The sequence below is a fragment of the Klebsiella sp. PK01 genome (genome assembly GCF_057624675.1).
Genome location: NZ_JBYEZM010000001.1, coordinates 115,344 through 230,686, shown reverse-complemented (window position 1 = coordinate 230,686; position 115,343 = coordinate 115,344). Strand labels below are relative to the sequence as shown.

Genomic DNA, 115,343 nt, shown 5'->3' with positions numbered 1-115,343 from the left:
AAAATGTTCCGCCAGCAGCTTTCCCTTCGCCAGCGCCTTTTCCCGTGGTAAATCCGGTAAGGTATAACCGCTTTGCACGATGGCTTTATGGAACAATCCTTTCGCTTTCGGCGACGCCATTAACGACAGGACGCTGCGCGCCCCCGCGGATTCGCCGAACAAGGTGATATTGGCGGCGTCGCCGCCGAAGGCGTGGATATTATCCTGCACCCAGCGCAGCGCGGCTATCTGATCGAGCAGCGCAAAATTATACAACCGCTCGCCCTCTTCGCCTTCCAGGGCCGGATGAGCGAAAAAGCCGAGATGCCCAAGACGATAATTGACGGTGACCACCACCACCTCGCGGCTGGCCAACGCGCTACCGTCGTAGGGAGGCAGGCTGCCGGCGCCGATGGTGTAGCCGCCGCCGTGCAGCCAGACCATCACCGGGAGCGGCTGCGAGCGGGCAGCGGGCGCCCACACGTTGAGATACAGACAGTCTTCGGAAAAACGGCCAGGATCGCCGCCGCCCAGTTCACGACAATATTCGATATCCTGCCAGCTGGCGGCGGCAAAGGTATCGGCCTGACGCACGCCCTGCCAGCGCTCTGGAGGCTGCGGCGAACGCCAACGCAGCTCGCCTACCGGCGGCTGCGCGTAGGGAATACCGCGCCAGATATGGATCCCCTGTTCATTAGTGCCGGATAGCGTGCCCTGCCGCGTTTTTACTAGCGGCATAGATGAATTCTGCATAACAACGTCCTTTTGCAAGTTATGCCATGCAGAGTACCGATTTTAGAGCAGACCGCAACGGCGTTTACTCCGTTCCTCCGCCTGTTGATATAGTTCGAACTCATCGAGGACCTCACAGCCTAACGCCGCTTCAAAAGCGTCACGGCTGGCGTTACCGTGGCTGCGGGCCTGCGTTTCGTTGCCAAGATTTGATTGGAAAATCCCCGCCGCGCTCACCGGTAAAAAATCTTCATAAACAATCGGCTGCGCGACTACCCAACCGCGCTCGATCAGCGGTTGCGGATCGTCGCCGGGGCCAAAAGCATGGCGATGCGCTTCCCCCGCAGGCGTCAGGCGATAGCGGAACCACGCCAGCCCCTGCTGACGCAGCAAAAATTCGCTGTCAGGAAACTGGCTAAAGACCTCCTGCAAATGGCGCTGGTGGTTAAGGTTGTCTTTACCGACCCCGGCCTCATTCAGTAAGCGGTCATACAGCGCTCGTCCTTTCGGCGTCAACGCGACGCCGCGTTGTTCAATTTCGCCAAAGCGCGCGCTGTGCGTACCTTTATGTTCGCCGGCGAACATCACCGGCTCTTCCAGCGCTTTAAAACTGGTTTGCCGCAGTAAAATCGGCACCTCGCGGCGCGGCGGTCCCTCAATGAGCGCTTTCGGTTCGATACCGCACTGCGGCATCAGCGCCTGAACCCGATCGATATCGAGAGTGCGCGGCGTCAGATGGTTAATGTGGCAACCGGGGAAACAGACCACATCGGCAATCAACCGGTGCTCATTATGCAGCGCGTGATAGGTTTGCTCGTCGACGGTGGCATGACGGTGCCAACGGAAAGTCTCCAACGCTTCGTTGACGAATTCGCGCGCTTCTGCAGCCGTGAATTCCCCCCTATCTTCGTGTAACGCAATCAGCTCACGGCAGCGCGGCGTAAAGATATCGCGACGGGCGAGAATATCGGCCGCTCGCTGGCGCAGCGCCTCGTTGCCGATCAGTTCAAGGCGCAGCAACGAGGTGAAAATACGAAACGGGTTACGCGCCAGCGCCGCGTCATCGACCGGGCGAAAGGCGGTAGAATGCACGGGTACCCCAGCCTGCGACAGATCGTAATAGCTAACGGGATACATCCCCATAATGGCAAACATGCGACGCAGGGTCGCCAGTTCTTCCGCCGTTCCCACGCGGATCGCGCCGTGGCGCTCAACGTTCAGCCGTGCCAGTTCGTCGGCATTAGCCAATTGTTCATGTAATTTCGGGTTGTGTTCCAGGACCGCCAGATTCACATCCGCCACCAACTCCAGGAGGGTTCCATACTGCGGAACTTCCTGCTGGTACATTGCCGACATAGCCTGTGAAAAGTTTTCCCGAATCTCATCAGCCGTGATGGTGTTCGCCATGATGTCTTACCTCCAGTGAATACTTCCTGGAGTGTAGGAAAGCGCGTTAAGAGTGGCGGGAAGAATTTACAAACTGTGATGCGGATAACCTGCTACCGCGTTTCGCCTGTACAAATCATAACCGTGGGTTATGAAAAATTAGATTTAATTTCACTTTAAATTAACAAAACATTTACAGAGACTGTTTCTGGCGAAATTACAACAACATGCCTCTCTTCCGTTTGATGGAGTACCCTATGAATAATAAATGGTCACCGCGCGAGGTCGTACATCGCGATTACAATAGCCATCCGCCGGCGCTGGCGCCGGGATACAAAACCAGCGTGCTACGCTCGCCGCGCAATGCGCTCATCTCCCTGCAAAATTCACTTTCTGAGATTACCGGCCCGGTGTTCAGCAGCGACGACCTTGGCCCGCTGGATAACGATCTCATTCTCAACTACGCCAAAGACGGCCTGCCGATTGGCGAACGAATTATCGTCCACGGTTACGTGCGCGACGGCTTTGGCCGGCCAATGAAAAATACGCTGGTCGAAGTGTGGCAGGCCAATGCCGGCGGCCGTTACCGTCATAAGAAAGACCAGTATCTGGCGCCGATTGACCCCAACTTCGGCGGCTGCGGACGGGTTCTGACCGATGAAAATGGTTATTACTGCTTTCGCACGATCAAACCCGGCCCCTACCCGTGGCGTAATCAGGTTAGCGACTGGCGACCGGCGCATATTCACTTTTCGCTCTCAGGCGATGCCTGGGCGCAACGGCTGATTACCCAAATGTACTTTGAAGGCGATCCGCTTATCAAACAGTGTCCGATTGTCAGAACCATCAATAACGATGATGCCGTGCGTACCCTGATTGCCGAGCTGGATACCCACGCCGCCGTGCCGCTCGACAGTCTGGCCTATCGTTTTGACCTTGTGCTGCGCGGCCACCGCGCCACGCTGTTCGAAAATCGTACCCAGGGGGCCGCCCAATGAAAGACTATTTAGCTGAAACCGCCTCGCAGACTGCCGGGCCCTATGTGCATATTGGTCTGGCGCCGGACGCTGCAGGATTTCATATTTTTGAAAAAAACTTTGGCCCCAACTTAGTGAGCGCGGAAACCAAAGGCCAACGCATTACGATTGAAGGGCGGGTTTTCGATGGTTCCGGAACCCCGGTACGCGACGTGCTGCTGGAACTATGGCAGGCTAACGCCGACGGGCGTTATAACCATCCCGACGACCGCCAGCAGAACAAGGCTCTGGACCCGAACTTCCGCGGCTGGGGCCGTACTTGTTCTGACTTTGCATCCGGCGTCTGGCGTTTTCAAACCATCAAACCCGGCGCGGTCGTCGGCCGTGACGGACGCATTATGGCGCCGCACCTCAATCTGTGGGTAGTGGCGCGGGGTATTAACATCGGCCTGAATACGCGGATGTATTTCGCTGATGAACAGGCGGCAAATGAACAGGATCCGGTACTGAATCTGATTGAATGGGAAGTTCGCCGCCAGACGCTTATCGCACAACGTGAAGTACGTGGAGATGAAGTCGTGTACCGCTTTGATATTTATTTACAGGGCGATAAAGAGACCGTGTTCTTCGATATTTAATTTCCCCCCAAATTACCCTTTTCCCTGCCCCGCCGAGTGCGGGGCTTTTTATCGCCTCTGGTAGAAATGACTTGTAAGACAATAAGATCAAATGTTAATAATATTTTGCTAACTAGTTATCAAAATTAAACAACTTCGCTTGCTACCGAGACAGCTCTGTTTTTAACATCGATTATGGAAAAAAATGGTCTCTTCAGTCAGCGCATTCGCTTGCGCCATTTACATACTTTCGTCGCCGTCGCACAACAGGGAACCCTGGGGCGGGCGGCAGAAACCCTGAATCTTAGCCAACCTGCGCTATCAAAAACCCTCAACGAGCTTGAGCAGTTGACCGGTACCCGGCTTTTTGAGCGCGGGCGGCTTGGCGCGCAGTTGACGCTGGTTGGCGAACAGTTTCTAACCCATGCGGTCAAGGTACTGGATGCTCTCAATACCGCAGGCCAGGCTCTCAATCGTAAAGAAGGCATGAATAGCGATGTGGTTAGGATTGGCGCCCTGCCAACCGCAGCGCTCGGTATTTTGCCTACGGTGATTGGTCAATTTCACAAACAGCAAAAAGATATCACCTTACAGGTCGCCACCATGAATAACACCATGCTGCTGGCGGGGCTGAAATCCGGCGATGTAGATATTGGTATTGGGCGCATGTCCGATCCGGAACTGATGAGCGGCCTCAACTATGAACTGCTGTTTCTTGAATCGCTAAAACTGGTCGTCCGCCCCGGCCACCCGCTGCTGCAGGAGACGGTAACGCTCAGCCGGGTGATGGAATGGCCGGTGGTGGTCTCACCAAAAGGGACCATTCCGCGGCAGAATGCGGAAACGCTGCTGCAAAGCCAGGGCTGTAAAATTCCCCCCGGCTGTATTGAAACGCTGTCGGCCTCGCTTTCACGCCAGCTCACCGTCGATTATGACTATGTCTGGTTCGTCCCTTCCGGCGCGGTGAAAGACGACCTGCGTCGCGGTTTGTTAACCTCATTACCTATCGCCACCGAAGGCGCCGGCGAGCCGATCGGTATTCTTACCCGAGTGGACGCCAGCTTGTCGCAGGGGGCGCAAACTCTACTCAGCGCGATACGCAAATCCATGCCTGCCTGATTATTCATGGTTGTTACCCCGAGCGAATACAACGGGGTAACGTACCGCTACGTTCATTCTTCTGCCCCTTAATATATACATCGTGCTAATCAATTAGTGCGAAATCATTCATTAACATTTGCGCTCATTTCATTAACAGATTTATCATAGCCATGATTTCACCATTTGGTTCATGTGAAATGAATTCATCTTTTGAAATCACCTTTATGAAGCTTTATGGAGCTTCACTCAAAAGCAATTTCCATTTGCACTTGATTCATTTGGTACACGCCTGGCAAGGGGTGGTAAAAGGAGACAACATGGCTACGGGCAACGTGCCGCGCGGATTCCCCCGGATCCTGCAGTGGCTACTCGCCGGACTGATGTTAATCATCGGTCTGGCAATCGGTATTTTAGGCGCCAAACTGGCAAGCGTCGGCGGCACCTGGTATTTCGCCATTATGGGGCTGGTGATGGTCATCGCCTCCCTGCTTATTTTCCGCAATCATCGCAGCGGCATCATTCTTTATGCCGTCGCCTTCGCGGCTTCCATTGTTTGGGCTATCAGCGACGCCGGCTGGACCTACTGGCCGCTGTTCTCACGCCTGTTCGCGCTTGGCGTTCTGGCTTTTCTGTGCGCCATTGTTTGGCCTTTCCTTTCCAGCGCACCGGCCAAAAAAGGCGCGGCCTTCACCCTCGCGGGCGTGCTGGCCGTGGTACTGCTGGCCAGCTTTGGCTGGATGTTCAAATCCCAGCCGCTGGTCAGCGCCAGCGAACCCGTGCCGGTAAAACCGGTACAACCGGGTGAAGAACAAAAAAACTGGGAGCACTGGGGTAATACCACTCACGGCGACCGCTTCGCCGCGTTGGATCAGATCAATAAAAACAATATCAACCAGCTACAGGTTGCCTGGATTGCCCATACCGGCGATATTCCGCAGAGTAACGGTTCCGGCGCGGAAGACCAGAATACGCCGCTGCAGATTGGCGATACTCTCTATGTTTGTACGCCATATAGCAAAGTCCTGGCGCTGGATGTCGATAGCGGCAAAGAGAAATGGCGCTACGACTCAAAAGCGACGGCGCCGAACTGGCAACGTTGCCGCGGTTTAGGCTACTACGAAGATAGCCAGGCACAGGCTAATGCCGTTGCCGGGACCCAGCCTGCCGCCTGCGCCCGCCGCCTGTTCCTGCCAACTACCGATGCGCGTCTGATCGCAATCGATGCCGATACCGGTAAAGCCTGTGAAGCATTTGGTGAACACGGTACCGTCGATCTCAGCGTCGGCATGGGGGAAATCAAACCCGGTTATTATCAGCAGACCTCTACCCCGCTGGTTGCCGGTAACCTTGTTGTCGTTGGTGGTCGTATAGCGGATAACTACTCCACCGGTGAACCGCCGGGCGTGGTTCGCGCTTTTGACGTGCATACCGGTAAACTGGCCTGGGCCTGGGATCCGGGCAATCCGCAACTGACCGGCGTGCCGCCGGAAGGACAGACCTACACGCGCGGGACGCCGAATGTCTGGTCCGCGATGTCCTATGATGCCAAACTGAATCTTATTTATCTGCCAACCGGTAACGCCACGCCAGACTTCTTCGGCGGCGAACGTACGGCGCTGGATGATAAATACAGCTCATCAATCGTTGCGGTCGATGCCGCCACCGGTAAAGTGCGCTGGCATTTCCAGACCACCCATCACGATCTGTGGGATTTCGACCTGCCTTCGCAACCACTGCTGTACGATCTGCCGGACGGTAAAGGCGGTACGACGCCGGTACTGGTGCAAACCAGCAAGCAGGGCATGATCTTTATGCTTAACCGCGCGACGGGCGAACCGGTCGCTAAAGTGGAAGAACGTCCGGTCCCGGCTGGTAACGTTAAAGGTGAACGCTACTCGCCGACGCAACCGTACTCCGTCGGCATGCCGATGATCGGCAACGAAACGTTGAAAGAATCGGATATGTGGGGCGCCACCCCGGTTGACCTGCTGCTGTGCCGTATTCAGTTCAAAGAGATGCGCCATCAGGGGGTCTTTACTCCGCCGGGTGAGGACCGCTCCTTGCAATATCCGGGCTCGCTTGGCGGGATGAACTGGGGCAGCGTGTCGGTTGATCCGAATAACGGCCTGATGTTCGTCAACGACATGCGTCTTGGACTGGCTAACTACATGGTGCCGCGAGCGAAAGTGGCCAAAGATGCCAGCGGTATCGAAATGGGTATCGTACCGATGGAAGGTACGCCGTATGGCGCAATGCGTGAGCGTTTCCTGTCGCCGTTGGGTATCCCCTGCCAGAAGCCGCCGTTCGGCACCATGTCGGCGGTCGATCTGAAAAGCGGTAAGCTGGTCTGGCAGGTTCCGGTAGGTACGGTAGAAGATACCGGTCCGTTGGGTATCCGCATGCATATGCCGATCCCTATCGGCATGCCAACGCTGGGAGCTTCGCTGTCTACCCAGTCTGGCCTGCTGTTCTTCGCCGGCACCCAGGATTTCTATCTGCGCGCCTTTGATACCGCCAACGGCAAAGAGATTTGGAAATCTCGCCTGCCGGTGGGCAGCCAATCCGGCCCAATGACCTACGTTTCACCGAAAACCGGTAAGCAATACATCATTATCAACGCCGGCGGCGCGCGTCAGTCTCCCGACCGCGGCGATTACATCATCGCTTACGCTTTACCCGATCAAAAATAAAACCAGGGCCCCGTTCAGGGGCCTTTCTTTATCTCTCCGGTTTCAGATTCCATTTAGGCGCCGATCTTCAGGCTTTTGTTACTATGGAACCTCATTTCTCAGGCAGGATAAACAGGGAGGAAGCCATTATGGCTTTGATGAAAGGCTCAAGCGCACTGCTTTTGGCTGCGTTACTAACGGGATGCGCCAACGAGGAACCACCACAACTTTATCGCCACGACTTTGTGTTGAAGAATCCGCGTACGGGTATGCCGCTGCCCTATCTCCCTTACCAAATCACCACACCAGACGGTAGAGTCTTTAAGGGCAGAACCGATAAAAACGGTTTAACCGTAGAAGCGATATCAACCATGCCGGGAGAATTTAAGATCAATATGATCCCTGAGTCAGCACTATAAGTGCCTTCGGCAGGCTCTAATTTTAGAATGTTTTATTGCGTTATGTTATTATTGCGAACAGTTATCAATAACAATATAACAAGGATAAAAGATGAAAGGAGCCCTCCATCACCTGCCGATCGGCGCACTCTTATTAGCCGCAACCACCTCAGCCCAGGCGCTGAAAGCGCCAGAAGTGGATTTACGCGACCCGACGCTGTGGGAAGAAAAAAAGATCAATCCGCTAAACGAAATCTCTGCCCCCTGCGAAGTGGCAAGCGGCCCGGATTGTCCAGTCTGGGAGGATCAAAAGTCAGATATTCAACGCGAAAGAGAACGGCGAGAGCAACGACGTTGGCAATCGGGCTATGAGCACTGGCGCAAGTATTAACACAGCCAGAAGTCAACCCGGGCGATAAATGGCCCGGGTTCCGCTATCGGTAATACTTAGTTATCACCGAAGTGAATAACCGTACGAATCGATTTACCTTCATGCATCAGATCGAAGGCTTCGTTGATCTGGTCGAGCGGTAACCGGTGGGTGATAAACGGATCGAGGCGAATCTTACCCGCCATCGCGTCTTCAACCATCCCCGGCAGCTGGCTACGCCCTTTCACGCCGCCGAAGGCGGAACCACGCCATACCCGGCCGGTGACCAACTGGAACGGACGAGTTTTAATTTCCTGACCCGCTCCGGCAACGCCGATGATAACGCTCTCACCCCAACCTTTATGACAGCACTCCAGCGCCGCGCGCATAACGTTGACGTTACCGATACATTCAAAACTGAAATCAACGCCGCCATCGGTTAACTCGACAATCACGTCCTGAATCGGTTTATCGTAGTCGTTCGGGTTGATAAAGTCGGTGGCACCCATCTCTTTGGCGAGGGTAAATTTATCCGGATTAGTGTCGACCGCCAGAATGCGTCCGGCCTTCGCCTGCACCGCTCCCTGAATCACCGCCAGGCCAATACCGCCCAGCCCGAACACCGCGACGCTGTCGCCCTCTTTCACCTTCGCCGTGTTATGTACCGCGCCGATACCGGTGGTGACGCCGCAGCCCAACAGACATACTTTTTCCAGCGGCGCCTGCGGGTTTACTTTTGCCAGCGAAATCTCGGCGCAGACGGTGTATTCGCTGAAGGTGCTGGTGCCCATATAGTGATAAATCGGCTCGCCGTTATAGGAGAATCGCGTAGTGCCATCCGGCATCAGACCTTTCCCTTGGGTGGCGCGGACCGCCTGGCAGAGGTTAGTTTTGCCAGACTTGCAGAATTTACATTCGCCGCACTCGGCGGTATACAGCGGAATAACGTGATCGCCAGGTTTCAGGCTGGTCACGCCCTCGCCGACTTCAACGACGATACCGCCGCCTTCATGGCCCAAAACCGCCGGGAACACGCCTTCCGGATCGTCGCCAGAGAGAGTAAAAGCATCGGTGTGGCAAACACCGGTGTGGGTGATTTTGACCAGGACTTCGCCTTTCTTTGGCGGCGCGACGTCAATCTCCACGATTTTTAACGGCTGGCCGGGGCCAAAGGCAACTGCTGCACGTGATTTCATACTGTCCATTCCTCGTCGTGATTTTACTTTAAATAGGATCGTAGCAGGTGACCGACTTCCGCCATGCGGGCGGCGCGTTGGTCCGGGGTAGTATCGCCGCTAACCAGTTCATCCTGCAGATGCATCTCCACCAGCTCGCCCATCAAACCGTTGGCGGCGCCGCGAATGGAGGCAATCTGTTGCAGGATAGTCATGCAGGGTTCGCCGGACTCCAGCGCACGTTCCAGCGCTTCAACCTGCCCGCGAATACGGCGTACGCGGCTAAGCGCACGCTTCTTGTCTTCTGGTGAATGTGGCACGAGAGGCCCTCCATATCATATAGGGGGGTATACTATATTTATTTAGCTAAAGTGGCAAATTGAAACGCCGCTAACAACCATAGCATAGCGGCGCAAGTTTACCGTTAATCGAGAGTGAGGCTCATGGCTATACAGCGTAGCTCGGCGTTGGCCATTTTCGAATAATGACTCTTTTCACCATGTGAAACAAAGCCATGGCGTAGATAAAAGCCCGCCGCATTGGGGGTCGCCTCAAGCGTAATGGTTTCGAGCCCCCGTCGGCGAGCTTCGGCAATAACCGCCCTCATGATCAAATCCGCGCATCCCTGCCCGCCCCACTCCGGCAGCGTAAAGATCGCTTCCACGCTTAAGGACTCAATATCGAGATAGCCGGTAGCGACGGGTTGGCCCAGCCTATTTTCCACGATATAAAACGGATTATCGGCAACGGCGTGACGATACCCTTCGGGCATCTGTTCCGGCGTCCAGGCGTGAATCACTTCAGCGCCATAGCTTTGACGACAGCCATGGCGAATCGCCTGATTACGGATATTCCACAACGCAGGGGCTTCATCGGGTACCGCGCGTCTCACTCTCATCGCTACTCCTGTTTTTTTATGGCGTCGCTCGTGGACGGCTGGCCTTCATCGGGATGCGCGATACCACCAGCGCCCCCAAAACCAGGAACCCGGCAACGAGGTAAAATCCGGCGTTGAAGCTACCGGTTAAATCCTTCAGCCAGCCGAATAATAACGGACTCATGGCCGATCCCATATTACCTGTCGCGTTAATCACCGCAATGCCGATCGCTCGCGAGCGCAGGCTGATGGATTGATCCGGCGTGGTCCAGAAAATCACGATCGCCGCATAGGCACCCGCCGAGGCCATAATCACCCCCAACAGTTGCATGATGCTATTTGACCCGTGCGCCGCCAGCATCCAGCCCGCGGCGGCAAACAGGTAGGGCAATAACGTGTGCAGCTTACGTTCCTGTAAGCGGTCAGAACGTTTGCTCCACCAGATCATCGCCATAATGGTACAAATATGCGGTACGGCGCTGAGCAGGCCAATGGCGATATTGCTGCTGCCCTGGTTAAAGCTTTTGAGAATGAGAGGCGTCCAGACGCTAAGCGCGCTTAAAGTATTACAGAGAAAGAAATAGGCCAGCGTATACATCAACACCACCGGGGTGAAGACGTCGCGCCAGAGGCTGCCTTTCCCCTGCTGCAGCGCGCTCAGACTGGCGCTACCGTTCGGTTGCACTAGTCGTAGTTTGTCCTTTTCCATCATCTCGTTAAGGCAACGTTTGTCTTCATCGCTCAGCCATTTGGCCTTTTTCGGGCTATCATCGAGATAGAACCAGACCACCGCCCCCAACAGCACCGATGGGAATCCTTCCAGCAGGAACAACCACTGCCAGCCTTTAAGCGCCAGCATACCATCCATACTGAGAATATAGCCGGAGACCAGCGAGCCCAGCGCCATCGTCACCGGCATAGCAATCATAAACAACGCATTGGCGCGCGCCCGGTAGTAGGCCGGAAACCAGTAGGTTAAGTAGAGCAGAAGCCCCGGAAGAAAACCGGCTTCGGCAATCCCCACCAGCATGCGCAGCAGATACAGGCTATTCGGCCCGGTCGCAAACATGGTCGCTGTCGATGCAATCCCCCAAACCACCATAATGCTGGCAATCCAGCGACGGGCGCCAACGATCCCCAGCATGATGTTACTGGGAATACCAAAGATGACATACATCGCGTAGAACAACGTCGTCGCGAGGCCGAACATGGTGCTACTCAGCCCCAAATCCTGGCTCATCGTGAGCCCGGCAAAGCCAATATTGATACGGTCAAGAAACGAAAAGATAAAAAGCAGAAACAGAAAAGGGATCAAGCGCCGGAACAATTTATTGATCACCACCTGCTCGCGCGGGCTCAGGCGTTCAGCGCCACCGGCATCGGCATCGGCGACAGGCGGAGAAGTGGCCGGTATATTATCGGTCATGTCAGGGTTTCCTTTTGCTCATCGGTATTGAAAATGCAGGCGTTTTAGCCAATGACGCTGCGGATACCGCTGAACGTGCCAGGGTATCGTTTCGACGACCTCCCGGCTAGATTCAATCCACCGCACTGAGATTCTTATAGAACCTTTCGTTTCGTTTAGACATTTTTATTTACATAATTGATACAAATTTGCAGCATAAGTAACATTTCGCGAATCATTTATTGGCGAGTGATGGAAACAAAAAACCCGCCGGCCGGCGGGTTCAGTCGTGATAAGCGGGAATTCAGCGCTTACGCGGCATCATGCGCAGCAGCGTATTATCTTTCCATAAATAGTGATGCAGCAGCGCCGCCAGCGCGTGCAGGCCAATGACGAAATAGCCGATATTTGCCAGTACGCCGTGCAGTTCCTTCAGGGTGTTGACCAAAGCGAAGTTGCTTTGCGCCGCAAAGGGCATCGTCAGGCCGAAAGCAAACCACGGGTTACCGCGGTAATACATCATTACCATGCCAATCGCCGGTAGCGCGATAAACAGCAGATATATCACCAGATGGCCAAGATGGGCGAAACCGGTCATCATCGGCGAGGGTTTAGGAACAATCGGCGGCGCCGGAGACTTCAGGCGCACCAGCAGGCGTGCGATCATTAGGACAAAAATGGAAATACCGCAGGAGACGTGGATCATGTTTATCACCGGACGGTCGCTGCGCGGAAAGAAGCCGCGCAGTTCCATCGCCGCGTAGGCGACGACAACCAGTAAAAAGACCAGCCAGTGTATTCCTATCTGCAGGCCAGAATATTTATCGCGCATGAACAAACCTTAATGGAAGTGTGATGTTGTTAACATAACCGCCTTCCCTTAAATTTTCATTAACCTTTACCGAGGATTAAACAACAGCGTTGGCGCGAATTGAAGATCATAGGGCTCTTTTGCAAAGAGCCCTGGGCAATGTTACTGCTCGGTGAGCTGCAGTTCTGCAATGACCGGCAGATGGTCGCTGGCCGCTGACCAGTTAAATTCCGCCGAGTTATGCGGAATCTCCAGCTTCTTCACATCCCACTTTTGTCCTTTGAAGGTGAAAATGTGGTCGATATCAATAGCCGGGTTAACAGCAGGCCAGCTACGCGTATCCGTCCCCTGCTTCGACACTTCGTTAAAGAAATAACCGATCTCTTTCACCGGCTGTTCTTCACGGGTTGAATTAAAATCGCCGGCCAGGATCTTAATTGAGGAGGCGATATCTTTAAAATCAGACGCCGCATCGCCAATACTCAAATCGAGCAGATAGCGAGCCTGCTCTGTACGCATGGTGGGGTCTTTTTGCCAGTCAAGATGAGTCACCATGATAATCGGCGCGGAATCAAAGCCAGGTACGTCGACCTGCGCCAGCAGCGCCACACGCTGTTCCGCATTGCCTGATGGCAGCTTCACCACCTGCGAATGCAGGATTTTGTATTTTGACAGCAGCCCCAGACCGTACTCTCCGCCATCGAAATCCAACGCTTTACCAAAGGCATAATGCATATTGTTAGCATCGGCAATCGTCTTAAGCTGATCGATTTTCTGGCTGCGCTGAGTTTTGTTATCGACTTCCGGGACGGCAATAATATCGGCGTTAATTTTTTTAATCGCTGAATTAAGTGCCGTAAAATCGGCCACATTATCAGAAGCTTCATTCTTGCCGATATTATAGGTTGCTATGCGCAATTTCGGCTGATTTTGGGTATAGACTTTATCTGGCACCCCGCCTTTTTGTACTGCAAGTATTTCATTACCCGCAAGTTTCTCAGCCGCCAGAACGTTAGCCGACAGACACGCCAGCGCCACCATCGTCAGTGCAATGCTCTTTTTCATTGGTATGTTATTCCCCTATTTAAGTATTCTTATATTAGGGTACCGAGTGAAGACATTGATTATCGTGATGTATGGCGCAAACTTATAACGCAGAGTGAATTAAGTATCCCGAAACATTTTAGGTTATCCACAAAACGGGTCAGTATCAGATCGCATAGTTTGTGGATAACTCGCCTCAGACCGCGTCAGCTCTACCCTCTCGCCATATGTTCATTATTCAACCACATACGCGTGCATACAGGATGGACGCCTGCCTAAATACCGTAACGACATGTAGGTAATGTTTACCATTTAACGCCGCATGATGAAGCAGGCAGGGTTATACTTCCTTCGCACCATCTCGCTCCACGTGACAGTGACCGAAGACGCTTAAGGTAGATAACTTAGCCATTGGAACACCGCAGGTGAATAGCTAAGTCAATGAAAGGAAGAGAAATATCCTTCCCCACTCTATCTGAAGATAGTTTTAATGTATCAACTTCACCACCAGGAGAGTACCCATGAGTAAACTTGGTATTAATGGATTTGGTCGTATTGGACGCTTAGTACTTCGTCGTCTGTTGGAAGTAAATAGCCCGCTAGAGGTCGTGGCCATCAACGATCTCACCTCGCCGAAAGTCTTAGCCTATCTGCTTAAACATGACTCTAACTACGGCCCTTTCCCATGGAGCGTTGATTTTACAGAAGATGCGCTAATCGTTGATGGTAAGAAAATTACCGTTTATGCGGAAAAAGAGGCCCAGCATATTCCGTGGAAAGCCGCGGGCGCAGAGGTGATTGTTGAATGTACCGGCTTCTATACGTCGGCTGAAAAATCGCAGGCGCACCTGACCGCCGGCGCGAAGAAAGTGCTGATTTCCGCCCCTGCCGGCGAGATGAAAACCATCGTTTATCACGTCAATGACGACACCATGAGCCCGGATGACACCATTATTTCGGTTGCATCCTGCACCACCAACTGTCTGGCGCCAATGGCTAAAGTGCTGAACGACGCTTTCGGCATTACCGTGGGCACCATGACCACTATTCACGCTTATACCGGTACGCAATCGCTGGTCGACGGCCCCCGTGGCAAAGACCTGCGCGCCTCGCGAGCGGCGGCGGAGAACGTTATACCCCACACCACCGGCGCGGCAAAAGCCATCGGTCTGGTGATCCCGGAGCTCAGCGGGAAACTGAAAGGTCACGCCCAGCGCGTGCCGACTAAAACAGGCTCAGTCACTGAGCTTGTGTCCGTGCTGGCGAAGAAAGTCACCGCGGAAGAGGTTAATCAGGCCATGAAAAATGCGGCGGCGAACAACGAGTCTTTTGGCTACACCGAAGAAGAAATTGTCTCCTCCGACATTATCGGCAGCCATTTCGGCTCAATCTATGATGCGACCCAGCTGGAGATCGTAGAGGCCGGCGGCGTACAGCTAGTGAAAACCGTGGCCTGGTACGATAACGAGTACGGTTTTGTCACCCAGCTTGTCCGCGTGCTGGATAAATTCGCGAAGTAATCCCAGAATCTGCGGATAGCTGCGGCTATCCGCCTTTCTCCCTACCCCAGCGTTCTGGCGTTCAGCGCCTGGCTCAATAGCGTATCTGCACGCAAGCATTGCCACGCCGCGCTAACATCGCGTGGGAAATCGACATGGGCAATAAAATCTTTACCGTTGGGGCCATAACCCTGCGGGTTATCCAGCAAACGTGGCAGCTCGCCAAGCAGCAGTTCCAGATAACGCCCCACCGGCCACAGTCCACTAGCATCTCCGCTGAATCTCAGGCCAGTAGCGCTATTTTCGAGCCGCGGCGAACAACCTGGGTAGCTCCACCACTGCGGCGGCGCCGGAGCATCCTGCCAGACGCGGGCAAACGTCGCCATCGTCCGACGCTGCATCGTCGGATCCTGAATCACCACGCCAGAGGTATGATCCAGCCCACGCTCTTCCAGTAACCGGCGGGTAAACCACGCGTTTTCGCCGCAGTTGGTTGAACGGTCTTCCACCACAATGCGATCGCGCGGTATTTGCCAGAAACGTTCGGCGATATCCGCCAGGATATGCGATTCCGGACGCCCCTCTACCTGCAGCGCCTGATAGTGCAGATGCTTTCGTACAGCGTTATATAAAAAGGTCGTCGAATGACCAATGCCGCCGCTTATCAGCAACGGGACCTGCGCCTGCGCCGCCAGGTGACAGGCGGCATCAATCGTCGGGATCACCGCATTGCCGGCCAGCACGACAATTTTCGGCTGTGGCTCCTGCGGTAAATCATCCTGCGCCAACCAGGCGCCAATCTGATTGGCCGCCGCTAACGTCTCGAGCGAAAGCGCCGGGAAATGCTCTGTCATACCCTTTCCTTCTATTGTCCTGGTCCATCAATGAAGTACCGGGCGACATCATAAACCGCGCTAAGGCGAAAAGGAAAATCCGGCAGCCACGCTTAAGCTGCCGGGTATCATCAGGCGTTGACATTATCCAAAGCCAGTTGCCCTTCGCGCTTCTGTTTCACTTTCCAGAAGCACCATAGCGCGATAAACCACAGCGGCGAGGCCATCAGCGCCAGCAGCGTATCCGGGTCGAAAATCATAATGAAGATCGAGAAGGCGAAAAACAGCAGGCTCAGCCAGCACATCACCACTCCCGCCGGCATTTTGAATTTCGACTGCGCGTGCAGGTCCGGGCGTTTATGACGATACACCAGATATGCCACGAGGATCATACCCCAGCTGAAAACCACCATGATCGCCGCCAGCGTCGACACAATGGTAAATAACGTCATCACGTTTGGCACCAGGAACAGCAGTAACGTGCCGCTTAGCATGCAGAAGCAGGAGAACAGCAGGCTACGTACCGGAATACGGGTATTACGCGACAGAATACGGAACTGCCAGTGCGCATGTTTTTCTACCGACAGGCCGTAGAGCATGCGGGTACTGGAGTAAACGCCGCTGTTCGCCGATGACATGGCCGACGTTAGGGCGACAAAGTTAATTACCGCGGCGGCGGCAGGCAGCCCGGCCTTGGCGAACAGGGTCACGAACGGACTGGCATCCGGCGAGACGCCAGGCCATGAAGCCACGGCAATAATGACCACCATCGACAGCAGATAGAAAATAATGATGCGCAGCGGCAGCGCGTTAATCGCCTTCGGCAAGATGCGCTCAGGATCGCGTGTTTCCGCCGTCATGGTGCCGAGCAGCTCAATACCGGTGAAGGAGAAAATCGCTATCTGGAAACCGGCGAAGAAACCGGTCACGCCGTGGGGCATAAAGGCCGTCGGGTCGGTAATATGGCCTAAAGAAGCCTTCACGCCATCCGGCGAAGTCCAGCCAATAGCAATCATCCACGCGCCGGTCAAAATCAGCGCGATGATGGTGATAACTTTAATCAGCGCAAACCAGAACTCGGCCTCGCCGAACATCTTTACCGACAACAGATTAAACAAGAACAGGATGCCAAGCGTACTCAGCGCGGGCATCCACGCCGACATCTCCGGGAACCAGTACTGCATATAGCTGCCGCAAACCACCACGTCGGCGATACAGGTCACCACCCAGCTAAGCCAGTAGGTCCAGCCCAGATAGAAGCTGGCCTGCGGGCCGAGATAATCGCCGACGAAATCCGCAAACGAACGATAATCCAGGCGGGTCAGCAACAGCTCCCCCATCGCCCGCATCACCATATAGGTAAAGAAACCTACCAGTAGATAAATAAGCAGAATGGACGTTCCGGCGACGGCGATGTTTCTGCCCGCCCCCATAAACAGTCCGGTGCCGATAGCGCCGCCCAGCGCAATCATCTGAATGTGCCGGGCGCCAAGGCCGCGTTTGAGCTGCGACGGGCACTCCCCGTCGGCGGCAGGATGAACCTGCCCCTCACGTTGATGTTCAGTCATGTTGATTCCTTCAAGCAGGCATGGAAAGGCTTGGCGCGGTAGCGGTCAGCAGCAGCCCGGCGCGTTGACCGGCGGCGACGCCCGCATTCGGAAACAGGATGTAGGGGGCGTCGGCATTGACCACCCAGGTTTTCTGCGCTTGACGGGCGATTTCATAGCCTGCCGGCAGCGCGGTAAAGTTTTCAATTTTCGGGTCGAGATTAAGGGTGAAACCGTTCTCGCTCTTGATGATGCTCTGCTGCACCACAAAGTATTCGACCGGCGCTTTGCTGCGCGGCGGCATGATGCCATCGGCGATCAGCGCGCCGATGGCCAGTTCGGTGGCGGCAAACAAGCGCAGATCATTTTCACCGAATGGCATCACCTTCCCCAGTTCCAGCGTGGCGCTTTGCGCGCCGAACTTCTCGCTGGTGAAGTGGGTAAAGGTGCCGCCCGGTTCGGTATGGCGCACGATGGCGTCCATACCGCTGGCCTGTAACAGCTGATAAAAATCCGCGCCGTAGTCGCCATCATGAGCGGGCAGCAGCGCAAACTGCCGATATTTCGACCCGCGAATGGCGGTATGCAGATCGAGATGCGTGCGCGGCACCTTGCCGTGGACATCGGCGCTACGGAAGAAGGCCTGTACGGCCATCTCCAGTTCAAAAGCGCGCCGCGATTCGTTACCGGGCATCGCCGCCAGATGGCGACCGCCAAACAGCCGGTTGAGATCGTTATGCAGATAGCGACGGCCGGCGCGAATGGCGGGCAGATTGCCGAACACCACCAGTAGCGCGTGGGTCAGCGGCTGTTCGCCATGGCTTAACCCCTGCAGGATCTGCAGCAACATTTCAATCGGCGCGGTTTCGTTACCGTGCACCCCGGCGGAAAGCACCGTCGCCTGTCGCCAGGGCGTTTTTGGCAGCAGTTGCAGAATGCCATCGCCTAACCAACTGGCTTCGATAGTCGGCGGAAAGGTCCATGTCTGCAGTTTACAATGCAGTAAATCGTTGACGTTTTGTTCCATTCCCGGCCCCTTATCGCTGGAAGTCATAAATCGCGCCCAGATGTAAAATCTGCGTCAGCTCGTCCAGCGCCTGATAAACCTCGCGCAGTAGCTGCGGGTCGGCGAGATCGCTGGCATGCAGGCGGTCGCGATAATGCTTTTCAACCCACGCGGTCAGCTGCCGGTAGCGTTCGTCATTCATCAGACTGTGAGCGTTGACCGCCGCGCGCTCGGCATCGTTAAGCACCACCCGCAGACGTAAACAGGCCGGGCCGCCGCCGTTGCGCATGCTTTCACGTAGATCGAATGCCGCCACTTCATCGATAGGCGATGCGCTATCGGCGGCGAGAGCGGAGAGATAACGCCAGACGTTTTCACGCTGACGACACTCTTCCGGCACCACGATCAGCATTTTGCCATCGGTTTTGCTCAGTAACTGGCTGTTGAACAGATAAGAGGCCACCGCGTCATCGAGGCTAACCTGCTCGTCCGGCACTTCAACGCTGGTAAATGGAATATTCAGACTGGCGTTTCTCTCCTTCAGCGTCGCCAGCACCTCCTGCTGTTGCAGGAAGGCGTGTTGATGATGGAACAGTACGTGACGGTTGCTGACGGCGATAACATCATTGTGGAATACGCCATGGTCGATAGCCTGCGGATTTTGCTGAGCGAATACGGTGTACTGCGGGTCGAGCTGATGCAGACGCGCCACCGCTTCGCTGGCCTCCAGCGTCTGGCGTGCGGGGTATTTTGCTGGCGTAACACCGCCGCTGGCGCGCTTACCGTAAACAAAAAACTGCACGCCCTGGCGGTCATAATCCCCGCAGAAACGGTTATGGTTAGCGGCCCCTTCATCACCTAAATCGCCATGCTGCGGCAGTGCCGCGTGATGCGCAAAGTAGCGCTCATCGGCGAAGGTCGCCCTGAGGATGGCCGAGGTGATCGGCGCTTCCTGCATGCGGTGCAGCTTATTGTTGAGGTTCGCCACCGTAAAATGCACTTTTCTATCAGCGCTATCGGCCGACGGCGACACGGTGGCGGCGTTGGCGGTCCACATCGAGGAAGCGGAGCTAAAAGCCGATAATAACTGCGGGGCCTCTTTGGCCGCACGCTGGATCACCTGCTCATCGCTGCCCTGAAAACCAATGCTGCGCAGCATCGTCATATTTGGCCGCGGCTGCGGCGGCAGAATGCCCTGTACAAAGCCACGATCGGCCAGGGTCTTCATCTTATAAAGTCCCTGCAGCGCCGCCTTCTTCGGGTTAGATAAACCGTCACGGTTGTTTTGTGACGCTTCGTTGCCTACCGACAACCCGGCGTAGTGGTGCGTTGGCCCCACCAGGCCGTCAAAATTCGCTTCAAATCCAGACATAGTGTCCTCACAAAAACGGTTATCAGAATGGCAGACCTGGCGACGTCGTCGCCGGAAGCGTCAGCGTTTCGCTGACCAGAGAAGCCATCGGCCAGGCGCAATAATCGGCGGCATACCACGCCGAGGCGCGATGGTTGCCGGAGGCGCCGACACCGCCGAATGGCGCTTTGCTGGAGGCCCCGGTGAGCGGTTTGTTCCAGTTAACGATCCCGGCGCGCGCTTCGTCGGCCAGCTTGTCGAACAGCGCCGGGTCGGCGGAAATAAGCCCGACCGCCAGACCGTAGCGGGTGTTATTGGCAATCGCGATCGCCTCATCGAACCGGTCGTATCGAATCACGGTAAGCAGCGGGCCGAAGTACTCTTCATCCGGTACCGTAATCCCGGTAACGTCGATAATCCCCGGCGTTAACACGGTAGAGTGAGGGTCCGGCTGGCTCATGCGCAGCAGCACTTTGCCGCCCAGCGCTTCCAGCTTCGCCTGCGCCGCCAGCATGCCCTGCGCCGCGCTTTGCGAAATCACCCCGCCCATAAACGGCTGCGGTTCGGCGTCCCATTTACCGGCGCGGATCTGCCGGCTGGCATCAATCAGTTGTTCGACTAGCGCATCGCCCTGTTCGCCGCGCGGTACCAGTAAACGACGCGCGCAGGTGCAGCGCTGCCCGGCGGAGATAAAGGCCGATTGAATAATCACGTTCAGCGCCGCAACGCTATCGGTAACGTCGGCCACGATCAGCGAGTTATTGCCGCCCATTTCAAGCGCCAACATTTTCTCCGGCTGACCGCCGAGGTAACGGTGGAAGTGGAAGCCAGCGGCGGCGCTACCGGTAAACAGCACGCCGTCGATATCGCGATTTTCCAGCAGCGCCTGGCCGGTATCTTTCGCCCCCTGCACCAGGTTTAGCACCCCATCCGGGATCCCAGCCTGCTGCCATAGCTGAACGGTGAGTTCCGCGGTCGCCGGCGTCAATTCGCTCGGTTTAAATACCACGGTGTTACCGGCGATCAGCGCCGGGATAATATGGCCGTTCGGCAGATGCCCCGGGAAGTTGTAAGGGCCAAACACCGCCATCACGCCGTGCGGCTTATGGCGCAGCAGCGCTTTGCCATCCGGCATAGCGGACTCGCGATAACCGGTGCGTTCGGCGTAGGCATCAATGGAAATCCCGGCTTTGCCGATCATCGCCTGTACTTCAGTGCGGGTTTCCCACAGCGGCTTGCTGGTTTCACGGGAAATTAACGTCGCCAGCGCCTCTTTATTCTCTTCCAGCAGCGCCGCGAAACGCTGAACCACGGCAATGCGTTCGCTTAATGGACGATGCGACCAGCCATAAAACGCCTCGCGCGCGGCGGCGCAGGCGGCCTGCACGTCGGCCGCGCCCGCACTTTGCGCCTGCCATAAAACGGACTGGTCTTCCGGCGCCAGCTTAGTTAACGGCGCGCCTGCGCCCTGCTGCCACTTACCTGCTATAAACTGTGCGTTTACCGCCATGATCTGTTTTCCTCTGGATTGAGTGTCACCGCGTGAACCCGGTCGGTGGCATTGACCTGCAGGGCGTCCAGCGCCTGCTGATCGAGCGCTCCCGGCGTCTCTTGCGCGATGAGCACCGCGCGGAAATTATCAAACTGTCCGTTGGCGACGATGGTTGGCGTCGCCTGCGGCGTCATGAGTTGCAGCGCCGGCAGCGAATAGCTCTCTCTGATAGCGCGAATATTATCGGTTTCAGCTTCCAGTACCGGGCCGGCATCGAAGATGTCGACGGACCCGCGCCAGCTAAACCCTTCTTTTTCGAGAATAGCCCGCGCCGGCGCGGTGTTAGCATGAACCTGGCCTATCACCTCGCGGGCATCATCCGGCAGCAGCGAGATGTAAATCGGGTAAGCCGGCATCAGTTCGGCGATAAAGGTTTTCATCCCTGTACCGGTGAGGCGATCGGCATCGGCGAAAGGAATGTCGAAAAAGTGGTGCCCCAACGCATCCCAGAACGGCGAATTACCCTGCTCGTCGCTGCGCCCGCGCAGCTCGGCAAACAGATGAGGCGAAAACCACTCGCGGAACGCGGCAATAAAGACAAACCGCGCTTTGGAGAGCAGCAGGCCGTTGCGGTTCTTCTGGTACTCCGGGTCCAGAAACAGGGTACAGAGTTCGCTATGGCCGGTATGGTCGTAGCTTAAATTGAGCAATTCCTGATGCTTGTATACCCCAAGCTCTTTAGATGCCCGTACCGTCTTTTGAATACGAAAATTGTAGAACGGTTCGTCGAGCCCCACTGCGACCTCAATGGCGCTGACGCCGACAACCCGGCTCAGTTCGGTATCTTCCAGAACAAACAGAAACCCCTGTTCGCCGCGCGTCAGCTTGCCGGCAAAGGTTTCTACGCTGCGTTTGATCCGTGCGGCGAGGCGCACGGCATCATTGGGCAGCGATGTCATTCCCACGCCCGCCCGGGAGGCCAGGCGGACAATATCATCAAGGTCGTTTTCCCGTACGGGACGAAATAACATCATAGGCCGTCTCCCGGATTAGCTGGTTAAGCGGGCGACGGCGCGCTCTAGGCGCACGAAGGCTTCATCAATATCCGCCAGGGGAATATTGAGCGCCGGGGCGAAACGCAGTACGTCCGGCCCGGCTATCAGCGCGATCAGCCCCTCTTCCGCCGCCAGATTGGTCAGCGCTTTGGCTTTGCCGCGCAGATGGCTAGCCAGTTCGGCGCCAATCAGCAGCCCCATCCCACGCACGGCGCTAAAGACATCATATTTGGCGTTCAGCGCATTGAGTTTATCGACGATAAGGGTATGGCGTTCGCCCACGCCCGCCAGCAGCGCGCTATCCATTTGCGCCAGCACGCTATTAGCGACGGTCGCCGCCAGCGGGTTGCCGCCGAAAGTCGTGCCGTGAGTACCGGGCTGGAACACCTGCGCCCAGGCCTCTTTCGCCAGCATCGCGCCAATTGGGAAGCCGCCGCCCAGCCCTTTCGCGCTGGTGAGAATATCCGGAACCACGTTGTAATGCTGGTAAGCATACAGTTGGCCGGTACGCCCGGCGCCGGTCTGCACTTCATCAAAAATCAGCGTTGCTTCATGCTCATCGCACAGGTCGCGCAGCGCCTGCAGGAATTGCGGATCCGCCGGCATGACGCCGCCTTCGCCGATAATCGGTTCAACGATGACCGCGCAGGTGCGGGAAGAGAACGCCGCTTTCACCGCATCGATGTCGTTATACGGCAGATGGGTGATGTCCTGCGGTAATGGCGCATAGTCGCTGGAGTACTTCGGCTGTCCTCCCACGGTGACGGTAAACAGAGTGCGCCCATGGAAAGAGTTCTTGAAGGCGATGATTTCGCTCTTGTCGGCGCCGAATTTGTCGTGCGCATACTTGCGCGCCAGCTTCAGCGCGGCTTCGTTGGCTTCAGCGCCGGAGTTACAGAAGAAAATTTTATCGGCGAAGGTCGACTCCACCAGCGTTTTCGCCAGCTGCAGCACCGGTTCGTTGGTATAGCCGTTGCCGATGTGCCACAGCTTATCCAGCTGCGCTTTCAGCGCGTTAGCCAGCGCCGGATTCGCATGACCCAGCGCGTTAACCGCAATGCCGCCAGCCACGTCAATGTACTCTTTGCCCCGCTGGTCCCAGACGCGGGAGCCCGCTGCTTTCACCGGGATAAACGGCGCGGGAGCGAAACACGGAACCATATAAGCATCAAAATCTTCGCGAGTGATACTGCCTGACATAACAATTCTCCGGAACGAGGATCGGCGGCATAAATTGGCCAATCGTGAATAGTCGAATTTAACAATTCCCTTTAGCCGTTTTCAGGGCGCAAACGTCCCGCTGCGATGACAAATATTTTCACCACAACTGAAATAAGCCATTTTATTTGTACGGGTATATGTTAATTCACGGTTAATACCTTGTGTATTGCGTGAGCTAATGCTGGGCCCTGACGCGCAACAAAGTCAATACAACCACGAATCATTTTATTCACTTTTAGAGGATCATCAAGATAATGAAAAATATGAAAAAATTATTTCAGTATTCACTTATCTGCATAAAATATGCATATTGATGCATGACATGCAGGCGCCAGAGTGTGCTTATTTATTCAAATGCAACCCCAAAAAACTAACAAAAATGTAAAATTCGGAATAGCCGTCAAATACTGGTTTATAAAATTGGTGATAACATTCATCACACAGATTTTACTGCTGTACCTATTCCACGGTTTTACACGACACAAATAACATTGAGATACAGGACTCTTATGGAAAAGTTATCTTACGCATCTGAAAGTAGTACATCTCCATGGACCACTTACCTGCGCCAGATCGACCGCGTCGCGCCGTATCTGGGCGACCTCGCCTACTGGGTGGAAACCCTGCGCCACCCGAAACGCGCGCTGATCGTTGATATTCCAGTGCAGATGGATGATGGCACCATCCGCCATTTCGAAGGCTATCGCGTACAGCACAATCTATCGCGTGGACCGGGTAAAGGTGGTGTTCGCTACCATCCGGATGTCGATCTTAACGAGGTAATGGCGCTTTCTGCCTGGATGACCATCAAGTGCGCCGCGGTCAATATTCCTTACGGCGGGGCCAAAGGCGGCATCCGCGTCGACCCGTTCTCACTGTCTGAAGGCGAGCTGGAACGTCTGACCCGTCGCTATACCAGCGAAATCGGCATTATCATTGGACCACAGAAAGATATTCCGGCGCCGGACGTAGGCACCAACGGTAAAGTGATGGCGTGGATGATGGACACCTACTCCATGAACCACGGCACCACTATCACCGGCGTGGTTACCGGTAAGCCGATTCATCTCGGCGGTTCGCTGGGGCGTGAAAAAGCTACCGGCCGCGGCGTCTTCGTCACCGGTCGTGAAGTGGCTCGTCGTAACGGTATCGAAATCGAAGGCGCGAAAGTGGCGCTGCAAGGTTTTGGTAACGTCGGCAGCGAAGCCGCTCGTTTGTTCGCCGACGTTGGCGCGCGTATTGTCGTGATCCAGGACCACACCGCGACCCTGTTCAACGAAGGCGGCATCGACATGCAGGCGCTAACCGCATGGCAGGCCGAGAACAAGAAGATCGCCGGCTTCCCGGGCGCGCGTGAAATCGCTAAAGAAGATTTCTGGACCACCGAGATGGATATCCTGATCCCGGCAGCGCTGGAAGGCCAAATCACCCGTGAGCGCGCGGAAAAAATCAGCTGTAAGCTGATCCTCGAAGGCGCCAACGGCCCGACCTATCCGGACGCCGACGACGTGCTCGCCGACCGCGGAGTGATCGTGGTTCCGGACGTTATCTGTAACGCCGGCGGCGTGACCGTCAGCTACTTCGAATGGGTTCAGGATATGGCGAGCTTCTTCTGGAGTGAAGAAGAGATCAACGCCAAGATGGACCGCATCATGACCGATGCTATCGTTCACGTCTGCGATAAAGCCGCCGAGAAAGCCTGTTCTCTGCGTACCGCGGCCTATATCGTCGCCTGTGAGCGCATCCTGCTGGCGCGTAAAGATCGCGGCATCTATCCGGGCTAATGTCCAGGTAATCCAGATACGAAACCCGGGATCGCCCGGGTTTTTTATTTTTTCTCCACGTGTCAGCCGGCCTTTTCCACAAAAAACGCACATTGCGTTAACCTATTTTTATCTTCGTGACTTGAAATCGGTAAATCGCCGCGCCTAAAATCATTAGAGCTCTAATGAATTTGCAGGCGGAACATGGATAACCGACAGCTTAACTTTTCCCATCTCTTATACTTAACCGCGCATCACTGGCGGCTGGCAGTTAACCGGCGGTTGAAAAATCTTGGCATGAGCCAGGCGTCATGGGTGGCGGTCTCAGCCATTGCCCGCAACGAGCAGCCCCTCTCGCAAAGCGAACTGGCGCAGGAGCTCGGTGTTGAAAGCGCCACCATCGTCCCGCTCATTAACCGCCTGGTCGAACTTGAACTGGTGGAGCGCGTTAAGCCTGACAGCGATAAACGTAAGCGTCTGCTGGTCGCCACTGCAAAAGGGATGGCGCTTTTCCATCAGGTGAAAGCGGTCGCCGACGACCTGCGCGAGGAGATCCTCACCGCCATCACTGCGGAAGAGCGTGAGCAAACCCACCGGGTACTGGAAAAGCTGCTGCACGAGGTGGAAAAGAAATAATGCCTCGTCGCGAAGCTAATCCTTATGTGCCCCACGACTGGGCGCCGCATGAAAAGCCGGCGATGCTCGGTTCGCCGTCGACGCCAATCCACAGTACGCCGAAACGCGTCGCTTACGGCATCGTCGGGCTGTTGGTGTGTCTGACCGGCGCGCTGGGTAATGCCGTCGTTACCGCCAACCTGCAGCTGCTGCAGGGCACTTTTGCCGCCTGGTCGACGGAAATTGCGTGGCTGCCGGCGGTCTACGTGATGACTAACGTTTCTATCAACCTGCTGCTGGTGAAATTTCGCCAGCAGTTTGGCCTGCGCGCCTTTACCGAAGGCTTCCTGGTACTGTATGTACTGGTCACTTTCTTCCACCTGTTCGTCAACGACCTCAGCTCGGCAATGATGGTGCGCGCGGCGCACGGTATGGTGGCCGCGGCGCTGAGTTCTCTGGGGATTTACTATCAGGTGCAGGCCTGGCCGGCGCGCCACCGTCTGAAGGCGTTGACCATTGGGATCACCGGATCGTCGCTGGCAATCCCGCTGGCGCGTCTGTTCTCGACCGAACTGCTGCAGATTGACGAATGGCGCGGGCTCTACTTCTTTGAGCTCGGGCTGGCGCTGGTGTCGCTGGCCTGCGTCATCGCGCTGAAACTGCCGCCAAGCGACCGCAAAAAGGTGTTTGAGAAGAAGGATTTTATTACCTTCTTCCTGCTGGCTCCCGGCATGGCTTTGGTCTGCGCGGTGCTGTCGCTGGGCCGTCTGGACTGGTGGTTTGAGGCGCCGTGGCTTGGCTGGTCGCTGGCGGGGGCGGTGGTGCTGATCGTTTCGGCTATCGCCTTTGAACATAATCGAACGAATCCGCTGCTTAACACCAAATGGCTTTCCAGCGGCAGTATCATTCGTCTGGGGCTGATTATGCTGCTGATTCGTATCGTACTGGCGGAACAGAATACCGGGGTCATCGGCTGGCTGCAGTACGTCGGCTTGCAAAACGAGCAGATGACTAACCTGGCGTGGTCGATTTTCGCCGGTATCGTCTGCGGTATCGTCGCCAGTTGTCTGACGCTTAACCCGCAGCGCCTTTACTGGCCCACCGCGACCGCGCTGGCGTTGATCATGATTGCCTCATTGCTTGATAGTCAGTCCACTGCCCTGACCCGTCCGGAACAGTTAATGTTCAGCCAGTTTTTACTTGGTTTCGGCAGCGCCTTCTTCCTCGCGCCGGCCATGCTGGCGGGAATTGGCGGGGTGATTGCCGACCAACGCAATCTGGTCAGCTTCTCGGTACTGTTTGGCATGAGCCAAAATATCGGTGGCCTACTCGGCTCAGCTATCCTCGGTACCTTTCAGACCTGGCGCGAAAAATTTCATTCCAGCCAGTTGGCCGATCAGATAACCACGCTGAACCCGCTGATCGCCGAGCGACTACAGCAGTATAGCCAGATGTATCAAAGCCAAATTGGCGACAGCACGCTATTGAACGTGCAGGCTACCACGTTGCTGCAAAACGCCTCGACGCTACAGGCCAATATTCTCGCCTACAATGACACTTATCTCCTGACGGCGGCGATCTCTGCCGCAACGCTGGTGTGGATTTTCTGGCGCTTAATCAGATTGCGAATCACCGCCCGTATCGCGTTAAAACGCGCAACCGGCAACAAATAATAAGATAATTTTTACTCTGGAGTGGTTATGAGTCAGCAGGACGCGGCCAGGCAACAGGCCAATACCCGAAACAACATCCGCGTGGTGTCTATTTTTACCGCCGCGGCGATCGGCATCGTCGGCGTATTGGTTATTCTTTACGCCTGGCAGTTGCCCCCTTTCACCCGGCATAGTCAGTTTACCGATAACGCTTATGTGCGCGGTCAGACGACGTTTATCAGCCCACAGGTTAACGGGTATATCACCGCGGTGAACGTCAAAGATTTTGATACCGTTCAGCCGGGACAGGTACTGTTCCAGATTGACGATCGCATCTATAAGCAGCGGGTACACCAGGCGCAGGCGACGTTGGCGATGAAACAGGCGGCGCTGAAAAACAACCAGCAGCAGCGGAAAAGCGCCGAAGCGACGATCGCCAAAAACGAGGCCGCCTTGCAAAACGCCCGCGCGCAGAATCAGAAAACCCAGGCCGATTTAAAACGCGTCCAGGAGCTTACCGCGGACGGGTCGTTATCCATTCGCGAACGCGATTCCGCGCGGGCCAGCGCGGCTCAAGGCGCTGCCGATATCGAACAGGCGAAAGCCACGCTGGAGATGTCGCGCCAGGATCTGCAGTCCACTATCGTCAATCGCGATTCGCTGGAGGCCGATGTAGCCAGCGCCAAAGCAGCGCTCGAGCTTGCCGAAATCGACCTGCAAAATACGCGGATTATCTCCCCGACGACCGGGCAACTGGGGCAAATCTCCGTACGCCTCGGCGCTTATGTCAGCGCCGGTACGCATTTGACCTCGCTGGTACCGCCTCAGCACTGGGTTATCGCCAACCTGAAAGAGACGCAGCTCGCCGAGGTGCGCGTCGGCCAGCCGGTTACCTTCTCGGTCGATGCGCTGAATAGCGAAACCTTCCACGGCAAGGTACAAAGTATTTCGCCAGCAACCGGCGTCGAATTCAGCGCGATCTCGCCGGATAACGCAACCGGCAACTTTGTCAAAATCGCCCAGCGAATTCCTGTCCGTATCGCGGTCGATGAGGGGCAGAAAAACAGCCATCGTCTGCGCCCGGGAATGTCGGTGCAGGTGACGATTGATACCCGCGCGGAGAATAAACAATGATCCGCCCGTTAACCCTTGCCGTGGCGCTGGCGCTGGTCGGTTGTCAGTCTGCCGATGTACCACGCGCGGAGCCCACGCTGGCGATCCCTGCCGCCTGGCGGGCCGATGTGGGTCCATCCAGCCCGGTAGAAGGCGTGTGGTGGCGTAATTTCCACGACAGCGCGCTTAATCAGTATGTCGATCGGGCGTTGCGCTACAACAGCGACGTCCTGATCGCCCGTGAGCGGGTTAACGAGTATCAGGCGCGTGCCTACGCTGCTAATAGCAGCTTATTCCCCTCGCTTGATGCCAGCCTGACCGGTACCCGCGCTCGCGCACAGTCCGCCGCGACCGGCCTGCCCATTCACAGCACGCTGTACAAAGGGGGCCTGACCGCCAGCTATGACGTCGATATATGGGGAGCCAACCGCAGCGCCGCCAGCGCCGCCGAGGCCAGCCTTGAAGCGCAGAAAGCCGCTGCCGCCGCGGCTAATCTGACCGTGGCGACATCGGTCGCCGTCGGCTACGTCACCTTGTTGTCATTAGACGAGCAGTTGCGGGTCACCCGCCAAACGCTGAAATCGCGAGAAGATGCGTGGAATCTGGCTAAACGGCAGTATGAAACCGGCTATACCTCGCGCCTGGAGCTCATGCAGGCGGATTCAGAGCTACGCTCCACGCGGGCGCAGATCCCGCCGTTGCAACATCAAATTGCCCAGCAGGAGAACGCCCTGAGCGTGCTGTTGGGCGACAATCCCGGTACGGTGAAACGCAATGAATTCGCGCAACTTACCCCACTACGGCTGCCCTCGCAGCTGCCATCATCGCTAATGAGCCGCCGTCCTGACATTGTACAGGCTCAACGACAGCTGGTGGCCGCCGATGCCACCCTTGCCTCGTCGCAAGCGCAGTTGCTGCCATCGATTAACCTGACCGCCACCGGCAGCCTGCAGGACCGGACGCTGCCGGAACTGCTCGATAATCCGCTGCGGCTCTGGAGCATCGGCGGCAGCATTCTGGCGCCGTTACTCAACCGCCAGGCGCTAAATGCGCAGGTTGATGTCTCGATGGCCCAGCGCAATCAGGCGCTGTACGGGTATGAGAAAACGGTACGCGGCGCGTTCAAAGAGGTGAACGATAGCCTGGATGCCATCAGCCGCTACGGCGAACAGTTAAGCGAGCTCCAGGAGCAGGAATCGGTCGCCGCAGAGACGTTGCGTATCGCGCAGAACCGCTATCGTAACGGCTACTCTTCCTATTTGGACGTGTTGGATGCGCAACGTACGTTGTTCTCCACTCAGTTGAGCGTGGTGCAGGTGAAAAATAACCTGCTGCTGGCGCAGATTGATTTGTACCGGGCGCTGGGAGGCGGCTGGTCTGACTCATCAGGGAGCTAAATGGGGAAGCGTCATATGCAACAACAGTGGTCGGCAGTAGACAATTATTTGATTGAGGCCTTAATCCCCGGCGATCCTGTGCTCGATCGGGTACTGGAAAACAACCATCGAGCCGGGCTGCCGGCACACGATGTCGCCGCCAATCAGGGGCAGTTTCTCGCCCTGCTGGTACGGCTTACCCAGGCTAAGCGGATACTGGAGATCGGTACTCTCGGCGGCTATAGCACCATCTGGATGGCGCGCGAACTTCCTGCCGACGGCCAACTACTCACGCTGGAGGCCGACGCGCATCATGCCCAGGTGGCGCGGGAGAATTTGCAGCTGGCGGGCGTTGACCAGCGGGTCACGCTGCGAGAGGGGCCGGCGCTACAGTCTCTGGAGGCGCTTGGCGAATGTCCCGCTTTCGACCTGATCTTCATCGATGCCGATAAGCCGAATAATCCCCATTATCTGCGCTGGGCGCTACGTTATTCCCGCCCAGGAACCTTAATTATTGGCGATAACGTGGTACGCGACGGTGAAGTGGTCAACCCACAGAGCGCCGACGAGCGCGTTCAGGGCGTGCGTCAATTCATTGAGATGATGGGCGCCGAGCCACGGTTGACGGCAACGGCGCTGCAGACCGTGGGCACTAAAGGCTGGGACGGCTTTACTCTGGCGTGGGTAAAGGCTTAAGCGACTAGCCCCGGTAAGCGCAGCGCCACCGGGGACAACCAGCCAGGCTACGGCGTAATTTGCTCCATCGCCTGCAATACGCGTTTGTCCGAGATCGGATACGGAGTACCCAACTGCTGAGCAAAGAAGCTGACGCGCAGCTCTTCGATCATCCAGCGGATCTCCTGTACGTCGTCATCATCACGGCGATTCGGCGGCAGCTTATTCAACCACTGCTGCCACGCCTGTTGCACGCTCTCGACTTTCAGCATCTGGGCGCGGTCACGGTGTGGATCGATTGCCAGCTTCTCAAGACGCTTTTCAATTGCCTGCAGATAACGCAGCGTATCGCCGAGACGGCGGAAACCGTTGCCGGTCACAAAGCCGCGATAAACCAGACCTGTCATCTGCGCTTTAATATCCGACAGCCCCAGGGCCATCGTCATATCTACCCGCCCTTTCAGACGCTTATTGATGTTAAATACCGCCGTCAGGATCTGCTCGACCTGCTTCGCGATATCGACCACCGTGTCGTTCAGTTCGGCGCGCACTTTATCGTGCAATTTACTAAAGCCCTCTTCAGTCCACACCGGACCGCCAGCTTCATCGATAAGCTTGTCAACGCCGCAGGAGATGCAGTCGTCAATCAAATCCAGCACCTTGCCATAAGGGTTGAAATAGAGTCCCAGCTTGGCTTTGTTTGGCAGTTTCTCGTGCAGATACTTAATCGGCGACGGAATATTGAGCAACAGTAAACGGCGTAAACCACGCCACATCGCCTGCTGCTGTTCCTGTGGATTATCAAACAGTTTGATGGCCACGCTGTCACGCTCGTCCACCAGCGCCGGCCAGGCTTTCACCTTATAATTACCGCGCTTCTGTTCGTAACTCTCCGCCAGGGTGCCGAAACTCCAGATATGCAGTCCGCTTTGTTCAATACCGTCGTCGGCCACCGCCGATAGCGTCTCCTGAACTTTACCTTTCAGCGCGTCCTTCAACGCCTGCAAAGAGCGCCCTTCCTGCAGTTTCTTATTTTTGTCATCCACCACCCGGAAAGTGATTTTCAGGTGATCGGGCACCTGATCCCACTGCCAGGACTCGCGGTCGATGGTCACGCCGGTCATTTTACGCAGTTCACGCTCCAGCGAATCCAGTAGCGGCAATGCCAGCGGCGTCGCGCGGCCTAAAAAAGCCTCCGCATAGTTTGGCGCCGGGACAAAATTCCGTCGTACCGGTTTCGGTAGAGATTTGATTAACGCAATGACCAGCTCGCGACGCAGGCCGGGGATCTGCCATTCAAACCCGGCTTCCTCCACCTGATTGAGCAGCGGCAAAGGGATATGCACCGTTACGCCATCGGCATCGGCACCGGGCTCAAACTGATAGCTGAGACGCAGTTTAAGATTGCCCTGATGCCAGAAGTTCGGGTAGTCCAGTTTACTGACCTGCTCCGCCCCCTCTTTAATCAGCATGCTCTTTTCAAAATTGAGCAAGTCTGGCGTTTCGCGGCTGGCCTGCTTCCACCACTTATCAAAGTGGCGAGCGGAGATGACATCGTGGCTAATGCGCTGGTCGTAAAACTCGAACATCGTCTCGTCATCCACCAGGATGTCGCGACGGCGCGACTTATGCTCCAGCTCTTCGATTTCAGCGCGCAGCTTCAGGTTATCGCGGAAGAAAGCATGCCGCGTCTGCCAGTCGCCCTCTACCAGCGCGTGGCGGATAAACAGCTCACGGCACAGCGCCGGGTCAATCTGGCTATAGTTCACCTTACGCGCGGCGACGATCGGCAGGCCATAAACGGTCACCTTTTCTGTCGCCATCACCGCACCCTGCGACCGCTCCCAGTGCGGTTCGCTATAGGAGCGTTTGATCAGATGCTGCGCCACCGGCTCAACCCACTCAGGCTCAATGCGGGCGGCAATACGCCCCCACAGGCGGCTGGTCTCGACCAGCTCCGCAACCATCGTCCACTTCGGCGGTTTCTTGAATAGACCGGAACCTGGGAAGATAGAGAACCGCGCATTACGGGCGCCGGTGTACTCCTGTTTATCGGAATCTTTCATCCCGATATGCGACAATAAACCGGTCAGCAGCGCGGTATGAATCTCCCGGTACTCCGCTGGCTCACTATTGATAGGCAGGCCGAGTTCTTTCACGACCTGGCGCAGTTGGGTGTAAATATCCTGCCATTCACGCACGCGTAAATAGTTGAGGAAATCCACCCGGCACTGGCGGCGGAACTGATTCGACGAGAGCGCCTTTTGCTGTTCGCCGAGATAGTTCCACAAATTAACAAACGCAAGGAAATCAGACTCTTTATCGTGGAAGCGACGATGCTTTTCATCGGACGCCTGCTGCTTGTCCATGGGGCGCTCGCGCGGATCCTGAATCGACAGCGCGGAAGTGATGATCATCGCTTCACGCACGCAGCCATGTTTCTGCGCTTCCAGCACCATCCGCGCCAGACGCGGATCCACCGGTAGCTGGCTGAGCTGGCGGCCCAGCGGGGTTAGCTTATAGGCCGTTGCCTGCTCATCGGTGGTGATGGCGCCGAGTTCTTCCAGCAGACGAACGCCATCCTGAATGTTGCGCTTATCCGGCGCTTCGACAAACGGAAACGCGGCGATATCGCCCAGCCCCAGGGCGGTCATTTGCAGAATGACCGAGGCCAGGTTGGTACGCAGAATTTCCGGGTCGGTAAATTCCGGCCGCGACAGGAAATCGTCTTCCGAATAAAGACGAATACAGATACCTTCCGATACGCGCCCGCAGCGACCTTTACGCTGATTAGCGGAGGCCTGTGATACCGGCTCGATAGGCAGGCGCTGCACTTTGGTGCGATAGCTATAGCGACTGATGCGCGCGGTACCCGGATCGATAACGTATTTAATTCCAGGTACCGTCAGCGACGTTTCGGCAACGTTGGTCGCCAGGACAATACGCCGCCCGCTATGCGACTGGAAAACCCGGTTTTGCTCGCTGTTAGATAAACGCGCATATAGCGGCAGCACTTCGGTATGACGCAAATTGAGCTTATTCAATGCATCAGCGGTATCGCGGATTTCCCGCTCGCCGCTCATAAAGATCAGGATATCGCCGGGGCCTTCGCGCCCCAGTTCATCGACGGCATCAAAAATCGCCTGCAGCTGATCGCGTTCGGTATCGTCTGCCTCTTCAACAATGGGACGATAACGCACTTCAACCGGATAAGTCCGCCCGGAGACTTCGATAATCGGCGCATGATTAAAATGGCGCGAAAATCGTTCCGGATCGATGGTGGCGGAAGTGATGATAATTTTCAGGTCCGGGCGCCGTGGCAACAGCTCTTTGAGATAGCCCAGCAGAAAATCAATGTTCAGGCTGCGCTCATGCGCTTCATCGATAATGATAGTGTCATACTGCATCAGCAGGCGATCCTGCTGGATTTCCGCCAGCAGGATACCGTCGGTCATCAGCTTAACCATGGTGTTTTCGCTGACGTGGTCGCTGAAGCGGACTTTATATCCGATACAACCGCCCGGCTCGCTCTGCAGCTCTTCAGCAATGCGGTTAGCGACGGTTCGCGCCGCCAGTCTACGCGGCTGGGTGTGCCCAATCAGGCCTTTCAGGCCGCGCCCCAGCTCCATGCAGATTTTAGGTAACTGAGTGGTTTTACCTGAACCGGTCTCACCGGCGACGATCACCACCTGGTGATCGCGCACCGCTTCGAGAATCTCTTGTTTTTTCTGGCTAACCGGCAGGTTTTCCGGATAGGTAATCGTCGGACGCGCGGCTTCTCGCAGCAGGACTTTCCCTGCTGCTTGTTCTATCTCCTGCGTCATCTCCTGCAGAATGGCCTGCTGAGCATCAGGATTTTTAACCTTCTTTACGCCATGCAGGCGACGGCTGTAGCGCGATTTATCGCGCAGCATCAGGTCATCAAGCCGTGCATAAAGCTGCGAGAAAGTAATTTTTTGTTGTTCTGTCATAGCGTTATCGGGCAGTGCTCTGCCGGAAAAATCTCTTATGAAATATTGCTGTAGATTACCACATCTGTTGAACTCATGCCTTGTTCAAAAAAACTGAACATAGGATTCGATATATTGCGCTATCTCTACGGCATGATTGTGAATACAGTGTCACCAGGCACCAGGGCATTGTCCCGTCAATCACATTAAAAAGGAAACACCCATGAGCAAAGTATTAGTTCTGAAGTCCAGTATTCTTGCAGGGTACTCACAATCTGGCCAGCTGTCCGACTATTTTGTTGAACAATGGCGCGAAAAACACCCGGGCGACGTGGTCACCGTGCGCGATCTGGCGGCAAATCCGATTCCGGTACTGGATGGTGAACTGGTTGGCGCGCTGCGTCCGAGCGATGCTCAGCTGACTGCGCGTCAACAGGAAGCGCTGGCGCTCTCCGATGAGCTGATTGCTGAACTGAAAGCTAACGATGTGATTGTTATCGCTGCGCCGATGTACAACTTCAACATCCCGACTCAGCTGAAAAACTATTTTGACCTGGTTGCCCGTGCAGGTGTCACCTTCCGTTACACCGAGAAAGGCCCTGAAGGTCTGGTTACCGGCAAACGTGCAGTGGTTCTGACCAGCCGCGGCGGTATCCATAAAGATACGCCAACCGATCTGGTCACGCCGTATCTCTCTACCTTCCTTGGCTTCATCGGTATCACCGACGTGAACTTCGTATTTGCAGAAGGCATCGCCTATGGTCCAGAAGTTGCGGCCAAAGCACAGTCCGATGCCAAAGCGGCAATCGACAGCGTGGTTGCAGCCTGATAAAACCAACCTCCCGCACCAGCGGGAGGTTTTATTCTTGCCAGGAATTAAACGCTAACGCCATGCGCGGAAGCTAACGCCGCCAGCCCACCCGCAAATCCCTGACCAACCGCTTTAAATTTCCATTCCGCACCGTGACGATAAAGCTCGCCAAAAATCATCGCCGTTTCCGTTGATGCATCTTCGGATAGATCAAAGCGCGCAATTTCCTGGCCATTATCGTGGTTATACACCCGCATATAGCTGTTCTGCACCATGCCAAAGTTTTGTTTCCGCGTTTCTGCGTCGTAGATGGTGACGGAGAAAACCAGCTTCTTGACCTCAGCGGCCACCCGGGAAAGCGTGATTTTGACCTGCTCATCATCGCCATCACCTTCACCGGTGCGGTTGTCGCCCTGATGTTCTACGCCGCCGCAAGGACTCTTCTTATTATTGAAGAAGATAAAATTCGCATCCGATAGCACCTTGCCATCTTCGCCAACCATAAAGACCGATGCATCGAGATCGAAATCTTGCCCATCCGTGACTCGCGCATCCCAACCCAATCCCACCATCGCAATATTCATCGACGGCGCTTCTTTAGTGAGTGATACGTTACCGCCTTTAACGAGGGAAACAGCCATTTTAAACCTCCTGTTATAAACTACTGTATGGCCCGACGGACGGTCGGGCTGCTCGGTTTTTAAGATGCATTAATGCCATACTGGGCGCAGACGCTGGATAATCCGCCAGCGTATCCCTGCCCAACGGCGCGGAATTTCCACTCGCCGTTATGGCGATAAAGTTCACCAAATAGCATTGCCGTCTCGCTGGAAGCGTCTTCCGTCAAATCGTAACGGGCCACTTCAAGTTGTGAATCGTTGTTGACCAGGCGAATAAAAGCGCCTGACACCTGACCAAAACTCTGACGACGCATTTGTGCATCGTGAATGGTAACCACGAAGACGATTTTGGCGACGTTGGCCGGGATCATATCCAGTTTGATGATTAGCGATTCATCATCGCCATCGCCTTCCCCGGTGCGGTTGTCGCCGGTGTGGGTGACCGAACCGTCTGCCGATTTTAAGTTGTTGTAGAAGATGAAATCGCTATCGCTGCGCACCTTTCCCGTCTCTGATAACAGGAAGGCAGATGCATCGAGGTCAAAATCCTGGCCGTCGGTAGTGCGGACATCCCACCCTAATCCAACCAGCACGTTTTTCATTGACGGATCGCTTTTGCTAAGAGAAACGTTACCGCCTTTTGACAGTGATACGCTCATATTAAATCCTTTTTAAAGTGAACATGAAGAAGGACAGCGCGAGGAATTAATGCTCCCCTGGCTGTTCCTCGTTTTTATCCTGAAAGACAAAACTGGCGACAATACCAACAATAAGCACCAGTAGAACGACATACAGACTGGCGGTCGCCGAAATACTATAGCCATGGTGCCAAAGATGATCGGTGGCGTTCAGACCAAGCTTAAAGGCAATAAAGAAAAGCAATACGATGACCGCTTTTTCAAGATGCACTAAATAATGTTTGAGTGCCTCCAATACAAAATAAAGCGTACGTAGGCCAAGGATGGCAAACATCATCGCGCTATAGACAATCAGCGGCTCCTGGCTTATTGCAATAATGGCCGGCACGGAATCAAAAGCAAACATCACATCAGAGAGTTCTACTACTGCCACGCATAGCATCAGCGGCGTTGCATATAACGCGACGCGCTTTCCGGTGCTGATAATGAGATCTTTATTTTCCGGCTTCGCCCGTTCACGCTCGACCTCTTTCGCGGTAAGTAAAAAAGCATGCCCCACTAATTTTGGCCAGATAGGGAATACACGTTTTACAAGACGGTAAGCGAGATGCTGCGAGTAATCTTCAATTTCATCGCTCTCCTCCCCGCTTTTTAACATCATGACGGCCGTCCAAAGCACAATTAAGGCAAAGACTATTTCAACATACGGGCCCAGCGCTAATAGTCCTGTGCCAATGGCGACAAAAATAGCGCGGAAAATAATCGCGCCGATCACTCCCCAGTAAAGGACACGGTGGCGATAGCGTTCCGGAATGCCAAACCAGGAGAAGATCGCCATCATCACGAAAAGATTATCGACCGAAAGCACTTTTTCTAAGGCGTAACCAGTAACAAATAAACTAGCCACTTCCGCGCCGTGGTGCACCAGTAGAAACCCGGCAAAAACCATCGCCACCGCAACCCAAAATAGTGACCATAACGCCGCGCTTTTCAGCGATATGACGCTATCGTTACGATGCATTACGAGGTCAATAACGATCGCCCCAATGGCGAGAATAATAAAAACGCTCACCGTTTCAACGGGAAAACCTAAATGAGTGGAGACCATGAAATACCTTTAAGTGCTGTGGTTAAAGACCAAACTCTTCAGCGTTAAAACCGAGCGCAGCGATTATTTCTCGGGTTGCCGCCTGTTCATCCGGGTCGAAATTACCATCGCTTTTACCCACCGCAATTCCTACCCGTACAGCCAATTGCGCAGCTTCTGGCTGATCCTTTAAGGCCAGAATATATTTCATGGTTTCACCTTTGCCGATTTCCATATCGAAATCGAAGCTGGATACCAATTTATTAAAAAAGTCGATTACTTCGTTGGTATCAAAAACTTTCATTTCTTCCGACGAGCGCAGAAAACCCATCATTTTCTGTTTTTCTTCGGCGCTAACACCATCACTGGAAACGGCAATACGAGCACATACCGCAACAGTTCCTTGCATGAATTTCTTATTTTTAAATCGCCCAACCTGTTTGACCAGTTCTACGCGGCTGGCGCTCAATGTCGATTTTACTTTATTGAATAATCCCATCGTTCCCTCACTTGGTTTTCTTTATTTTGAACCGGCTCGCCAGCGGAATCCCCAGCCGAATGCGCGATCCATCTCTTTATGGCCGGTGAAATATTGATTGATACGCTCTACTTTTATGGCGCCGTTATCATTGACTAAGCGAGCAATAGCGCACATTGTTCGACGATTATTGCCTTCGGTCAGTCGGGTTTCGATTGGCGGCTGCCCGGGAACATGTAGCGTGACGACACCATCTGTTTTATCCCAACTGGCGACCCCCTCATAAATAAAGGCATAGATTAATATCTGGTTAATTTTTTGCCATTCGCTACCATTTATCCAGATCCATTCTCCATCGTTAACCGTCCCCGTGCGATCGTCACCCTGAAGCTGAATAAAAGGCGGTTGTTGATATCGCCCAAATGCATTACCCAGTGCTTGTACTACGCTTAAATCGCCATTTTTTAATTCGACAAAAGCGCCCAGATCCAGATCAACGCTGCTGGCGCCTGCCCCTAATAATGAACCAAATAAACCTGTAGCCGAGCTTTGGCGATGCCAATTCAGATTTACGCGTATCTCGCCATAATCGTCACGTTTAGCGAGGCTGATTGCCGGTTTCTCTTTAGTCAAAGTGACCTTACTGAGGTTCACTTTCACGGGTTCATCTGCAGGGGGCAAGGCTTCATCGGCAATATCAACGCCATAGTATTCAGCGAGCGGTTTTAGGCCGCCAGTAAATCCCTGTGCGACAAAGCGAAACTTCCACTCGCCATTACGCCGATAAAGTTCGCCCAGTATCAGCGCTGCTTCATTTCGACCGTGAACATCGACCTGACACTCAATCAGCGTAGTACCGTTATGCTCCACCGCGATCGTCAAATGGCCTAATTCACCGATAGTCCTGTTATTATCGCAGGTTGCGGTAAAGGCCACTTTCTGGACATCCGCCTGCAGCAGCCCTAATGCTACCTGAAATACAGTAGCGGTATTATTAGTACTCAGCTCAATGGTATTATCATCATTTCGCGGCTGGCCGTAAAAACACATATCCGCATCGCCTCTTACCTTATTATTGGCATAGAGACGAAATGACGACACATCAATACTACTGCCCGCGCTTATTTTGATACTAAGGTTAGCAACAGGAACCGCGCTATTTCCTCCGGGTAATAGTTTCATTAGCGCACCACAATGCGTAATACGTCACTTTTCATATCGTCGATGGTGCGCCCCTGAGCTGCTTGACCATGGGCGGTAAAATCCCAACTGCCGTTCTGGCGGCTTAATGAAGCAATAATAATGCCGGTATGAGAACCTTGCTCGGTTAGCTGATAGCGGGCCAATTCCTGATTATTTTGATCGAGCACGCGGCAATGGGCATTCTCAACTTCGTTAAACGTTTGGCCGCGAAAACTATTGACGGTAAAGGCCAGATATTCCACGTTAGCGGAAAGTTTCTCCAGATTAACGCGAATGACTTCATCATCACCGTCACCTTCTCCCGTTAAGTTATCGCCGCTATGCACGACAGCGCCACAGCGAGATTTCAGCTGGCCAAACCAAATGGTATCCAGCACGTTGCCATTCTTATTCAATAGAATGCAGCTTGCATCAAGGTCGATAGAACCTGCGCCACCGGAGAACAACCCGCCGAATAGCCCTTTTTTCTTTGCCCGCAGAGGATCCCAGCCCAGACCAAAAGTCAGCTGCGATAATGCCGGAGATACTTTGCTTAATGATATTGTCTGATTTTTAGTAAGTGAGACCATTTATTCTTCCCTATTAAATACATTTAGCAAATCAATATGCGTTAAAGACTCAAAAAAATCATATCATGATAAAGAACTGACACAAGGCAATTTAGAAAATTAAGAAAAAGAAAAACTCGCCGATGATCAATTATTTTAAAAATCATTACGGAGATATGAACACATTCATTTCATAAATAATCATTCCGAAAACAAAAAAAGCGCCTCATATTATGATTGACATGCCAACATAGCGCTTTTAGACTCCAGTTAAATTTAACGCTGGACGCGTGGAAATAATATCAATGGAAAGAAAAATATGGATTATGGAGGGACTATCCTCCCAACGCGATATCATTTTCGGCATTAATGGTTTCACAATCAATAATAACGAACATCCTATAACCACCTACGCCTCACACAGTCAACCCCGACATGAAATATTATCAACGGCACATTTTTCATTAAGTGAACCCACCGAAATCAATTCACGGATGCCATTTATTTCATCAATAGTAAAAGAGTATGGCATTGCCGCAATTCAGGTTGGCAAAGCGTGCCGCTGGTACGAACAGCACCGACGGCAGATTGAAGCGCTGGGCGTGACTCTCACCACGGGCGCCTGCCAGGTGTCCACATTTGAAATTGCCGATGACAAAGTTAACTTTGCGAAAGCCATGCAAGCATGTGGGCTTCCCGTGGTGCCATCCATACGAGTCAATGATGCCAACACGCTGGAATATCTACTCAAAGCTTCGCCTTTCCCCGGCAGCCGCCTATGTGTGAAACCCGTTACCGGCATTTATGGCGCGGGGTTTTGGCTATTTGATGAGCACGCGCTTTCTACAGGTATTATTAATCATCCGGAACAGCGACGTATCCGCCCGGAACAATATATTGAAGCCGTTAAGACCAGTGAGACGTTTACTCCACTGGTACTCATGCCCTGGCTTCCAGGTCCAGAATACTCTGTCGACATGCTGCTTAGTCATGGCAAAGTACTGACAGCCATTGGCAGGCGAAAAGAAGGTGCATTGCAGTATCTGGAAAATAAAGGAGCGGCGATCGAACTTGCCTGCGCCTGCGCCGAATCACTGCATGCTGATGGTATGGTAAACGTGCAGACTCGTCACAATACAGAGGGCAAACCGCTTTTACTGGAGATTAATCTACGCCCCTCCGGTGGTATTGGGTATACCCGCCACAGCGGCGTGAATTTGCCCGGGTTGTTCGCCGCGCAGCGGCTGGGTTTACTGACGGCGGATGACATTGTGCAGCGCGTAGCGCATCAATTCACCCCTGCAACCATCAGAGTCATGACAGAGAGCTGTCAATATCCTCAGCAACTCAATAATGCGCTTGCGCCTTCGCATAATGCGGAGGTGAAATGATGAAAAACGAAAACTGCTACCTCCGTCAGCTCTCAAGTGGCGAATTACGCGTGTTTCACCACGGCGAGGAAAACGAACTTCATGCGCTGTTCGACATCGCTGAACGGCGCAACCCTAAAAGGGCGTTTCTCTTTGTCAGCCATGTTTTAGGTCGGCATATTCCTGTTTCGCCCGCAACCATGCGCGCAGTTTACCAGCGGCTTGCCGTAAGTTTCCCCGCCGACCTCGCCGGTCCGGTGTTGTTCGTCGGGATGGCTGAGACTGCCGTTGGTCTCGGCGCTGGCGTGTTTGACGAACTCCGCAAACGCGTTGACCGGGCAATCTATCTCACCTCTACGCGTCATCCGCAAGAGGCGGAACTACTGTGCGAATTTAAAGAAGCGCACAGCCATGCCACGGACCATTTGATTTATCTCCCCCACGATCGAGAGATGCGCCGACGGGTGCTGGAAGCTAAAACTCTGGTGCTCATCGACGATGAAGCCACGACCGGCAATACCTTCATCAATCTCGTGTCCGCGTTACACCCGCACCTGACACATTTGCAAAGTGCTGTCTCCGTGACGCTTACCGACTGGAGCGGCGATGCCTTCGCCAGGCGTTGTAACCTGCCGGTGAGCCAGATCGCGTTAGTTAAAGGACGTTGGGAATGGCATCCGCTGTCCAACGCTACGCCTCCCGACATGCCTGCCGTCAATATCACCTCGCGTGGGGAGTATGCTCTTTCCCGGCGCCAGACGTGGGGGCGTCTGGGAATGATACGTCCCGCGGCAGACCTTGGCATCGAGATCAACGCAACCACAGGAGAGACTATCCTGGTATTGGGCAGCGGTGAGTTTGTCTGGGAACCATTTTTGCTGGCCGAACGCCTTGAGCAACAAGGCGCCACTGTTAAGTTCAGCGCGACCAGTCGCTCGCCGATTGCGCCTGGCATGGCGATCCAATCGCTGTTGTCATTTAACGATAATTACGGGCTGGGCATCCCAAACTTTGTCTACAACGTCGCCCACCAGCGTTTCGATCGCATTATTTTATGTATAGAGACCCCTACGAAAAGCGTTGATCCCCACCTGGCCCACGCGCTGGAGTCGCTTTGTTCGCGACTGGAGATTTTATCTTATGAATAAGCCAGTAGTATTTTCCGATCTCGACGATACGCTATTTCAGACCAGACGAAAAATGGTCAATGAACTTTCTGCGGCCCCCTTTCGTTGCGCCGCGCTGGACAGGGAAATGCGTCCGCGCAGCTATATGAACGAAGCTCAGGCCATGTTCGTCGATTGGTTGCTTGAACACGCCGAACTGATCCCCGTCACCGCCAGAGGGAGCGAAGAGTTGACGCGGGTGCAAATCCCATTTCGCTCATGGGCTATAACCACCCACGGCGCAGTCATCATGACGCCTGAAGGGCTACCGGATACCGAGTGGCAACATCATATGGTGGCTATCCTGGCGCCCTATGCTGACAGACTTAAAGCCATGCAACACGACATAACTACCCAGATGGCTATTCAAGGTATCGACGGCTGGGCGCGCATCAACGAAGAGTATGACGACGTGCCCGTTTACCTGGTGATGAAACATCGCGACAGCACCAGAATCGCCGAGCTCTACGCCTTTGCCGACTGGCTGACGCAGCGTTTCACGCTGCAGGGGTTTTATCTTCACCGCAACGGCAATAACGTTGCCTGGATACCGGAGCCTGTCGATAAAGGGCTGGCCGTCGGTTGGCTAATAAATAAATTGCAGGCCCAGCGCGGTACGTTCCCGGTGCTCGGGTTTGGCGACAGTCTTAGCGACCATCGCTTTTTGCAACTTTGCCATTGGTTTGCCGTCCCCCAGCAGAGCCAGTTTGCCACAGCTATCAATCACCACATTTTCGCAGGTTCTTAATATGCACAAGCTCCATCACTTTTCCGGCGCTTTTGCGCAAAATGACGTCCGCTTTTTGCTCAATCCTGTGAATATCGCCATGACGTCGGTTGATGAAAAAGAGGCTTTGATTCAATCGGGTAAAGCGCATTATTCCGACTTGCTAAGCCAGGAGCCCGCGCCAAGTCAGTGGCATCTTAATCTTTTTGCCAAAGCCCTACAGCGCGAAACGCCACGTATGGCTAACGAAGTGCAGCAGCTCAGTCACACGCTCATCGCGCAGTTCAACAATACGCCTATCATCCTGGTGAGTTTGGTGCGTGCGGGTGTCCCGCTGGGGGTGATGCTACAGCGGGCGCTGCGCGACGCGGGTAAAACGTCCTTCCACTACGGTATCAGCATTATTCGCGATCGCGGTATTGATAGCGCCGCACTTGAATGGATTGAAAATCGTCACGGTACGCAAGGTATCGTATTTGTCGACGGATGGACCGGTAAAGGCGCCATTCGCTCACAGCTGCAGCGTTCGCTTCACGGCCGAAAAGGCTACCCTCCCGAACCAAAGCTGGTGGTGTTAGCCGACCCCTGCGGCTGCGCATGGTTGTCCGCGTCTGACGATGACTGGTTAATCCCCTTCGGTATCATGGGAGCGCCGGTATCGGGTCTGATTTCTCGCTCACTATGGTCACCGGTCGGCTTTCACGGTTGTGTGCAATGCGATCATTTAGCTGATTTTGAATGCGGCCAACTACTAGTTGATACCGTTGATAATTATCGACAGACGCTAGTTTCTGCCGCGCAGATTAAACCCGATTTAGCGCAGAAAGCCAAACTTCGACGCAAAAGCGAAGCGGTAGTGCTTCATCTCGCTGAACGATATGCCGTCGACAATCTTAACCGCATCAAACCAGGCATCGCAGAAGCAACGCGCGCGGTGCTTCGCAGGGTACCCGATCATGTTCTGGTGCGCGCCATTAACGATCCGGATGTTGCGCTACTGATGGCGTTAGCCCGCGATAAAGGTATTCATATAAGCGAAGTTGGCGATGAAATTGGCCAATACCGCGCCGTCACTATTATTAAGAAGGTATTTTAATGAAAACACGTCTCTCGGCATGGAATCTGGGAGCGACCCTATACATGCCCGCCACTCGCCACGATATTGCCTCCACTATTATTGACGGCAAAATTAAAGGGCTACGCTCATTAGTGATCTGTCTTGAAGATTCGGTTAACGAAAGCGATATCAAACATGCTCTGGTAAACCTCAAAAACCTCTGTATACAGCTAGCCCGTGCCAAAACAACGCAAGAGCATCATTACTGGCCGCTGGTATTTATTCGCCCACGACATCTAACCATGGCGAAACTGCTAATTAAGAACTTTGATTTAACGGCCATTGACGGTCTGGTCATTCCCAAATTTACGCATCATTCATTGGCTGGCTGGTGGCGCGCGATCGGCAGCACGCCTTTGAGCATAATGCCAACGCTGGAAACCGAAGAGGTGTTTGATTGCGAGAAAATGCGCCAGCTTGCCGGAGAGCTCAGCGCCCATCCATGTCGGGCCAGGATAATTGCCTTGCGTATCGGTGGTAACGATCTCATGAATGTTATCTCGCTTCGTCGTTCGCGTAATCTGACGCTGTATGACGGGCCAATGGGATACGTTATCAAAATGCTGGTATCCGTTTTCTCTCCCTATCATTTTGCCCTGACAGCACCGGTCTGCGAACATATCGACAGCCAGGAGATCATGGAGCGGGAATTGCAACTGGATATGGCCCACGGCCTGGTCGGAAAAACAGCCATCCATCCCAATCAGTTACTGACTATTGAGCGTGCGCTAATGGTCACGCCCGGCGAACACGCTGATGCGCTACGGATCCTTAACTCCAGCCAGGCAGTGTTTAAATCTCAGGGAACAATGTGCGAACCGGCCACCCATCGCAACTGGGCAGCGGCAATTCTGGCCAGAGCAGCCTATTACGGCATTGTTAATGATTTCGCCCCTGATGCTTTAGCCCAAGGTTAGATAAATTAATCAACATACCCACTATGGATAATGCGATGGTCTCAGGATGAGATTAAATAGTAAACAAGAGCGCATTTTTAAACTGGCGCTTATTCTCGGCAACGGGCAACCGGTATCCTCAGCGGAACTGCTGGAAAAGCTGGATTGTTCGGATCCAACGTTATCAAGAACGTTGAAAACGTTGCGGGACACCTATGAGGCGGAAATAAAATATAGTAAAGCCGCCCATACCTATCAACTTGTCGCCAGTGGCTCCTTGACTAAGGATATGATGGAGCGAATGGCAGAAGCGCTCCGTGTCAATAGCGGCCTGAAAATGCCGATGCCATCAGGTAAAGTGGTATTGAATAAGGATCAAAAAAAGGCTATTTCGCTGTCGGTTAAACGCTCAGTGCTACGTAAACTGGACCGCCTGGCCTGCCTGGCGATGCTTACCCGTAGCGGCGCTGTAGAGATGCTGGCGCAGAAGTTTATTGATGAATTAATTGATTCCTTTTACAAGCAGAAGCGCTGATTATGACGTTCGCCGCCCCGTGTCCGGGCGGCAACAAACCTGTACCGGAGCGGTCACGCTATAATAAAAACAATAGTCACATTCAGCTCGCCGATTTTGGCCGCAGGTTTTCATCAAATTCCAGACGCTTACGCCCGGCCTCCATCTCTTTTAATGGCTCCACCTGATGCAGCGACTGCTTACAGCGTTCCACCAGCACCTGGTATTCACGGGTACCGTGTTTTTTCCACTCCAGTTCCTGCTCGCTCAGCGTACGAATCGCTTTCGCCGGACTGCCGATAATTAAATGATTGGCGGGCATTTCCGCTTTCGCTTTTACGAAGGCCGATGCGCCGACAATACTGTTTTCGCCAATTACCGCCCCGTCGATAATTACCGCGCTCATCCCCACCAGCGCGTTGCGACCAATCACGCAGCCGTGCAGAATTGCGCCGTGGCCGATGTGACCGTCCTCTTCCACCACGGTATCCTGGCCGGGGAAGCCGTGCATGACGCAATTATCCTGAATATTGGCTCCGTCTTTTACTACAATACGGCCAAAATCGCCGCGCAGGCTGGCATTTGGCCCAACATAGACCCCTTTTCCCAGGATCACATCGCCAATCAGCACCGCCGTCGGATGAACATAGCTCTCGTCCGGCACCACTGGCGTCAGCCCATCAATCTGATAAATCGGCATGCAACCTCCTTAGACGCCCGGCAAACCGCCAAAGCGTTGAAAATAAAGCGGCCCCGGCGCGGGAAGCTCGCCAACCGAGCTTTCGCCTTTTTCGCCGACAAAGGCCAGCGCGCCGGGCGTCACGCGTTGATAAATATTGATACACAGCTGCCGCGCGGTTTGCCCGGCCCAGTGCGCAGGCAGGAGCTCTTCCGGCAGCAGCGGGTCTTTTAATACCACCCGGCGATAGAAATGGATAAGCAGCAGTTGGATCTGGAAACAGCGCTCCGGCGTCAGCTCTGACGGTTCGCTGTCGCGCAGCAGCGGCAGTAACGGTCGGAACAATGCGATAAACGCCTCGTACATCTCATTTTGTTCGGTGAGATGCCAGCACTCTTCTACGCGGTCGCGCAGCGCCGCCCTTGAGAGCGCCAGCGGCGAATGGGCTTCAAAACAGATGACGTTTTCAGCGACGCCCGCTTCATGTAGCAGCGATTGGACATCGGCCAGCTTTTGCGACGGCGAGGCCAGCAGGCTCGGCGCCAGCGCGCCAAATCCCTGCCATAGCAGTTGCTTTTTGACTTCCGCCAGAACCGTTTTTTCTAATCCTTCCGACAGTAGCAGCAGCCAGGTTCCGTCCCATTCGGGAGCGTTCGCCCGATAAATTTTATGTTCCGCGCGCCGGGTCAGACGTAGTCCTTTATCGCTCAGGCGATAAAAGCTGCGCCGGCCGATACGGACGACGTCGAGCCACTCTTCTTTATTGAGACGAAATAGCGCGGTGCGTACAAAGCGCTCGCCGAAACCTAATCCTTCCAGCAGCGCCGCGACGCTACCCAACCACACTTCCCCACCGCGTTGTAATAAGGCGTCGCCATACAGAGAGGCAATTAATGACGTGCCGCTAATCGGCATCGCCGTTACAGCTTGTTGAATAAAGGCGTCGAGTTTACTCATCTGATTCATTCTGTTGTTATATTTTTCCTTTATGAATCATAGCACAGGAAATTCCCGGCTTACGGCGTAAAGGCCTCAGCCGGGTTACCGGGAGAGACTTAACCGCTAACCACCGCTTTACGCAGATCGAATACCCGGCAAGCTTTTCCTTCAGAGCGAGGAATGCTGCCACAGTTGACGATAGTAATATCGGTAGAAATCCCGACCATTGACTTAATACGGTGACGCAACTGATGGCAAATCTGGCAGCGTTGTTCATGACTCAGCGCCAGCCCACTCTCTTTCAGCTCAACGCGTACCGCCAGCGAATCAAGATGACCGCGGCGATTCACCTCTAACTGATAGTGCGGCGCCAGGTGTTCAAACTTGAGGATCTCCTCTTCCAGCTGCGAGGGGAAGACGTTAACTCCGCGGATAATCAACATATCGTCGCTGCGTCCACTGATGCGATCCATGCGGCGCATGGTCCGCGCGGTTCCCGGCAGCAGACGCGTCAGGTCGCGGGTACGATAGCGGATCACCGGCAGCGCTTCTTTGGTCAAGGTGGTAAACAGCAGTTCGCCATGCTCGCCATCTTCCAGCGGCGTACCGTCGTCCGGGTTGACGATTTCCGGGAAGAAGTGGTCTTCCCAGATGGTCGGGCCGTCAACGGTTTCCAGACACTCCATCGCTACGCCCGGACCCATGACTTCCGACAAACCGTAAATATCCAGCGCGGTGATCCCCAGGCGGCGCTCGATTTCCGCGCGCATCGCCAGCGTCCACGGCTCGGCGCCAAACACGCCGACCCGCAATGAACAACCGCGGGCATCGCCGCCCATCTGGCGTTCCAGCTCTTCAATCAGATTCAGGCAGTAGGACGGCGTCACCATGATCATATCCGGCTGAAAATCGCGGATTAACTGCGCCTGTTTCTCGGTCTGACCGCCGGACATCGGGATCACCGTCGCGCCTAAACGTTCCGCGCCGTAGTGCGCGCCAAGGCCGCCGGTAAACAGGCCGTAGCCGTAGGCGACGTGAATTTTGTCTTTCGCTGAACCACCGGCCGCACGCAGCGAACGGGCGACAATATTGGCCCAGTTATCAATATCGTTTTGCGTATAACCCACCACCGTCGGTTTGCCGGTGGTGCCGGATGAGGCGTGAATGCGCACCACCTGCTCCATCGGCACCGCGAAGGTATCGAACGGATAGTTGTCGCGCAGATCTTGTTTGGTAGTACAGGGGAATTTTTTCAGATCGTTTAATTCCCGGAAGTCGTCAGGGTGCACGCCTGCTGCGTCGAATTTGCGGCGATACATCGGCACATTTTCATACGCATGCTTCAGCGTCCATTTCAGGCGCTGGGTTTGCAGGGCCTGCAGTTCGTCACGCGATGCGGTTTCAATCGGATCTAATTTTGTAGTAGTTATCATTGTAGGGTACTCGCAGGTAAATTAGCTCACACTCGCTCAAGGATCATGGCAATGCCCTGACCCACGCCAATACACATCGTACACAGCGCATAGCGCCCGCCCCGGCGTTGCAGCTCAAGGCTGGCGCTCAGCGCCAGCCGCGCGCCGCTCATGCCCAGCGGATGACCTAACGCGATGGCGCCGCCGTTGGGATTCACGTGCGCCGCATCATCCGGCACGCCGAGTTGTCTGAGCACCCCCAGCGCCTGCGCGGCGAAGGCCTCATTCAGCTCTATCAGATCCATATCGTTAATATTGAGTCCGGCGCGCTCCAGCACTTTACGCACCGCCGGTACCGGCCCCAAACCCATCAGGCGCGGCTCAACACCCGCCGTCGCCATCGCCACGATACGCGCGCGCGGCGTGAGTCCCTGTACGCTGGCCTGCTGTTCACTGGCGATAATCAGCGCCGCTGCGCCATCGTTAACGCCGGATGCATTCCCGGCCGTAATGACTCCGCCTTTACGGAACGGCGCTTTTAATAGCGCGAGTTGCTCAAGCGTAGTTTCCGGGCGGGGATGCTCATCATCGCGTACCGCGCTGACCGCGCCTTTCTTGCCGATGATCTGCACCGGCACGATTTCCTGCGCCAGAATGCCATCGCGCTGGGCCTGCGCCGTGCGCTGCTGGCTGCGCCAGGCGAAAGCGTCCTGGTCGGCCCGGCTGATATTTAACAATTCAGCTACATTCTCTGCCGTTTCCGGCATGCTGTCAGTTCCGAATTGTTGCGCCATGAGCGGGTTCACAAAACGCCAGCCAATCGTGGTATCGAAGAGTTCCGCCTGACGCTGATAAGGCGCGCTGGCTTTTCCCATCACGAACGGCGCGCGCGACATCGATTCCACGCCGCCGGCAATCAACAAATCGGCATCGCCGGCTTTGATCGCCCTGGCGGCAAAACCGATTGCATCCAGACCCGATCCGCACAAGCGGTTAATCGTGGTGCCCGGCACGGTATGCGGATAACCGGCCAATAGCGTCGCCATATGCGCTACGTTGCGGTTATCTTCACCGGCCTGGTTAGCACAGCCGAAAATCACATCATCAATCGCTGCCGGGTCGAGCCCGGGATTGCGGCTCAGCAGCTCACGCAGCGGGATCGCCGCAAGATCGTCGGCGCGGACGCCGGCCAGCGCTCCGCCGTAGCGGCCAATCGGCGTGCGGATCCCGTCACAAATAAAGGCGTCGCGCATTACACTTCTCCCGTGATTGTGCCGCCGATGCGGTGCGATTTGCCGCGAAACAGGGCCACAATCTTTTGCTGTTGATTAACAATTTCGATGTCGTAGACGCCGGTCAGCTTGCCCTGCTGTTTGACCCTGGCGGTAGCGACCAGCCTGTCGCCGGCAAACGCCGGACGAAGAAAATCAATGCTCGCCGCCGAGGCCACCGCCGCCAGCCCCTGGCTGTTACAGGCGTAAGCGAAAGCGGTATCGGCAAGCGTAAATAGCTGACCGCCGTGGCAGGTTTGATGGCCGTTAAGCATGTCCGCCGAGACGGTCATGCTCATCTGCGCAAAACCGTCGTCCATTTCGATAAGTTCGATCCCCATCTTTCTGGCGCAGGTATCTTTTTCGTACATCACGCGCGCGTTGCGCCACGGATCATTGCTCATGGTGCTTCTCCATCAGCGCCTTCTGGCGCAACAGGGAACAGGGGCGATAGCGCTCCTCGCCATAATGGTGTTGCAGGTTCTCCAGCAGTTGCAGCACCCGTCGCCAGCCAAGGCTTTCTCCCCACGCCAGCGGGCCTTGCGGATAGTTGACGCCAAGGCGCATGGCGGTATCGATGTCTTGCGCGCTGGCGACCCCTTTTTGCACCGCATCCAACGCTTCGTTGATTAGCATCGCCACCGTGCGCCACACCAGCAGTCCGGGATAATCGGCGATACGTAGCACTTTCTTGCCCTGCTGTTGGAAGTAATACACGGCCTTATCAGTGGCCGCTGGCGCGTTGGTCGCCGCTGCGGCCAACACCACCGTATCGTTGGCGCACAGGTCATACACCACCACCGGGCGGTGGTGCTTCACACTCAGCGCCAGCGCCGTCTCGCCTTCGGTCTCCAGCAACAAGAGATCATCTAATTCAGTGACGTTGTCACTTACATCCGTAATGGATTGAACGCCAGTAGATACCGACGGCAGCGCCGCGTCCGGCTGCGTCTCCGCGGGCCAGCGATAGACGCCGTGACCGCTCTTTTTACCCAATCGCCCGGCCAGCGCCAGCTCTTGCTGGAGGAGCGACGGCAAGTAACGGCGGTCCTGCCAGAAGGCGTTAAACACCGAACAGGTCACGGCGAAGTTGACGTCCTGGCCAATCAGGTCAGTCAACGCCAGCGGTCCCATCGGAAAACCGCCGCCGTCACGCAAAGCGGCATCGATAACCTCAGGGGCGGCAACCTGCTCTTCCAGCGCGCGCCAGGCCTCGGCGTAGAACGGACGCGCTACGCGGTTAACGATAAAACCGGGCGTTGAGCGGCAGTGCACCGGCTGTTTCCCCCAGCCGTTTACGCACTGGCACAGCTGCTCTACCACCTCCGCAGAAGTCTCCAGGCCACTCACCACCTCGACCAGCTTCATCACCGGCGCCGGATTAAAAAAGTGCAGCCCGGCCACCCGCTCCGGATTTTTGACCCCGGCGGCGATGGCGGTAATCGAAATAGACGAGGTATTACTGGTCAACAGCGTTGACGGCGCGCAGATCTCCGCCAGCTGCGCGAACAGCGCCTTTTTTACTTCCAGACGTTCAGAGGCCGCTTCGATCACTAAATCTGCATCGGCAAGCGCGGCTAAATCGTGGGCCGGATGCAGGCGCGCCAGCAGTGCGTCGGCCTGCTCAGGGGCCAGTTTGCCCCGCGCAACGCGCGACGCCAGACGCCCGGCGATACCCTCTATCGCCTGGCCTACGGCCTTAGGGTTAATATCAAAAATACGCACCGGATGTCCGGCTGCGGCGGCCACTTCAGCAATACCAGCTCCCATGGTGCCGCTGCCGATCACTGCCACCGTGGATAAGGATGTTGTCATGGCCTATTTCCCGCTGAACTGTGGTGGTCGTTTGGCCAGAAACGCGCTGACCCCTTCGCGGTAATCATCGCTGCGCCCGGCCAGACGCTGATAGTCGCGCTCCAGGTCCAGCTGCGCGTCGAGACTGTTGGTTTCAGAAGCCAGCAGCGCCTTTTTAATCAGCCCAAGACCAAACGTCGGTTGCGCCGCCAGATGGCGCGCCAGCTGCAGACTGGTATCCGCCAGTTCTGAATCGTCCACTAGCTGCCATATCATTCCCCACTGCGCGGCTTGTTCCGCGCTTAGGCTATCGCCCAGCAGCGCCAGCCCCATTGCGCGAGCGCGACCGGCCACCCGCGGCAGGAACCAGCTGCCGCCGCAGTCCGGCACCAGGCCGAGCTTACTGAACGCCATCACAAATTTGGCCGAACGCGCGGCCAGCACGATATCGCAGCCCAGCGCCAGGGTAGCGCCTGCGCCAGCGGCCACGCCGTTGACCGCGCAGATGACCGGCTTCGGCAGCGCCGCCAGACGGCGCACTAACGGGTTGTAAAAGCGTTCTACCGACATGCCGAGATCCGGCCGCGGGCCGCTGGGGTCGACATTGCGGTCGTTCAAATCCTGGCCGGCGCAAAAGCCGCGACCGGCGCCGGTGATCAGCAAGCAACGTATGCCGTCATCGCGCTCGGCCTGCTTCAGACATTCCGCCAGCTGTTGATGCATCAGATCGTTAAAACTGTTGAGGCGGTCCGGGCGATTGAGGGTAATGGTCATGACGCCCTGTTCCACTGCGCTGAGAATGAAAGCTTCCACGATTAGCGTCCTTTAAATTCCGGTGTACGTTTTTGTAAGAAGGCGTCGATGCCTTCGCGGCGGTCCTCGGTGGCGCTCAGCAGGCTAAACAGCTGGCGCTCCTGTTGCAGACCGGCCTGCAGGCTGACTTCCTGCGACAGGCGCAGCGACTGTTTTGCCGCCCGTAGCGCCAGCGGCGAATGGCGGGCGATGGTGGCCGCCAGTTTCAGGGCGTACTCATCGGTTAACGCCGCCGGATGGATATCGCTGACCAACCCGGCCTGCTGGGCCTGGCGGGCGTCAATACTTTCGCCGCTCAGCACCATCCGGCTGGCCAGCGCCTTACCTACGCTGCGGATCAGCCGCTGGGTGCCGCCAGCGCCCGGCATAATGCCGAGGGTAATTTCCGGCAGGCCAAAACGGGCGTTGTCACCGGCGACAATCAGGTCGCACAGCAGGGCCAGCTCGCAGCCGGCGCCGAGCGCGTAGCCGTTGACCGAAGCGATGAGCGGTTTAGTAAAGGCATCGATTCGCCCCCACAACCGTGGGCGAATATCATCAAGGGTGGCAGGCAGATCTTTTTCAGCCATTTCGTTGAGGTCAGCCCCGGCGGCGAAAAAACGCGCGTTACCGCTGATAACGCAGACGCCGACGCTGTCATCAATTGACGCTGCCTCCAGCACCTCGGCAATCTGGGTTAAGAGGGCATTGTTCAGCGCGTTGCGGGCCTGCGGGCGGTTCAGCGTCAGCTGTAACACCCGGCCATGACGGTGGATCAGCAGGTCACTCATGCCATCCCCCGCGCGTCAAAGTCGACTACCACATCGCCGCTGGTCGGTAACGACTGGCAGCTCAGTACGTAACCCGCCGCCAGCTCATCCGCTTCCAGACTGTAATTGGCGGCCATCGCCACTTCGCCACGCAGCACTTTGCATTTACAGGTGGCGCATACCCCGCCCTTACAGGCAAATGGTAGATCCGCGCCCTGACGCAATGCGGCATCCAGGATGCTGTCGTCTTCGGCGCTGAGGGCGATCAGCCGATCGCGCCCGTCCTGGCGGATGGTTACCGTGCGCCCTTCCGCCTGTACGCCGGCGGCGCGCTTCACATTGCCGCCAGGTGTATTAAAGCGTTCGAGATGAATCGATTTCTCCGCTACGCCAAGTTCACGTAACGTTGCTTCCGCGTCGTCCATCATCGCCGCCGGTCCACAGATAAAGGCGTCATCGAAACGGCTGAAATCCAGTAAACGCGCGGAGAGTTGGCGCAGTTTGTCGCCGTCAATGCGCCCCTGTAAAAGATCGCTGTCCATCGACTCCTGGCTAAACAGGTGTATCACCTGCAGGCGCTGCGGATAGCGGTCTTTTAAATCGGCCAGCGCCTGGCGGAACATCATGCTATGGCTGCTGCGGTTGCCGTAGATCAGCGTGAAGCGGCTTTGCGGCTCGGTCGCCAGCGTCGCGCTAATGATCGCCATCATCGGCGTGATCCCGGAACCGGCGGCAATCGCCAGATATTCACCCTGCCGTTCAGCCTGCGGTTGATAACCGAAATGCCCCTGCGGCACCATCACTTCCAGCTCCATACCCTGCTGGATATCGTGCTGGGCGTAGCGCGAAAAGCGCCCGCCGTCGATAGCTTTGACCGCGACGCTAATTTCGCCGGGCGTGCGGCTGCGACAAATGGAATAACAGCGGCGCAGTTCTTCGCCGCCCAGACGGGCTTTTAGCGTCAGATGCTGGCCCGGACGAAAACAGTAGTCCGCCTGCAGGGCTTGCGGAATCGCAAAAGTGATGGTCACCGCATCGCGGGTTTCCGGCTCGACTCTCGCCACCTTAAGCGAATGGAACGTCGTCATGGCAACCTCAAATACATTTAAAGTAATCAAAAGGTTCGCGGCAGCTGTCGCAGCGATAGAGCGCTTTACAGGCCGTGGAACCGAATTCGCTAATCAGCGAGGTATGGATGCTGCCGCAGCGCGGGCAGCTCACCTCGGTGGGCATGTCCGCATGGCAGGCGTGCCCCTGGGGCGGGCTGATGCCGTACTGGCGCAGGCGCTCGCGAGCATCCTGGCTCATCCAGTCGGTGGTCCACGGCGGATCCAGCTGCAGGACGATATGTACCGGCACAAAGCCATGCTCGCTCATGACCGCGCGGATCTCGCCCAGCAGATGCTCCGTCGCCGGACAGCCCGAATAGGTCGGGGTAAAGCCAATCACCCAGCCGTCGCCGTGGCGCGCGACGCTACGCACCATTCCGAGGTCGGTGATGGTGAGTACCGGCACTTCCGGATCCGGGATCGCGCTTAATAATCCCCAGATGGTACGAACCTCTGCTGGAGCGATGTCGGCAAGACGTTGCATAGTCACCTCACTTACCACTGCAGTCCGGGATGCGAACGCTGCAGATACTGCATCTCCGCCAGCAGCGGGCCGAGATGTTCACTGTGCAGCCCCTGTTTGCCGCCGCTGCGGAAAGCCGCTTCCTGCGGGATCTGTAAGCCTGAGTCGAGCAGCGCCGTGTGTACCGCGCTTTGCCATTCACCCTGAAGCTCGCGCGGATCAACCGCAATGCCCTGCTCGACCAGGAGGAGATCTACTTCATCGGCAAGGAACAGTTCGCCGGTGAAACGCCACAGATTGTCGACCGCCTGCTGCATTTTGCGATTTGATTCCTCGGTGCCATTACCGAGACGCTCCAGCCAGCCGCGGCTAAAGCGCTGGTGGTAACGCACCTCTTTCAGCCCTTTAGCGGCAATGGCCGCCAGCTGCGCGTCGCGGCTGTTCACCAGGCGGCTGAACAGGGCGACGTGCCAGACGTCGATAAAGAACTGACGGGCGATAGTGTCGGCAAAATTGCCGTTTGGCTGTTCCACCAGCAGCAGGTTGCTGAACTGGCGCTCATCGCGGCCAAAGGCCAGCGTATCTTCGTCGCCGCAGCCGTTAAGTTCGGCGGCATAGCTTAAAAAGTTGCGCGCCTGGCCGAGCAGGTCGAGGCCGATGTTGGCCAGCGCAAGATCGATCTCGAGCTCGGGAGCATGGCCGCACCAGGCGCCTAAACGCTGGGCCAGAACCAGACCATTGTCGCCAAGACGCAGGGCGTAGGTGGCTACGGAGTTAGGGGTATTCATCGCCGCCTCACATATGTTCCATGCCGTCCGGCACGGTATAGAAAGTCGGATGACGGTAGACTTTGCTTTCCGCCGGGTCGAAGAATTCGCCGCGCTCTTCCGGCTGCGAAGCAACGATTTCGCTGGCCTTCACCACCCAAATCGAGCAGCCTTCGCTGCGGCGGGTATAGGCATCGCGGGCGTTCTCCAGCGCCATTTGATCGTCGGCGGCGTGCAGACTGCCAACGTGGCGATGGGATAATCCCTGTTTGCTACGAACGAACACTTCATATAACGGCCAGTAAACTTTGCTCATGTTCTCTCTCCTCATGCCGCGCTGCGGGCCTGCTGTTTTTGCGCATGAGCCAGCGCGGCCTCGCGCACCCACTCGCCCTCTTCCCAGGCCTTACGCTTGGCGGCCAGCCGTTCGTGATTGCAAATCCCACGGCCGCTAATTACCTCGTTAAATTCCTGCCAGTCGATTTCGCCAAAGCGGTAGTGGCCGCTGGCTTCATCAAAGCGCAAATCCGGGTCCGGTACGGTCATGCCGAGGATCTCTACCTGCGGCACGGTGTTATCGACGAAGCGCTGACGCAGCTCGTCGTTGGAGTGCAGTTTGATTTTCCACGCCATGCTGCGGGCGCTGTTCGGCGAGTTGTCATCGTTGGGGCCAAACATCATCAGCGCCGGCCACCAGAAGCGGTTAATGGCGTCCTGCAGCATCTGCCGCTGCGCGTCATTGCCCTGCGCCAGCGCCATGCAGGCTTCAAATCCCTGACGCTGGTGAAAGCTCTCTTCTTTGCAGATTTTGACCATCGCCCGGGCATAGGGGCCGTAGGAGGTTCGGCACAGCGCCACCTGGTTGACGATGGCCGCGCCATCGACCAGCCAGCCGATCACGCCGATATCCGCCCAGCTGAGGGTCGGGTAGTTAAAAATGGAGGAGTATTTCATCTGCCCGTCGAGCATTTTCTGATACAGGTCTTCCCGCGCGCAGCCCAGCGTTTCCGCGGCGCTATAGAGATAAAGCCCATGCCCGGCCTCATCCTGTACCTTAGCCAGCAGGATCGCTTTGCGGCGCAGCGTCGGCGCGCGGGTGATCCAGTTGCCTTCCGGTAGCATGCCGACAATTTCCGAGTGCGCGTGCTGGCCTATCTGCCGAATCAAGGTCTTACGATAGGCATCCGGCATCCAGTCCTGCGGTTCGATGGCCGTTTCCTGCGCGATGCGCTGGTCAAAGCGTTGTTCTTCTGTCACGTCATCACCTTTATGATTCCGATATTCACAACAAAAACATTTATGTGAATCACTTTTTTTATTGAAGGTTACATATTGGTTAAATAAAACCACAAATTTTGTTTGTTCTTTTTGTGATGATAACCGCAAAACCTTTTGTAAATGACAGATAAAACAGCGAGATAAGCACAACAACCAATTAACCACCGATCACAATGTTAATAAAATATTAAATGCGGGCTTGATTTTTATGATTCATAAAAGAACTATTTATAGATATCACACGTAACATATTTGGAGATTTGCGATGCAGCAGTTAGCCAGTTACTTATCCGGCGCCTGGCAGACCGGCCGGGGCCGCGCCCGTACTATCCATCACGCCATTACCGGCGCGGCGCTTTGGGAGGTGACCAGTGAAGGACTGGATATGGCGCAGGCGCGCCGCTTCGCGATTGAACGCGGTGGCAAAGCCCTGCAGGCGATGACCTTTATTGAACGTAGCGCGATGCTGAAAGCAGTGGCGAAACACCTGCTGGAGCAGAAAGCCGAGTTCTACGCCATCTCGGCGCAAACCGGCGCAACCCGCGCCGACAGTTGGGTGGATATTGAAGGCGGTATCGGTACTTTGTTCACTTATGCCGGGCTGGGTAGTCGCGAACTGCCGGACGATATCCTGTGGCCGGAGGACGAGCTAATTCCGCTCTCCAAACAGGGCGGTTTTGCCGCACGTCACGTGCTGACCTCGAAGTCGGGCGTCGCCGTACATATCAACGCCTTCAACTTCCCCTGCTGGGGAATGCTGGAAAAACTGGCGCCCACGTGGCTTGCCGGTATGCCGGCTATCATTAAACCGGCAACCGCTACCGCCCAGCTCACCCAGGCGATGGTAAAAGCGATTGTCGACAGCGGCCTGGTGCCGGAAGGCGCCATCAGCCTGATTTGCGGCGGCGCGGGCGATCTTCTCGACCATCTCGATAGCCAGGACGTGGTGACCTTTACCGGCTCTGCCGCCACCGGCCAGCAGCTACGGTCGCATCCTAACCTGGTGGCCAAATCCATTCCCTTTACCATGGAAGCTGATTCGCTCAACTGCTGCGTATTAGGCGAAGATGTCACCCCGGAGCAACCGGAATTCGCGCTGTTTATTCGGGAAGTGGTCCGCGAGATGACGGCGAAAGCCGGGCAAAAATGTACCGCTATCCGCAGAATCATTGTGCCACTAGCTCAGATTAATGCGGTTAGCGATGCACTGATCTCCCGCCTGCATAAAGTAACCGTCGGTGACCCTGCGCAGGAGGGCGTTAAAATGGGGGCCCTGGTTAATAGCGAACAGCGTCAGGATGTGCAGGATAACGTCAATAAACTGATTGCCGCCGGCTGCGAAGCCCTGCTTGGCGGACAGGCAGATCTTAATGCTGACGGCGCGTTCTTCCCGCCGACCCTGTTGTACTGCTCACAGCCGGATGAAACGCCGGCAGTCCACGCCATTGAGGCTTTTGGCCCGGTGGCGACACTGATGCCATATCGTGACCGCCAGCATGCGCTGACGCTGGCGCGCGCCGGCGGCGGTAGTCTGGCCGGGACGTTGGTCACCGCCAGCGGCGAACTGGCGCGCGAGTTTATCCTTGGCGCCGCGCGCGCGCATGGTCGTATTCAGATCCTTAACGAGGAGTCCTCGGCAGAGTCGACCGGCCACGGCTCGCCGCTGCCGCAGCTGGTACACGGCGGCCCCGGCCGCGCTGGCGGCGGAGAAGAGCTTGGCGGGCTGCGCTCGGTGAAACACTATATGCAGCGTACCGCGGTCCAGGGCAGCCCAACGATGCTGGCGACCATCGGCCAGCAGTGGGTGCGTGGCGCGCAGGTTAGCGAAGACCGCATTCACCCGTTCCGTAAATACTTCGAAGAAATCCAGCCCGGCGACAGTTTACTGACCCCGCGGAGAACCCTGACCGAAGCGGATATCGTTAACTTCGCCTGCCTGAGCGGCGACCATTTCTATGCGCATATGGACAAAATCGCCGCCGCCGAGTCGATTTTCGGCGAGCGGGTGGTTCACGGCTATTTCCTGATCTCCGCAGCGGCCGGGCTATTCGTCGATGCCGGCGTCGGGCCGGTTATCGCCAACTACGGCATGGAAAACCTGCGCTTTATTGAACCCGTCAAACCGGGAGACACCATTCAGGTTCGCCTGACCTGTAAGCGGAAAACGGTCAAACGTCAGCGCAGCGCCGATGAGAAAGCCACCGGCGTGGTGGAATGGGCTGTTGAGATTTTCAACCAGCACCAGCAGGCGGTGGCGCTGTATTCCATTCTTACCCTGGTGGCGCGCCAGCAGGGAGATTTCCCGGCGTAATCTGCAAAAAAATCGCCCGGCGGCGCTGCGCTTGCGCGGGCCTACAGACAGTCAGACCCGGTTGGGTAGGCCGGGTAAGGCGTCAGCCGCCACCCGGCAAAAAAATCGGCGCACGTTCTCAATGCCTCTACGGAGGCATTTTTTACGTCCGTCTGGCAAAACTGACAAACAAGCTGGCAAAAGCAAACAAACGTTCCCGGGCGGCAGACTGCTAGGGTAAGCGTAACAAAGCCGACATTCGCAGCGGCAATAACAACACAACAATAAGATGAGGTCACAATGGCAAACGGCTTAATGTTTTCCCCTCGTAAAACCGCGCTGGCCCTCGCTGTCGCGGTGATTTGCGCCTGGCAATCACCGGTCTTCGCTCACGGTAGCGAAGCGCACATGGTGCCGTTGGATAAAACGCTGCAGGAATTCGGCGCCGATGTGCAGTGGGATGACTACGCGCAAATGTTTACCCTGATAAAAGACGGCGCTTACGTCAAAGTCAAGCCCGGCGCCAAAACGGCGATCGTCAACGGTAAATCCCTTGATCTACAGGTGCCGGTGGTAATGAAGGAAGGTAAAGCCTGGGTCTCCGATACCTTTATCAACGATGTGTTCCAGTCCGGTCTCGATCAGACCTTCCAGGTAGAAAAGCGCCCTCACCCGTTAAACTCGCTCTCGGCGGCGGAAATCGGTGAAGCGGTGACCATTGTTAAAGCTGCGCCGGAGTTCCAGCCGAATACCCGCTTTACTGAGATTTCCTTACACGAGCCGGACAAGGCGGCGGTATGGGCCTTTGCCCTGCAGGGAACGCCCGTTGATGCCCCGCGCACCGCCGATGTGGTGATGCTCGATGGCAAACATGTCATTGAAGCCGTCGTCGATCTGCAAAACAAAAAAATCCTCTCATGGACGCCAATTAAAGGCGCCCACGGGATGGTGCTGCTCGATGATTTTGTCAGCGTGCAGAACATTATCAATGCCAGCAGCGAATTCGCTGAGGTGCTGAAAAAGCACGGTATCACCGATCCCAGCAAAGTGGTCACCACCCCGCTCACCGTTGGCTACTTTGATGGCAAAGATGGCCTGCAGCAGGATGCGCGTCTGCTGAAGGTCGTCAGTTACCTGGATACCGGCGACGGCAACTACTGGGCGCACCCGATTGAAAACCTGGTGGCGGTGGTCGACCTTGAAGCGAAGAAAATTATCAAAATTGAAGAAGGCCCGGTGATCCCGGTCCCAATGGAACCACGACCTTATGATGGCCGGGACCGCAACGCCGCGGCGGTGAAACCGCTGGATATTACCGAACCGGAAGGCAAAAACTATACGATTACCGGCGATACCATCCACTGGCGGAACTGGGATTTCCACCTGCGCCTTAACTCGCGCGTCGGGCCCATTCTCTCGACGGTGACTTACAACGATAACGGCACAAAACGCCAGGTGATGTATGAAGGTTCCCTCGGCGGGATGATCGTGCCCTACGGCGACCCGGACGTCGGCTGGTATTTCAAAGCCTACCTCGACTCCGGCGATTACGGCATGGGCACTCTGACATCGCCGATTGTCCGCGGCAAAGATGCGCCATCGAATGCGGTACTGCTGGATGAAACTATCGCCGATTACACCGGCAAACCGACCACGATTCCCGGCGCGGTCGCCATATTTGAACGCTATGCCGGGCCGGAATATAAGCATCTGGAAATGGGCAAACCTAACGTCAGCACCGAGCGCCGGGAACTGGTGGTACGCTGGATCAGTACCGTCGGGAACTATGATTATATCTTTGACTGGGTGTTCCACGACAACGGCACCATCGGCATCGATGCCGGCGCCACCGGGATTGAAGCCGTTAAAGGCGTGATGGCGAAGACCATGCACGACCCCAGCGCCAAAGAGGATACCCGCTACGGGACGCTGATCGACCATAATATTGTCGGCACCACCCACCAGCATATTTATAATTTCCGCCTCGATCTCGACGTGGACGGCGAAAACAACACCCTGGTGGCGATGGATCCTGAAGTGAAGCCAAACACCGCCGGCGGCCCGCGCACCAGCACCATGCAGGTGAATCAGTACACAATCGATAGCGAGCAGAAAGCGGCGCAGAAATTCGACCCTGGCACCATCCGCCTGCTGAGCAACACCAGCAAAGAGAACCGCATGGGTAACCCGGTCTCTTACCAGATTATCCCTTATGCCGGCGGCACGCACCCGGCGGCGACCGGCGCCCGGTTCGCCCCGGACGAGTGGATATATCATCGTCTGAGCTTTATGGATAAACAGCTGTGGGTGACGCGCTACCATCCAGGCGAACGTTATCCGGAAGGAAAATATCCCAACCGCTCCGCCCAGGATACCGGCTTAGGCCAGTACGCAAAGGATGATGAGTCGCTGACTAACCACGATGACGTCGTATGGATTACCACCGGCACCACGCACGTCGCGCGCGCCGAAGAGTGGCCGATCATGCCGACCGAGTGGGCGCACGCGCTGCTCAAGCCGTGGAACTTCTTTGACGAAACCCCAACGCTTGGCGAGAACAAAAAATAATCTTAACCCGCGGTAAAATCGAGCAGGATTTTACCGCTTCTTCCCGGCTGGCCTGCGGCGGCAATCGCTTCACGCCAGTCGCGCAGCTTTATCACCTGCGCTGCAGGCTGCGCCGTGGTCGACAGCTGGCGCCAGATCGCCTTAAAAGCAGCCTGCCAGGCATCGACGCTGAGTGTTGGTAAGGCCTCCCGCAGATGAAATTTGCGTACCGATGCGCTGCCTCGCGTCTGGGTGAGCGGTTTACCGGCTAGCAGGCCGTAAGAGACAAGCGTTGACGACTGCGGCAGTACCGATAGCAGAAAGTCAGCCAGCTCACCGCCCACCGCATCAAACACCAGATCACTGTACTGACTCACTTGTTCAATCAGCGCCCTGTCACCTTCGAGTAGCGGATAGACGCCATACTGCTGTAAGCGCGGGATGTGCTCCGGCGAGCGAATAATACCGCTTACCGAACGCGCGCCCATGGCGAGCGCCCACTGTCCCAGCAGGCTGGCGCAGGACGATGAAGCAGCGGTCAAAAGCAGATGTTTCCCCGCCACCGGCCAGCGCGTCAGCATCAGCATTGCGGTCAGCGGATTGATATAGCCGCGCGCGGCCAGGATGTCATCTATCTCTTCAGCGACCGGCACCAGCCAGCGCGGGTCAATATCAAGATAACGCTGCCAGGTTCCGGCGCCGCGCAGCGGCAGAACCCGCAGCCCTAGTCGTGGACGCCCACTCGTCGCGTCTTCAATCACCACACCAACACCTTCATAGCCCGCTACCGATGGCAGCGTCGTACGATGGCGGTAAGCGCCGGTAATGGGAATCAGATCGGAAGGGTTGACCGGCGCATAGCGCATTTGCACGCGTACTCGTCCGGGCGCCAGCGGCGGCAACGGCAGGTGATGCAGCGCGAGCGCCGTTTCCGGCGCGCCGTACTGCTGATAGCAAAGCGCATCATTCCACATAGCGGGGCAACATCAGAAAAAAAGAGCGCCGATCATAGCAAATCAGCGCTCGGGGGGAAGAGGTATGTGCGCCTTCTCCGGGCTACCAAATCGCACAGCGCTGTAGCCCCGGTAAGCGGCAGCGCCACCGGGGGGTTTTGAGATCACCAGCACCAGTAGTGTCAGCCAGCGTGGTGAATAAATTAAAGGCAGGCCGCACGAACCGTAGGTCGGATAAGCGTAGCGCCATCCGACAAAAAATCAGTAGCGCACGCACACCGATTTGGTTTCGCACCAGTCGTCCAGCCAATCCGGACCAAAATCGCGCCCGGTACCGGACTGCTTCATCCCGCCGAACGGCAGGTTGGCATCAATCAGCGTATGGCTGTTGACCCATACTGTACCGGCCTGCAGACGATCGGTATAGTTCAGCGCCTGAGTCAGGTCGCGGGTCCAGACGCTGGCGGTGAGGCCAAAATCACTGTCGTTGGCTAAGCGTAGCGCCTCTTCGCCATCGGCGACGCGCACCAGGTTCACCACCGGGCCAAACACCTCTTCGCGATTCAGGCGCAGCCCGGCATCCGGATTAATCACCAGCGTCGGCGCAATATAAAAACCGTTACCATTCGGCCCAACGTTACCGCTGATCAGCTCGGCGTTTTGCTTACGCGCTTCGTCCAGATAAGCGGCCACTTTGGCGCAGTGCGCCTGCGACACCACCGGGTTAATTTGCGTCGTTTCAACCATTCCCGGCCCCACCTGCAGCGACTTGACCGCCTGCTCAAAGCCAGCGACCAGGTTATCAAACAGCGGCGCTTCGATATAGATCCGCGAACTGGCGGCGCATACCTGCCCCTGATTGAGGAAACTTCCGGTCATTAACCCTTCAATCACCCACTGCGGATCGGCATCTTTCAGCACGATGGCCGGGTTTTTGCCGCCGAGTTCAAGGGTTACACGGGTCAGGCGATCGGCCGCCGCGCGGGCAATCTGTTTGCCGGTGGCGGTCGAACCGGTGAAGCTCACTTTCGCCACCTGCGGATGGGTCGTTAAGGCCGCCCCGCACTCGGCGCCGCTACCGGTGACGACGTTAAAGACGCCGTCCGGGATCCCGGCCTCCGTGGCCAGCTCCGCGACTCGCAGCAGGGTTAACGGCGTGGTCTCAGAGGGTTTAATCACAATGGAACAACCGGAGGCCAGCGCCGGCATCACCTTCCACATGCCGATCATCAGGGGGAAGTTCCAGGGAACAATCCCCGCCACCACCCCAACCGGCTCTTTACGGGTCCAAGCCTGATAGCGCGCGCCTTCCGGGAACGGAATGGAAACGTCCAGCGTACGGCCGCTGATTTTAGTGGTCAATCCGGCGGTGTAGCGCATCCAGTTGAGGGTGCAACCGACTTCAAACGCGCGCGAAATATTGATCGACTTCCCCTGTTCAAGGGTTTCGAGCTGCGCCAGCTCTTCACCATGCTGTTCCACCAGATCGGCGAAACGTAGCAGGATCCGTTCGCGGTCGGCCGGCGTTCGCCCGGCCCAGCTACGGGCGACAAAAGCGCGCCAGGCGGACATCACCGCGCGGTCAACGTCGGCGGCATTAGCATCTGCCGTAGTGGCAATCGCCTGGCCGGTGGCCGGGTCCCAGACGGTTAAGCGTTTTTCGCTCTGTGCCGCCTGCTGGTTGCCATCAATATATAAGCCATGCTGTCTGTCGAGAAATTGCTGTACGCTGGCGAGCAGCGCGACCTGTGATGTGGACATGCGACTTCCTTATTGTTCGCGGATAGTGCACACAGTCTAGGACGGGTCAGCCATTTGCGCTTTTTTCTCTGTGACAATCATTTTTGCCGCTGTGACAGGTCCCGCAATTAAGCACCCTGGCAGGCGGCGAAATGTGCCGTAGGTAATAGTTCTTTCATATACTCCACGCTGCGCTCTTGCCACTCACGGCGTAAATGCAACAATACAGAAACATTATTTTTACAGGGTGCAGACGATGGCGACGGTAGAAAGCGGGCAGGACTATCAGCGTTGGTTAGCGAAGATTAATCAGGTATGCGGCCATTTTGCCGCCCGTCCGCTGGAAGGCGCGTTCCATGGCGAGATTGATGCAAGCTATACCGGCAGCCTCAAAGTCAGTACCGTCACCGCCCGCGGCGTCAATCTTTACCGCACCCGTAATGAAATTAAACGCGACAACGACGCCTGGTTCTATACCGTTTTTCAGCTCGAGGGCCAGGCGGCTATCGAGCAGGACGAGCGCCAGGTAGTGCTTGAGGCCGGCGATATCACGCTCATTGATGCCTCACGTCCCTGCTCTATATTCTGGCAACAAACGTCAAAACAGGCTTCGCTGCTGCTGCCCCGCCAGCTTGTGGAAAGCCAGCTGCACGGCAGCGACATCAGCATCGCCACCCGGCTGAATAAAACGCTGCCGATGGTCCAGCTTAGCCAACGGCTGCTGCAAGAAAGTATGCGCAGCCCGGCGCTCTCAGAAAGCGAAGGCGAAGCGGCGCTGGAGGCTATCGTCTGCCTGTTACGCCCAATGCTGCAGCAGCATGACGCGCCGCCGACGCGCCGGGACAAGCAATTTCAAAAAATCATGGCGTTGATAGATGAGTCGATACAGTCAGAGCAGCTGCGTCCGGAGTGGCTGGCCGGGGAAACCGGCATGTCTGTACGCAGCCTGTACCGCCTGTTTGCCGATAAGGGGCTGGTGGTCGCGCAGTATATTAAAAACCGGCGTCTCGACCTGTGCGCACGGGCGCTACAAAACGCCCACGATGAAGAGAAGCTGGCGGGAATTGGCTACAGTTGGGGCTTTACCGACCATAGCCATTTTTCGACTGCGTTTAAGCAGCGCTTCGGCGTATCGCCCGGCGAATACCGTAAGCGCTATCGTTAACTATTTGCGCAGCCATTTGCCGTTAATACCCTGCACATATTCCCCCGGCTGCGCCCGGGCGACCAGCTTCTGCCCGGCCATTTTCGCCACTTCATCCACCGGCAGGTTATTGTCATCCGCCAGTTGCTGATAGCTTTCGCTGCGCGCGGCATTAATCTGTTTAACTAACGCCAACGTCTGCGCATCCTGTTTCAGCGGCGCCAGGTAGCCGTTCAGCGTTTCCCCCACCCGCCCCTGCGCCCGCGCCTCATTCAAGGTCAGCGCCAGCGCCGGGCTACTCAACAGCATTAACGCCAGAGTGGCTGTCAGCAGTCGTTTTTTCATTATCGCCTCAGAACAGATCGCTACGCGACTTCAGCAGATTTTCGACGTCCTTATCCACCTTAATATGAATCTCATGCTCAATTTTGACATTCATATTGATGGTGATCGGCTCCTTGGACGCGGCGATTTCAATACGCGGCGTACAGCCTGCCAGCAGCAGGGTCGCCAGCGCCGCGGCGAACAGTTTTATCATTTTGGTTCCTTACATGTATCCGTACAGCGCGGGGCGGGCAGTTTCGCATTCTGCTCAAGCCATGCCTGCAAATTATCGCCGAAGCGCAAGCTGCGCCACAGATCGAAAATATTCTCTTCATGGGTATAGTTTAAATGCACAGTGCTGCTTTTTCCGTCCACCCGGCTGGTGCCGCTAATCGCCGCGCTCATCGTCAGCTTGCCGAGATTATCAAGGTTGATACGCGTCCAGGATTTCGAGACTTCCATATAGCGCAGCCAGTTGATCGCCGCGCCGGCGGAAACGTTGTCGGCCACCAGCGCATCGGCGGTATCTTTATCCAGACGCATGGTCATCGGGCCGGGGTTGCTAAACCAGCCGTCTTTAATAATCCACTGATCGTTGTTCAGCCATAACGGTAACGCGCCGTTAAACGCGCCAGACACCGCAAACTGTTTTACTTTGATGGCGCTGATTAATTCACTACTGGAGATATTCTGCAGACGCAGTAGCGCCGGCTGATGCTGCGGCATCCTTAGCTGCTGCATGGTCAGCTTACCGCCAAGGATATCAACATTGACGTTGCTCAATTCCAGCGGATCCTGCTCGCTCCAGGGCCATGTTCCCTGGAGATCGGCGCTGAGATTTTTGGCGGTAAACTGGTTGACGATTTCGCCAATACGCAGCGAAACCGGACGGCGGGTACCGAGCTGCCAGCTTCCGCCGCTGAAGCGGAATGGCAGAACAAAGTCGACGCCGTTGATCTGGTTGTCCGGCATCCAGGCGCTACCGCCTTTTAAGACGCCGTGGCCACCGGCCTCAAAGCCCTGCCCGGCTGCCGCGGAAAATGCTACCTGCGCATACATATCACCTTCACGCAGGGTCATTTTCCAGTCCGGCGGGATCAGCGGCTGAAATACGCTTAGCGACTGTTTCGGCCACCAGGCCTGGCCACGCAGGCGTTCGCCGTCCCAACGGCCGGTCAGACGAATCGGGCCGATTTTCTCCGCGTGTAATGAGCCGTTAAACAGGAACCAGGTCGGATCGCGGCCATCAATATTGAACTTGAGCGTTGACGGCGGCAGAACGCTGCCGCCGCTGAAAGTGGTTTTACCGGCATCAAGCGACAACGCGCCGCTGAATTTTGGATGCTGTTCATTGCGCAGCCAGTGAATGGGTTTATCGAGGGTCAGGCGCGGCGTGCTGACCAGCATGGTGCCGTACTGTAGCTTATCGAACCCGGTCGACAGGCTGTTAAGAATAATGGCGCTGTCCCGCCACTCGCCGGCGCCCTTCACATCCCAGCGCGCCTGCATCGGCGTAAAGTGACCATCTCCCCAGTATCGCCACGACCAGCGACCGCGGTCGGGCATAAAGTTGTCGGCCTGCCCATCCAGGTGCAGGATGAAATCGCCCATTTCCTGTTCGTGGGCGCGCAGTATCGCCTGCAGGCGGCCATCCACCCCCTGCTGAGTCACTTTCACTCCCGCCAACGGCAGGCGGATCTCATCGATATTCAGCGAGTCAATCACCCGCCCGCGCGAACGCAGCAGCGCGCCGGGATGAAAAGCCAGCTCCGGCGTCGTTAGCGGCCCGCTGAGTTTGGCGGGCAGCACGGCGTAAAAAATCATATCGTCGAGCTTGGCTTCGCCGGTCAGGCTGAGCGGCATGTCGCTGTGATCCATGCTTAGCTTACCTGGGCCAATGTTCAGCACGGCGTTCCCCTTACCGGCTTCACCGTGCGTTAACACATTGAGCCGGCCGCTGATTTCCATCTCTTCGGTGCCTTTTTGCCAGTCGCCAACCGATAGCGCCACCCGCCCGCTAAGCGGATAGCCGGCATAAACCGCGTTCCAGCGCCCGTCGCTGATGGTGATACGTTCAGGGGTTATCTCCCAAGGCAAATCCAGCATCGGCTCAACCTCACCGCGCGGCGTGACCAGCAGCTGGCCGCGATTTTTCTGCCATTCCAGTTCCGCATCCACCAGACCCGGCGTTTGCGGGAATTCGAAAGTGCTGACCAGATGACCATCGACCGGTAGGCCATCCGGCACCAGCGGCATTTCGAATTCACCGACCAGCTTAACCGGCGCCTGATCTTCCACCAGCCGCGCGCTGAAATTGCTGACCGTTAAGGTCTGGCCGCGCAGTTTCGCCTGTAGTGTGACCTCTTTGCCTGAATAACCGATATCCTGCTGCCCAGGCGTCAACGACATCACCAGTTTTCCCTGCCATTTTTCCCACGGCGACAGGCGCAGATTGTCGATAGTTAACCAGCTATACGGCAGCATCGATTGCCACTCGGCGAGGGTTCGCGGCGCGCCGGAGAGCGGCTCGCTGGCGGGGATCTTAGCCAGGCAGGCGCTATTGATATCCAGTTCACTCAGGTGTAACCGCCAGCGGCTGGGACGGGTAAGACGCGCGTTGCTGACGCGAGCAATTTCACAATCGCCCACCAGGTAGCGTAAATCGGGGATAACCAACGAGGAGCGCGTCAGGCGCGGACTTTCGCCAAGCGAGATCCGCGTGCCGACCGGCAGCCAGATACCCGCCAGCGTCGGAACCCAATGCGTTAATGTGGCCAGCAGGGCCAACGGCAGCAAAATTAGAGCTAATAACAGCGCAAGAGCGGCTTTATATTTACCCTTCATGGGCAGTCAAATCCTGATTCTAAGTAAAAGCCGATAAGTGCCTATTGTGGCACGTTCGACCCGCGAGTGAAAGTTAACGTCCAGATTAAGGATAGCCGCACTCATTTCTGCTGAAAAAATATTTAGTCTTCGTTTAAATTATGCCTGCGACACTTGGAAAAACAGGTAATAAGGAGCCGTTATTCCGTGGAGCTCATTATCTCGCTGATCGAACGCGCGCAGAGCCACTATTCATTGGTATTACTGATTGTTTTCCTGCTGACCTTCAGTAAATCCTGCGCCCTCATCTCTTTTGTGATCCCCGGGACCTCCGGTTTGCTGGTGCTCGGGGCGTTGGCGTCAACCAGTATCGGTCATTTCTTGCTAATGTGGCTAAGCGCCAGCCTCGGCGCAATCGGCGGATTCTGGCTCTCATGGCAAATTGGCCGTCGCTATCAGCATCATCTGCAGCGTCTGCGCTGGCTCAGCGCCGAACGAGTGCTGCGCAGCCAGCTATTCCTGCGCCGTCACGGCGGTTGGGCGGTATTCTTTGGCCGCTTTCTGTCGCCGCTGCGAGCAACGTTACCGCTGGTTACCGGCGCCAGCGGTACGCCGCTATGGCGTTTTCAGGTGGCCAACGTTGCATCGGGTTTACTCTGGCCATTTATCCTGCTGGCGCCGGGAGCATTTAGCCTTAGTTTTTGGTGAAACGTATTGTCTTTTAAAGAGATTTCTTAAGACTGCGATATGCTCTAGAATTAATATCATAACCTGATGATTAAACTAATTTTTAATATTTGTAAGATTATTTTAATTATGCTACCGTGACGGTATTATCACTAGAGGAAAGCCTTATGAAAATCGCTGTTTATAGTACCAAGCAGTACGATAAAAAGTATCTGCAGCATGTTAACGACGCATACGGCTTTGAACTGGAATTTTTCGACTTCCTGCTGACCGAAAAGACCGCAAAAACGGCCAACGGTTGTGAAGCGGTATGTATCTTCGTTAACGACGACGGTAGCCGTCCGGTGCTGGAAGAGCTGAAAGCCCACGGCGTGAAATACATCGCGCTGCGCTGCGCCGGGTTTAACAACGTCGATCTTGACGGTGCTAAAGAGCTGGGTCTGCGCGTCGTGCGCGTTCCTGCCTACTCGCCGGAAGCCGTAGCAGAACACGCCATCGGTATGATGATGTCCCTGAACCGCCGTATCCACCGTGCTTACCAACGTACCCGCGATGCCAACTTCTCGCTGGAAGGGCTGACCGGCTTCACGATGTACGGTAAAACCGCGGGAGTGATCGGCACCGGCAAAATCGGCGTCGCGACGCTGCGGATCCTTAAAGGTTTCGGTATGCGCCTGCTGGCGTTTGATCCCTATCCGAGCGCGGCGGCGCTGGATCTCGGCGTTGAATATGTCGACCTGCCGACGCTGTACGCGCAGTCCGACGTTATCTCGCTGCACTGCCCGCTTACCGACGAAAACTATCACCTGCTCAATCAGGCAGCCTTCGATCAGATGAAAGACGGCGTGATGATCATTAATACCAGCCGCGGCGCGCTAATCGATTCTCAAGCGGCTATCGACGCGCTGAAGCATCAGAAAATCGGCGCGCTGGGAATGGACGTGTATGAAAATGAACGCGATCTGTTCTTTGAAGATAAATCGAACGATGTCATTCAGGATGACGTGTTCCGCCGGCTCTCCGCCTGCCACAACGTGTTGTTTACCGGCCACCAGGCGTTCCTGACGGCTGAAGCGCTGATCGGTATTTCCGAAACAACGTTGAGTAATCTTCAGCAGGTTGCTAAGGGCGAAACCTGCCCGAACGCGCTGGTCTAAGCTTCTTTCCCCTTTTGTGCTCCCCGTTAGCGGGGGGCACATTCAGACAATCCCCACAGATCCTGCCTGCATTACAGTTACACTGTTTTTCGTTTTATTGATATGACAAATGTTTTGGAGTACGAATGAATAAGTTTGCTGCACTGCTGGCGGCGGGAATGCTGCTATCGGGCTGCGTATACAACAGTAAAGTTTCTACCAACGCCGAACAACTGCAACATCATCGTTTTGTGCTGACCAGCGTTAACGGCCAGGCGCTGCCGACAGGCCAGACGCCACCGCCGGAAATTAGCTTCGGCGAAAAAATGTATGTGTCAGGCACGATGTGCAACGGCTTCAGCGGCCAGGGCAAGCTGTCTGACGGCGAGCTAAAAGTTGAACAGCTGGCGATGACGCGTAAGCTGTGCGCGGATCCGCAACGGAACGCGCTGGATAATACCCTCAGCAAAATGCTGCGCGATGGCGCGCAGGTCGATCTGACGGAGAATCAGCTCACGCTGGCGACCGCCGACCAATCACTGGTGTATAAACTCGCCGATTTAATGTAGCGAGACGCGTTGCGTATTAGTAGTTTCCGCAGCTTCCGCCCGCTAATGCCTGCTCGCTGCAGCGTTTACCATTCGGTAGCGCACACATGCCAATAGCGCTGCCATCAAGCTGGCGGGCAACGGATAATGAACCGCCAACCATCGCGCAATTCGCCTGGCCGCTGTCGCTCATCGCCGCGCGCATGCCGGGCGGTACGTGTGCCGCGGTGGCCTGTTGCACCGGCTCGTTGCTACAAGCCGACAGTAATAACGCAGCGCACCCCACTAAAAACGCAGCTCGCATCCTCTCCCCCTTTCAGAAACATCTTAGAATAAACAAACTCAAGAATAATAGGCAGCGCAGCGCCTGCCGTCGAGAGGCGAAATACGTATTTATGCGCCTCATTAACATTTTCTAGCAAATTTTCCGCTTAAAGCTTGATCTCGGCAGGCAAAGCGCCTTACCAGCGAGGCTTTCATCCCAGCCCGAAATATTTTCCCGACGAAAAAATCACGGTTGCAGCGACCGGGCGGCATAGTTTGCACATGATGATTGCGGTGCCGGGTGCCTCCCGGTGAATTAGCCAGTTCGAGCTAATTCGCGTGCTAATTTTCGCCAACAGGGAACTGAACTGAACGCTCCGCCGCAGAGGGGAATTCACCGCAGCAAATAAATAGCACGCGATTGCCGGTTGGCTAAAAGCTATTAAATTTAAAAATATATTTTGCTTTGTTTAAGCGATGCATCGCCGGTATCCGTCACTACCTTTTGAGCTCTCTGGTCAGCCACTTTTCTGTTTTTCCGCCAAAAAATTGATCCAAACATAGATAAGGACATTCCCAAGGACACAAATGCGAAAATGGTCGCGGCGGGCGTTTGCTAAAATATGGAAATAACAACAGGACTCGTCGCCGTTTCACGAGTCCCTTCTTTTTGCGCAATGTAAGGGTGTCTTCTTATGATTACGATTGACGGTAATGGCGCGGTCGCTTCAGTCGCGTTTCGCACGAGTGAAGTTATCGCCATCTACCCGATTACGCCCAGTTCAACGATGGCGGAGCAGGCCGACGCCTGGTCTGGCGATGGGCTGAAAAACGTCTGGGGGGACGTCCCCCGCGTGGTCGAAATGCAGTCGGAAGCCGGGGCTATCGGCGCCGTGCACGGCGCGCTGCAGACCGGCGCCCTTTCCACTTCCTTTACGTCATCGCAGGGCCTGCTGCTGATGATCCCGACGCTGTACAAGCTGGCCGGCCAGTTGATGCCTTTTGTCCTGCATGTCGCCGCCCGTACCGTCGCCACTCATGCGCTGTCAATTTTCGGCGATCATTCCGACGTGATGGCCGTGCGTCAGACCGGCTGCGCGATGCTCTGCGCCAGCAGCGTCCAGGAAGCGCAGGACTTCGCGCTGATTTCCCATATCGCCACGCTGCAAAGCCGCGTGCCGTTTATTCATTTCTTTGATGGTTTCCGCACCTCGCACGAAATCAACAAAATCGCTCCGCTGGCGGATGACACCATTCGTTCCCTGCTGCCGCAGGATAAAATCGCCGAGCATCGCCAACGCGCCCTTAACCCGGAGCATCCGGTCATTCGCGGCACCTCCGCCAATCCCGACACTTATTTCCAGTCCCGTGAAGCAACCAACCCTTGGTACGACGCGGTGTACGAGCACGTTGAAACGGCGATGAATGATTTCGCCGCCGCCACCGGTCGCCAGTACAAACCGTTCGAATTTTACGGTCATCCGCAGGCGGAACGAGTTATTGTCATCATGGGGTCCGCTATCGGTACCTGTGAAGAGGTCGTTGATGAACTGCTGAGCCGTGGGGAAAAAGTCGGTGTGCTGAAAGTTCGCCTCTATCGCCCGTTCTCCGCCGCGCATCTGCTGCAGGCCTTACCGGAAAGCGCCCGCGCGGTTGCCGTACTGGATCGCACCAAAGAACCCGGCGCGCTGGCCGAACCGCTATACCTCGATGTTATGACCGCACTGGCGGAAGCCTTCAACCGCGGCGAGCGCGAAACGCTACCGCGTACTATTGGCGGCCGTTATGGTCTCTCGTCCAAAGAGTTTGGCCCGGAATGCGTGCTGGCTATCTTCAATGAATTACAAGCCGCACAGCCCAAGCCTCGTTTTACCGTTGGCATATACGATGATGTGACGAACCTTTCGCTGCCGCTGGCGGAAAACACGCTACCTGCGGAAGCGAAGCTGGAAGCGCTGTTTTACGGCCTCGGCAGCGACGGTAGCGTCTCGGCGACCAAAAACAATATCAAGATTATCGGCAACTCCACGCCGTGGTTCTCGCAGGGCTATTTTGTCTATGATTCGAAGAAGGCCGGCGGCCTGACCGTCTCGCACCTGCGTGTTAGCGAAAAACCGATCCGCTCGTCGTATCTTATCTCGCAGGCCGATTTCGTTGGCTGCCACCAGCTGCAATTTATCGATAAATATCAGATGGTAGAGCGGTTGAAGCCCGGCGGCATTTTCCTGCTCAATACGCCCTACAGCGCTGATGAGGTTTGGTCCCGCCTGCCGCAGGAAGTACAGGCCGCGCTGAATCAAAAGCAAGCACGCTTTTATGTGGTTAACGCGGCGAAAATCGCCCGCGAGTGCAGCCTTGGCGCGCGCATCAACACCGTTATGCAGATGGCTTTTTTCCATTTAACCCAAATCCTGCCGGGCGACAGCGCGCTGGCCGAACTGCAGGGTGCGATTGCCAAAAGTTATAGCAGTAAAGGTCAGGAGCTGGTGGAACGCAACTGGCAGGCGCTGGCGCTGGCCCGCGAATCGCTGGCGGAAGTGCCGCTGCAGCCGGTTAACGCCAGCAGCCCTAATCGTCCGCCAGTGGTCTCCGATGCCGCGCCGGACTTTGTCAAAACCGTCACCGCGGCGATGCTTGCCGGTCTTGGCGATGCGCTGCCGGTTTCCGCGCTGCCGCCAGATGGTACCTGGCCCATGGGCACAACCCGTTGGGAAAAACGCAACATTGCCGAAGAGATCCCTATCTGGAAGGAGGAGCTGTGTACCCAGTGCAACCACTGCGTCGCCGCCTGTCCGCATTCGGCAATCCGCGCCAAAGTGGTCTCACCGCAAGAGATGGAAAACGCCCCTGCCAGCCTGCACTCGCTGGATGTGAAATCACGCGATATGCGCGGGCAGAAGTACGTTCTGCAGGTCGCGCCGGAAGATTGCACCGGCTGCAACCTGTGCGTCGAAGTGTGTCCGGCGAAAGATCGCCAGAATCCGGACATCAAGGCCATCAATATGATGTCACGCCTTGAGCACGTTGAAGAAGAGAAAGTCAATTATGATTACTTCCTCAATCTGCCGGAAATCGATCGCACGAAACTTGAGCGCATTGATATTCGTACCTCGCAGCTGATTAGTCCGCTGTTTGAATACTCCGGCGCCTGCTCCGGCTGCGGCGAAACGCCGTATATCAAACTGTTGACCCAGCTGTATGGCGATCGGATGTTGATTGCCAACGCCACCGGCTGTTCCTCTATTTACGGCGGCAACCTTCCCTCAACGCCTTATACCACTGACGCTAACGGCCGCGGTCCGGCGTGGGCCAACTCGTTGTTTGAAGACAACGCCGAATTCGGCCTGGGCTTCCGCTTAACCGTCGATCAACACCGCCAGCGCGTAATGCGGCTGTTGAGCGAATTTGCCGATAAGCTGCCGGCTGAACTGAATGCCGCGCTACATGCGCAAGCGTCGCCGGAAGCGCGCCGAGAACAGGTCGCCGAACTGCGTCAGGCGCTGACGGGCGTCGCCGGAGCCGAAGAGCTGCTCACCGATGCGGATGCGTTAGTTGAGAAATCGGTCTGGCTTATCGGCGGTGATGGCTGGGCCTATGATATTGGCTTTGGCGGCCTTGACCACGTGCTGAGCCTGACGGAAAACGTCAATATCCTGGTGCTCGATACCCAGTGTTACTCAAACACCGGCGGGCAGGCATCGAAGGCGACGCCGCTCGGCGCGGTCACCAAGTTTGGCGAGCACGGCAAACGTAAGGCACGCAAAGATCTCGGCGTGAGCATGATGATGTACGGTCATGTCTATGTGGCGCAGATTTCGCTCGGCGCGCAGCTTAACCAGACGGTGAAAGCCATTCAGGAAGCGGAAGCCTATCCGGGTCCTTCGTTGATTATCGCCTATAGCCCGTGCGAGGAGCACGGTTACGACCTGGCGCTAAGCCACGACCAGATGCGCCAGCTGACGGCAACCGGCTTCTGGCCGCTGTACCGCTTCGACCCGCGTCGCGCCGATGAAGGTAAGCTGCCGCTGGCGCTGGACTCGCGCCCGCCGTCAGACGCGCTGGCTGAGACGCTGCTCAACGAGCAACGCTTCCGCCGCCTGAACGCCCAGCAGCCGGAAGTTGCCGAGCAGTTGTGGAAAGACGCGGCCGCCGACCTACAAAAACGCTATGACTTCCTGGCCCAGCTGGCAGGTAAAGCGGAGAAACCGACAACCGAAAGCTAAACCGGCTGACGCAAATCTGGTGCTATAAAAAAAGCCCGAATAGTAAATCTATTCGGGCTTGTCATTTTCCGACGAATTAATCATTCAATATGAATGAGACGGCAACAATATAAGGATTCAATGACAATAAAGGCATATAACGCAGTCAGAATACGATATTCAATCTGTATTGTATAATTTTTATTTTATATATTTACCCGCAAACCATTCATGCGGAAAATTATCATTACTGTATATTTATTTACTTTAGAATTTACTTATATTGTAACAATTGATACTTATCATATCAGAATGCGCTCCTTTAGCATGGCCGTACTTCCACCCAGGAAGTTAAAACAAAAATAGTTAAAGGAATATCCAAATGAAAAGAAAAGCACTGGCATTGGTTATCCCGGCATTATTGGCTGCCGGCGCTGCTCACGCGGCAGAAATTTATAATAAAGATGGCAACAAATTAGATCTCTACGGCAAGGTAGACGGTTTACATTATTTCTCCAGCGACTCCAGCAAAGACGGCGACCAGACCTACCTGCGTTTCGGCTTTAAAGGTGAAACGCAAATTAACAATATGCTCACCGGCTATGGTCAGTGGGAATACAACGTTCAGGCCAACAACACCGAAAGCTCCGGCGATCAGGCATGGACTCGTCTGGCGTTCGCCGGGATCAAAGCGGGCGACTACGGTTCATTCGACTATGGCCGTAACTACGGCGTCCTGTACGACGTGGAAGCCTGGACCGATATGCTACCAGAGTTCGGCGGCGACTCTTATACCCAGTCCGACAACTTTATGACCGGCCGCGCCAACGGTGTCGCGACCTATCGTAACAGCGATTTCTTCGGCCTGGTTAACGGCCTGAACTTCGCGCTTCAGTATCAGGGTAAAAACGAAAACCAAGCCAGCCATGAATTTAACTCTTCCGCCAGCCAGGAAGGAACCGCTAACGGCGATGGCCGCAGCGTCAAAAACTCCAATGGCGACGGCTTCGGTATCTCCTCTACCTATGATTTAGGTATGGGCGTTAGCTTCGGCGCAGCCTACAGCTCTTCTGACCGTACCAACGAGCAGACCCATCAGTCTACCGCGGGCGGCGATAAAGCCGACGCCTGGACCGCAGGCGTTAAATATGATGCGAACAACATCTATCTGGCGACCATGTATTCCGAAACCCGTAACATGACGCCATACGGCAATCAGAATGGCACCATTGCTAACAAAACGCAGAACTTTGAAGTTACCGCACAGTACCAGTTCGATTTCGGCCTGCGTCCGGCAATTTCCTACCTGCAATCCAAAGGTAAAGATCTGGTCTACAAAGGTCAGTATGCCGATCAAGACCTGGTTAAATATATGGATGTCGGCGCGACCTATTACTTCAACCGTAATATGTCCACCTACGTTGATTACAAAATCAACCTGCTCGACGGCAATGACGACTTCTATAAAGACAACGGTATTTCTACCGACAATATCGTAGCACTGGGTCTGGTATATCAGTTCTAATGCTTGCGCCCGCCTTTCACGGCGGGCGTTTCACTTAAACCAACAATAAATTGCCGGTTGTCGTACCAATTTGTGATTCACGCAGTAGCAGAACCTCAATCCTGATGGCATACTGTTTTGGTGGTTATTAAAACAGGAGGTTTTATGAGTAGAATGATTCTGGTACCCATCGATATTTCTGATAAAGAATTTACTCAACGTGTGATCCGCCACGTTGAATCCGAAGCACGCGTCGATGACGCGCAGGTGCATTTCCTCACCGTTATCCCTTCGCTACCCTACTACGCCTCTCTGGGTATGGCCTATACCGCTGAACTGCCGGCAATGGATGAACTGCGCGCCGAATCGGAAGCACAGTTGCGTGAACTGGCCAAAGGCTTCGCCATTCCGGAAGACAGAATGCATTTCCACGTTGCCGAAGGCTCGCCAAAAGATAAGATCCTGGCGCTGGCTAAATCGCTGCCTGCCGACCTGGTCATTATCGCCTCGCATCGCCCGGACATCACCACTTATCTGCTCGGCTCTAACGCCGCGGCGGTAGTGCGCCATGCCGAGTGCTCGGTACTGGTCGTCAGATAATCGCAAAGCCCGCCGCCCGGCGGGCTTTATTATCTTTACTCCTCGCGGATTAAAGTGCCGGAAAGATGCTGACATTGCCCCCCCGAATCCGTACCATACACGCCACGGTTTTCTATCAGACCTCACTCATTGCTACGCGCCAGCGGGAATTGCTCCAGCGACTGGCACAACGCGTGCTCTTCTGATGCCACACTATGAATTGAGCCACTATTAAATGCTGCAAAATCAAGAAATTAGTAAAAAAGAAAAATACAACATCGACAAGCTGCAGAAACGTCTGCGCCGTAATGTCGGTGAGGCGATCGCCGACTTCAACATGATTGAAGATGGCGACCGTATTATGGTCTGTCTTTCGGGCGGCAAAGACAGCTATACCATGCTGGAAATTCTGCGCAGCCTGCAAAAAAGCGCGCCTATTTCTTTTTCGCTGGTAGCCGTTAACCTCGATCAGAAACAGCCGGGCTTCCCGGAGCACATTCTGCCGGCGTATCTGGAACAGCTGGGCGTTGAGTATAAGATTGTCGAAGAGAACACTTACGGCATCGTTAAAGAGAAAATCCCGGAAGGCAAAACCACTTGCTCACTGTGCTCTCGTCTGCGCCGCGGCATTCTCTACCGTACGGCGACCGAACTGGGCGCGACCAAAATCGCGCTCGGCCATCACCGCGACGATATCCTGCAGACGCTGTTCCTCAACATGTTCTACGGCGGCAAAATGAAAGGTATGCCGCCGAAGCTAATGAGCGATGACGGCAAGCATATCGTTATCCGCCCGCTGGCCTACTGCCGCGAAAAAGATATCGAACGCTTCTCGCAAGCCAAAGGCTTCCCGATCATTCCTTGCAACCTGTGCGGATCCCAACCTAACCTGCAGCGTCAGGTGATCGCCGATATGCTGCGCGATTGGGATAAACGCTATCCTGGCCGTATCGAAACCATGTTTAGCGCAATGCAGAACGTGGTGCCGTCGCACCTGAGCGACGTCAATCTGTTTGATTTTAAATCCATCACTCACGGATCGGCGGTGGTTGACGGCGGCGATCTGGCTTTTGACCGCGAAGAGATCCCGCTGCAGCCTGCGGGCTGGCAGCCGGAAGAAGAAGACGCTCAGTTAGATGAACTGCGTCTGAATGTGGTTGAAGTAAAATAACAAGCAACACGTCTCCGGCAACCGCCGGAGACCGTCACTTGCCGCCCCTTACTTCAGCAGACGTACGCGGCAGGACTTGCCTTTAATCTTGCCGTTTTGCAACTGCTTATACGCCTTCTGCGCCACGCCCTGGCGGATAGCGACATAAACATGCGCGGGATGAACGTTGATCTTACCGATATCGGCGCCATCAAACCCCATATCGCCAGTTAACGCCCCCAGCACATCGCCCGGACGCATCTTCGCCTTCTTACCGCCATCGATACACAGGGTCGCCATCTCCGCCTGCAGCGGCGCAATATGATTACCCGCCGGCGCGTTAGCCCAGTTGAGTTTGATCTGCAGCATTTCGGCAAGAATGTTAGCGCGCTGCGCCTCTTCCGGCGCGCAGAAACTAATCGCCAGGCCGCTTTCGCCTGCGCGGGCGGTTCGCCCGATACGGTGAACGTGCACTTCAGGATCCCACGCCAGTTCAAAGTTAACCACCAGCTCCAGCGATTTGATATCCAGGCCGCGCGCCGCGACGTCGGTCGCCACCAGTACGCGGGCGCTACCGTTAGCAAAACGTACCAACGTCTGATCGCGGTCACGCTGTTCCAGGTCGCCATGAAGCGACAGCGCGCTCTGGCCGGCAGCGTTCAATGCATCGCACACCGCCTGACAATCGCGCTTAGTATTACAAAATACCACGCAGGAAGCCGGCTGATGCTGGCTGAGCAATTTTTGCAGCAGCTTGATTTTACCGCTTTGCGAAACGTCGAAGAACTGCTGTTCAATAGACGGCAGCGCATCAACGCTATCGATTTCGATCGTCTGCGGATCCCGCTGCACCCGGCCGCTGATCGCAGCGATGGCTTCCGGCCAGGTCGCGGAGAACAGTAAAGTCTGGCGCGAAGCCGGCGCATAACGAATCACTTCATCGATAGCATCGCTGAAGCCCATATCAAGCATGCGATCGGCTTCATCCATAACCAGCGTCTGCAGCGCATCCAGCGACACGGTCCCCTTCTGCAGGTGGTCAAGCAGGCGACCCGGCGTGGCGACAATAATATGCGGCGCATGCTGTAAGGAATCGCGCTGGGCGCCGAAAGGCTGGCCGCCGCAGAGGGTTAATATTTTAATATTTGGCAAAAAGCGCGCCAGGCGACGCAGTTCGCCAGCAACCTGATCCGCCAGTTCGCGGGTCGGGCACAGAACCAGTGACTGGGTCTGGAACAGACCGGCGTCAACGTGCTGCAGCAATCCCAGACCAAAGGCCGCCGTTTTACCGCTGCCGGTTTTCGCCTGTACGCGCACATCCTTCCCTGCCAGGATTGCCGGCAACGCGGCGGCCTGCACCGGCGTCATCGCGTGGTATCCCAGTTCGTTAAGGTTGTTCAGTTGAGCTTCGGGCAAAAGGTTCAGTGTTGAAAAAGCGGTCACAATGTTTTCTCGCATTAAAGGGCGGACAATCTGCAGGCGCGTATCCTCGCAGATCTCCGCTCTTGATGCGACAATTTAATCGGGTCATCGTCCGGCGGCGGGTCGGGAAGCGGGTGTGGACGAGGCCGCGGATCGGGAACGGGCACCGGATCGTTAGGCTCAGGGCCGATGGGTATCGACTGCAATGATAGCGCCATTTTACGCATAGTTTATCCCCTCTATTTACAGGACTATTCTTTAAGCGTAGAAGTTAGCTGGCAGAGGGCAAAAAAAAAGCCGACTCAATAAAGTCGGCGTCGTACGAATCAATTGTGCTATGCAGTAATTCAAAAAAGGAAGTAAGACAATATGGAGCGCAACGCCCATCGCTTGACGTTGCATTCACCTGCGAGAGAGATATTGCCCTGAATGGGTAGAAGGTTTATTGATTTCGCTCAAATATTGCCGGGGTTTCAACGGCAAAATCGCCTGTAAAGACAATTTCTTACAACCATTTACTACGATGTAACCACCAAGTAACACCGCCAATTAGAACAACTAACATTACGCAAAAAATCGAAAAACCAAGATGCCAGCTGTTCCCCGGGATACCGCCAAGGTTGACGCCAAACAGCCCGGTCAGGAAGGTGCTGGGCAAAAAGACCATCGCCATCAACGACATCGTGTAAGTCCGCCGCGACAGCGACTCCTGCATAATCTGTGCGATTTCATCGCTCATGATCGCCGTGCGGGCAATACAGCTGTCAATCTCATCAAGCCCCCGTCCAAGACGGTCGGCAATATCCTGCATCCGGCGACGATGATCGTCACTCATCCACGGCAGGCGTTCACTGGCGAGGCGGGCGTAGACATCGCGCTGCGGGGCCATATAGCGGCGCATCACGATAAGCTGCTTACGCAGCAACGCCAGAAAACCGCGCGGCGGCACCTGCTGGTCAAGCAGGTCATCTTCAAGGTCGATAATCCGGTCGTGCAGCTGTTCAATAAACTCGCTGGCGTGATCGGTCAACGCATCGCAGATTTCCACCAGCCAGCTGCCGCAATCCGTCGGCCCGTTGCCCTCCTGCAGATCGCCCAGCACATCATCCAGCGCCAGTACTTTACGCTGACGGGTGGAGACGATCAGCCGCTCGTCCATATACAGACGCATCGCCACCAGTTGATCGGGGCGTTCATCGGTGCTGCCGTTAATACAACGCAAGGTGATTAGCGCGCCGTCGCCGATGCGCGTTACCCGCGGGCGCGTACTTTCTCCGGCCAGCGCGTCGCGAACGTTATTCGGCAACAGCGGCGTGGCGGCTAACCAGTCGGCGCTGTCGGTATGGGTATAATTGAGATGTAGCCAGCAGGGATTGCTCTTATCGATATTATCGTTATCAGCCAGCGGCTTTACGCCGCCCTGCCCGTCGAGCACCCATGCAAAGATGGCGTCCGGCACTTTCAGCTCCGAGCCCTTAATCGCGTCCACTGAACCTCCATTAATGCATGCCTGTAAAAAGCGTGAATAATCCATAAGGTACGCTATTCGGCTGAATTTCGCCTCCCGCAATCGTCGCAATCGCCTAACAAATAGGCAGCATACCGCTTTTGGCGACAGCTGATCATATTTGTATTACAATTACATCCGTAATTTTAATGAGGTTTTAGTATGAATATTTATCAAGCCCAGCCCCAGGATGTCGATACCGTCCTGCCGCTGTATCTCGCCTATCGTCGTTTCTATCAGGTCGAAGAAAATCTCGTTCAGGCGCGGGAGTTCATCCTTAAGCGCCTGCAACTGAATGAGTCGGTCATTTTCTTCGCAGAAGTGGACGGCAAAGCGGTGGGCTTTACCCAGCTCTATCCCCTGTTCTGCTCGCTGGAAATGAAGCGCATCTGGCTGCTTTACGATCTGTACGTTGATGAGTCTGCCCGCCAGCACGGCGTAGCGCAGCAGTTGATTGCCCGTGCCGAACAGCTGGCAAAAGAGAGTGATTCAGCATTTATTATGCTTAGCACGGCAACCGATAATACTAAAGCGCAGGCGTTATACGAGCGTAGCGGCTTCGTACGTGATACGGATTTTTACGTCTATAACAAAATGCTCAAGTAAGTTGGTCAGGCCGTCATAAAGGGAGAACCCGCCATTGGCGGGTTCTTATTAGTTCGTATCAGTCGTCGGCTAATCCACAGTAGTAACCCTTGCCATCGTCTGGGCGGGCACAGGACGGGATTAGCAGCAAGCGTTCATTTTTTCTCTTCCGCATAGCGGCGGGCGTTATCGTGTAAATTGGTGCACATGGTTATTACTCCATTTTTATAAGCAGACTAAGAGCCTATCCCATTAGGGCTATTTTACTTGCCATTTTGAACCAGGGCAGTGCTCGAAATCCTCACGTACTACGTGTACGCTCCGGTTTCTGCGCGCTGTCCGTGTTCAAACTGGCTGCGCCAATTACGCCTACTGGGATAGGCTCTAATCCTAGAAGCTTCCGTCAGATTTGCCACATTCCTGGCTAAAATTTTTCCCAGCCCAGCACCGATGCCCCCAGTAATCCCCCTTCGCGACTAAATTGCCCGGCGACCAGTAGTGGCTCAGCGCTCTTCAGCAGAATCTTTGCCCGCAACGCGGTATCAAGGCGCGCCAGCAGAGACGTTTCGCTCGCCAGCCCGCCGCCTGCGACGATTTTATGCGGCCCGAGGATATTTACCGCATGTGCCAACGGTTCGCTCACCAGATCAAGCCATACTTCAAGGGTGAACGCCGCTATCTCTTCTCCGGCCATGCCCTGCGTCACGATCTCGACACTGCTTAGCGCCTGACCGCTGAGCAGTTGATGCAGCCGCTGCATCCCTTTTGCCCCGCCAAGGGTGTCAAGACACCCCTGCTGTCCGCAGCCGCAGGGCAGCCGCGGCAACTCAACTCCCCGCAGATGAGTGCGCGTAATGGGTCCGTGCCCCCACTCGGCGCCGATCCCCTGATTGCCGTAGAGGATTTTGCCGTTGATGGCAATCCCGCCGCCGATCCCGCTGCCGAGGATCACCCCTAACACCACCGGCAGATCTTTTGCCGCGCCGAAACGCGCTTCGGCCAGGGTAAAACAGTCAGCATCGTTAGCCATCGCCACCGGGCGCCCGAGCTCAGCCTGCAGGGATTGGATAATATCGATACCGGCAAACGGCGGAATGTTGCTCGACAGAATACGATCGTTGGCAACATCCACCACTCCGGCGCAGGAGAGCGCCAACGGACTCTGTCCGCTAATCGCATCGCCATATTGCGCGATAATCTCCTGTACGGCGTCGATGAATGCCGGCCAGGAAGTCAGCGGCATCGCCCGCTGACGCGGCATTACTACCTGGCCAGGCGCCGGAGAGATAGCGCTTTTAATAAAGGTTCCGCCAATATCCAGGCACAGCACGCTATTACTCATAGGCGAGAGTCCATGATGTCACGCAGGCCATCGCCCAGCAGGTTGAAGCCTAATACCGAAAAGACAATAGCCAGCCCCGGCCACAGCGAAATCCCCAGGCTGATGCCAAGGAAGTTACGCCCGTCGCTCATCATCGTTCCCCACTCCGGCATCGGCGGTTGCACGCCCATGCCGAGGAAGGAGAGCGAAGCGGCGGCCAGGATCACCGAGCCGCCGGTCAATGTCGCCTGCACGGTAATCGGCCCCAGGGTATTACGCAGAATGTAGTGGATTATCTGTCGGCGATAGCCAATTCCCAGCGCCCGCGCCGCTTCCATGTACTCCATATTCTTGATACCCAAGGTCAGGTTACGGCTGAGGCGCGCGTAAACCGGCACGGAGAAGATAGCGATCGCCAACAGCATATTCAGCAACCCTGCGCCGAGGACGCTGACCAGCAGGATAGCCAGCACGATGCCGGGAAAAGCGAAAATGACATCCATCACCCACATAATCAGGTGATCGACACTTTTCCCGCACAACGCGGCGATGATGCCCAGAGGCAGCCCCATCAGTAGCGACAGCGCCACGCTGACCACCACTTCAATCAGTGAGATCCTGGCGCCGTAAATAGTGCGGGAAAAGATATCGCGGCCATAGTCATCGGTGCCCAACCAGTGGTCGGCCGACGGCGCGGAGAGAATATTCAGCAGGTCCTGCGCGTAGGGATCGTAGTGGCTTAACCATGGCGCGAAGATGGCGCATACCACGATTAAGGCGACGATGATGCCGCCGAGGGTCAGCGAGGGATGCTCCATCCCCCAACGCAGGCCGCTGAGTACGCCGCTGCGCGATTTGGCGAGTGAAATTTCCGACATATCAGTCAAACCTTATTTTCGGGTTGATTCTGGCGATAATCATCTCGCCAACCAGGTTCATCACCACCACGCTTGCCACCGTAATCATCGTCACGCCCTGGATAACGGGATAATCGCGATAGCGCACCGAATCCACCAGATAGCGGCCTATCCCCGGCCAGTTAAACACCGACTCGGTCACCACCGCGCCGCCGATCAGGCTGCCGAAATTAAGCGCGATAATGGTCACGATGGGGATCAGCGCATTGCGCAGCGCATGTTTAAAATAGACCTGAAACGGCGCCAGCCCTTTGGCCCGCGCGGTGCGGATATAATCTTCGCCTAACACGTCAACCATACTGGAGCGGGTCATCCGCGACATTACCGCCATTGGGAAAATCCCCAGGCAGACCGACGGCAGGATATAGCTTTTCCAGCCATCCGCGCCCAGCAAAGGCAGCCAGCCCAGCTTCACCGAAAAAGTATCCATGGCGATCAGCGCCAGCCAGAAGTTGGCTATCGACGCGCCGGCAATCGCCACCAGCATCAGCACATGGTCGGCAACATGATTGCGGTAAATGGCCGCGCACATCCCCATGGGAATACCGAGGATCACCGCCATCATCCACGCCAGCAGCGCCAGGCCTAAGGTATAAGGAACCCGCTCGCTCATTTCGGTGGAGACCGGCTGGCCGGACTTCAGCGAGGTGCCAAAATCCCCCTTCAGCATTCCGCTGACGAAATGGCCATACTGCACCGCCAGCGGATCGTCCAGGCCGAGGCGCGTATGCATACGGCTGACATCATCCTGGGTGGCCTGCGGCCCTGCCATCAGGCGGGCCGGGTCACCGGGGAGCATCCTGATCGCCAGAAAGACAATCAGCGATGCGCCCAGTAGGATCAGCGGCAAAGAAAGCAGTTTTTTAATCACATAAGCTTTCATAACAACTCCACCCTGACCCCAGCGTTACGGTTTTTGCGCTTCGGTTACGATAATTTCGCCGCCCGGCTCCATCCGCACGCCTTTAATGGTGGCGCGGGTGGCGTACAGATCGTCCTGGAAATAGAGCATCACATGCGGCGCGTCCTGCATAATGGCCTTTTGCGCCGCCACATATTCGGCGATACGCGCGTTGTTATCCATGGTGGTCGCGGCTTTATCTAACAGCTCATCTACCTGCGGGTTGCGGTAGAAACCAAGGTTAGCCCCGGCCGGCGCGGCGCTCTGTGAGTAGTACAGCGGGCGCAGTTGCAAATCAGAACCATTAAGGCCGGAAGACCAGGAGGCCAGCACCGCATCGGTACGGTTGGCCAACTTTTCCGCCGCCGGGGCAAACGCCGCTTTGCTCCAGACGCCGCTCTCCATCTGCTGGATGTTAAGTTTCACGCCAACTTTGCCCCACATCGCCTGCAGGATTTGCGCGGTACGCGCATCCGGTCCCTGCACGGCGATGTTCATCTCAAAGCCCTGCGGGTACCCGGCCTCTTTTAATAGCGCTTTCGCTTTATCGAGATCCCACGGATAGTCGTTGAGGGTTTTATCATATCCTTCGTTCACCGGCGCCAGCGGCGAGTTGGCGGCAGAAGCAAAACCAAACATCACCGCCTTCAGCAGCGCTTCTTTGTCGGTCGCCAGGTTCAGCGCCTGACGCACGCGGACATCATTCAGCGGCTTTTGCTCAACGTTGAGCGCTACCCAGAATACCGACGCTCCCTGCCCCTGCTCCAGCTTCACCTGCGGGTTGCTTTTCAACTGCAGACCAAACTGCGGCGGTACCGGGTTAATCACATCGACCTGGCCGGAAAGCAGCGCCATGTTCATCACCGACGGCTCCGCGCTCCAGGTCCACTTAATCTCATCCGGGCCGTGATTCTCGCCCCAGTATTTCGGGTTTTTCTTCTCCAGCACATATTCACCGGTTTTATACTCCTGCAGCATATATGGGCCGGTACCGTCCGCTTTACGGCCAATGGTGCCGGCTTTCGCCGCCGTGGGGCTCACCATCTTCGCCGAGCCGCCGGTCAACAGATTGAGGAAAGAGGGATAGACCTTTTTCAGCGTAATCTCGACGTTGTCATCATCGAGCTTCTTCACGGAAGCGATCACGTTGCGCATCCGCGAACTGGCTGCCAGTCCGCCTTTCGGGTCGATATGTCGTTCAATATTGGCGACGACCGCATCGGCATTGAACGGCGAGCCGTCATGGAAAGTGACGTTTTTACGCAGGGTAAAAGTCCAGACTTTACCGTCATCGCTGACCTTCCAGGCGGTGGCCAGCGCCGGGGCGATTTTGAAATCCGGCGACAAATCCACCAGACCTTCATACATCGGTTTTAAAACGGTATCGGTAAAGGTCGCGGTTTGGTCGCCCGGATCCATGCTACGCGGAGGTTCGTTTTGCATCACGTTCAGCGTCGCTGCCTGCAGCGCCGTCGCCCCGCCGGTTGCCAGTAAGCCTGCCAGAATGGCAAGTCGATATTTATTCATAATTGCCTTCATCCGTTAACCCCTACCTGTCTGTTATGTCGCCAGTTGTGGCTGTTATGTTGCGATTAGGTTTTCTTTTTACCCAAAACAGAGTCCCATAAATGTGATATTAGCCATGATTAACGCTTAATTAGGTAATAAATTTAACTTATATGTGATGGTTTAGTTATTTTTGAAAATAAACTGGTTGCTAAAGCGCCAGCCCGCGATTATGTTCAGAAAAAAGCGTTATGGCTGAGTAACTATGCTGAACAAACTCCACCAACAATTGATTCATCTGGTCTGTAGCGAGGAAGGCGCCAGCCGCGCAGACCTCGCCCGCCTGACGGGTATGAGTAAAGCGGCCATTGGCGCACTGGTAAAAGAGATGCTGGCCGATGGGCTGCTAGAGGAGAGCGATATGGCCGCTTCCGGCGGCCAAGGGCGCCCCTCCGTCACCCTTTCGCTGGCGCCGGACGCCGCTTACGCCATCGGCATCTCGCTGATTGATAATCAGCTGGTGTTGGTACTGATGAATGCCAGCGGTGAGAAAATCGCCGAGCGGCTGCTCACGCCGCTGCTTGAAATCCCCGCCTTAATCCAGCAACTGGCGGATGAAATCCGCAGTTTGTTAAACGATACGCTTATCGAGCGCCAACGGCTGGTCGGCATCGGTTTTGCTCTGTCTGCCTTTGTCGACGCCGCGCAATCGGTCTGCGTACAGTCGGCGCTGCTGGGCTGGCATCAGGTACCGCTAGCTGAACTGTTAAGCCGCGCGACCGGCGGGATCCCGGTATTGATTGAAAACGACACCCGGGCGCTGGCGAACTGGGAGAAAACTTTTGGCCATCTACGCAAGCTGGAGAGCGCAGTGGTGATTTCTCACGGCAGCGGCATCGGCAGCGCGGCGGTCATCTGTAACCGAATCTGGCGCGGCGCCCACGGCGGCGCGGGAGAAATAGCCCACTGCACCATCGTACCAGCGGGCACGCCTTGTCGCTGCGGGAAGCGTGGCTGTCTCGACACCATTGCGTCTCTCACCGCCATCTTTGAACAGGCGCGTATGGCCGGTATCGACACTGACCAACTGGATGAACTGGAAGCCATGGCGCGTAAGGGCCACAGCGCCGCCATCCAGATCCTGCATCGGGCCGGCGATGCCTTAGGGTTAGCCATTTCACATCAGATCCAGACTCACGATCCGGCGGCGATCATGCTTGCCCACCAGCCGGAAAGCTTTAACGGTTTACTGAATACCGTGATGCAACAAGCCATTGAAACCAACCTGCTGCCGGGGATGGCGGGAAAAACGCCGCTTATCTATCGTCCGCTGGCTCAGGACAGCTGGGCGCTCGCCGCGGCGAGCGTCGCACTGACTCACGTTCTCTTTCCAGGATAATTTCGAGGTCCTTATGCGCATTGCCGTTGGCGGAATACATATTGAATGCAGCACGTTTAATCCGGTCCTGACTCATGAAGCGGAGTTTCGCACCGTCAAGGGCGAAGCCCTGCTGGAAGCGCCTCACTTTCAGTTTTTACGCGATTATCCGGCGACATTTCTGCCGACGCTGCACACCCGGGCGATTCCCGGAGGCCCGGTGGCGCGAGAGACCTATGAGCAGTTCAAGGCCGAATTCTTAAGCCGGCTGCAGGCGCAACTGCCGATCGACGGCCTGTACCTTGCGATGCACGGCGCAATGTACGTTGAAGGTATGGAAGACGCTGAAGGCGACTGGATCACCGCCGCCCGCGCCTGCGTCGGCGATGACTGCCCGATTGCCGTCAGCTACGATCTTCACGGTAACGTGACCCAGCGCATCATCGACGCCATCGATATCTACTCAACCTATCGCACCGCGCCGCATATCGATATCGAAGAGACCATGCGCCGTTCGGTCAGTATGCTGGTGAATAGTCTGCAAAGCGGCGTGCGCCCGGGCATAGTGTGGGCCCCTATCCCGGTATTACTGCCTGGCGAGCGAACCAGTACGGAAGATGAACCGGCAAAAAGCCTGTACGCCATGTTGCCGCACAGCGACCAGATCGACGGCGTACTCGATAGCTCATTAATGGTCGGCTACGTGTGGGCCGATGAACCGCGCGCCACCGCCGCGGCCATTTTTACCGGCACCGATCGCGCGGTACTGGAGCAACAGGCCGCAAAACTGGCGCAGGCCTATTGGGACGCGCGGGAAGATTTTGTTTTCGGCTGTCGGACGGGCAGCGTCGCCGAATGCGTCGCTCAGGCCATCGCCAGCGCCACGGGCCCGGTTATCCTGGCGGATTCTGGCGATAATCCAACCGGCGGCGGCGTCGGCGATCGCGGCGATGTGCTCGCCGAGCTGCTACGCCAGCAGGCGCAAAATACCCTGGTGGCCGGCATTACCGACGCGCCGGCGACGCGTGCGGCCTTTGAGGCCGGCATTGGCGCAGAACTGCAGTTGACTATCGGCGCCAGCCTCGATCCGGCGGGCGTCAGCGCGAGCGCGCGTTTTACCGTCACCGGTCTGCTGGCGGCGGATCCGCAGCGCCCGGCCAATCAGGCGGTGCTACAGACAGGTGGTGTTACCGTGGTGGTAGCCGACCGCCGACGCCCGTATCACGATATCGCTGACTTTAGCGCGTTGGGGCTCAACCCGCGGCAGGTGAAAATCCTGGTGGTCAAATCCGGCTATTTATCGCCGGAGCTGGCGCCGTTGGCCAATCCGAACCTGATGGCGCTCTCGGAAGGGGTGGTCGATCAGGATATTGAACGGGTGGCGCGTCTGCGGATGCTGACACCGACCTGGCCATTTAAGCGTGATCTCGAATTCACCCCACTGGTGCGGGTTTCCGCTCGCGCGCCCTTTGCCGGGGAGTGCTGACTCATGAACCGTGAAACGCCTGCGCCAGTGCTGGCCGTCGACAATCTGAGCGTCGCATTCCGCCACGGCGATAGCTGGCAGAAAGTGGTGCGTAATATCTGTTTTAGCCTCTATCCAGGTAAGACGCTGGCGATCGTCGGCGAATCCGGCTCGGGTAAAAGCGTGACGGCGATGGCCATTATGCGTCTGCTTTCTGCCCGGCATAGCCGTACCGAGGGACAGGTGCTGCTCGGCGGCAAATCCCTGCTCGACCTTCATGAAGAGGAGATGCGTCGCGTGCGCGGCGCCGAGGTGGCGATGATTTTTCAGGAGCCGATGACCAGTCTTAACCCGGCATTTACCATCGGCAATCAGATAGCGGAAGTTTTTATCCGCCATCAGGGCTTATCGGCGCGCCAGGCGAAGCAGGAGGCCATCGCCCTGCTGGAAAAAGTCCGCATTCCGCATGCCGCGCAACGTTTCGATGAATATCCGCATCAGTTTTCCGGCGGTATGCGCCAGCGTGCGATGATCGCGATGGCGCTGGCCCTGAAGCCGAAACTGCTGATCGCCGATGAACCCACGACCGCGCTGGACGTCACTATCCAGGGGCAAATCCTCGATCTGATTAAAACCCTACAGGCAGAAAACAATACCGCGGTGCTGTTTATTACCCATGATATGGGCGTGGTCGCGGAAACCGCCGACGATACGCTGGTGATGTTTCGCGGCGATGCCATCGAATGCGAGCGTACGCCGACGCTATTCGCCACCCCGCAGCAGCCCTATACCCGTACGCTGCTGGCCTCGGTACCCGCGGCAGGTGAAATGGATATAAGCTCGACCCCCTGTAAGTTCCCATCGGTGAACCTGCAAACCGGGGAAATCCGTCGTTACTCGCCAGAGCCTGACCTCAGCCTGACCAGCAACGAGCCGGTATTATCGGTCAAAAATCTGGTCACCCGTTTTCCGGTTAAAAAAGGCTTTTTTAATCAGTTAGCCGGGCATATCCACGCCGTAGAAAACGTTAGCTTTGACCTATGGCCCGGCGAAACGCTATCGCTGGTGGGCGAATCCGGCTGCGGTAAATCGACCACCGGTCGCAGTCTCATTCGCCTGGTCCAGGCGCAATCCGGCCATGTTCGCCTTAATGGCTATGACGTCCTGCAAGCCGGGCGCCAACAGCAAAAACGGATGCGTCAGGATATCCAGATGATTTTTCAGGATCCGTTCGCCAGCCTGAATCCACGGCTGAAAATCCAGGAAACGTTGATTGAACCACTGCTGGAAAATGGCCTCGCCACACGCCAGCTGGCGCTGGCGCGCGCCCATGAATTGATTGAGAAAGTGGGACTCAGCGTCGCGGTGCTTAACCGCTATCCGCATGAATTTTCCGGTGGTCAGCGCCAGCGCATCTGCATTGCCCGCGCGCTGGCGATGAATCCCAAGGTGATTATCGCCGACGAGTCGGTGTCGGCGCTGGATGTGTCGGTCAAAGCGCAGGTGGTCAACCTGATTATCGAACTGCAACGAACGATGAAAATCGCCTTTCTGTTCATCTCTCATGATATGGCGGTGATTGAACGCATCAGTCACCGGGTAGCGGTCATGTATCTCGGCGAAATCGTCGAAATTGGCCCGCGGCAGGCAATTTTCGCCAATCCGCAACACCCCTATACGCAGAAGTTAATTGCGGCGATCCCGAAAACCGATCCGTCTCGCCGACATCTTCTGCGCGAAGCCAATAACGATGAACTACCCTCGCCGTTTCGCGATAAAGACTGGCAGCCGCCGACGCGCCGCTACGAACAAGTCGGTAATCAGCACTGGGTAATGCGCTGAGCGGAGTACCTTTAAATAGACCGGCTTAACGCTCTGTAGTCTGCGCTGAGCCGGTCCCCCTTCCCAAAAAGCGATGCACAATCCCCCCTTTTAGCTGGCAACGCATTTTTTGCTGCTTTTTGCGATTCACATTCTCACTTCATGCTGTATTATGCGGTTTATTGCAGTCTTTTGCAGGAACAGCGATTATGCATAAAACCGCCCGACAACAGTTTTTACTCGAACTACTGAGCGAAAACGGTCAAATTAGTATCAGCGAACTGGTCGAACGATTGCAGGTCTCGCCCGATACCGTTCGCCGCGATCTTAGTGACCTGGAAAAACGCGGACTGGTACAGAAAAACCATGGCGGCGCTATCGCTCTCGATCTTCCAGCTATGAATCGTCAGGCGCGCAATGCGCTGCTGCCCGAGACTAAGCAACGCCTCGGCGCGCTGGTCGCCCGTGAGATTCCTCCAGGATCAACGCTATTTTTAGACGCCGGCAGCACGGTACTGGCCGTCGCCGCTCATCTAAAAGGACCGCTGACGGTCATCACCCCTTCGCTGGATATTGCCCAACTATTTAGCGAACGGCCCGATATCGAGTTGGTTTTACTTGGCGGAAAATGGGATATGCGGCAGCGGCTGTTTGCCGGTAGCGCCACGCTGGCGCTGCTTTCTCGTTACCGCGCGGATATCGCCATTCTCGGCGCCTGCGCGATCCATGCGCAACAAGGGCTTAGCGCCAGCCAGGAAGCGGATGCGGAGGTAAAGCGCGCGATGCTGGCAGCCAGCGTCGAGCACTGGCTGGTGGCTGACCATCTGAAACTTAATCGCTGCGAACCATACCTGGTCGCCGAACTGAAACACATCGATCGTCTGTTCCTCGACAAGCCATGGCACGCGCTTGGCGAAGACAATTCAATGCAGGTCAGCATTGCTGACGCTGAATAACGTGGAGAAAGTCATGCATAAAGTTATCACCGGCGCAGGTAAACCTATTAACATTGCGCTGATCGGCTATGGATTTGTCGGCAAAACGTTTCACGCGCCGCTCATTAACTCGGTCGAGGGGTTAAAGCTTGCCGTCGTCGCCTCCCGCGACGAAGCCAAAGTGAAGCAGGACCTGCCAGATGTCACGGTAATCGCTTCTCCGGAAGAGGCCATTCAGCATCCGGATGTCGATCTGGTGGTACTCGCTTCGCCGAACGCCACCCACGCCCCACTGGCTCGACTGGCGTTGAACGCCGGTAAGCACGTGGTGGTGGATAAGCCCTTCACTCTCGATATCCAGGAAGCGCGCGAGCTGATCGCGCTGGCGGACGAAAAGCAACGACTGCTTTCAGTCTTCCACAATCGCCGTTGGGATAGCGATTATCTCGGCGTTAAGCAGGCCATCGAGCAGGGGCTGATCGGCAAGGTTAAGCATTTCGAGTCGCATATCGACCGCTTCCGCCCGGAAGTACGCGTTCGCTGGCGCGAGCAAAACGTGCCGGGCAGCGGCCTGTGGTTTGACATCGGCCCGCACCTGATCGACCAGACGCTACAACTTTTCGGCCTGCCGCAATCGGTACAAGGCAATATCGCTACCCTCCGACAGGGCGCGGAGATCAACGATTGGGCGCACGTGGTGCTGAATTATCCGCAGCACAAAGTGGTTTTGCACTGTAGCATGCTGGTGGCCGGCGGCGTCTCGCGCTTCACGGTCCACGGCGATAGCGGCAGCCTCGTTAAACTGAAAGCAGACCAGCAAGAGAGCCAGCTGCTGGCTGGGGTCATCCCAGGGAGCGAAAGCTGGGGCCAGGATGACGACAGCATGACGCTGTTCGACGCCAGCCTGCAGGCGCACACGCTCGCCACGCCGAAAGGCGATCAGCGTCAGTACTATATTCAGGTTCGCGATGCCCTGCAGGGCAAAATCGCCAACCCGGTGCCGCCGCTACAGGCGCTGGCGGTGATGGCGGTGCTGGAAGCCGCTGTTGCTTCAGCAGAAAGCGGCAGCGTGCAAAAGCTGGCGTTAACCACCGACGAACTGACCGGGCTTCAGTAATCCCTTGATGGAATAGCGGCTGCAGCTCCGCGCGGCCGCTACGCTTATCTCTCCTGTCGGGCGTATAAATAGGCGGTCGCCCGCGAAATGCCGAGATGCTGCGCGACCATTTCCATTGATTTGCGCAGATCCAATAGCCCCTCTTTACGCAATTGTCGAATCACCGTTTTACGATCCGCCGCACTCAGCGCCCTGGCTGTTGTCGCCCGCGCGGCGGCGAATGCATCAATTCGTTGGCGAATGGCCGCTGCGCCGCCCGGTTCAAGATGTTCAACCACCGTGGCGCTTTCCGTGGCGGTAAAGCGCGCCAACGCGCTCTGCATACCGCGAAACAACGTCATATCGACGTTAAGACAGAGGGCGGCAACATATTCACCGTTATCGCCCTTAATACCGATGGAGGTACTTTTCACCGCACGTCCGTCAGCAAACTGATTGGCATAGTTGGCAACGACGGCCGGGAACTCGGCGCTGGCAATCCGCGCTAACCCCATCTCGGTCGCCGGCTGACCAACCTCTCTGCCGGAGAGATTATTGTGGATTGATAAAATGGCCTGTTGAGGATGCGTCAGGTCATGGACGACCACTTCACAAAACGGCGCGAAGGTTTCGCTTAACCCCTGGGCGATGAGATCAAGCTGTGCCAACAAGGGCGACATCTCGCTACTCATAATTCGTTCCCGGTGGCCAATAAAGCGCTGTAACGACTCATATCCACATTACCGCCGCTGATAATAATGCCGACTTTTTTACCCCGCAGATGCGCCATGGCGCTCCGTGCGGCAGCGAAGCCCAGACAGCCGGTCGGTTCGACCACCATTTTCATCCGCTCGGCGAGAAATTTCATCGCTGCGACCAATTCATCGTCACTCACGGTCAGGATATCGTCGACGTGTTGCTGTATTAGCGGAAAAGTATATTGCCCAAGATGCTGGGTCTGCGCGCCGTCGGCGATGGTTTTCGGCGTCTCAATATGCACAATGCTGCCGCAACGAAAAGATTGCTGGCCGTCGTTGCCAGCTTCTGGCTCTACGCCATAGATTTTACACCCTGGAGACAGATGACGCGTCGCCAGCGCCGAGCCTGACAACAGCCCACCACCGCCGAGGCAGACAAATAGCGCATCCAGCGGACCGACCTCTTCTATTAGCTCTTTCGCCGCCGTCCCCTGCCCGGCAATCACGTGCGGATGATCGTAAGGAGGGATAAGGGTTAACCCATTCTGTTGCGCCAGATCGCGACCGATCTGCTCGCGATCCTCCGTGTAGCGGTCATAAAAAACGACTTTACCACCGTAGCCCCGAGTGGCGGCGACTTTAGCCACAGGCGCATCGTGTGGCATGACGATAGTCGCCGGAATGTCCAGTAGTTTAGCCGCTAGTGCAATGGCCTGCGCGTGATTACCAGAAGAAAACGCCACTACCCCGGCCCGTTTTTGCGTTGGGCTAAACTGTTGCAACGCGTTCATCGCGCCGCGGAATTTAAATGCCCCCATGCGCTGATAATTTTCACACTTTAAAAACAGCTGCGCTGAGTATTGCTCATCCAGGGTCCGGGAGGTCATCACAGGAGTAGAGTTGGCGTAACCGGCAATCCGCCGGGCGGCCGCTGCCACGTCGCGATAATCGGGAAGTTGTAGAGTCATTGTTTCACCTTGTTGTTCAATGAGTAACCAGGATTTAATACAATTCGTCTAATTAAATACATTATGTGTGATCAATATTCAACCGCAAATGGCATCGATCGCAACCAGAAGAAAATGTGCTCCGCTTGCCTATTGCCTGCTGGAAATTTCCCACATTTGGGAGCAGGATATAATCAAATACCTGATTATTGTGGTAACGCCCCATCAGCTTCTGCGGACGCAACCCGACACACTGGACAGGAGAATGTCATGTATTACACGTTAGGAGAAAAGACCCTCCACTTTTATCGCTATCAGTGCCGTTACTACGTTGCTCATTGGGACGGCGGTCACGTGATGGCCGAGCAGTTCAAGCCGTTTATCGCCGGGATCAGCGAAAAGACCGGCCTGGAAGCAAAGCGTGTGGAAGCCGTCGCTCGCGATTACTTTACTAACGTGGATTAACACAACCCTTTGATATCGCCAGAAAAGACTAAACGGCACCTCAAAGGTGCCGTTTTATATTCACTTTGGTGAGAACCAATCAGGCGGTGGGGATTTTTGAAATAATATATTCGAGTGATTCATCAATATTCTCACCTGCCAGCATTTTCTTCCGCACGCTAAACGCCCGGCCTGTACGTAAGAATTTTAGGGAGACAGTGTCATTAGTAACACCTTTTCCTGTTAATACGATTTCATTCAGCGGTACGATAAAAGTATCTGAGTACAATTTTGGTTTAACTATCAATTTATCACCAGAAAGACCAATCATAACGCTCTCCTTGAGGCGTACCCCATTCCAGATATTGAGAATGCCTACTGCGACAAATAAATAGCCAATTCCCACGCCCATCACCAGCACAATAACTCCCATGCATAAAGCAATAGCACCAGTAGGCGCAAATCGGGATGTATCGCATGTTAATTTATAGTTTTTATCTTCAGGCTTAGATATATCAACCTCTGCTTCAGGGTTATAAACATCAAGGTTTGCATTGCAGTATCTTTCGTAGCTAAAAATATAACCGATTAAAAACAACAAACCAATCGGCACCATAGCAATCCCACCGATATAAGCAAACACAATACCAACACGCGGGGCTTTCGGTAATAAAAAAACGCTTACCACCTGAACAACTATAGCAAGGGGAAGTACAATTGTGACCAAATCTTTAATCAAACGCAGCGTTCGATCGTAGCCATAATAATCTGAAAGCGAGTTGACCTCATTGAGCACCAAAAGAAACATGGCTAAGTTAATTATAATACCAATCAATGTCAGACGGTGAATTTTATTCATTCATACTCCATTATGCTTACTCATCGCAACATATTAATTTAATTAATAGGTTTACACTATGCCGCCAATAACAAAAGGCATTTTTAACACCTGGCGCCGTTCAACAATTCGAAATATCCGAATATATTCTCGCATGTAAAAAAGACAATACACACATAAGATAAAGAATATATCCCAAAGATTCGCACGCCAATAAAAAGAGCCAGCCGATATTAACAAATACACCCTCCCCGTCAACAAAAAAAGCAAAACGCAATATTCAGGCGTCATTTCTTTTTAATGTAAACTTCCCTGGTGCGGAATTTAATTCATGCGTTAAATTTATTTCTCTTGATCCGATACATCAGGTCTATATTTTATCGACATTGCTGCTTTCATTCTTATTCATGCATTAACCATTGGCATTATTCATTTTACCAGGCTATACCTTAGGCATCATTATTCATCAAGGATCTGTTGCAATGGGCAAGAAAATTTTAATGCTGGTGGGTGATTACGCTGAAGATTACGAAACCATGGTCCCGTTTCAGGCATTACAGATGATTGGCCATCAGGTCGATGCTGTCTGCCCGGATAAAAACAAAGGCGACTATATTATGACGGCGATTCATGATTTTGACGGCGCACAAACCTATAGCGAAAAACCCGGTCATCGCTTCGTACTGAACGCTGACTTCGATAGCGCCAATGAGCAAGACTACGACGCACTGCTCATCCCCGGCGGCCGTGCGCCAGAATATCTGCGCCTGAATGAGCAGGTGATTAAGCTGGTACAGGCTTTTGACGCTGCGCGTAAACCGATTGCCGCCGTCTGCCACGGCCCACAGCTTCTCGCGGCCGCCGGCATTCTTAAAGGCCGTACCTGCAGCGCTTATCCAGCTTGCGCTCCCGAAGTTCGCCTCAGTGGCGGACATTACGCCGATATCGGTATCGACCAGGCGCACGTTGATGGCAATCTGGTTACTGCTCCCGCCTGGCCCGCCCACCCGCAGTGGCTTGCTAAATTTGCCGAGGTGTTGCAGCGGTAAGCGCCTTTTCCAGGGCTGGAGTCGCTACGGTACGATATGCCCCCCAGCCCTTACTCCTTGCGCGAAGCTATTCCACGGTTTTATTTTTTACTAGTGCATAAGAGACTATCAGCTGCTGCAGGTGCTGTTCCGCTTGTTGCTGCTGCGCGGCGCGGCTGATTTGCCCTTCTGTCATCGCCGATAGTTGGCGTAACTGTTCTTCAGCCGGAACGGTTCGATTAAGAGACTGAGTAATGGCGAACACCGCGGATTTCAGTTCACTGACCGTCAGGTATTTTCCCTTCTGCTCATCCAGGGCATTCAGACGCTGAGTTAATTGCTGCAGTTGCTGCATTCCCTGATACCACCCGGTGAGGTTTTCCGCTGGCAGCGCGGCAGCTATGATCTGCTGCCGCCACTGCGAGGACAATGTTTTCGCCTGCTCCGGCCATAGCGCCAGTGCCTGTTGTACCAGTTGATCGCTATAGTCGATGGCCCAATTAGGTTTGAGTTGAGCCAGATGTGTAAGCTGCTGCCGGGTCTGCTTTATCCCACTGTCTGCTGACGGTGCGTGCAGAGAAAAGGAGCGTAACTGATCTGGCGAAAGTACCGTCGGCAATGGCGCCAGACTGAGAGCGAATTGCTGCTGTTCCGGATCTGGTTGATTCATCGCCTGCCACCCCCACCCTGCCGCTGCGGTCAGCACCAGCATCGTCAGCATACCGGCCATAAAAGGTCGCCATCGTTTTTCAGAGTTCTGACGCTCATTGCCGACTTGCACGTTTGGCAGCGTTTCCGGCGGCGCAATATAAACCCACTTTGTTCGCTCAACCCGCTCATCCAAATGGGTGGACGCGTTCTCCATCGTGACTACGTGCGGTAGGGTATCAGCGCTGGTCACGCCATCGCTATTCTCCAGCCGTACAGCCGCGTTATGCATCAAATTGAGCAACGCATCAAACTGACTGGCGTGCTTTAATTCCAGACGCTGCAGCGCAGCATCCAGCGCTTTCAGATGCACTTCCGCCTCATAAATCAAACTAAGATCGACATAGGCTAGCGTCAGCGTACGCAGCGCTTGCAGTAGCCGTTTACCCAAACCGCTAAGGATTTCCATCCGCGCGTGTACCGGCTGTGGCCAAAGGCTCCCCCACTGACGGGTAATCAGCGTTTCCAGGATAGCCAGTCCTTCATTCAGCCCGCATAAGCCGGTTAACTGCGTACGGGCAAGCGTATACCAAGCCGCGGTCTGCAGCTCTACGCCGTTACGGTCAAATAATGACAGGCAAAGCCGTTCTGCGTATAGCCAGTCAACGTCGGGGCGCGCCGGGTGGCTGAGTTTGTGCATTTCTTCACGCAGCTTTGCGTAGTCTGCCAGCGTGCGCGGGTCGCCGCCGGTAATCAGGTGACGCTTAGGATAAGTTGTCATAGGGGTAACCAGAGTGAGGGCTAAATAGCGGTGCGGGCATTCAGATACTGTTGCTGTTTCAGATGGCGAAGGAGAACCCTGCCTTCAGGCATAAATTCCGTGCCATAGCGTACCAGACCAATTTCCTTCAGTTCCGCGTCGATGGCATAACGCAGTTCGCCTGGCTGTGTCTGTTCGAGCATCTCCACACGGAGGCTGTTCAGCCGCGGTTCGTATTTGAGCAGTACCGCGGACAGCGTGGTCATTAACTGGTGCGCGCTACCCGGCATCCCCTGGAGAATTTTTGTCATATCCGGCAGACCGTAATCCGGAAGATGCGCCAGCGTGCCAGCCCGGCAGTTGAGGATACGCTGCATATTATCAAGCACCGATAAAATGACCTGATTTTCTTCACCGATCTGATGCAGCTCGAGACCGCCGGAGAAATTACCAAACAGGGTGTCGTAAAGTGAGGGGCGCGGCATTTTAGTTACCTTTTAACGGTTGCAGCGTCAGCCGGTTGTGACCGGCTTCGATAATACGCGGCTTGTCGGGGTCGAGGTCGTCGCGGGTCAACACTAACCGCCAGCTGTCCTTGACCCGATCCGGCGCGATAAACATCCCCGCCACCGCGACGTATTGCGCCGCCGTCTCCAGCGGCATATCCAGCGCCACGGATTCCCCCGGGTGTAGACGGATATCTTTTTGGGCCAGCCAATCGCTTGGTATTGCCCGGCTATCGTCAGCAAATAGCGAGGGATAATCGCTGGCGTCAAACGCTTTGCGCTCTTTGAGTTGGTAAATTCGCACTACGGTTGCCAATGACGCCCCTTGCGCATTGTGGTTCACCCCTTCCCAGGCCCGAATATCCAAATGCAGCGTTTTGATCTGTTTATAAAAAATAGCGTAGGTCACTGAGACGGCTCCATCTTTTACGCTCTGCGTCAGGCCGCAGCCGGTTAAGGCTGCAGTGAGAGTGATGGGCAGCAATGTGGCGCAATTTTTACCAGCGATAGTTGCCATCTTCATCGTTCTCCCTTCGGTGAATATTTTTCGGACGCGCTGATAACGCCCCAGATGAATGGTGATAATGTCAGTAGCAGGGTATTGCGCGTTAAGCGGGCGCAGTACCGCGGTCTGCCCTAACCGCGCCGCGTTTTTGGGTTGGCAAGAGCGTTGCGCAGCCGGTAATAAATGGCGGGCCACATACAGCTGTAGCCGTACATCCAAATGGGCGCCCAGCCAGGGCATTCAGCGTGGAGTCTGCGGTGTCGGACATACGATCTCCTCCTTGATATGTTTGAAAATAACGTTATCTGCTTTTTTATCCTCATCAGGATGAGGAAGTATCGGGTATTTCGGATCTGCGCGACCGTAGCAGGAACGGACTATCCGCACCTTATCGCAGGGGAAAATATGCACATCAAAACCGCACGCCTGCCCCTTCTCCCAGCGTTCAATGGGGACAGTAATCGGCCCATGTTTCTGATAGTGAGTCTCATAATCATCGGGCATCTCACTCGATTTCATCCAGGCATTAGGATCGGAGGTCCAGGTGATTTTTGCCGTCAGTCCCGGGCGCCAGACATCAGGCACCATCACGCAGCAGAATCCGCCACCGCCACCGTAGGGATTCGCCCTGGGCCCTCCGTAGCCATCAACCTGCACCGAAACGATGGCATCAGGTCCGTGGTTTAATACGGCTATATCAGCGCCGCTCATGCCGTATGACTGTGATCGCGGCAGGCCGTCAATAGACAGAGAAAAACGGCGACCAGTACCGCCAGCCCTGTGGACAAAATACGGGTATGCTTTATCATTGATGTATCCTTACAAAAATAAAATAAAGTAATGAATTATTAAGAGATGACGTAATTTCAGATTTTTATTTTTACGACGCCGTCCATAGTAATATGGTAATTAAAGTGTCAGGGAAGCAGTATTTTAAAAGCCTCGCTTTTTATATCCCGATATATTTTCCCCAGCACGCCCGATACCGTATTCAGATCTTTCATATCCGTTCGCGCCTGCACTAATATATCGCCAACATTAATATCAATAATCGCTTTTACCCGCTGGCCAAATTGTTTCACCGAATCCCACGTATCGTCATCGTTATCGTAAATCGTCCGCGACGCAAAATAACCGTGGGAAAACGAGGAATGCAGCGGATCATGATTATATTTGGCCAGCGTGTCATGCACGTAGTTATCGTAAAAATCCAGCATCGTCGGCGAGCCCATCAGCGCCGCCCGCCGGGCATCGCCGCTTTTCTTGATCTGGATATATTCCGACTCCTGCGCCGCCACCAGCGGACCGCCAAGCTGGTCGGTTTGCGTGGTGGGGATCACATCCAGCAGCACCTGGCCCAGCAGCGCCACGATACCGGTATGGGCAAAGTCATAACCCCACGCCGCGCGGTCCAGCCGATCCTTATCGATAAACGGCACTTCTCGCGGCCCTTCGCTTTCCGCGGGCGCCGTCGCCGACGGCAGCGCGCCGGTCTGCTCATTCAGCGCCTGCTGATAAAAAGGCTTACGCTGATAATACTTATCGGCGTATTGCGGGCTGGCAAAGCGCTCGGTGCGCCAGGCGGTGATCCAGCTCAGCTGGTCCGCCAGCATCACCTCCAGCGCTTTGGCCTTCAGCGGCACATACACCGGATCCGGCAGTTTGCCCAGCGGACCGTTCTCCGGCGGCTTCGCGGCGGCGGCCGCAGCTTTCGCCTTATCGCTATCCGCCTTGTCGTGAGCCGCCTTCAGCGCGGCGACCGGATCCCGGCCCTGAGCCACGGCGATGGCCACCACCTCCGCCTCGTTGACGGCCGGCGTTTCGGTCTTCGCCCCCGCCTGCTGCGCCCCGGCCTGCTGCCAGGCGTTAAACAGGGCGATCGCCTGTTCGGAGATTTTGAAATAATCAGCAACGTAGCCTTGCATTACCCGATATTTTTTGTCCTGAGCCCCACCGGGTAATACTTCTTCAGGTACGCTCAGCGGCGCCCCGGCATCGAAGGCGGCGGCATACATATCATGCAGCACGATCTTTGACAACAGGCTGCGGGCGTCGGTCTGCACCTTGCCGAGCTCCGCAGGCTTACAGTCGCCACCGACATCGGCATGCATCCCGGGGTAGACCACCTCCACCGCTCCCGCCGGGTATTTCCCGTCCGGACCGCGGATAGAGTCCAGCGGCAGGTCGCCGTGCTGCTCGTGGCCGGCGACAAAGTGGTAGCAGCTTTTTAAAAAACCTTTGGTGGTCGGTAGCCGCAGGCTGTTGGCCGCCCAGCCCAGATGACCGGTGGCCGACGGCAGGATATGCGGCACACCAACCGCAGAGACCGAATCCAGCAGTCCCATAAACTCGATACTGATGGGGATGCCCAGCAGCGTGGGTCCCCCCGGAACCACCGTCCCCGCCGGCAGCATATTTGTCGCATCGAGCGGCATTTTAGCGTCATCGAGCAGCGACTCCAGCCCGCGGTCGAAGGCGCGGGCGGTGGCGGCCCCCCGGCAGTAGCCGTAGACGAACAGCTTGATTTTGGCGATGCGCCGCTGCGAGCGCTGCATATACAGCCGCGTCGGCTGCCGCGGCCACTGGTTGACCACGCCCCCCAGATGGTCGTCGCAGAATTTGTCAAGCGCGCTTTTACGGTTGAACTTCTGGGTCAGCCGCGAGAAGGGCCAGACGGTGGCCATCTGAGGCCGAAAGGTATCCAGTTCGCTGTCCTCGATCCTTTCCTTTTTCACCGCATAGCAAATGCTGCTGTAGGTTTTAAGCAGCGCCTGGTTGATACGGTCCTCACCGCCGTTGGCAAACAGCTCGCCGTCCAGCGAGTAGTGCTCTTCGCCAATCTCCGGAAAGCGCGCCCCGCAGCCGGGAAAATAGTAACAAAAGTAACCATCATTCTCCGCCTTATCTAACCAGTTTGCCGCATGGTAGAGTCGGCCGATATTGGTCAGCGGCGGGTTTCGCGAGCCGTAGACTTCATCACCATCTTCTTCGTTACAGCAGGTACCGTCAAAGAACAGGCTGATATGCAGGCTGGCCGGGCAGCCCGGCTCCGTTTTTTTGTCCGAGGGATGATCGGACTCTTTAACATACCCCTCCAGGTACTGCCTGGCGTAGTTGCCTTCGGTCTGCGTTCTGCTCGCTGGCAGGCGGCCGCGCTCGTTGTATTCGGTTTTCTGCTGCGTGGAGTTATCCGCGGGCTTTTTGTCATCCGGCCCGGGAAACTTTGGCGGTAGGCTGGCCGCTTCTGCGGTGGAGGTTTTGACTGCGACCGGAGTGGCACCGGTCTGAAAAGCCGCAATAAGCGCCTTCAGGGCATTCAGCGTGGAGTCTGCGGTGTCGGACATACGATGTTCTCCTTAACATGGTCAAATAATATTTTTTTCGCTTTTTCATCCTCATCGGGCGCACGATGTATCGGATATTCCGGAGATGAGCGATCGTGACAAGAACGAACAATTCTTACCTTATCGCAGGGAAAAATATGCACTTCAAAGCCACAGGCCTGTCCCTTCTCCCAGCGCTCAATGGGAACGGTGATCGGTCCATGGCGCTGATAGTATTGTGAATAGTTGTCAGGCATATCGCTTATTTTCATCCAGGAGTTAGGGTCGGAAGTCCAGGTGATTTTTGCCGTCAGCCCCGGCCGCCAGTCGTTGGGCACCATCACACAGCAGAAGCCGCCGCCGCCGCCGTAGGAATTGGCTCCAGGCCCGCCGTAGCCGTTCACCTGCACCGAAACAATGGCATCCGGACCGTGGTTTAAGACGTTTATATCAGCGCCGCTCATGCCGTCGCGACTGTGATCGCGGCAGGCCGTCAGCAGGCAGAGAAAAACGGCGGCCAGCACCGCCAGCCCGCCGGGCAAAATACGGATATGCTTTATCATTGATGTGTCCTTACAAATACAAAGTGATGACTTATTAATAAATGGCGTAATTAAATGCTTGTATTTATGCTAATAGATGAACCTCCATATATAACTGATGATGATATTTGTAGCGGTCAATGAATATTGGCCACGATAAATATTCTCAGCAGTTATTTCATATCCGTTCGTGCGTGTATTAATTATTTCGCCGATATTAAGTTCAATAATTGTTTTACTCGCAGGCCCGGCAGGACGCTATTATCGTAAAAATCCAGCATCTGCGGCGAACCCAGCTGCGCCACGATGCCGGTGTGGGCAAAGTCATAGCCCCACGCCGCGTGGTCCAGCCGATCCTTGTCGATAAACGGTACCTCACGCGGCCCCACGCTCTGCGCAGGCGGCGCAGCAGACGGTATTTTTCGGCCCCAACGGGCGGGAATATATCTCCAGCCCGGCAGGCACCGTTTCCGCCATCTTCATCGTCGGTAGTTCCGGCGTCAGCGCCACCACCGATAGCCACGGAATGGTGCGCAGATAGTGCGGCCACAGCATGCTAACCAGCCCTTCGGTAAGCTCAGGCAGGTCGTCATCAATCTTTTCCCGCAAGCGCTCCATGGAAAAAGCAACCCCTTCAAACAGACGCTCTACGTAGGGATCCGGCGTACCGGCTTTGTCGAGATCCAGCATCGAAATAGCACAAGGTTAAATCATCGATCGTATGTTATCCGTTACTCGTCCATGACGATCATCAGGCGTTTAAACGCACAGCACCGCCGCGCGGGCGGGGTCAATAGCAATCAGGTCCGCCAGCAAACGGTCCATCTGCGACTGCAGACGAGCTCTTTCCGTTTCGCTGCGTCCGGCCTTACCGCGCAACAGCCGCAGATGACGCGCTCGGACTTCAAACAGTAGTTCCGGTTCCCATTGCGCCAGTGACAGCGTGGCTGCCAGCACGTCCAGTTCCGCCAGCAGATGTTGCGCCAGTTCGTTTTTCCCGCTCTGCTCGGCAATCCGCGCCATCAATAATCGCAGTAACCAGCGGCTTCTGGGGGTGGTGATACCCGGACGATGTTGCAGCCAGGTCAGCGCCGCCTCAGCGCCATCGCTGTCGACCAGAGCCAGCGCCTCCGGCTCTAACTGAAGGATGTTGTCGTCGCCGGAAGCGGTGACGGCGCGGGAAGCGGTGTCGTCCAGCCAGATGGTTGCATTATCCAGCACCTGTTGCTGTATCCAGTTCAGCGTCACCTCATCGGCAAACGGCGTACCATCGTTAAACGCCAACCCTTCCAGGCCGATCAAACGTGCCAGCAGTCCTTGCAGATCATGCTGAATAATAGCGGCCTGCGCGTCGCGCCCGGATTTCAACAGCGCCTGGTGAACATACCACTGCAGATCCAGCCACAGATGGTTTGCGCCGCGGGAAAACATCTCGCTGGCCTGCTCGAGTAATTCCATCCAGCTCTGTTGGAGATACAGCCTTTTCAGCAGCGCCCGCTGGTCCGGTTTTGGCGGATCAATACGAGTTCTGCCGTCCGCCAGTAACGGCGGCAACTGATGCAGCGTATCATGGCGAATGCTCTTTATCAGGTGATGGGCAGAGAGCCAGCCATCCGGCTGGTCGCTGAGATACTTTGCCAGCACCCGCGCCTGCGTCAGCAGCTCCTGACCAGAGGTGATACCGCTGAGCACTGGCGCGCTGCCCCCCACCGCCGCTAGCGGCGCATCGCTGATATTCTGCGGGACCACAGCTTCTGGCCCGCCGGATTTCATTAACCGGGTTTCGAGGGCGGCGCACAACGCGCCGGGGACCGCCCCTTCTTGCGTCTGCTCCATGATCAGCAACGCGCCGGTGATACGTAGCGCATCGCTGTTGCATACCTCCGGGTATAACGACAGGCTGTCGAGCATGCGCTGGCTCGCCAGCCAGTCAAGGGCAGCTCTCCTGCTGCGATCCCGCTGCGGGTGTAGACTCACGCCAAAACGCTGCATTAATCCAGCCAGTAATTCCAGCCCATCAGCCAGACCCGCTTCGCCATCGCGGAGCAGGCGGGCCCAGGCGTAGTATGAGGCGACGCGGATATCCTGGGTGACGGTGGTCAGCAGCTTTTCCGCAAGCTGACAAATCAGATCGGTATTGGCGCCGGATAGCTTATTCACTTCTTCGCGCATCAACTGGAAATCATCGTCATAGCCGGGATCATCGCCCGTTGGTTGCTCGGTCGTGACCGGCTGCAGCCAGTTTTCCCACAGCAGCAAACGCTGCTGGGTCTGTGCGGCCAGCGCTTCCGGCGCTACCTGGCTCGCACTAATCAATGTAAGAACTGATGCCATTAATAAAGATCCTCCCTGCGCTGTTCACTCTCCGCCTCGCAGCCCCATACGGACTCCGCCCCGCTGTCGCTCATTCCCGACGGGCTGTTGACGGGGAGTGTCTTACCAAATATCAACGTGCGCTGCGCATCGGCGAAATTCACCACTTCGCTCTGCGCCTCTTCCTGCAGGGTGAAATAATAGAATATGCCGACTTCAGCCAGCAGGCGCTGAATAAACGCCAGGTCGCTCTCGCGATACTGGTTTATCTGTTCGCGTTTTGGGTAGCTTTGCTTGAGATTAAATTCATATTCCCAACCATGCAGGTTATGCTCCTGCGGTTGTGTTGCGCTCACGGCCCAACGAACTCATCCAGGTCATATTTTTTCTCCATAAGACCGCAATGCCCTGCAGATAGTGTTCTGCTTGCCCATCGCCCGCGCCATCCTGTACCGGGATGGGGTTGACGCTAAGAAATTCTCATCAGGAGTGGCTAAATTCCATGACCACGTCGCCTTCTTCATCGACATCCAGAGAAAGGCTCTGCGGCTTCAACCCTGCCGCCAGATGGCTCAACAGTTGCTGACTCAGCACCGGTAGAATTTGTTGATTAAGCAGGCTGTCAATGTTACGTGCGCCGGTATCCGGCAACAGGCAGGCGTCCGTCAACGCGTCGTACAAGCCTTCGGCAATATCGGTTGTCATACCGTAGTGACGATACAAACGCTGGCTAACCTGGTTGAGTTTCATGTTGACAATTTTGCGCATCGCCAGCTGGCTGAGCGGACGGTAAATAATGGTCTGGAAACGCGCGAGCAGCGCTGGTTGAAAATGTTCTCGCAGCACCGGGCGCAACAGGTCATGTAAATCGGATTCTGTCGCTTCCGGCCGCTCCTCCAGCCTCTGCATCAGCCGATCGCTGCCGAGGTTTGAGGTCATCAGGATCACCGTATTGCGAAAGTCGATTTCGCGTCCCTCGCCATCGCGCATAAAGCCACGGTCGAACACCTGGTAGAACACATTCATCACATCACGATGCGCTTTTTCCACTTCATCAAGCAGTACCACGCTGTACGGGCGTTTGCGTACCGCTTCGGTGAGAATCCCCCCTTGACCGTAGCCGACATAACCGGGAGGCGAACCTTTCAGTTGGGACACCGTATGCGGCTCCTGATATTCGGAAAGGTTGATGGTAATCAGCGATCTCTCACCACCGAACAGCTCATCAGCCAGCGCCAGCGCGGTTTCCGTTTTTCCAGTGCCGCTCGGACCGACAAGCAGAAATACGCCCTGCGGGCCGTTATCCGGTGCAAGCCCGGTTTTGGTCGCCCGCAGTCTCTTGGCAATGGCGTTTAGCGCCATATCCTGCCCCACCACTCGTTTATCCAAATGAGATTCGAGACTCAGCAGTTCCGTCTGCTCGTCCTTCAGCAATGAAGAGAGCGGTACCCCGGTCCAGTCGGCAATCACCGTTGCTACGGTACGTAAATCGACATCCAGCCCCAGCAACGGATGGTTATTCTGGACGCTGGCAAGTTGGCTCTGTAATGCGCCGATCTCCTTGCGGCGGGAAGGATCGGCTCGGCAGCTCAGCAGTTGCTCGGTCAGCTTCAGTTCCAGGCCGTACTGCGTTTCCAGATCACCAAGCTGTAAAATAATACGCGATTCTTCCAGCTCAATTGCCGCCAGCCGCGCTTCGTCGCTACCGCTACCGACCATGGCATCTTCCAGCAACGCCTGTTTTTCCATTTCCAGCGCCGTGATTTGCGCTTTCATACGCGTCAACAATTCCGGCACCGTATCGATTCCCATGCGAATGCGGGCCGATGCGGTATCCAGTAGGTCCACCGCTTTATCTGGCAACTGGCGGCCGGTGAGATAGCGTCGGGAAAGTGTCACGGCAGCGCGAATGGCTTCATCGGTGATATGTACCCCGTGATGCTGAGCATAGCGAGATTTTAGCCCGCGTAGCATCAGACAGGCGGTGTCATCGTCCGGTTCGTCGACTTTGACCATCTGGAAGCGGCGCTCCAGCGCGGCATCACGCTCGAAGTACTGCTTATACTCACTCCAGGTCGTGGCGGCGATAGTTCGCAGTTCGCCGCGCGCCAGGGCCGGTTTGAGCAAATTAGCGGCATCCGCGCCACCGGCCTGGTTGCCTGCGCCGATGATAGTATGAGCTTCATCGATAAACAGCAGCACCGGAACAGGCGACTGCTGTACCGCTTCGATAATGTTCTTAAGCCGCTGTTCGAATTCCCCTTTAACGCCTGCGCCGGCCTGCAGTAAGCCGAGATCCAACGTACGCAATGAAACCGGCTTCAGACTGTCCGGCACGTTGCCCTCCGCGATACGCAACGCCAGCCCTTCGACCAGCGCAGTTTTGCCGACTCCGGGTTCGCCAACCAGGATTGGGTTGTTTTTTCGCCTGCGCGACAGGATATCCACCATTTGACGAATTTCGTTATCGCGACCAAAGACCGGGTCGATTTTGCCTTCGCGGGCGCGAGCAGTGATATCAAGGGTAAATTTGTCCAGCGCGTTCTGTAACGCAGGGGTCATCTCAGCGGACTTCACGGCCGATTCCACGGGGCGGCCGACAAACTCCACATCGCCAACGTGGCCTGGTTCATCTGGCTGTAATTCCGGGCGCTCATCAGACTGCATATCTAATAGTGGTCGCAGGTGTTCAAGCTGCGCTTGTCCCAACGTTAACAGCGGCCACAGACTGTCACAGCGCACCCGCGTTGGGTTGCTGACTAACGCCATCAGTAGATGAACACTGCGTAGAGAGGTCTCGCCCGCCAGTGAAGCCCTTAACCACGCCTCCTGCATCAGGCTCTGGATGCTGCCGGACAGCTGCGGCCGGCTGTGTACCGAGCGCGGAAGCGTTTCCAGAAAAGAGAGCAGATCCTGCCAGATAGCGTCCATATCCCACTCATAACGCCGCGCTAATACGGTCAGGTCTCCCTCGCCCTGCTCCAATAGTTTTAGCAGCCAGTGTTCGGGAAGGATTTGCGCATGCGCGCGGGCCTGGCACAACGAAGCGGCGCCTTCCAGGGCGCGGGCGCAATAAGGGTTTAAACGGCGTAACAGAATGGCTGGGTTTTCCATGAGGCTCTCTCTTTGTCGATTCCGGACACGCTACCGCCCATCGCCGTTTCCCGTGATGCAGGAGACCAAAGCGCACAAGGTCGGGCAGGCTGATTATTTTTGCTAAAAGCCAACGGTCACTGGCGCTTAGCAAAAAAGCAGACGGCGAACCGCCTGCTTCGGGCGTCAGGCTGTCGTTCGTTCATTCCATGAATCGGAATGAATGATGTTGCCGTCTTTATAGGTCCAGGTGATTTTTTCGTAGCGCAGTTCAATCTGCTCAAGATGGCTGTGCTTCTCGTAGGCTGGGTTCTTGATGTCGTGCATCAGCGGATTGACCTTCACCACTTTCACGTTTTCCAGTTTGGTGTTGAAATATTCCACTTCCTGACCAGCATCATTGATTTTGTACCACTTGAATTCGGCAGACTTCAGCGTCTGGCCGGTAGTCACCGCCTTGTAGAGATAGGGGCTTGAGGAGTCGATTTCCTTGGTAAACAGAAACGGCGTGTGGATACGCGTGCCGGTTAGCTTTCCGGTGTTGTTGTCGGTCGGGATGTACAGGTTATGCTCCTGCGCCACTACTTCGATGCTGCCTTCACGATCTTTCACATCTACGGAACCTTTAATGTCCGCCCCGCCGTCGTCTTTCAACCATAAATAGACTGGTATTGCCATGTTAATTACTCCATTTCATTTTTTAACACGCCATCATCCTGAGATGGCGCGGGTGTGTTGTCTGTCGCAAGACAGGCTGTAGCCTGTCGAGCCAGACGACTTGGATAGTGACAGGCGTGTTACCCTTTCGCCTTCGGCATCTGGCTAACCAGAGACAAATTGACGTCCATGCCTTCCACCTGGAAGTGCGGCACCGCGAACAGCTTGACGCGGAAGAAGCCAGGGTTATCCTCGATATCTTCCACTACCACTTTCGCATCACGCAGCGGATGTGAGGCCTGCAGCTCGTCGCCCGGATCGGTCATTTCCGTAACCAGGCCACGAACCCAGGTATTGAGCTCCAGCTCAAGCAGGCGGCGATCTTTGGTGGTGCCGATGTTCTCGCGTTGGATCAGTTTCAGGTAGTGGGCGATGCGCGATAGCAGGAAGATGTACGGCAGGCGGGCGTTGATACGGCTATTGGCTGTCGCATCCGCGGTGTCGTACAGCGCGGGTTTCTGAGTTGAGTTAGCTGAGAAGAAGCAGGCATAGTCACGGTTCTTATAATAAGACAGCGGAATAAAGCCCAGATTGGCGAATTCGAACTCACGGGTTTCCGGGATCATCACCTCGGAAGGGATTTTCACCTGATTTCCTGTGCCGAGATCATAGAGGTGGATGGGAAGATCTTTCACCGCGCCGCCCGCCTGCGGGCCACGGATTTGCACGCACCAGCCGTTTTGAATAAAGCTGCGTACCATGTTCGAGGCGAAGGCGAATGACGCGCTGGTCCACAGATACTTTTCGTGATCCGGCCCCTTTACCTGCTCAATGTAGTTAAAGCTGCGCACCGGAACCGTGTCCGGCCCATACGGCAGACGGCCCAATACCCGCGGCATGACCAGGCCGATATAGCGCGAGTCATCGGTATCGCGGAACGATTTCCATTTAATGTACTCAGCGCGATCGAAATAGTTGCCGATATCTTTAATTGCCGCGACTTCTTCCATTGAATCCTTGAGGAAAAATTTCGGCCCTACGGCGCCGATAAATGGCATATGCGCCGCAGCGGAGACTTTCGAAATATTACGCAACAGCGCCATGTCCTGCGGGCTGGCGTCAAACTCGTACGCCGATATTACCGATCCTATCGGCTCGCCGCCGGGGGTGTCGTATTCGGCGGTGTAAGTATGCCAGTACAGGCCGCTCTGTATCACCTCTGGCGCATCTTCAAAATCCTGACGTAAATCGTCTTTGGACACATCGAGGATTTCGGTTTTCACGTTCTGGCGATAGTCGGTGTTATCTACCAGTTGCTTCAGGCCGCGCCACAGAGATTCCACCTTCTGGAACTCCGGGTGATGCATAACAGCATCAAGTTGACGGCTTATACGAAAATCCAGGTCCGCGATGTGGTGGTCAATAAGCGTTTTATCGAGTTTCTCCACCTGCTGGCCGGATTGACGAATGCAGTCCATAAAAACCTGCATCGCCGCGGTCAGGCGTTCCCCCGCCGTGGCCTCTGATAGCGCCGTGTCGTCCAGAAAGACATTAATATCGCCAAGGCTTGATGCCGGGCTCAGATTGATTTTTTCAAACAGAGAAGCGTAAACGCTTTCTTTGTTCATTACGGCAGTTTGCCCCTGTGCGGGGTTCGTTTCAGTATTTACAGACATCAGCATATTCCCGGTTAATCCATTAAAAGAGATGACCGCCGTTTACTTCCCGGCAAGGGCACTCATTTCGGCGCGTAATTCGCTGGACAGAGCTGGATCTTTAAGGATTCTCTCAAGCTCTTTTCTGAAAGTAGCGTTATCAAGCAGGTTCGATTTGAGATCGCGTAATAAATTACGCATCGCCAGCATGGCGCGGAGTTGAGGGATTTGCCGGGCAACCTGTTCGGGCTCAAAGTCTTTTATATCGGAAAAACGCAGTTTAACATTGTCTTCTGAGTTATCCCCAGCCAGCGTATTCTCAACGGTGAGATTGATCTCTGGGTTAAATTCAGAAAGCACACTATTAAAATTATTCTTATTGATATCTATTTTCTGGCGCTCGGCCAATGGTCGATACTCTTTTCCATTACTGAAATCACCAACGGTGAGCAATTTAAGCGGTAGTTCAACCTTCTTCTGCGCCCCCCCGGTATGTAAGGATAATTTTAAATTAATACGTGCCTTCGGCACCTCATTCTGGAATGAATCAGCCATAGCGGTCCCTTTTCCTTAAGGAATGATTGTGGAGTAAATTTCGTTTTATTCACAACGTTATGTTTAAAGAAATCAGGGCAATATATCAACCAGCAGATACGAAGATCCAGAGATAACAAGTCATTTAATTGGCATAGATCAATATCGCCGGCAAGCAATCATTTCAACCAATAACTTATGCAATCTCAACACGATAACCAATATATAATTCACTCAATCACAGATGGAAACTATTTAAATGTGATAAATTCAACTTTCAGCGTCGAAATAAACTCATTCCTTTTAATAAATGAATTATTAAAAGGAACTATTAATAGAGACGTTAATAAAATAGCATTCTGGGTGTCAAAAACTACCAGACTGGCGTAGGCCAGTCTGGTATTCCCGTAAAAAACATTCTCTCAGAACCAGGCCTCAAACATACCGCCGATGTTCAGCGAATCCAGCCGCTCGTCGCTGGTGTCGTTGACCTTCGCGGTGTGCTCGTTATCCACCTGGCCGCCGGTAACATAGAAGCGCAGCATCGGGCGGAACTCCGGCCCCATGCCGATGGCGATGTTCTGCGACAGCGTCAGCTTCCAGCCGTGGTTATCCCCGCCCTGGTCGTAGTCAACGCGCTGGTAGCCCGCTTCCAGCCAGGTCGAGTGCACGTCGTTCCAGAAGTACATCGGCCGGACGATCGCACCGTAGTTTTTACGGTTATCGGTATTGTCCTTGCCGTTGTCGTAATCGTGGAAGGCCAGCAGATACTCGATCTGCGCCTGCTGAGTGAATTTATGGCTGCCCTCGAAGCTGGCATAGACCGTGGTCAGGTCGTCGGTCTTGTTATAGACGCTGTTATCCGAGTTGTCGGAGTAACGCAGAATAACTTTGTTCACCCCGCTGTCGTTGCTATGGCTCAGCACCAGCCCGCCCTGCCAGGCATCGAGGCGCGCGTCGCTGTCCACCGCTTTTGAGTCAAAGCCGTAGTTGGCATATACCTCGACGTCGATCGGCCCGGCCTTGATGTTGTGGGTTTTAGTGGTCAGCGCGTAGTGGCCGTTATCGCCGGTATCGGAGCTGCCGGTACAGGTGATCCGCGACGGGTTGGTCTCGTCGGCCATCACTTCCGGGCTACAGGATTTCACCTGCGTCACTGTCGCCACGTCGAACTGCACGCCGCCGATATCGAAGTTCTTCACCCCGGCGCCCTGGCCGTCGTGGTTCATCCAGAAGTAGTCGTTGATCCCCTGTTGCGGGCGCTGGTGGAAGTCGCGGCCGGCCCAGATATAGGCGTTGGGGTTAGATTCGAGGACGTTGGTGACGCCGACGTAGGCTTTTTTCAGGTTAACCTCGTCGCTCCAGTGGTCAAACATGACGTTGAGATCCCAGATAGCCCCCTGCGCGCTTTTGAACGCTTTGCTGATCTGGAATTCCCCACCGTTGCTTTCGTTACCGAGACGACCGATCGCTGAGGCGCCGTTATAGGAGCCGTCGACGCCGACATATTTCTGGTCGCCGGTCTGGAAGTGGGCGCCATAGCGGGCGTAACCGCTAAATTTCAGGCCGAAAGGGATCGCCAGATCCGGCGAAGCCGCGGTGGTTTGCGGGTTGGTTATAACATCGACCTTCTTATTAGCCGCGGCGTCGATTTTGGCCTGGCGGTCGGCCAGCGCTTTATCGACAGCTTTCGCGACGATGGCGTCGATCTGCTCCTGGGTAAATTCTTGGGCTGTTACAGAGGTAAGCGGAGAAAACACGGCGATGACCGCCATAGTTAATGGAAGCTTTCTTATCATTGTCATCATTATCTCAATAGAGGTTAATTTTATTCAGGCAATAACAATCTGACTCTGGCCACGCAGAATATGTTGCTACTGTGAGAACAATTTAATTTTTATTTTGTTCGACTACAGAGGTTTTATACGAATAACGTTCTCCTTTCCCACAATTAAATTAATGATTAGCGCTAAAACAAGCAACGCCGCAGAGACTTGCCAGATGAATTTCATTGTATGGTGAACAAAACCATTAATCGCGCTGCACTTGACCTAAGATTGCATGAACACTCCAATATTGGTGGATGTAAGAAATGTAACAACTATGACACATCCTGTATTCTATAAACCGGTTGCTCAATTACGTTATTTCACTCAGCGATTGAGAAAACACTCAAATGTGAGCCATCTCGCAAATATCACTTTCATATATTCAACATCATAAAATCCATATAGAGTACAGAGATAATGCCAAACGGCCTTTGCTTTGAGGATCACAGAAGTAAAAAAACATAATTAATTAATTTAAAAACGTAATAGATTCTTCGCGATCTTTTGTGTCAGAAAGTGTTTCACATTCACACAACAAACCGGAGTCTGCTCAGAATGAGTAAAAACATAATGCAAAATCGCAATGATGAATATCATAAATTAACTCGCGGGGAACGTATTGGCTACGGTATGGGCGATTTTGCGCAAAACCTGGTTTTCGGCACGATCGGCGGCTTTCTTGCTCTACATATGTTGACGGTAAATACGATCAGTACAGCCACTGCGGGGTTCATTTTTCTTTTTGTCCGAATCATCAATGTTTTTTGGGATCCGATGGTTGGAACCTATGTGGACAAAAGGACCTCCGCGGCAGGGAAATATCGTCCCTGGCTATTAAGAGCCGGAGTGCCGCTAGTGCTCCTTTCCGCTTTGCTTTTTGCCCCCATTCCGGGCGTCAGAGGCTCCGTACCGTTTGCTTTTATCATCTATTTAGCGCTGGATTTAGTCTATTCCCTGGTCAATATTCCTTACGGTTCTCTTAATGCCTCGCTAACCAGAGATCCCGAATCCATTGATAAATTAACCAGTACGCGAATGATGCTGGCTAATAGCGCCAACCTTTTGGTCTATACCCTGTTTCCGATGTTCGTACAAATGGCTTCACCAAAAGATCGTAGCCTCAAGGATACTGGTTTTTTT

General features: G+C 55.4%; 102 protein-coding genes and 4 pseudogenes (2 of these 106 cut by a window edge). 39 read left to right on the top strand and 67 right to left on the bottom strand.

The window, feature by feature from the left end; translation table 11 throughout:
* Nucleotides 1-732, bottom strand: the 5' end (the start) of a protein-coding gene (locus AC22LX_RS01070; RefSeq protein WP_487333675.1) for a carboxylesterase/lipase family protein. The gene continues 777 nt to the left of window position 1, outside the view; only the first 732 of its 1,509 coding nucleotides appear in the window; its start codon is at nucleotides 730-732; its stop codon lies off the left edge, out of view.
* Between the two features lie 42 nt (nucleotides 733-774).
* Nucleotides 775-2,118 carry a 2-oxoadipate dioxygenase/decarboxylase HglS gene (gene hglS, locus AC22LX_RS01065; RefSeq protein ID WP_045393952.1) on the bottom strand — a complete coding sequence of 448 codons (1,344 nt, stop codon included), beginning with the start codon at nucleotides 2,116-2,118 and terminating at the stop codon, nucleotides 775-777.
* Between the two features lie 236 nt (nucleotides 2,119-2,354).
* Between hglS and pcaH the strand changes: the two genes are divergently transcribed.
* The 6 genes from pcaH (at nucleotide 2,355) to AC22LX_RS01035 (ending at nucleotide 8,250) form a co-directional block, all read left to right on the top strand.
* Complete coding sequence (gene pcaH, locus AC22LX_RS01060; RefSeq protein ID WP_020078656.1) at nucleotides 2,355-3,095, top strand: protocatechuate 3,4-dioxygenase subunit beta; 741 nt, start codon at nucleotides 2,355-2,357, stop codon at nucleotides 3,093-3,095.
* Nucleotides 3,092-3,712, top strand: a complete 621-nt coding sequence (gene pcaG / locus AC22LX_RS01055) for a protocatechuate 3,4-dioxygenase subunit alpha (protein WP_047048808.1) — start codon at nucleotides 3,092-3,094, stop codon at nucleotides 3,710-3,712. The genes pcaH and pcaG overlap by 4 nt, the downstream gene beginning before the upstream one ends.
* Before the next feature lie 174 nt (nucleotides 3,713-3,886).
* Complete coding sequence (locus AC22LX_RS01050; protein WP_045382604.1) at nucleotides 3,887-4,810, top strand: LysR substrate-binding domain-containing protein; 924 nt, start codon at nucleotides 3,887-3,889, stop codon at nucleotides 4,808-4,810.
* Between the two features lie 299 nt (nucleotides 4,811-5,109).
* On the top strand, nucleotides 5,110-7,482 hold the full coding sequence (locus tag AC22LX_RS01045) for a glucose/quinate/shikimate family membrane-bound PQQ-dependent dehydrogenase (protein WP_487333674.1): 2,373 nt from the start codon (nucleotides 5,110-5,112) through the stop codon (nucleotides 7,480-7,482).
* A 128-nt stretch (nucleotides 7,483-7,610) separates the two neighbouring features.
* The gene (locus tag AC22LX_RS01040; RefSeq protein WP_047048814.1) at nucleotides 7,611-7,880 is read left to right on the top strand and encodes a hypothetical protein; all 270 of its coding nucleotides are present in this window, start codon (nucleotides 7,611-7,613) and stop codon (nucleotides 7,878-7,880) included.
* A gap of 91 nt (nucleotides 7,881-7,971) precedes the next feature.
* Nucleotides 7,972-8,250, top strand: a complete 279-nt coding sequence (locus AC22LX_RS01035; protein ID WP_063416056.1) for a hypothetical protein — start codon at nucleotides 7,972-7,974, stop codon at nucleotides 8,248-8,250.
* A 56-nt stretch (nucleotides 8,251-8,306) separates the two neighbouring features.
* Here AC22LX_RS01035 and AC22LX_RS01030 read toward each other — a convergent pair whose 3' ends face one another.
* From AC22LX_RS01030 to AC22LX_RS01005, 6 genes are all read right to left on the bottom strand, one after another.
* A complete protein-coding gene (locus AC22LX_RS01030) occupies nucleotides 8,307-9,425 on the bottom strand; it encodes an S-(hydroxymethyl)glutathione dehydrogenase/class III alcohol dehydrogenase (RefSeq protein WP_045393936.1) in 1,119 nt (372 codons plus the stop codon).
* A gap of 23 nt (nucleotides 9,426-9,448) precedes the next feature.
* Nucleotides 9,449-9,724 (bottom strand): metal/formaldehyde-sensitive transcriptional repressor, encoded by a 276-nt coding sequence (locus AC22LX_RS01025; RefSeq protein WP_015705585.1) that lies wholly within the window; start codon nucleotides 9,722-9,724, stop codon nucleotides 9,449-9,451.
* 104 nt (nucleotides 9,725-9,828) lie between these two features.
* Complete coding sequence (locus tag AC22LX_RS01020; RefSeq protein ID WP_045393933.1) at nucleotides 9,829-10,302, bottom strand: GNAT family N-acetyltransferase; 474 nt, start codon at nucleotides 10,300-10,302, stop codon at nucleotides 9,829-9,831.
* A 16-nt stretch (nucleotides 10,303-10,318) separates the two neighbouring features.
* The gene (gene hpaX / locus AC22LX_RS01015; RefSeq protein WP_487333673.1) at nucleotides 10,319-11,707 is read right to left on the bottom strand and encodes a 4-hydroxyphenylacetate permease; all 1,389 of its coding nucleotides are present in this window, start codon (nucleotides 11,705-11,707) and stop codon (nucleotides 10,319-10,321) included.
* Between the two features lie 283 nt (nucleotides 11,708-11,990).
* A complete protein-coding gene (gene cybB, locus AC22LX_RS01010; RefSeq protein WP_045393929.1) occupies nucleotides 11,991-12,518 on the bottom strand; it encodes a cytochrome b561 in 528 nt (175 codons plus the stop codon).
* A gap of 141 nt (nucleotides 12,519-12,659) precedes the next feature.
* Nucleotides 12,660-13,562, bottom strand: coding sequence for an endonuclease/exonuclease/phosphatase family protein (locus AC22LX_RS01005; RefSeq protein ID WP_052668019.1), 903 nt, complete (start codon nucleotides 13,560-13,562; stop codon nucleotides 12,660-12,662).
* Between the two features lie 500 nt (nucleotides 13,563-14,062).
* Here AC22LX_RS01005 and gap point away from each other — a divergent pair, with 500 nt between their 5' ends.
* Nucleotides 14,063-15,061 (top strand): type I glyceraldehyde-3-phosphate dehydrogenase, encoded by a 999-nt coding sequence (gene gap / locus AC22LX_RS01000; protein ID WP_045393926.1) that lies wholly within the window; start codon nucleotides 14,063-14,065, stop codon nucleotides 15,059-15,061.
* A 41-nt stretch (nucleotides 15,062-15,102) separates the two neighbouring features.
* Here gap and AC22LX_RS00995 read toward each other — a convergent pair whose 3' ends face one another.
* From AC22LX_RS00995 to AC22LX_RS00965, 7 genes are all read right to left on the bottom strand, one after another.
* The gene (locus AC22LX_RS00995; RefSeq protein ID WP_487333672.1) at nucleotides 15,103-15,894 is read right to left on the bottom strand and encodes a YdcF family protein; all 792 of its coding nucleotides are present in this window, start codon (nucleotides 15,892-15,894) and stop codon (nucleotides 15,103-15,105) included.
* A gap of 110 nt (nucleotides 15,895-16,004) precedes the next feature.
* On the bottom strand, nucleotides 16,005-17,441 hold the full coding sequence (locus AC22LX_RS00990; RefSeq protein ID WP_045393922.1) for an amino acid permease: 1,437 nt from the start codon (nucleotides 17,439-17,441) through the stop codon (nucleotides 16,005-16,007).
* 10 nt (nucleotides 17,442-17,451) lie between these two features.
* Complete coding sequence (gene astE / locus AC22LX_RS00985; protein WP_045393920.1) at nucleotides 17,452-18,447, bottom strand: succinylglutamate desuccinylase; 996 nt, start codon at nucleotides 18,445-18,447, stop codon at nucleotides 17,452-17,454.
* 10 nt (nucleotides 18,448-18,457) lie between these two features.
* Complete coding sequence (astB, locus tag AC22LX_RS00980; RefSeq protein WP_045393918.1) at nucleotides 18,458-19,798, bottom strand: N-succinylarginine dihydrolase; 1,341 nt, start codon at nucleotides 19,796-19,798, stop codon at nucleotides 18,458-18,460.
* 22 nt (nucleotides 19,799-19,820) lie between these two features.
* Nucleotides 19,821-21,287 (bottom strand): succinylglutamate-semialdehyde dehydrogenase, encoded by a 1,467-nt coding sequence (gene astD / locus AC22LX_RS00975; protein ID WP_049060835.1) that lies wholly within the window; start codon nucleotides 21,285-21,287, stop codon nucleotides 19,821-19,823.
* Nucleotides 21,278-22,300 (bottom strand): arginine N-succinyltransferase, encoded by a 1,023-nt coding sequence (gene astA / locus AC22LX_RS00970; protein ID WP_161801935.1) that lies wholly within the window; start codon nucleotides 22,298-22,300, stop codon nucleotides 21,278-21,280. Before astA ends, astD begins: the two co-directional genes overlap by 10 nt.
* A gap of 18 nt (nucleotides 22,301-22,318) precedes the next feature.
* On the bottom strand, nucleotides 22,319-23,524 hold the full coding sequence (locus AC22LX_RS00965) for a bifunctional succinylornithine transaminase/acetylornithine transaminase (protein ID WP_045393913.1): 1,206 nt from the start codon (nucleotides 23,522-23,524) through the stop codon (nucleotides 22,319-22,321).
* Nucleotides 23,525-24,054: 530 nt separating this feature from the next.
* Here AC22LX_RS00965 and AC22LX_RS00960 point away from each other — a divergent pair.
* The 6 genes from AC22LX_RS00960 to AC22LX_RS00935 all read left to right on the top strand — a co-directional run bounded on the left by AC22LX_RS00960 (nucleotide 24,055) and on the right by AC22LX_RS00935 (nucleotide 30,760).
* On the top strand, nucleotides 24,055-25,329 hold the full coding sequence (locus tag AC22LX_RS00960) for a Glu/Leu/Phe/Val family dehydrogenase (RefSeq protein ID WP_015366353.1): 1,275 nt from the start codon (nucleotides 24,055-24,057) through the stop codon (nucleotides 25,327-25,329).
* 183 nt (nucleotides 25,330-25,512) lie between these two features.
* Nucleotides 25,513-25,944, top strand: coding sequence for a MarR family winged helix-turn-helix transcriptional regulator (locus AC22LX_RS00955; RefSeq protein ID WP_045382685.1), 432 nt, complete (start codon nucleotides 25,513-25,515; stop codon nucleotides 25,942-25,944).
* On the top strand, nucleotides 25,944-27,596 hold the full coding sequence (locus AC22LX_RS00950) for an MFS transporter (RefSeq protein WP_059355880.1): 1,653 nt from the start codon (nucleotides 25,944-25,946) through the stop codon (nucleotides 27,594-27,596). Before AC22LX_RS00955 ends, AC22LX_RS00950 begins: the two co-directional genes overlap by 1 nt.
* Before the next feature lie 27 nt (nucleotides 27,597-27,623).
* Nucleotides 27,624-28,709 (top strand): HlyD family secretion protein, encoded by a 1,086-nt coding sequence (locus tag AC22LX_RS00945; RefSeq protein ID WP_045393907.1) that lies wholly within the window; start codon nucleotides 27,624-27,626, stop codon nucleotides 28,707-28,709.
* On the top strand, nucleotides 28,706-30,085 hold the full coding sequence (locus AC22LX_RS00940; protein WP_487333671.1) for an efflux transporter outer membrane subunit: 1,380 nt from the start codon (nucleotides 28,706-28,708) through the stop codon (nucleotides 30,083-30,085). Before AC22LX_RS00945 ends, AC22LX_RS00940 begins: the two co-directional genes overlap by 4 nt.
* Entirely contained in the window at nucleotides 30,086-30,760 is a 675-nt protein-coding gene (locus AC22LX_RS00935) for an O-methyltransferase (protein WP_074167375.1), read from the top strand. It abuts the gene before it with no gap.
* A gap of 47 nt (nucleotides 30,761-30,807) precedes the next feature.
* Here the strand turns inward: AC22LX_RS00935 and hrpA are convergent, their stop codons facing one another.
* Entirely contained in the window at nucleotides 30,808-34,710 is a 3,903-nt protein-coding gene (gene hrpA, locus AC22LX_RS00930; protein WP_487333670.1) for an ATP-dependent RNA helicase HrpA, read from the bottom strand.
* A gap of 202 nt (nucleotides 34,711-34,912) precedes the next feature.
* Between hrpA and azoR the strand changes: the two genes are divergently transcribed.
* Nucleotides 34,913-35,518, top strand: coding sequence for an FMN-dependent NADH-azoreductase (azoR, locus tag AC22LX_RS00925; RefSeq protein ID WP_045393899.1), 606 nt, complete (start codon nucleotides 34,913-34,915; stop codon nucleotides 35,516-35,518).
* A 47-nt stretch (nucleotides 35,519-35,565) separates the two neighbouring features.
* Here azoR and AC22LX_RS00920 read toward each other — a convergent pair whose 3' ends face one another.
* From AC22LX_RS00920 to AC22LX_RS00895, 6 genes are read right to left on the bottom strand one after another with little or no spacing between them, the layout of a single operon-like run.
* Nucleotides 35,566-36,141: a TerD family protein gene (locus AC22LX_RS00920; RefSeq protein WP_045393896.1), complete on the bottom strand. Its 576-nt coding sequence runs from the start codon at nucleotides 36,139-36,141 to the stop codon at nucleotides 35,566-35,568.
* Between the two features lie 59 nt (nucleotides 36,142-36,200).
* Entirely contained in the window at nucleotides 36,201-36,779 is a 579-nt protein-coding gene (locus AC22LX_RS00915) for a TerD family protein (RefSeq protein WP_045393893.1), read from the bottom strand.
* Between the two features lie 46 nt (nucleotides 36,780-36,825).
* The gene (locus tag AC22LX_RS00910) at nucleotides 36,826-37,866 is read right to left on the bottom strand and encodes a TerC/Alx family metal homeostasis membrane protein (protein WP_045393891.1); all 1,041 of its coding nucleotides are present in this window, start codon (nucleotides 37,864-37,866) and stop codon (nucleotides 36,826-36,828) included.
* 22 nt (nucleotides 37,867-37,888) lie between these two features.
* A complete protein-coding gene (locus tag AC22LX_RS00905) occupies nucleotides 37,889-38,344 on the bottom strand; it encodes a tellurite resistance TerB family protein (protein WP_045393888.1) in 456 nt (151 codons plus the stop codon).
* A gap of 21 nt (nucleotides 38,345-38,365) precedes the next feature.
* Nucleotides 38,366-39,505, bottom strand: coding sequence for a TerD family protein (locus AC22LX_RS00900; protein ID WP_487333669.1), 1,140 nt, complete (start codon nucleotides 39,503-39,505; stop codon nucleotides 38,366-38,368).
* Nucleotides 39,505-40,095: a TerD family protein gene (locus AC22LX_RS00895; RefSeq protein ID WP_045393882.1), complete on the bottom strand. Its 591-nt coding sequence runs from the start codon at nucleotides 40,093-40,095 to the stop codon at nucleotides 39,505-39,507. Before AC22LX_RS00895 ends, AC22LX_RS00900 begins: the two co-directional genes overlap by 1 nt.
* 284 nt (nucleotides 40,096-40,379) lie before the next feature.
* Between AC22LX_RS00895 and AC22LX_RS00890 the strand changes: the two genes are divergently transcribed.
* Genes AC22LX_RS00890 through AC22LX_RS00865 form a run of 6 tightly spaced genes read left to right on the top strand, consistent with a single transcriptional unit; the run spans nucleotide 40,380 to nucleotide 45,885 of the window.
* Nucleotides 40,380-41,465 (top strand): ATP-grasp domain-containing protein, encoded by a 1,086-nt coding sequence (locus tag AC22LX_RS00890; RefSeq protein ID WP_213292501.1) that lies wholly within the window; start codon nucleotides 40,380-40,382, stop codon nucleotides 41,463-41,465.
* Complete coding sequence (locus AC22LX_RS00885) at nucleotides 41,462-42,592, top strand: phosphoribosyltransferase domain-containing protein (protein WP_223683749.1); 1,131 nt, start codon at nucleotides 41,462-41,464, stop codon at nucleotides 42,590-42,592. The genes AC22LX_RS00890 and AC22LX_RS00885 overlap by 4 nt, the downstream gene beginning before the upstream one ends.
* The gene (locus tag AC22LX_RS00880; RefSeq protein WP_045393878.1) at nucleotides 42,585-43,358 is read left to right on the top strand and encodes an HAD family hydrolase; all 774 of its coding nucleotides are present in this window, start codon (nucleotides 42,585-42,587) and stop codon (nucleotides 43,356-43,358) included. Before AC22LX_RS00885 ends, AC22LX_RS00880 begins: the two co-directional genes overlap by 8 nt.
* A 1-nt stretch (nucleotide 43,359) precedes the next feature.
* Entirely contained in the window at nucleotides 43,360-44,433 is a 1,074-nt protein-coding gene (locus AC22LX_RS00875; protein ID WP_049059293.1) for a cysteine protease StiP family protein, read from the top strand.
* Nucleotides 44,433-45,371 carry an HpcH/HpaI aldolase/citrate lyase family protein gene (locus AC22LX_RS00870; protein WP_045393873.1) on the top strand — a complete coding sequence of 313 codons (939 nt, stop codon included), beginning with the start codon at nucleotides 44,433-44,435 and terminating at the stop codon, nucleotides 45,369-45,371. Before AC22LX_RS00875 ends, AC22LX_RS00870 begins: the two co-directional genes overlap by 1 nt.
* A gap of 46 nt (nucleotides 45,372-45,417) precedes the next feature.
* Nucleotides 45,418-45,885: an HTH domain-containing protein gene (locus tag AC22LX_RS00865; RefSeq protein ID WP_047050846.1), complete on the top strand. Its 468-nt coding sequence runs from the start codon at nucleotides 45,418-45,420 to the stop codon at nucleotides 45,883-45,885.
* Nucleotides 45,886-45,967: 82 nt separating this feature from the next.
* Here the strand turns inward: AC22LX_RS00865 and paaY are convergent, their stop codons facing one another.
* The 13 genes from paaY to paaA form a co-directional block, all read right to left on the bottom strand.
* A complete protein-coding gene (gene paaY / locus AC22LX_RS00860; protein ID WP_045393870.1) occupies nucleotides 45,968-46,564 on the bottom strand; it encodes a phenylacetic acid degradation protein PaaY in 597 nt (198 codons plus the stop codon).
* Between the two features lie 9 nt (nucleotides 46,565-46,573).
* Entirely contained in the window at nucleotides 46,574-47,500 is a 927-nt protein-coding gene (gene paaX / locus AC22LX_RS00855) for a phenylacetic acid degradation operon negative regulatory protein PaaX (protein ID WP_026612287.1), read from the bottom strand.
* A 98-nt stretch (nucleotides 47,501-47,598) separates the two neighbouring features.
* Nucleotides 47,599-48,915: a phenylacetate--CoA ligase PaaK gene (paaK, locus tag AC22LX_RS00850; protein WP_004224503.1), complete on the bottom strand. Its 1,317-nt coding sequence runs from the start codon at nucleotides 48,913-48,915 to the stop codon at nucleotides 47,599-47,601.
* A gap of 26 nt (nucleotides 48,916-48,941) precedes the next feature.
* The gene (gene pcaF / locus AC22LX_RS00845; RefSeq protein WP_025713681.1) at nucleotides 48,942-50,147 is read right to left on the bottom strand and encodes a 3-oxoadipyl-CoA thiolase; all 1,206 of its coding nucleotides are present in this window, start codon (nucleotides 50,145-50,147) and stop codon (nucleotides 48,942-48,944) included.
* Entirely contained in the window at nucleotides 50,147-50,569 is a 423-nt protein-coding gene (gene paaI / locus AC22LX_RS00840; protein WP_023279988.1) for a hydroxyphenylacetyl-CoA thioesterase PaaI, read from the bottom strand. The genes pcaF and paaI overlap by 1 nt, the downstream gene beginning before the upstream one ends.
* Nucleotides 50,559-51,980 carry a 3-hydroxyacyl-CoA dehydrogenase gene (locus AC22LX_RS00835; RefSeq protein ID WP_487333668.1) on the bottom strand — a complete coding sequence of 474 codons (1,422 nt, stop codon included), beginning with the start codon at nucleotides 51,978-51,980 and terminating at the stop codon, nucleotides 50,559-50,561. Before AC22LX_RS00835 ends, paaI begins: the two co-directional genes overlap by 11 nt.
* Before the next feature lie 3 nt (nucleotides 51,981-51,983).
* Nucleotides 51,984-52,772: a 2-(1,2-epoxy-1,2-dihydrophenyl)acetyl-CoA isomerase PaaG gene (gene paaG, locus AC22LX_RS00830; protein ID WP_045393862.1), complete on the bottom strand. Its 789-nt coding sequence runs from the start codon at nucleotides 52,770-52,772 to the stop codon at nucleotides 51,984-51,986.
* A gap of 2 nt (nucleotides 52,773-52,774) precedes the next feature.
* On the bottom strand, nucleotides 52,775-53,542 hold the full coding sequence (gene paaF / locus AC22LX_RS00825; protein ID WP_038422444.1) for a 2,3-dehydroadipyl-CoA hydratase PaaF: 768 nt from the start codon (nucleotides 53,540-53,542) through the stop codon (nucleotides 52,775-52,777).
* Nucleotides 53,539-54,609, bottom strand: coding sequence for a 1,2-phenylacetyl-CoA epoxidase subunit PaaE (paaE, locus tag AC22LX_RS00820; RefSeq protein ID WP_045393859.1), 1,071 nt, complete (start codon nucleotides 54,607-54,609; stop codon nucleotides 53,539-53,541). The genes paaF and paaE overlap by 4 nt, the downstream gene beginning before the upstream one ends.
* Before the next feature lie 7 nt (nucleotides 54,610-54,616).
* Nucleotides 54,617-55,114: a 1,2-phenylacetyl-CoA epoxidase subunit PaaD gene (paaD, locus tag AC22LX_RS00815; RefSeq protein WP_047048903.1), complete on the bottom strand. Its 498-nt coding sequence runs from the start codon at nucleotides 55,112-55,114 to the stop codon at nucleotides 54,617-54,619.
* Nucleotides 55,115-55,125: 11 nt separating this feature from the next.
* Nucleotides 55,126-55,881 carry a 1,2-phenylacetyl-CoA epoxidase subunit PaaC gene (gene paaC, locus AC22LX_RS00810; RefSeq protein WP_045393853.1) on the bottom strand — a complete coding sequence of 252 codons (756 nt, stop codon included), beginning with the start codon at nucleotides 55,879-55,881 and terminating at the stop codon, nucleotides 55,126-55,128.
* 7 nt (nucleotides 55,882-55,888) lie between these two features.
* Nucleotides 55,889-56,176, bottom strand: coding sequence for a 1,2-phenylacetyl-CoA epoxidase subunit PaaB (gene paaB / locus AC22LX_RS00805; RefSeq protein WP_004224492.1), 288 nt, complete (start codon nucleotides 56,174-56,176; stop codon nucleotides 55,889-55,891).
* Between the two features lie 11 nt (nucleotides 56,177-56,187).
* The gene (gene paaA / locus AC22LX_RS00800) at nucleotides 56,188-57,117 is read right to left on the bottom strand and encodes a 1,2-phenylacetyl-CoA epoxidase subunit PaaA (protein WP_025713674.1); all 930 of its coding nucleotides are present in this window, start codon (nucleotides 57,115-57,117) and stop codon (nucleotides 56,188-56,190) included.
* 286 nt (nucleotides 57,118-57,403) lie between these two features.
* Between paaA and paaZ the strand changes: the two genes are divergently transcribed.
* Both paaZ and tynA read left to right on the top strand, forming a co-directional pair.
* On the top strand, nucleotides 57,404-59,449 hold the full coding sequence (gene paaZ / locus AC22LX_RS00795; RefSeq protein ID WP_348874632.1) for a phenylacetic acid degradation bifunctional protein PaaZ: 2,046 nt from the start codon (nucleotides 57,404-57,406) through the stop codon (nucleotides 59,447-59,449).
* A 279-nt stretch (nucleotides 59,450-59,728) separates the two neighbouring features.
* A complete protein-coding gene (gene tynA, locus AC22LX_RS00790) occupies nucleotides 59,729-61,996 on the top strand; it encodes a primary-amine oxidase (protein WP_487333667.1) in 2,268 nt (755 codons plus the stop codon).
* A gap of 2 nt (nucleotides 61,997-61,998) precedes the next feature.
* Here tynA and AC22LX_RS00785 read toward each other — a convergent pair whose 3' ends face one another.
* Nucleotides 61,999-62,949, bottom strand: a complete 951-nt coding sequence (locus AC22LX_RS00785; protein WP_487333666.1) for a zinc-dependent alcohol dehydrogenase family protein — start codon at nucleotides 62,947-62,949, stop codon at nucleotides 61,999-62,001.
* A gap of 240 nt (nucleotides 62,950-63,189) precedes the next feature.
* Nucleotides 63,190-64,689 carry an aldehyde dehydrogenase family protein gene (locus tag AC22LX_RS00780; protein WP_045393844.1) on the bottom strand — a complete coding sequence of 500 codons (1,500 nt, stop codon included), beginning with the start codon at nucleotides 64,687-64,689 and terminating at the stop codon, nucleotides 63,190-63,192.
* Between the two features lie 235 nt (nucleotides 64,690-64,924).
* On the opposite strand from AC22LX_RS00780, the gene feaR reads away from it, so the two are divergent.
* Entirely contained in the window at nucleotides 64,925-65,833 is a 909-nt protein-coding gene (gene feaR, locus AC22LX_RS00775; RefSeq protein WP_045393841.1) for a transcriptional regulator FeaR, read from the top strand.
* Here feaR and AC22LX_RS00770 read toward each other — a convergent pair whose 3' ends face one another.
* Genes AC22LX_RS00770 through AC22LX_RS00760 form a run of 3 tightly spaced genes read right to left on the bottom strand, consistent with a single transcriptional unit; the run spans nucleotide 65,834 to nucleotide 68,980 of the window.
* Nucleotides 65,834-66,157, bottom strand: a complete 324-nt coding sequence (locus AC22LX_RS00770; RefSeq protein WP_047048925.1) for a YdbL family probable chaperone protein — start codon at nucleotides 66,155-66,157, stop codon at nucleotides 65,834-65,836.
* Nucleotides 66,158-66,164: 7 nt separating this feature from the next.
* On the bottom strand, nucleotides 66,165-66,350 hold the full coding sequence (locus tag AC22LX_RS00765) for a YnbE family lipoprotein (RefSeq protein WP_015366326.1): 186 nt from the start codon (nucleotides 66,348-66,350) through the stop codon (nucleotides 66,165-66,167).
* Nucleotides 66,347-68,980, bottom strand: coding sequence for a YdbH family protein (locus AC22LX_RS00760; RefSeq protein ID WP_063447845.1), 2,634 nt, complete (start codon nucleotides 68,978-68,980; stop codon nucleotides 66,347-66,349). Before AC22LX_RS00760 ends, AC22LX_RS00765 begins: the two co-directional genes overlap by 4 nt.
* 186 nt (nucleotides 68,981-69,166) lie before the next feature.
* Between AC22LX_RS00760 and AC22LX_RS00755 the strand changes: the two genes are divergently transcribed.
* From AC22LX_RS00755 to hslJ, 3 genes are all read left to right on the top strand, one after another.
* Nucleotides 69,167-69,667, top strand: a complete 501-nt coding sequence (locus AC22LX_RS00755) for a DedA family protein (protein ID WP_032708230.1) — start codon at nucleotides 69,167-69,169, stop codon at nucleotides 69,665-69,667.
* A gap of 146 nt (nucleotides 69,668-69,813) precedes the next feature.
* Nucleotides 69,814-70,803, top strand: coding sequence for a 2-hydroxyacid dehydrogenase (locus AC22LX_RS00750; protein WP_487333665.1), 990 nt, complete (start codon nucleotides 69,814-69,816; stop codon nucleotides 70,801-70,803).
* Nucleotides 70,804-70,928: 125 nt separating this feature from the next.
* Nucleotides 70,929-71,351 carry a heat shock protein HslJ gene (gene hslJ, locus AC22LX_RS00745; protein ID WP_032711779.1) on the top strand — a complete coding sequence of 141 codons (423 nt, stop codon included), beginning with the start codon at nucleotides 70,929-70,931 and terminating at the stop codon, nucleotides 71,349-71,351.
* A gap of 16 nt (nucleotides 71,352-71,367) precedes the next feature.
* On the opposite strand, the gene AC22LX_RS00740 is transcribed toward hslJ, so the two are convergent.
* Entirely contained in the window at nucleotides 71,368-71,634 is a 267-nt protein-coding gene (locus tag AC22LX_RS00740; RefSeq protein ID WP_032711780.1) for a putative hemolysin, read from the bottom strand.
* A gap of 655 nt (nucleotides 71,635-72,289) precedes the next feature.
* Here AC22LX_RS00740 and nifJ point away from each other — a divergent pair.
* From nifJ to ttcA, 4 genes are all read left to right on the top strand, one after another.
* Nucleotides 72,290-75,817, top strand: coding sequence for a pyruvate:ferredoxin (flavodoxin) oxidoreductase (gene nifJ, locus AC22LX_RS00735; RefSeq protein WP_213797133.1), 3,528 nt, complete (start codon nucleotides 72,290-72,292; stop codon nucleotides 75,815-75,817).
* A 361-nt stretch (nucleotides 75,818-76,178) separates the two neighbouring features.
* Entirely contained in the window at nucleotides 76,179-77,321 is a 1,143-nt protein-coding gene (gene ompC, locus AC22LX_RS00730) for a porin OmpC (protein ID WP_045397467.1), read from the top strand.
* 144 nt (nucleotides 77,322-77,465) lie between these two features.
* Nucleotides 77,466-77,900, top strand: coding sequence for a universal stress protein UspF (gene uspF, locus AC22LX_RS00725; RefSeq protein WP_015366316.1), 435 nt, complete (start codon nucleotides 77,466-77,468; stop codon nucleotides 77,898-77,900).
* A gap of 214 nt (nucleotides 77,901-78,114) precedes the next feature.
* Nucleotides 78,115-79,050: a tRNA 2-thiocytidine(32) synthetase TtcA gene (gene ttcA, locus AC22LX_RS00720; RefSeq protein WP_015366315.1), complete on the top strand. Its 936-nt coding sequence runs from the start codon at nucleotides 78,115-78,117 to the stop codon at nucleotides 79,048-79,050.
* 48 nt (nucleotides 79,051-79,098) lie between these two features.
* Here ttcA and dbpA read toward each other — a convergent pair whose 3' ends face one another.
* From dbpA to zntB, 3 genes are all read right to left on the bottom strand, one after another.
* Nucleotides 79,099-80,472: an ATP-dependent RNA helicase DbpA gene (gene dbpA / locus AC22LX_RS00715; RefSeq protein ID WP_049060505.1), complete on the bottom strand. Its 1,374-nt coding sequence runs from the start codon at nucleotides 80,470-80,472 to the stop codon at nucleotides 79,099-79,101.
* A gap of 14 nt (nucleotides 80,473-80,486) precedes the next feature.
* Nucleotides 80,487-80,669: a proline-rich small protein YnaL gene (ynaL, locus tag AC22LX_RS00710; protein WP_071596126.1), complete on the bottom strand. Its 183-nt coding sequence runs from the start codon at nucleotides 80,667-80,669 to the stop codon at nucleotides 80,487-80,489.
* Nucleotides 80,670-80,956: 287 nt separating this feature from the next.
* On the bottom strand, nucleotides 80,957-81,940 hold the full coding sequence (gene zntB / locus AC22LX_RS00705) for a zinc transporter ZntB (RefSeq protein ID WP_045397470.1): 984 nt from the start codon (nucleotides 81,938-81,940) through the stop codon (nucleotides 80,957-80,959).
* 180 nt (nucleotides 81,941-82,120) lie between these two features.
* Here zntB and AC22LX_RS00700 point away from each other — a divergent pair, with 180 nt between their 5' ends.
* Entirely contained in the window at nucleotides 82,121-82,564 is a 444-nt protein-coding gene (locus AC22LX_RS00700) for a GNAT family N-acetyltransferase (protein ID WP_045397472.1), read from the top strand.
* 403 nt (nucleotides 82,565-82,967) lie between these two features.
* On the opposite strand, the gene AC22LX_RS00695 is transcribed toward AC22LX_RS00700, so the two are convergent.
* Genes AC22LX_RS00695 through AC22LX_RS00680 form a run of 4 tightly spaced genes read right to left on the bottom strand, consistent with a single transcriptional unit; the run spans nucleotide 82,968 to nucleotide 87,221 of the window.
* The gene (locus tag AC22LX_RS00695) at nucleotides 82,968-83,885 is read right to left on the bottom strand and encodes an ROK family protein (RefSeq protein WP_045397475.1); all 918 of its coding nucleotides are present in this window, start codon (nucleotides 83,883-83,885) and stop codon (nucleotides 82,968-82,970) included.
* Nucleotides 83,882-84,742 (bottom strand): ABC transporter permease, encoded by an 861-nt coding sequence (locus AC22LX_RS00690; RefSeq protein WP_045397478.1) that lies wholly within the window; start codon nucleotides 84,740-84,742, stop codon nucleotides 83,882-83,884. Before AC22LX_RS00690 ends, AC22LX_RS00695 begins: the two co-directional genes overlap by 4 nt.
* Nucleotide 84,743: 1 nt before the next feature.
* Nucleotides 84,744-85,664, bottom strand: coding sequence for an ABC transporter permease (locus AC22LX_RS00685; protein ID WP_045397480.1), 921 nt, complete (start codon nucleotides 85,662-85,664; stop codon nucleotides 84,744-84,746).
* A 24-nt stretch (nucleotides 85,665-85,688) separates the two neighbouring features.
* Nucleotides 85,689-87,221, bottom strand: a complete 1,533-nt coding sequence (locus AC22LX_RS00680) for an ABC transporter substrate-binding protein (RefSeq protein ID WP_045397482.1) — start codon at nucleotides 87,219-87,221, stop codon at nucleotides 85,689-85,691.
* A gap of 232 nt (nucleotides 87,222-87,453) precedes the next feature.
* On the opposite strand from AC22LX_RS00680, the gene AC22LX_RS00675 reads away from it, so the two are divergent.
* From AC22LX_RS00675 to AC22LX_RS00655, 5 genes are all read left to right on the top strand, one after another.
* The gene (locus tag AC22LX_RS00675) at nucleotides 87,454-88,587 is read left to right on the top strand and encodes an ROK family transcriptional regulator (protein WP_213292490.1); all 1,134 of its coding nucleotides are present in this window, start codon (nucleotides 87,454-87,456) and stop codon (nucleotides 88,585-88,587) included.
* A gap of 13 nt (nucleotides 88,588-88,600) precedes the next feature.
* Nucleotides 88,601-90,052 carry a M81 family metallopeptidase gene (locus AC22LX_RS00670; RefSeq protein ID WP_045397489.1) on the top strand — a complete coding sequence of 484 codons (1,452 nt, stop codon included), beginning with the start codon at nucleotides 88,601-88,603 and terminating at the stop codon, nucleotides 90,050-90,052.
* A gap of 3 nt (nucleotides 90,053-90,055) precedes the next feature.
* Nucleotides 90,056-91,873, top strand: coding sequence for an ABC transporter ATP-binding protein (locus tag AC22LX_RS00665; RefSeq protein ID WP_487333664.1), 1,818 nt, complete (start codon nucleotides 90,056-90,058; stop codon nucleotides 91,871-91,873).
* Nucleotides 91,874-92,061: 188 nt separating this feature from the next.
* The gene (locus AC22LX_RS00660) at nucleotides 92,062-92,808 is read left to right on the top strand and encodes a DeoR/GlpR family DNA-binding transcription regulator (RefSeq protein ID WP_045397495.1); all 747 of its coding nucleotides are present in this window, start codon (nucleotides 92,062-92,064) and stop codon (nucleotides 92,806-92,808) included.
* 13 nt (nucleotides 92,809-92,821) lie between these two features.
* Nucleotides 92,822-93,904: an oxidoreductase gene (locus AC22LX_RS00655; protein WP_213292487.1), complete on the top strand. Its 1,083-nt coding sequence runs from the start codon at nucleotides 92,822-92,824 to the stop codon at nucleotides 93,902-93,904.
* A gap of 44 nt (nucleotides 93,905-93,948) precedes the next feature.
* Here AC22LX_RS00655 and AC22LX_RS00650 read toward each other — a convergent pair whose 3' ends face one another.
* On the bottom strand, nucleotides 93,949-94,575 hold the full coding sequence (locus AC22LX_RS00650; protein WP_213292486.1) for a helix-turn-helix transcriptional regulator: 627 nt from the start codon (nucleotides 94,573-94,575) through the stop codon (nucleotides 93,949-93,951).
* Entirely contained in the window at nucleotides 94,572-95,549 is a 978-nt protein-coding gene (locus tag AC22LX_RS00645; RefSeq protein ID WP_045397504.1) for a threo-3-hydroxy-L-aspartate ammonia-lyase, read from the bottom strand. The genes AC22LX_RS00650 and AC22LX_RS00645 overlap by 4 nt, the downstream gene beginning before the upstream one ends.
* Nucleotides 95,550-95,798: 249 nt before the next feature.
* Here AC22LX_RS00645 and AC22LX_RS00640 point away from each other — a divergent pair, with 249 nt between their 5' ends.
* Complete coding sequence (locus tag AC22LX_RS00640) at nucleotides 95,799-95,993, top strand: hypothetical protein (protein ID WP_045397506.1); 195 nt, start codon at nucleotides 95,799-95,801, stop codon at nucleotides 95,991-95,993.
* 79 nt (nucleotides 95,994-96,072) lie between these two features.
* Here the strand turns inward: AC22LX_RS00640 and AC22LX_RS00635 are convergent, their stop codons facing one another.
* Entirely contained in the window at nucleotides 96,073-96,831 is a 759-nt protein-coding gene (locus AC22LX_RS00635) for a hypothetical protein (RefSeq protein ID WP_487333663.1), read from the bottom strand.
* A gap of 461 nt (nucleotides 96,832-97,292) precedes the next feature.
* Between AC22LX_RS00635 and AC22LX_RS00630 the strand changes: the two genes are divergently transcribed.
* Entirely contained in the window at nucleotides 97,293-97,859 is a 567-nt protein-coding gene (locus AC22LX_RS00630) for a DJ-1/PfpI family protein (protein ID WP_045397511.1), read from the top strand.
* Between the two features lie 67 nt (nucleotides 97,860-97,926).
* Here AC22LX_RS00630 and AC22LX_RS00625 read toward each other — a convergent pair whose 3' ends face one another.
* From AC22LX_RS00625 to AC22LX_RS00550, 16 genes and pseudogenes are all read right to left on the bottom strand, one after another.
* On the bottom strand, nucleotides 97,927-99,267 hold the full coding sequence (locus tag AC22LX_RS00625) for a VasL domain-containing protein (protein ID WP_045397512.1): 1,341 nt from the start codon (nucleotides 99,265-99,267) through the stop codon (nucleotides 97,927-97,929).
* Between the two features lie 20 nt (nucleotides 99,268-99,287).
* Complete coding sequence (gene tssE, locus AC22LX_RS00620; RefSeq protein ID WP_032708247.1) at nucleotides 99,288-99,731, bottom strand: type VI secretion system baseplate subunit TssE; 444 nt, start codon at nucleotides 99,729-99,731, stop codon at nucleotides 99,288-99,290.
* A gap of 1 nt (nucleotide 99,732) precedes the next feature.
* On the bottom strand, nucleotides 99,733-100,269 hold the full coding sequence (gene tssJ / locus AC22LX_RS00615; RefSeq protein WP_487333662.1) for a type VI secretion system lipoprotein TssJ: 537 nt from the start codon (nucleotides 100,267-100,269) through the stop codon (nucleotides 99,733-99,735).
* Nucleotides 100,250-100,491, bottom strand: a pseudogene (locus tag AC22LX_RS00610) (type VI secretion system baseplate subunit TssG); the annotation flags it as partial. The pseudogene AC22LX_RS00610 and the gene tssJ, both read right to left, overlap by 20 nt.
* 6 nt (nucleotides 100,492-100,497) lie before the next feature.
* Nucleotides 100,498-101,066 (bottom strand): annotated as a pseudogene (gene tli1a, locus AC22LX_RS00605) (Tli1a family immunity protein).
* A gap of 108 nt (nucleotides 101,067-101,174) precedes the next feature.
* Complete coding sequence (locus tag AC22LX_RS00600; protein ID WP_487333661.1) at nucleotides 101,175-103,601, bottom strand: phospholipase effector Tle1 domain-containing protein; 2,427 nt, start codon at nucleotides 103,599-103,601, stop codon at nucleotides 101,175-101,177.
* Nucleotides 103,574-104,143, bottom strand: coding sequence for a Tli1a family immunity protein (gene tli1a, locus AC22LX_RS00595; protein WP_047042468.1), 570 nt, complete (start codon nucleotides 104,141-104,143; stop codon nucleotides 103,574-103,576). Before tli1a (AC22LX_RS00595) ends, AC22LX_RS00600 begins: the two co-directional genes overlap by 28 nt.
* A gap of 182 nt (nucleotides 104,144-104,325) precedes the next feature.
* Complete coding sequence (locus AC22LX_RS00590; RefSeq protein ID WP_015705642.1) at nucleotides 104,326-104,511, bottom strand: hypothetical protein; 186 nt, start codon at nucleotides 104,509-104,511, stop codon at nucleotides 104,326-104,328.
* A gap of 19 nt (nucleotides 104,512-104,530) precedes the next feature.
* Nucleotides 104,531-104,827: pseudogene (locus tag AC22LX_RS00585) on the bottom strand (type VI secretion system baseplate subunit TssF); the annotation flags it as partial.
* Between the two features lie 54 nt (nucleotides 104,828-104,881).
* Entirely contained in the window at nucleotides 104,882-106,456 is a 1,575-nt protein-coding gene (gene tssA, locus AC22LX_RS00580) for a type VI secretion system protein TssA (RefSeq protein ID WP_487333660.1), read from the bottom strand.
* A gap of 41 nt (nucleotides 106,457-106,497) precedes the next feature.
* Nucleotides 106,498-106,773, bottom strand: a pseudogene (locus AC22LX_RS00575) (contractile injection system protein, VgrG/Pvc8 family); the annotation flags it as partial.
* Between the two features lie 145 nt (nucleotides 106,774-106,918).
* Nucleotides 106,919-109,549 (bottom strand): type VI secretion system ATPase TssH, encoded by a 2,631-nt coding sequence (gene tssH / locus AC22LX_RS00570; protein WP_063447851.1) that lies wholly within the window; start codon nucleotides 109,547-109,549, stop codon nucleotides 106,919-106,921.
* A gap of 165 nt (nucleotides 109,550-109,714) precedes the next feature.
* The gene (gene hcp, locus AC22LX_RS00565) at nucleotides 109,715-110,206 is read right to left on the bottom strand and encodes a type VI secretion system effector Hcp (RefSeq protein ID WP_015366299.1); all 492 of its coding nucleotides are present in this window, start codon (nucleotides 110,204-110,206) and stop codon (nucleotides 109,715-109,717) included.
* Between the two features lie 119 nt (nucleotides 110,207-110,325).
* A complete protein-coding gene (gene tssC, locus AC22LX_RS00560; RefSeq protein ID WP_045398057.1) occupies nucleotides 110,326-111,861 on the bottom strand; it encodes a type VI secretion system contractile sheath large subunit in 1,536 nt (511 codons plus the stop codon).
* Between the two features lie 42 nt (nucleotides 111,862-111,903).
* Nucleotides 111,904-112,395: a type VI secretion system contractile sheath small subunit gene (gene tssB, locus AC22LX_RS00555; protein ID WP_049060966.1), complete on the bottom strand. Its 492-nt coding sequence runs from the start codon at nucleotides 112,393-112,395 to the stop codon at nucleotides 111,904-111,906.
* Between the two features lie 401 nt (nucleotides 112,396-112,796).
* Complete coding sequence (locus AC22LX_RS00550) at nucleotides 112,797-114,179, bottom strand: carbohydrate porin (protein ID WP_487333659.1); 1,383 nt, start codon at nucleotides 114,177-114,179, stop codon at nucleotides 112,797-112,799.
* Between the two features lie 594 nt (nucleotides 114,180-114,773).
* Between AC22LX_RS00550 and AC22LX_RS00545 the strand changes: the two genes are divergently transcribed.
* Nucleotides 114,774-115,343 carry the beginning of an MFS transporter gene (locus AC22LX_RS00545; RefSeq protein ID WP_163310967.1) on the top strand. Its footprint extends 870 nt past the window's final position, so 570 of the gene's 1,440 nt are visible here — the first part of the coding sequence; it begins with the start codon at nucleotides 114,774-114,776; the stop codon falls past the right edge of the window.

What these genes read in the sequence shown, in the direction of transcription:
- paaF (WP_038422444.1), bottom strand. Translation starts at nt 53,542, where the DNA reads ATGAGTGACCTGCTGATCCACCGTCATGGCCGGGTGTTACAGCTGACG.
- AC22LX_RS00665 (WP_487333664.1), top strand. Translation starts at nt 90,056, where the DNA reads ATGAACCGTGAAACGCCTGCGCCAGTGCTGGCCGTCGACAATCTGAGC.
- AC22LX_RS00920 (WP_045393896.1), bottom strand. Translation starts at nt 36,141, where the DNA reads ATGGCTGTTTCCCTCGTTAAAGGCGGTAACGTATCACTCACTAAAGAA.
- hpaX (WP_487333673.1), bottom strand. Translation starts at nt 11,707, where the DNA reads ATGACCGATAATATACCGGCCACTTCTCCGCCTGTCGCCGATGCCGAT.
- AC22LX_RS00780 (WP_045393844.1), bottom strand. Translation starts at nt 64,689, where the DNA reads ATGTCCACATCACAGGTCGCGCTGCTCGCCAGCGTACAGCAATTTCTC.
- AC22LX_RS00635 (WP_487333663.1), bottom strand. Translation starts at nt 96,831, where the DNA reads ATGAATAAAATTCACCGTCTGACATTGATTGGTATTATAATTAACTTA.
- AC22LX_RS00870 (WP_045393873.1), top strand. Translation starts at nt 44,433, where the DNA reads ATGAAAACACGTCTCTCGGCATGGAATCTGGGAGCGACCCTATACATG.
- tssE (WP_032708247.1), bottom strand. Translation starts at nt 99,731, where the DNA reads ATGCCGCGCCCCTCACTTTACGACACCCTGTTTGGTAATTTCTCCGGC.
- AC22LX_RS00760 (WP_063447845.1), bottom strand. Translation starts at nt 68,980, where the DNA reads ATGAAGGGTAAATATAAAGCCGCTCTTGCGCTGTTATTAGCTCTAATT.
- tssB (WP_049060966.1), bottom strand. Translation starts at nt 112,395, where the DNA reads ATGGCTGATTCATTCCAGAATGAGGTGCCGAAGGCACGTATTAATTTA.
- AC22LX_RS00835 (WP_487333668.1), bottom strand. Translation starts at nt 51,980, where the DNA reads ATGACAACATCCTTATCCACGGTGGCAGTGATCGGCAGCGGCACCATG.
- tssA (WP_487333660.1), bottom strand. Translation starts at nt 106,456, where the DNA reads ATGGCATCAGTTCTTACATTGATTAGTGCGAGCCAGGTAGCGCCGGAA.
- AC22LX_RS00740 (WP_032711780.1), bottom strand. Translation starts at nt 71,634, where the DNA reads ATGCGAGCTGCGTTTTTAGTGGGGTGCGCTGCGTTATTACTGTCGGCT.
- AC22LX_RS00630 (WP_045397511.1), top strand. Translation starts at nt 97,293, where the DNA reads ATGGGCAAGAAAATTTTAATGCTGGTGGGTGATTACGCTGAAGATTAC.
- tynA (WP_487333667.1), top strand. Translation starts at nt 59,729, where the DNA reads ATGGCAAACGGCTTAATGTTTTCCCCTCGTAAAACCGCGCTGGCCCTC.
- AC22LX_RS00990 (WP_045393922.1), bottom strand. Translation starts at nt 17,441, where the DNA reads ATGACTGAACATCAACGTGAGGGGCAGGTTCATCCTGCCGCCGACGGG.
- tssJ (WP_487333662.1), bottom strand. Translation starts at nt 100,269, where the DNA reads ATGGCAACTATCGCTGGTAAAAATTGCGCCACATTGCTGCCCATCACT.
- astD (WP_049060835.1), bottom strand. Translation starts at nt 21,287, where the DNA reads ATGGCGGTAAACGCACAGTTTATAGCAGGTAAGTGGCAGCAGGGCGCA.
- AC22LX_RS01040 (WP_047048814.1), top strand. Translation starts at nt 7,611, where the DNA reads ATGGCTTTGATGAAAGGCTCAAGCGCACTGCTTTTGGCTGCGTTACTA.
- AC22LX_RS00690 (WP_045397478.1), bottom strand. Translation starts at nt 84,742, where the DNA reads ATGTCGGAAATTTCACTCGCCAAATCGCGCAGCGGCGTACTCAGCGGC.
- AC22LX_RS00960 (WP_015366353.1), top strand. Translation starts at nt 24,055, where the DNA reads ATGGAAAAGTTATCTTACGCATCTGAAAGTAGTACATCTCCATGGACC.
- AC22LX_RS00695 (WP_045397475.1), bottom strand. Translation starts at nt 83,885, where the DNA reads ATGAGTAATAGCGTGCTGTGCCTGGATATTGGCGGAACCTTTATTAAA.
- paaD (WP_047048903.1), bottom strand. Translation starts at nt 55,114, where the DNA reads ATGCAACGTCTTGCCGACATCGCTCCAGCAGAGGTTCGTACCATCTGG.
- AC22LX_RS00600 (WP_487333661.1), bottom strand. Translation starts at nt 103,601, where the DNA reads ATGTCCGACACCGCAGACTCCACGCTGAATGCCCTGAAGGCGCTTATT.
- astB (WP_045393918.1), bottom strand. Translation starts at nt 19,798, where the DNA reads ATGTCTGGATTTGAAGCGAATTTTGACGGCCTGGTGGGGCCAACGCAC.
- AC22LX_RS00905 (WP_045393888.1), bottom strand. Translation starts at nt 38,344, where the DNA reads ATGGGATTATTCAATAAAGTAAAATCGACATTGAGCGCCAGCCGCGTA.
- paaK (WP_004224503.1), bottom strand. Translation starts at nt 48,915, where the DNA reads ATGATAACTACTACAAAATTAGATCCGATTGAAACCGCATCGCGTGAC.
- AC22LX_RS01020 (WP_045393933.1), bottom strand. Translation starts at nt 10,302, where the DNA reads ATGAGAGTGAGACGCGCGGTACCCGATGAAGCCCCTGCGTTGTGGAAT.
- AC22LX_RS01030 (WP_045393936.1), bottom strand. Translation starts at nt 9,425, where the DNA reads ATGAAATCACGTGCAGCAGTTGCCTTTGGCCCCGGCCAGCCGTTAAAA.
- AC22LX_RS00995 (WP_487333672.1), bottom strand. Translation starts at nt 15,894, where the DNA reads ATGACAGAGCATTTCCCGGCGCTTTCGCTCGAGACGTTAGCGGCGGCC.
- AC22LX_RS00965 (WP_045393913.1), bottom strand. Translation starts at nt 23,524, where the DNA reads ATGTCAGGCAGTATCACTCGCGAAGATTTTGATGCTTATATGGTTCCG.
- ynaL (WP_071596126.1), bottom strand. Translation starts at nt 80,669, where the DNA reads ATGGCGCTATCATTGCAGTCGATACCCATCGGCCCTGAGCCTAACGAT.
- paaB (WP_004224492.1), bottom strand. Translation starts at nt 56,176, where the DNA reads ATGAGCAAAGTTTACTGGCCGTTATATGAAGTGTTCGTTCGTAGCAAA.
- AC22LX_RS00625 (WP_045397512.1), bottom strand. Translation starts at nt 99,267, where the DNA reads ATGACAACTTATCCTAAGCGTCACCTGATTACCGGCGGCGACCCGCGC.
- paaI (WP_023279988.1), bottom strand. Translation starts at nt 50,569, where the DNA reads ATGAGCAATGATCCGTGGCGCAACGCGCGCGTGATGTACGAAAAAGAT.
- AC22LX_RS00890 (WP_213292501.1), top strand. Translation starts at nt 40,380, where the DNA reads ATGGAAAGAAAAATATGGATTATGGAGGGACTATCCTCCCAACGCGAT.
- AC22LX_RS00750 (WP_487333665.1), top strand. Translation starts at nt 69,814, where the DNA reads ATGAAAATCGCTGTTTATAGTACCAAGCAGTACGATAAAAAGTATCTG.
- AC22LX_RS00765 (WP_015366326.1), bottom strand. Translation starts at nt 66,350, where the DNA reads ATGATAAAACTGTTCGCCGCGGCGCTGGCGACCCTGCTGCTGGCAGGC.
- AC22LX_RS01045 (WP_487333674.1), top strand. Translation starts at nt 5,110, where the DNA reads ATGGCTACGGGCAACGTGCCGCGCGGATTCCCCCGGATCCTGCAGTGG.
- AC22LX_RS00655 (WP_213292487.1), top strand. Translation starts at nt 92,822, where the DNA reads ATGCATAAAGTTATCACCGGCGCAGGTAAACCTATTAACATTGCGCTG.
- AC22LX_RS00700 (WP_045397472.1), top strand. Translation starts at nt 82,121, where the DNA reads ATGAATATTTATCAAGCCCAGCCCCAGGATGTCGATACCGTCCTGCCG.
- AC22LX_RS00880 (WP_045393878.1), top strand. Translation starts at nt 42,585, where the DNA reads ATGAATAAGCCAGTAGTATTTTCCGATCTCGACGATACGCTATTTCAG.
- tssC (WP_045398057.1), bottom strand. Translation starts at nt 111,861, where the DNA reads ATGTCTGTAAATACTGAAACGAACCCCGCACAGGGGCAAACTGCCGTA.
- hglS (WP_045393952.1), bottom strand. Translation starts at nt 2,118, where the DNA reads ATGGCGAACACCATCACGGCTGATGAGATTCGGGAAAACTTTTCACAG.
- AC22LX_RS00660 (WP_045397495.1), top strand. Translation starts at nt 92,062, where the DNA reads ATGCATAAAACCGCCCGACAACAGTTTTTACTCGAACTACTGAGCGAA.
- AC22LX_RS01050 (WP_045382604.1), top strand. Translation starts at nt 3,887, where the DNA reads ATGGAAAAAAATGGTCTCTTCAGTCAGCGCATTCGCTTGCGCCATTTA.
- AC22LX_RS00910 (WP_045393891.1), bottom strand. Translation starts at nt 37,866, where the DNA reads ATGGTCTCCACTCATTTAGGTTTTCCCGTTGAAACGGTGAGCGTTTTT.
- AC22LX_RS00875 (WP_049059293.1), top strand. Translation starts at nt 43,360, where the DNA reads ATGCACAAGCTCCATCACTTTTCCGGCGCTTTTGCGCAAAATGACGTC.
- nifJ (WP_213797133.1), top strand. Translation starts at nt 72,290, where the DNA reads ATGATTACGATTGACGGTAATGGCGCGGTCGCTTCAGTCGCGTTTCGC.
- AC22LX_RS00650 (WP_213292486.1), bottom strand. Translation starts at nt 94,575, where the DNA reads ATGAGTAGCGAGATGTCGCCCTTGTTGGCACAGCTTGATCTCATCGCC.
- pcaH (WP_020078656.1), top strand. Translation starts at nt 2,355, where the DNA reads ATGAATAATAAATGGTCACCGCGCGAGGTCGTACATCGCGATTACAAT.
- paaE (WP_045393859.1), bottom strand. Translation starts at nt 54,609, where the DNA reads ATGACGACGTTCCATTCGCTTAAGGTGGCGAGAGTCGAGCCGGAAACC.
- astA (WP_161801935.1), bottom strand. Translation starts at nt 22,300, where the DNA reads ATGTTATTTCGTCCCGTACGGGAAAACGACCTTGATGATATTGTCCGC.
- AC22LX_RS00895 (WP_045393882.1), bottom strand. Translation starts at nt 40,095, where the DNA reads ATGGTCTCACTTACTAAAAATCAGACAATATCATTAAGCAAAGTATCT.
- hcp (WP_015366299.1), bottom strand. Translation starts at nt 110,206, where the DNA reads ATGGCAATACCAGTCTATTTATGGTTGAAAGACGACGGCGGGGCGGAC.
- astE (WP_045393920.1), bottom strand. Translation starts at nt 18,447, where the DNA reads ATGGAACAAAACGTCAACGATTTACTGCATTGTAAACTGCAGACATGG.
- paaC (WP_045393853.1), bottom strand. Translation starts at nt 55,881, where the DNA reads ATGAATACCCCTAACTCCGTAGCCACCTACGCCCTGCGTCTTGGCGAC.
- gap (WP_045393926.1), top strand. Translation starts at nt 14,063, where the DNA reads ATGAGTAAACTTGGTATTAATGGATTTGGTCGTATTGGACGCTTAGTA.
- tssH (WP_063447851.1), bottom strand. Translation starts at nt 109,549, where the DNA reads ATGGAAAACCCAGCCATTCTGTTACGCCGTTTAAACCCTTATTGCGCC.
- AC22LX_RS00945 (WP_045393907.1), top strand. Translation starts at nt 27,624, where the DNA reads ATGAGTCAGCAGGACGCGGCCAGGCAACAGGCCAATACCCGAAACAAC.
- AC22LX_RS00550 (WP_487333659.1), bottom strand. Translation starts at nt 114,179, where the DNA reads ATGACAATGATAAGAAAGCTTCCATTAACTATGGCGGTCATCGCCGTG.
- AC22LX_RS00770 (WP_047048925.1), bottom strand. Translation starts at nt 66,157, where the DNA reads ATGAAAAAACGACTGCTGACAGCCACTCTGGCGTTAATGCTGTTGAGT.
- AC22LX_RS00885 (WP_223683749.1), top strand. Translation starts at nt 41,462, where the DNA reads ATGATGAAAAACGAAAACTGCTACCTCCGTCAGCTCTCAAGTGGCGAA.
- hslJ (WP_032711779.1), top strand. Translation starts at nt 70,929, where the DNA reads ATGAATAAGTTTGCTGCACTGCTGGCGGCGGGAATGCTGCTATCGGGC.
- AC22LX_RS01005 (WP_052668019.1), bottom strand. Translation starts at nt 13,562, where the DNA reads ATGAAAAAGAGCATTGCACTGACGATGGTGGCGCTGGCGTGTCTGTCG.
- AC22LX_RS00950 (WP_059355880.1), top strand. Translation starts at nt 25,944, where the DNA reads ATGCCTCGTCGCGAAGCTAATCCTTATGTGCCCCACGACTGGGCGCCG.
- ttcA (WP_015366315.1), top strand. Translation starts at nt 78,115, where the DNA reads ATGCTGCAAAATCAAGAAATTAGTAAAAAAGAAAAATACAACATCGAC.
- tli1a (WP_047042468.1), bottom strand. Translation starts at nt 104,143, where the DNA reads ATGATAAAGCATATCCGTATTTTGCCCGGCGGGCTGGCGGTGCTGGCC.
- AC22LX_RS00915 (WP_045393893.1), bottom strand. Translation starts at nt 36,779, where the DNA reads ATGAGCGTATCACTGTCAAAAGGCGGTAACGTTTCTCTTAGCAAAAGC.
- AC22LX_RS00785 (WP_487333666.1), bottom strand. Translation starts at nt 62,949, where the DNA reads ATGTGGAATGATGCGCTTTGCTATCAGCAGTACGGCGCGCCGGAAACG.
- ompC (WP_045397467.1), top strand. Translation starts at nt 76,179, where the DNA reads ATGAAAAGAAAAGCACTGGCATTGGTTATCCCGGCATTATTGGCTGCC.
- paaZ (WP_348874632.1), top strand. Translation starts at nt 57,404, where the DNA reads ATGCAGCAGTTAGCCAGTTACTTATCCGGCGCCTGGCAGACCGGCCGG.
- AC22LX_RS00865 (WP_047050846.1), top strand. Translation starts at nt 45,418, where the DNA reads ATGAGATTAAATAGTAAACAAGAGCGCATTTTTAAACTGGCGCTTATT.
- AC22LX_RS00675 (WP_213292490.1), top strand. Translation starts at nt 87,454, where the DNA reads ATGCTGAACAAACTCCACCAACAATTGATTCATCTGGTCTGTAGCGAG.
- uspF (WP_015366316.1), top strand. Translation starts at nt 77,466, where the DNA reads ATGAGTAGAATGATTCTGGTACCCATCGATATTTCTGATAAAGAATTT.
- cybB (WP_045393929.1), bottom strand. Translation starts at nt 12,518, where the DNA reads ATGCGCGATAAATATTCTGGCCTGCAGATAGGAATACACTGGCTGGTC.
- pcaG (WP_047048808.1), top strand. Translation starts at nt 3,092, where the DNA reads ATGAAAGACTATTTAGCTGAAACCGCCTCGCAGACTGCCGGGCCCTAT.
- AC22LX_RS00940 (WP_487333671.1), top strand. Translation starts at nt 28,706, where the DNA reads ATGATCCGCCCGTTAACCCTTGCCGTGGCGCTGGCGCTGGTCGGTTGT.
- pcaF (WP_025713681.1), bottom strand. Translation starts at nt 50,147, where the DNA reads ATGCGCGACGCCTTTATTTGTGACGGGATCCGCACGCCGATTGGCCGC.
- AC22LX_RS00955 (WP_045382685.1), top strand. Translation starts at nt 25,513, where the DNA reads ATGGATAACCGACAGCTTAACTTTTCCCATCTCTTATACTTAACCGCG.
- AC22LX_RS00645 (WP_045397504.1), bottom strand. Translation starts at nt 95,549, where the DNA reads ATGACTCTACAACTTCCCGATTATCGCGACGTGGCAGCGGCCGCCCGG.
- hrpA (WP_487333670.1), bottom strand. Translation starts at nt 34,710, where the DNA reads ATGACAGAACAACAAAAAATTACTTTCTCGCAGCTTTATGCACGGCTT.
- AC22LX_RS01035 (WP_063416056.1), top strand. Translation starts at nt 7,972, where the DNA reads ATGAAAGGAGCCCTCCATCACCTGCCGATCGGCGCACTCTTATTAGCC.
- paaX (WP_026612287.1), bottom strand. Translation starts at nt 47,500, where the DNA reads ATGAGTAAACTCGACGCCTTTATTCAACAAGCTGTAACGGCGATGCCG.
- AC22LX_RS00900 (WP_487333669.1), bottom strand. Translation starts at nt 39,505, where the DNA reads ATGAAACTATTACCCGGAGGAAATAGCGCGGTTCCTGTTGCTAACCTT.
- AC22LX_RS00640 (WP_045397506.1), top strand. Translation starts at nt 95,799, where the DNA reads ATGTATTACACGTTAGGAGAAAAGACCCTCCACTTTTATCGCTATCAG.
- AC22LX_RS00935 (WP_074167375.1), top strand. Translation starts at nt 30,086, where the DNA reads ATGGGGAAGCGTCATATGCAACAACAGTGGTCGGCAGTAGACAATTAT.
- paaY (WP_045393870.1), bottom strand. Translation starts at nt 46,564, where the DNA reads ATGCCGATTTATCAGATTGATGGGCTGACGCCAGTGGTGCCGGACGAG.
- AC22LX_RS00685 (WP_045397480.1), bottom strand. Translation starts at nt 85,664, where the DNA reads ATGAAAGCTTATGTGATTAAAAAACTGCTTTCTTTGCCGCTGATCCTA.
- AC22LX_RS00680 (WP_045397482.1), bottom strand. Translation starts at nt 87,221, where the DNA reads ATGAAGGCAATTATGAATAAATATCGACTTGCCATTCTGGCAGGCTTA.
- AC22LX_RS00670 (WP_045397489.1), top strand. Translation starts at nt 88,601, where the DNA reads ATGCGCATTGCCGTTGGCGGAATACATATTGAATGCAGCACGTTTAAT.
- feaR (WP_045393841.1), top strand. Translation starts at nt 64,925, where the DNA reads ATGGCGACGGTAGAAAGCGGGCAGGACTATCAGCGTTGGTTAGCGAAG.
- azoR (WP_045393899.1), top strand. Translation starts at nt 34,913, where the DNA reads ATGAGCAAAGTATTAGTTCTGAAGTCCAGTATTCTTGCAGGGTACTCA.